Here is a 111,082-nt window from a genome sequence, read left to right on the forward strand (position 1 = left end):
CGCCGATGGTACTGCACTCGTGAGGGTGTGGGAGAGTAGGACGCCGCCGGACAATCATTCCAGAACGGGTCACCCTCACGGGTGACCCGTTCTGCGTTTCCCGCACCCATTCCGCAGCCTGACCCGCGGCACCGGTACGCCGACGACTCGGCGTGCTCAGCCGCGGGTCTGCATGCCGGCACGCAGGTCACGCATCAGGGAGCCCGCGTCGGCGACCGAACGCCCCGGGAACATCGCCATCACGACGCTGCCGTGGTCGGCCCAGCCACACACGGCGAAGTCACCGCCCTCGCCGCTGGTGCTGCCGCACTTGAGCACACCGCCCAGGTCACCCGCGGACATCTCGCGCAGGCCTGTCACCGCACCGGTCTCGTCGGACATCAGGCCGAAGAGGCTGTCCAGGTCGCGTTCCGGCTGCCACAGCAGGGTCGTGCCCCCGAAGATCAGGACGGACCGCTTCTCGTCGGACGGGTCGCGGTAGACCGTCCCGAAGCTGCTGTCCAGCTCGATGTCGGCGGCCAGGCCGCTGCGCAGGTAGTCGGCGGTGCTCTTCGCCCGCTCACTGTCGTCCCGGGACAGGCCCGCCACCCGGTCAGGTGAGGTCAGCTCCGTGTCCTTCTGCTGTGCCACCCGCCACCCGGCGACACCCAGCACACCGGCGCCCGCCAGACCGACCACGAGGGCCGCCGCCCACACGATCCGGCGTCGGCGGGACCAGCCACCCTGCCGCTCGTCGGGATCGCCCCCGGAGTCGCGGGTGCTGAGCCGGATCGGCTCGTCGGTCAACTCGACTGGCTCGCGGCCGCCGTCGAGCGACCGTTCGGTGAGATGTGCGTCGGACATAGCCGACACCGTACGCGAACGGCAGGTGGCGCACGTCAGGTCCGCCGAACCCCTCCGTAGACTTGTCCGGTGACCGAGAGACTGGATGCCCGACGCCCCGACGCCCCGACCCTTGCCGGCCAGTACCAGCCCGGCGAGGTAGAGCAGCGACGGTACGAGCAGTGGGTAGCCGGCGGGCACTTCCGGGCCTCCGCCGACAGCGACAAGCCCCCCTTCACCATCGTCATCCCGCCGCCCAACGTCACCGGCTCGCTGCACATGGGCCACGCGTTCGAGCACACGCTGATGGACGCGCTGACCAGGCGTAAGCGGATGCAGGGCTTCGAGGCGCTGTGGCTGCCCGGCATGGACCACGCCGGCATCGCCACCCAGAACCTGGTGGAGCGGCAGCTCGCCGCCGAGGGTCTGTCCCGGCACGATCTCGGCCGGGAGAAGTTCGTCGAGCGGGTCTGGCAGTGGAAGGCCGAGTCCGGCGGCGCCATCCTCGGCCAGATGCGCCGCCTCGGCGACTCCGTCGACTGGGACCGCGAGCGCTTCACCATGGACGAGGGGCTGAGCCGCGCCGTCCAGACCATCTTCAAGAAGCTCTTCGACGACGGCCTCATCTACCGGGCCAACCGGATCATCAACTGGTGCCCGCGCTGCCTCACGGCACTCTCCGACATCGAGGTCGAGCACACCGACGACGACGGTGAGCTGATCTCGATCCGCTACAGCGACGAGGTCGTCGTGGCCACCACCCGGGCCGAGACGATGCTCGGCGACACAGCGGTGGCGGTGCACCCCGACGACGAGCGCTACCAGCACCTCATCGGCACCGAGGTCGAGCTGCCGCTGACCGGCCGCCGGATCCCGATCGTCGCCGACGCGCACGTCGACCCGTCCTTCGGCACCGGCATGGTCAAGGTGACGCCTGCGCACGACCCGAACGACTTCGAGATCGGCCAGCGGCACGACCTGCCCGCGCTGACCGTGATGGACGAGCGCGGCGTGATCACCGTGCCCGGCCCGTTCGAGGGACTGGACCGGTTCGAGGCGCGGCCCGCGATCGTGGCCGCGCTGCGCGAGCAGGGCCGGATCGTCGCCGAGAAGCGTCCGTACGTGCACGCGGTCGGGCACTGCTCGCGGTGCAAGACCACAGTCGAGCCGCGGCTGTCGTTGCAGTGGTTCGTCAACACCGCCCCGCTGGCGCAGGCCGCCGGCGACGCGGTGCGCGACGGCCGGGTGCGCATCGAGCCCGCCGAGCTGGCCAAGCGCTACTTCGCCTGGGTCGACAACATGCACGACTGGTGCATCTCCCGCCAGCTGTGGTGGGGCCACCGCATCCCGGTCTGGTACGGGCCGGAGGGTGAGATCGTCTGCGTCGGCCCCGACGAGGCGCCGCCGACCGGCGAGGGCTGGCACCAGGACGAGGACGTCCTGGACACCTGGTTCTCCAGCGGCCTGTGGCCGTTCTCCACCCTCGGCTGGCCCGAGCAGACCCCGGACCTGGCGAAGTTCTACCCGACAAGCGTGCTGGTCACCGGGTACGACATCCTGTTCTTCTGGGTCGCCCGGATGATGATGTTCGGCCTCTACGCGATGGACGGCCGGCCGCCCTTCGACGTGGTGGCGCTGCACGGCATGGTGCGCGACCAGTTCGGCAAGAAGATGTCGAAGTCGTTCGGCAACGTGGTCGACCCGCTGGACTGGATCGACAGGTACGGCGCCGACGCCACCCGGTTCACGCTGGCCCGGGGCGCGAACCCCGGTCAGGACGTCCCGGTCAGCGAGGAGTGGTGCCAGGGCTCGCGCAACTTCTGCAACAAGCTCTGGAACGCCACCCGCTTCGCCCTGATGAACGGCGCGCACACCACCGGCGACCTGCCCCCGGCCGAGCAGCTCTCCACGGTCGACAGGTGGATCCTGTCCCGGCTGGCGCACGTCACCGCCGAGGTCGACGAGCAGTTCGAGGCGTACGAGTTCGCCAAGGTCTGCGACCTGCTGTACCACTTCGCCTGGGACGACGTCTGCGACTGGTACGTCGAGCTGAGCAAGCCGGTGCTCGCCGAGGGCGGCGAGCGGGCGGAGGCCAGCCGCCGGGTGCTCGGGCACGTGCTCGATCAGCTGCTGCGACTGCTGCACCCGGTCATCCCGTTCGTCACCGAGGAGCTGTGGCTCGCGCTGACCGGCGGCGAGACGGTGCAGGCGGTCGCCTGGCCGGTGGCCGACCGCTCGCTTATCGACGACGCCGCCGAGGCCGAGATGGTAGGTGTGCAGCGGGTGGTCACCGAGATCCGCCGGTTCCGTTCCGACCAGGGGCTGCGCCCGACGCAGCGGGTGGCCGCCCGCCTGGACGGGCTGTCCGGGGCGGGCATCGCGGCCCACGAGCCGCTGATCCGTTCGCTGGTCCGGCTGGACCCGGCCGGTGACGACTTCCAGGCCAGCGCCACGCTGACCATGCCTGGCGCGGTCGGTGTCGCGTTGGACACCCGGGGGTCGATCGACGTGGCCGCCGAGCGGGCCCGGCTGACCAAGGACCGCACGGCAGCCGAGAAGGAGGTCGCGCAGGCCCGGGCGAAGCTCGACAACCCGGCCTTCATCGGCAAGGCCCCCGAGCCGGTGGTCGCGAAGATTCGTGACCGGCTCGCCACCGCCGAGGCCGACCTGGTCCGGATCAACGCTGCTCTGGAGACACTGCCCTCGTGACCGACCGTACCGATTTCGCCGCCGTCGAGGCCGAGCTGAACGCCCGTGGCTTCACCCGCATGGTCTTCGAGCTGGACCGCATCGAGTCGCTGCTCGACCTGCTCGGCAGTCCGCAGCGGGCGTACCCCTCGATCCACCTGACCGGCACCAACGGCAAGACCTCCACCGCGCGGATGATCGACTCCCTGCTGCGGGCGTTCGGGCTGCACACCGGCCGGTACACCAGCCCGCACCTGGAGACCGTGCGGGAACGGATCAGCCTGGACGGGGAGCCGGTCAGCGAGGAGCGGTTCGCGGCGGTGTACCGGGAGATCAAGCCGCTCGCCGAGCTGGTCGACGCGCGGTCGGACGAGCCGCTCACGTACTTCGACATGACCACCGCGCTGGCGTTCGCCACGTTCGCCGACGCGCCTGTCGACATCGCGGTGGTCGAGGTCGGCCTCGGGGGCGCCGAGGACGCCACGAACGTCATCCAGGCCGGGGTCTGTGTGATCACCCCGATCGGGTTGGACCACACCGAGTGGCTCGGTGACACGCTCCAGGACATCGCGCTGGCCAAGGCCGGCATCATCCACCAGGGCGCCACGGTGATCGCCGCGGCGCAGGAGGAGGAGGCCGCGCGACCGCTGCTCGAACGCTGCGCCGAGGTGGGCGCCACCATCGCCCGGGAGGGCGCCGAGTTCGGCGTGCTGCGCCGGGCGGTCGCCGTCGGCGGCCAGGTGCTCAGCCTCCAGGGGCTGGGCGGTGTCTACGAGGACGTGTTCATCCCGCTGCACGGCGCGCACCAGGCGCAGAACGCGGCGGTGGCACTGGCCGCGGTGGAGGCGTTCCTGGGTGCCGGGACCAGGCGCCAGCTGGACATCGAGGCGGTCCGCGAGGGCTTCGCCTCGGCCAGCTCTCCCGGGCGGCTGGAGCGGGTGCGCAGCGCCCCGACCGTCCTGCTGGACGGCGCGCACAACCCGCACGGGATGGCGGCCACCGTTTCCGCGTTGCAGGAGGAGTTCGCGTTCAGCAAGCTCGTCGCGGTGGTCGGTGTGCTCGCCGACAAGGACGCGTCAAGCCTGCTGGAGCTGCTGGAGCCGGTCGCCGACGTGGTGGTGGTGACCCGCAACAGCTCGCCGCGGGCCATGCCGACGGCGGAACTCGCCGCCCTGGCCGGGGAGATCTTCGGCGAGGAGCGGGTGGAGTCGGCCGACGAGATGCCCGACGCGATCGAGTTGGCGGTGGCGCTCGCCGAGGAGGACGTCCCCGGCGAGCTGAGTGGTGTCGGGGTGCTGGTCACGGGGTCGGTGGTGACGGTGGCCGACGCCCGTCGCCTGCTGAAGCGATGACCGGCCCGGAGCAGCCGCGCCGGTCCGGGCTGCGCGACCCGCAGCGGGCGGTACGCGGACTGGGCGCCGGGACGCTCGCCCTGGAGGCGCTGGTGCTGCTGCTGGCGATCCAGCCGATCCGGGTGGTCGGCGGCGACCTGAGTGGCGGCGCGATCGCTGCCGTGGTGGCCCTGGCGGTGGCCGCCATCCTGATCGCCGGCATGATGCGCCGCCCCTGGGCGTGGCATGCCGGCACAGTGCTCCAGGGCCTTCTGCTGCTGTCCGGCCTGCTGCACTGGTCGCTGTTCGCGCTTGGTGTCATCTTCGCCCTGGTGTGGGCGTACGCGGTGCACGTCCGCCGGGTCATCCTCGGCTGACGGTCAGGCGTCGGCCCGTTCACGCCACTGGGTGAGGGCGATGCCGTGGCCGTCCGGGTCCCGGAAGGCCGCCGCCCACACCTCGAGCCTGCTGCCCCGGTTGACGACGCGGGGGGCGTACGTGAAGCGGACGCCGGACCCGCGCAGCCGCTCGTACGCCGCCTCGATGTCGTCCACCTCGAGGTTGACGTGGACGAGTCGGCGGCTGATCGGTGCTGCCCCGGTGACCTCGCGCAACACCAGCCGGGTCGTGCCGGAGGCGAGCACGGCGTTGCCCGCTCCCTGGTCGACCTCGGTGAAGCCGAGCATGTCGCGGTAGAAGTCGAGCGACCGGGACAGGTCGGTGACCAGCAGGGTCAGCCCCACCCCGCTGATCGGGCCGGCCGGGTCAGCCGTGGCGCCCCCGTCGAACCCGAAGATCGCCTCGTCGAGTTCCTCGGCGCTGACGGTAGCGCTCTCCGTCGTGGTGGTGGCGGGGTCGTCCAGGGGCAGGTCGAGCGGGTCCAGTGGGTCGGTGGCGGCGGACCGCTGGGTGGGGGCCGGGTCGAACCGGTGCGCGGTGGGCGGGTCGAGGTGGGGCTCGGCAGGCGGTACGGGCTGGTCCGCCTCCACCGGGTCGAAGCGTTCGGCACCGGGTTGGTCGAAGCGCTCCTCGGCGGGCGGGCGCGGCGCCGGGGTGGCCCGCCGGGGCAGCCCGCTGCCCGACGACTGGTCGGCAGCGGGTTGTTCGACGACGACGCCCTCCAGAACCACCGGGCCACCGGGGCTCTGGTGCATCACCACCGGCTCGCGTCCCTCCGGGTCGACGCCCGGATCGTCGCGCAGGGGATCGTCGCGCAGCGGGTCGGGGCCGAGCGGGTCACGGAAGTCGTCGTCGGGCGCGCGGTCGGCCCACGGCGGGGCGTCCTGCTGGATCAGCATCTCGTCCAGGGGCTCCGCCTCGGCGAACTCCGGGGGGAGGTCGGCGACTGCCGCGGCGGTCTCGGCGTGCGTCGGCACCTCGTCCCACAGGACCTTGACGTGCCGTTGGTCGTCCAGGGCGACCCGGATCGGCAGGGTCTGGCCCAGCGACGGCCACTTGGAGACCGGCACCCGCGGCTCGATGATCTTCTTCGAGCGGGGCGGCAGGCCGGGAGCGTCGATCACCAGTTGCAGCTCGCAGCGGCCGAACGCGTACTGGGTGGGTGGCTCCGAGGCGCTGTGCACGTGGCCCACACCGACCACCCAGGTGCGCCCACCGCCGCGTACGGTGGCCAGCGCGATCGCCAGCACCAGCAGGGCGACCCCGATCGCCACGATCGGCCAGCTCGTCATGCCGAGGCCGAAGAGGACCACGAACGTGGCCACGGTGCCCAGCACCGCGCCGATCAGCTTGCGTACCGGCGCGATGGGTCGGTTCCCGCCATTCGCCACAGTGGACCTCCCGGGGGTCAGGGCCAGGCTAGGCCGGAACGGCCACCGGGCGAAAGACCGGCCGCCGCGCCGGCGCCGGGACCGGGTCGCTAGGCTGACCGTACCGATCCCGAGCGTCAAGCGCGTACAGGAGGAACCCAGCGTGTCCAGCAACAGCCCGGATGAGCGCAGCCTCGTTCTGATCAAGCCCGACGCGGTTCGCCGCGGCCTGGTCGGCGAGGTCCTCTCCCGCTTCGAGCGCAAGGGGCTGCGGATCGACGCGATGGTGCACCGGACGATGGACGCGGCGCTCGCCGACGCGCACTACGCCGAGCACGTCGACAAGGCGTTCTACCCGCCGTTGAAGGACTTCATGACCGGCGGCCCGCTGGTCGCCCTCGTGCTCTCCGGTGACCAGGTCATCGACGTGGTCCGTGGGCTGGTCGGGGCGACCGACGGTCGCAAGGCCGCCGCCGGCACCATCCGGGGCGACCTGTCGCTGTCCAACCGGGAGAACCTGGTGCACGCCTCCGACTCGACGGACAGCGCGAAGCGCGAGATCGCGCTCTGGTTCCCCGAGCTGGGCTGACGCTCCCCGTTCAGCTGGCCGGGGGCACCTTCGTCGGATTGCCGACCACGTAGATCCCGGTGATCCGACCGTCCGCCGCGGCGATGGTGAGGGCGTACGTGTTGCCGTCCTGACCGGTCATCAGGGCGGCCGGCTCCCCGTTCAGCTCCACCCGGCGCATCGTCCATTGGCGGTCCGGACCGTAGATCCCGGCGAAGAAGCGGGCCACCCGGTCCGCGCCGAAGACGGGGTTGCGGGCCGCGCGTACCCGACCACCACCGTCGTTCCAGGCCGTGGCGTCCGAGGCGACCAGGCCGGTGAGCGTCGCCAGGTCGCCCTCGCGGGCGGCGGCCAGGAACGCGTCGAGCAGCCGCTCCCGCTCCGACCGGCTGGCCGTGAACCGCCGCTGCTCCTGCCGTACCCGGGTCACCGCGCGGTGGTGCAGCTGCCGGCAGTCCTGGGGGGTCCGGTCCAGGATCTCCGCGATCTCCGCGTACGGCAGCTCGAAGGCGGTGTGCAGGACGTACACGGCCCGTTCCGGCGGGGTGAGCCGCTCCAGCACGTGCAGCAGCGCGGTGGAGAGCGAGTCGCGCAGTTCGGCGCGGTCCAGCGGCCCGAACGGCGAGGGCTCGGTCGGCACCGGCTCGGGAAGCCACGTGCCGACGTACGTCTCGCGGGCCGCCTGCCGCGACCGCAGCCGGTCCAGGGCCAGCCGGGTGACCACCCGGGACAGGTACCGGCGTGGCTCGTCGACAGTCGATCGGTCCACCCGCAGCCAGCGCAGGTACGCCTCCTGGAGCACGTCCTCGGCGTCGTGCCGGCTGCCGAGCAGGCGGTAGGCGAGCCCGAGCAGCATCGGCCGGTGCGCCTGGAGCGCACCGGCCGCCTCTGCCGCCCCGGTGGTCATGCGTGGGCCGGAGGCTCCAGACGCATGGTCACTCCGATCCGGTTCCACACGTTGATTGTGGCAATGGCCAGGACCAGGTCGGCGAGTTCCTTCTCCGACCAGACCTTCGCGGCGGCGTCCCACACCTCGTCCGGCACGCCGTGCTCACCGAGCTTGGTGACCGCGTCGGTGAGCGCCAGCGCCGCCCGTTCCCGCTCGTCGAAGAACGGCGCCTCCCGCCAGGTGGCCACCGCGAAGAGCCGACGGCTCGACTCGCCGGCGTCGAGCGCCTCGCGGCTGTGCATGTCGACGCAGAACGCACATCCGTTGATCATCGACGCCCGCAGCTTGACCAGCTCCAGCACGGTGTGGTCGACGTTCGCCCGGACGTACTTCTCCAGCCCCAGCACGGCCTGGTATCCCTGTGACGCGACCTCTGCCGCGTTCATCCGCTGCACGATGTTCCTCCCCTGATCGGTTCGACACCGTCACGACGGATCAGCGGGGGCACGACGTGACAGCCGGGGATGTGACGCCGGTCATGCCGGTCGGGATCGGGAGGAAACATGAGTGATCGCCTCCCTCTGGACCACGCTCCCCGCGCCCTGCTCCCGACCTGCCAGCGTCGTTCGGTCCGGGCAGGCCGGACAGCTCCCCGTTGCCGACCGCCAGGTCGACGCCGCGGACCGCCCGGACCTCCCGACGCTGGGCTCGCGACCCATCTCCCGAGGCCGCGGTACGTGCGACGCACCCGATCGCCCCGATCGCATGGTCGCGACCCGCAGGCTAGGAGTGACCGGGACCTGTGGGAAACGGATTCGGATCGAGCCGAATGCTCAGGCCGAGACGCTCGCCGGCTCGTCACCGACGAGCTGCACAAGTGCCAGGCCGGCCGGTTCCAGGCCGTACAACACCCGGCGGCCCACCCGGCGGCGGTGCACCACGCCGGCGGCCAGCAGCGCGGAGAGCTGCTCCGACACGGTGCTCGGGGCGAGCCCCAGGGTGGCCGCGAGGCCGGCGGTGGTGGCCGGGCGTACCAGCGCCCGCAGCACCTGGGCACGACCTCGACCGACCAGCACCGCCAACCGATCCGTGGCCGGCGCCGTCCGGCCCGCCGAGGCGGGTCCACCCTCGGCGAGCACCGCAGCCCCGCGCGCCTGGTAGGAGACGGCGATGATCTCCGGATGGTCGGTGGCGCAGACAAGCGCTCCCTGCGAGAAGATCAGTGGGATCAGCAGCAGCCGCTGGTCCACCGCCACGAACTCCTGCTCCGACGGCTTCACCAACGTCAGCACAGGCTTGTCCCAGCGCACCCGTTCGTGCAGGTCGGACAGCAGCGCGTCCGGACCGTACGCGGCGAGCGCCCGCGCCCGGTGCAGCACCTCCTCGTCCAGCGCCGCCTGCATCGCCGGCCACCACGGCGCGATGGCCGCGTCCCAGTACGCCTCGATGCCGTCGGCGAGCCGGTCCAGGGCGGCCCGCCGGTCCGTGACGAACGGGCCGAGCCACTCCGGCAGGTCGTCCGGGTCGTGGTAGTGGGGGATCTGCTCGGCGATCACCTCAGCCGGCGTCGCGCGCAGCTCGGCGAGCTGTTCGGCAAGGGTCGGCGCGGCCGACGTGGGGATCGGGCTGAGGAAATCCGGTGCGGGCAGGCCGACGGTCAGCAGCCGGGCCGACGCGGCCGCCGGCACCTCGTCGAGCACCCGCCGTGCGTGCCGTGCCCAGTCGGTGTACGGCCAGGGCGCGTCTGCCGGGTGGCGGTTCAGCACGAACAGGCTGGTCAGGACCTCCCAGAGCGGGCTGGTGGCGATCCGGGTGCGGGACAGCGTCGGTTCGTCCAACTCGATCCGGATCACCCGGCCAGCCTAGGTGCCTGCGCGCGCTTTACTCGGCGGCGGGGTGGGGGGCGGGTCTTGTATCGTTGAGCACCGTAAGGCGATGACCCGGCCATCACCGGTGAGCCTCCGGAAGAACAGCCGGGCAACCGGCCCAGTAGAACCGGACGGGTGCGGCCCGTCACAGCCGGCAATGAGCGGGCGGTCGATCCTGACCGCCAAGCGGGGTGGTACCGCGGACCACCCGGGAGCGCCGTCGCAGGCGTACCCCGGAAGGTTCGTCCTCGCAGACCCACGTTGAGTGAGCTGCGCGAGGAGAGCGACCCCGATGGCCTATCCGTTGCACGACCCGACCGCCGCCGGTGTCCCGGCGAGCCCGGACCTGCCCGCGGTCGAGCGCCGGGTGCTGGAGCACTGGACGGCCGACAAGACCTTCGAGGCTTCCGTCGAGGCCCGTCCGGCCGGCGACGACGGCAAGAACGAGTACGTCTTCTACGACGGTCCGCCGTTCGCCAACGGGCTGCCGCACTACGGCCACCTCTTCACCGGGTACGTCAAGGACGTGGTGCCCCGCTACCAGACGATGCGCGGGCGGCACGTCGAGCGGCGCTTCGGCTGGGACTGCCACGGCCTGCCCGCCGAGGTGGTCGCGGAGAAGCAGCTCGGCATCACCAGCAAGGCGGAGATCCTCGACCTCGGCGTGGCCCGGTTCAACGAGGCCTGCCGCACCTCGGTGCTGGAGTTCACCCAGGACTGGGAGCGGTACATCAACCGGCAGGCACGCTGGGTCGACTTCACGAACGACTACAAGACGCTCGACCTGGACTACATGGAAAGCGTCATGTGGGCCTTCAAGACCCTGCACGACAAGGGTCTGATCTACGAGGGCTTCCGGGTGCTGGCGTACTGCTGGCGCTGCGAGACGCCGCTGTCGAACACCGAGACCCGGATGGACGACGTCTACCGGGACCGGCACGACCCGACGCTGACCGTCTGGTTCGGGCTGACCGCCGACGAGAACGCGCCGGAGCTGCTGCGCGGGCCGGTCCGGCTGGGCGTCTGGACCACCACGCCGTGGACCCTGCCGTCGAACCTGGCGCTCGCCGTCGGGCCCGACATCGAGTACGCGGTGCTGGAGCGCGACGGCGAACGGTACGTGGTGGGCGCCGCCCGGCTCGGCGCGTACGCCAAGGAGCTGGACGGATTCGAGCAGGTCGGCACGGTGTACGGCCGGGACCTGGTCGGACGCCGCTACACGCCGCTGTTCGACTTCCTCGTCGAGCAGGCCGGGGAGAACGCGTACCAGGTGCTCGGCGCGGAGTTCGTCACCACCGAGGACGGCACCGGGATCGTGCACCTCGCCCCGGCCTTCGGTGAGGACGACCAGAACGTCTGCAACGCCGCGGGCATCCCGACAATCGTCACTGTCGACGACCACACCCGGTTCACCGCGCTGGTCCCGCCGTACCAGGGTGAGCAGGTCTTCGACGTCAACAAGCCGGTGATCCGGGAGCTGAAGGAGCGGGGTGTGGTGCTGCGGCAGGACACCTACACCCACTCGTACCCGCACTGCTGGCGCTGCGACACCCCGCTTGTCTACAAGGCGGTGTCGTCGTGGTTCGTCGCCGTGACGAAGTTCCGGGACCGGATGGTCGAGCTCAACCAGCAGATCAACTGGACGCCTGCGCACATCAAGGACGGCTCGTTCGGCAAGTGGCTGGCCAACGCCCGGGACTGGTCGATCAGTCGGAACCGGTTCTGGGGCTCGCCGATCCCGGTGTGGAAGTCCGACGACCCGAACTACCCGCGCCTGGACGTCTACGGCTCCCTCGCGGACATCGAACGGGACTTCGGCGTACGCCTGACCGACCTGCACCGGCCCGAGGTGGACGACCTGGTCCGCCCCAACCCGGACGACCCGAGCGGCCAGTCGATGATGCGCCGGGTGCCGGAGGTGCTGGACTGCTGGTTCGAGTCCGGGTCGATGCCGTTCGCCCAGGTGCACTACCCGTTCGAGAACGCGGACTGGTTCGAGCACCACTACCCGGGTGACTTCATCGTCGAGTACATCGGGCAGACCCGCGGCTGGTTCTACACGATGCACGTGCTGGCCACCGCGCTGTTCGACAGGCCGGCGTTCCGCAACTGCCTGAGCCACGGCATCCTGCTCGGCTCGGACGGGCGCAAGATGTCCAAGAGCCTGCGCAACTACCCGGACGTCTACCACGTCTTCGACGCGTACGGCTCGGACGCGATGCGCTGGATGCTGATGTCGTCGCCGGTGCTGCGCGGCGGGGACATGGCGGTCACCGAGGCGGGCATCCGCGACGCCGTCCGGCAGGTGCTGCTGCCGTTGTGGAACGTCTGGTACTTCTTCTCGCTCTATGCCAACGCGGACGGGTACCAGGCGCGGCGTCGTACCGACTCGACGCACCTGCTGGACCGGTACATCCTGGCGAAGACCAACGAGCTGGTGTCGACTGTCGGCGCGCAGATGGACGCGTACGACATCTCCGGCGCCTGCACCACAGTCCGATCCTTCCTGGACGCGCTCACCAACTGGTACGTGCGCCGCTCGCGGGACCGGTTCTGGTCCGGCGACGCCAACGCGTTCGACACCCTGTCGACCGTGCTGGAGACGCTCTGCCGCGTGGTGGCACCGCTGGCGCCGCTGACCGCGGAGGAGATCTGGCGCGGGCTGACCGGGGAGCGCTCGGTGCACCTGACCGACTGGCCGGAGGCGAGCGAGTTCCCGGCTGACCACGACCTGGTCGCCGCCATGGACAACGTGCGGGCCGTGGCCTCGGCGGCGCTGTCGCTGCGCAAGGCCAAGGGTCTGCGGGTGCGGCTGCCGCTGTCCACGTTGACAGTGGCCTCGCCGGCGGCGGAGCAGTTGCGCCCGTTCGCCGACCTGGTCGCCGACGAGGTCAACGTGAAGGCCGTGGAGTTCAGCGCGGAGCTGTCCTCGTACTGCCAGCAGGTGTTGACAGTGGTGCCCCGGGCGCTCGGCCCGCGGGTCGGCAAGCAGGTCCAGCAGGTGATCAAGGCGGTCAAGGCGGGCGACTGGGAGCTGGTCGACGGCGCCCCGGTGGCCGCCGGCGTCACCCTGGCCGAGGGCGAGTACGAGTTGCGCCTGGTCGCGGCCGACGCCGAGCACTCCGCGCCGCTGCCCGGCGGTGAGGGTGTGGTCGTCCTGGACACCGAGGTCACCCCGGAGCTGGCCGCCGAGGGGCTGGCCCGCGACGTGGTGCGGGTCGTGCAGCAGGCCCGCCGCGACGCCGACCTGGACGTCTCGGACCGGATCGTGGTGTCGGTGTCGGCCTCGGAGGACGTGCGCGCGGCGGTGGCCGCGTACATCGACTTCGTGGCCGGCGAGGTCCTGGCCGACTCGGTGGACTTCGCCGAGGGCCTCGACGGCTTCGCCGGCGAGGTGGGCGAGGGCGAGCGGGTGACGGTAACCGTCCGCCGTTCGTAAGGAAGGGCACCTTTCTAACGCCTGGTGTATAGGAAGGTGCCCTTCCTTACGGGAAAATCGTCTGGGCACGGACGCCTCCACCTCCGTCGGCGGAGTGTGGAGGCGTCCGCTACGGTGACACCGCCTGCTCGCACCTCATCTGCCGGAGGACCAGTGCCCCTGCTCTACACCATCGGCAAGCTGACCGTGGCGCCCACGCTGCGGGTGGCGTTCCGCCCGACCGTGGAGGGTCTGGAACACGTGCCGGAGACCGGCGGCGCGATCTTCGCCGGCAACCATCTCTCGGTGGCCGACGAACTGTTCCTCGGCACCGTGGTGCCCCGGCACCTGGCGTTCTGGGCGAAGTCGGAGTATTTCAAGGGCACCGGTGTGAAGGGCGCGATCTCCAAGTTCGTCCTCACCGGCCTGGGCGCGATTCCTGTCGAACGGGCCGGCGGTCGGGCGGCGCTGTCCGCGTTCGACGCGGCGATCCCGGCGCTCAAGGGCGGTGATCTGGTGGTGGTCTACCCGGAGGGCACCCGATCCCCGGACGGCAAGCTCTACCGGGGGCGGACCGGCGCGGCCCGGCTGGCCATCGCCGCGGGTGTCCCGATCATTCCGGTGGGCATGATCGGCACGGACAAGGCGCAACCGATCGGCGCCCGGGTGCCCCGCCCCGGCGCTGCCAAGATCACCGTCCGGTTCGGCAAACCGTTGGACTTCACCGGCCGGCCGGACGACCGCGCGTCGCTGCGGCAGATGACCGACGAGCTGATGAGCGAGATCCAGAAGCTCACCGGCCAGGAGTACGTGCCCCGCTACGCCCCGCCGCGCGCCCACCCGGACCCCACCCGCGAGGCCTGACCCCGCCGCTCAGCCCCGCTCGGGCTGGACGATCTGGGCTCGCAGGGTGTCCAGCAGATCGGCACTGTCGGAGACGGACAGCCTGGTGAACACGCCTGTGGCGATGCTGCCGTGGTCGACCGACGTGCAGACCACCACGTCACTGCCGTCCGCCCGGCCGACCGCGCACCGCTCGTGCCTGCCCCGCACACCTGTGTCCACGGTCTCGGCGGTGCCCAGCGCGTACCGCTCGGTGAGCCGGCTGATCTCCGCCTCCGCGTCCGACTCCGGGCTCAGCCGGAAGCCGGTGCCGCCGAAGACGGTCACCCGCTTGCCGCTCGTCGTGGAGTAGACCCCGGCGAACGTGTCCTCGGCCAGCCAGTGCTCCTGGCGTACCTCACTCTCCAGACGCTTGGCGGTCGCGGCGCTGCCGTCGTCCTGACGCAGGCTGAGGTCCTCCACCTGGTCGGGCAGAGCGGCGCGGGCCGGGTACTGGGCCGAGATGGGGAACCCGTAGTAGGCGGGGCAGCCACAGCAGCAGGCGAGGGTGAGCAGCAGCAGCCACGGCCAGCGGCGTCGCCGCCGGACCGGGACCGGCACGTACCCCCTGGGGGCCTGCCAGCCGGGCGGCGCCGGTGGTGGCGGTGGCGTGCGCCGGCCCCGACGCTGCTTGGGCACGGGGGCCGGCGCGGGCGGTGACACCGGCCGCTGCGGTGGCGGCGCGGGCGACATCGGCCGGGTCGGCGGGACGGGCCGCGCGGCGTGCGGCGGCATGGGCGCGGCCGGCGGTGACACCTGCTGCGGAGCGGCAGGGGGAGCCGGTGGACCGGACCACTGCCGGGTCGACGGCGGTGTGGGATACGGCAGCGTCGGGGGCAGTGGGGGCAGCTCGGCGGACGGCAGGTCCCAGCCGCCGGTGTCCACGCCGGCCCACGGGTCGACAGGGGTGCGGTGCTCCGGAGGCTCGTGGGGCACCGGCGGTGGCGGGGTCGGCTCGGTCGACGCGCCCCAGCCCTGCCGACGCGGCAGCGGGGGAGGAACCGGCGCCGACCCGCTCCACCGGGGCGCGGGCGCCTCCGCGGTGGCGGCCGTGCCCGCCTCGGCGGCGGCGGTCGGCTCGGCGCCCTTCTCGGCGGGGGGGTCCGCGGCGGCGGCCGGCGAATCCGCCGGTTCGCGCTGGTCCGAGGGTCGGGGCTGGTCCGAGGGGTCGGGCTGGTCCGGGGGTACGGGTGGGGAGGTCGGCTCGTCGGCGACCGCCGGGTCCCGCTCCGGCTCCGTGCCCGGGGTGCTCCCGTCGGCCGGCCGTGCTCCCGGCTGGGGCTCCGGCATCGCGGCAATCTCCTCTCGCGCCGGTCCGAGGTTAGTACCGCGCCGCCACCACCGCGATCGGGCGTGCGCGCGGTCACCGCCGGACGGGCGCGTACCCTTGGGCATCATGAGTGCCCCGTCCACGACGCCGCGCGCGGCCGCGACCAATTCCGTCTGGCCCCGGCTGGAGCCGCTGCTCCCTCAGGTTTCCAAGCCCATCCAGTACGTCGGCGGCGAGTTGGGCGCGGTGGTCAAGGACTGGGACGCCGCGACCGTGCGCTGGGCGCTGATGTATCCCGACGCGTACGAGGTGGGCCTGCCCAACCAGGGCGTGCAGATCCTGTACGAGGTGCTCAACGAGCTGCCCGACACCCTCGCCGAGCGGACGTACGCGGTCTGGCCGGACCTGGAGAGCCTGATGCGCACGCACGGCGTGCCGCAGTTCACCGTCGACGCGCACCGGTCGGTCCGCGAGTTCGACGTGTTCGGCATCTCGTTCTCCACCGAGCTGGGTTACACGAACATGCTCACCGCGATCGACCTGGCCGGCATCCCGCTGCTTGCCGCCGACCGCACCGACGCCGACCCGGTGATCGTGGCCGGTGGGCACGCCGCGTTCAACCCGGAGCCGATCGCCGACTTCATCGACGCCGCAGTGCTCGGTGACGGCGAGGAGGCGGTGCTGGAGATCACCGCGATCGTCCGGGACTGGAAGGCCGAGGGCTGCCCCGGGGGCCGCGACGAGCTGCTGCTGCGGCTGGCCCGCACCGAGAGCGTGTACGTGCCACGCTTCTACGACGTCGACTACCTCCCCGACGGGCGCATCCAGCGGGTCGTGCCGAACCGTGCGGACGTGCCGTTCCGGGTGCACAAGCGCACGACGATGGACCTGGACGCGTGGCCGTACCCGAAGAAGCCCCTGGTCCCGCTGGCCGAGACGGTGCACGAGCGGTACGCGGTGGAGATCTTCCGGGGCTGCACCCGGGGTTGCCGGTTCTGCCAGGCCGGCATGATCACCCGGCCGGTGCGGGAGCGGTCGATCACGACCGTCGGGCAGATGGTCCGCGAAGGGCTGGAGTTCTCCGGCTTCTCCGAGGTGGGCCTGCTGTCGCTCTCCTCGGCGGACCACTCCGAGATCGGTGACATGTGCTCGGGCCTGGCCCAGCAGTACGAGGGCACGAACGTCTCGCTGTCGCTGCCGTCGACGCGGGTGGACGCGTTCAACATCGACCTCGCCCAGGAGCTGTCCCGCAACGGGAGGCGTACCGGCCTGACCTTCGCCCCGGAGGGCGGGTCGGAGCGGATCCGCAAGGTCATCAACAAGATGGTGTCGAAGGAAGACCTCATCCGCACGGTCGTCACCGCGTACAGCAACGGCTGGCGGCAGGTGAAGCTGTACTTCATGTGCGGCCTGCCCACCGAGACCGACGAGGACGTCCTCGAGATCGCCGACATGGCGCACGAGGTGATCAAGGCGGGTCGGGCCGCGACGGGTTCCAAGGACATCCGCTGCACGGTCTCCATCGGCGGGTTCGTGCCGAAGCCGCACACTCCGTTCCAGTGGGCGCCGATGGAGCGTCCGGAGGTCATTGACCACCGGCTCAAGATCCTCAAGCAGGCGATCAACTCGGACCGCTCACTGGGCCGGGCCATCGGCTACCGCTACCACGACGGCGAGCCGTCGCTCATCGAAGGGCTGCTTTCCCGGGGCGACCGCCGGGTCGGCTCGGTGATCCGCAGGGTGTGGGAGAACGGCGGCCGGTTCGACGGCTGGAGCGAGCACTTCTCGTACCAGCGCTGGGTGGACGCCGCCGCCGAGACGCTGCCCGCGTACGGGGTGGACCTCGACTGGTACACCACCCGTCAGCGCGACGAGCTGGAGGTCCTGCCCTGGGACCACCTGGACTCGGGGCTGGACAAGGACTGGCTCTGGCAGGACTGGCAGGACTCGCTCAGCGAGTTCGAGCAGGACGACTGCCGCTGGACGCCGTGCTTCGACTGCGGTGTCTGCCCCTCGATGGACACCGAGATCCAGATCGGCCCGACCGGCCGCAAGCTGCTCCCGCTCACCCCGCTGGGCGGCAACGGCATGAAGGTGCCGGCGGCCGGCAACCCCGCCTGACCGCTCCCGCAGGGCAGCGGCGAATGCGCTGAGCCGCTACCCTCCATACCCGACACGTCACCCACCCGGCCCAGGCCAGGTGGGTGACAGGCGTTGGTGCGGGAGGCGTTGTGTCCGAATTCTCCATGAACACCGGCAAGCTCGGCGAACTCGCCTCGGAGATGTCGGGGACGGCGGAGTCGCTGCGTTCCGGTGTGCTCCCCAAGATCGAATACCTGCGGCTGCCCTCCGGGGCCGCACCGGCGTTCGACGCGGGGTTCTCCGCCGCGTACGACGAGATGCACGAGACGACCACGCAGGCGGTGTCGGCGCTCGCCGCCGCGCTCGGCGAGGTCGCGCAGGGGCTCGGCCGGGTCGTCCAGCACTACCAGACGATGGAGCAGCGGCACGGCCAGTCGTTCGACACCGCTCTGGACTGAGCACAGGCGCGGTTCTTTCTTCTTTCGACGGCACACGGGGGGTGAGCTGTGGCGGACAACGTGGTGTCCGGCGCTGACACGGCAGGCACGATCGGCTTGGAGGCGGTCATCATCGGCCTGGGCGGGACGCTCGCCGTGGCGGCCGAGCCGTCCGGCGCGGGGGCCCTGGCGATGGCCTTCGTCAGCCCGGTCGCCGTCATGAACATCCGCAGCTGGGCCCCGTTTCAGGAGGCCGACGACAAGTGGACGGGCCTCGCCGAGGAGTTCTCCGCCCTGGCCGGCCGGCTGTCCCGACTCCACGGCGAGGTCGACGGGCTGTGGAAGGGCGGCGGCGCCGAGGTCTTCAAGAGTTTCCTGACCACAAAGGTCGTCGAGCCGCTGGACGCACTGAAGGAACTCGCCATCACGACCTCGTCGGGCTGCAACACAGTCGCCGACGGGCTCGAGACGCTCTTCTGGGCCTGGTCGGTGGGCACCGGCCTCGCGATCGTCGGCTGCATCGCCGCCAACACCGCAGGCCCGGCCGGCCCCGCCTTCAAGTGGGCGGTCATCGGCAGTTGGGCCGCGTTCGTGACCGCCATCATCACCGCCATCGTCGGGCTCATGCAGGCCATGCGCGGCGCGAACAGCGCGATCGGCACGGCAGTGGCCCAGCTCAAGCGCGGATTCGAGCTGACCGGGGACAAGGTCGACGCCGAGAGCGCCCGGATCGGGGACCGCTACCGGGAGATCGTCAGCGACCCGGAGAGCTGGAACAAGGAGATCGTGGTACCGGGCAACTGAGTCCGACGAACGGAGCAGTGATGAGTGATGCCTACCGCAGGGCCGTCGACTCCGTCCGGGAGGTGACCCGCACCGAGGCGTACGAACCCGCTCTGCGCCGCGCCGAGGAGGCCACCCGGGACCTCGTGGCGATGGTCGCCGAGACCCGCGACCGGACGTACGAGGGGGCCGACGAGACAGGGACGATAGTCGCGGTCGTCGACGGGGCGGGCGAGGTGACCGACGTACGGATCAGCGCGCGGGCGGTGCGGGACCTGCCCGCCAACCTCCTGGGCCCGCACTGCCGCCAGGCGGTGACCGCCGCCCGGCTCGCCATGGCGCAGACCATCCGGGCCGGTCTCGACGACGTCGTGCCGGACCCGGTCGACTGGGAAGCCGGCGCGCGGGATCCACTGACCGTGTGGCGCGACGCGACGAGGGGGCTCCGATGAGGAGGGTCGACATCGCACAGTTGGTCACGGAGGTGACCGCGCTGCTGGAGACGGCCACAAGCGAGACCGGGCAACTGGCCCGGGAGGAGTTCGTCGGCACCGCCGCCGACGGCATGGTCACCGCCACCGTGTCCGGTGCGAAGGAGCTGCTGGACGTCTCCGTCGCCGCGCGGGCCCCCCGTACGGTGGACAACATCACGCTCGGCGAGGCGGTGGTGGAGGCCGTCCGCGCCGCCGAGGCGCTCGCCGACGAGCGTCGGTCGGAGATCATGTCCGGCCTGCGGCTGGGAGGTGTCGACGTCGACACCTTCCTCGCCGATCCGATGTCGCTGGTGCCCCGTGGGAGGGACGGACGATGAGCCCTGACAAGGCCCGTGTGCTGGTGGTGATGCTCTCGGTGATCGCCGTGATCCTCGTGGGTCTGGTGGTCCTGATGGTTGTCCAGGTGATGCGGGACGAGGCCGCCTGGAGTGGCGTGGCCGTCCTGCTGGCTCCGTTGGCCCTGGTGGGGATCGGTATCGCGCTGCTCGTCCCGCAACTGCGTCGCTGACATCGACAGCAGTGGTTACGATTAGCGACGGTGGGTGCTGCCTCGACGTGGCGGTACTCGATACGCTGCGTCTGACATGGACCGACCCGGTGGGTCGGCAACGGGGAGGAATCGCATGGGGGACATTCCGCCGCCGAACACCGGCGATCTGCACGTCAGCGTCGAGGACCTGGACGCGGCGGCCACGTACATCGAGCGCCTGAAGCAGTACGTCGACGACACCATCAAGTACGAGATGGAGCGCGTCAAGGAACGGATGAAGGGCGACAGCAGCAGCGCCCAGACCGTTCCGAACGGCACCCCCTTCGGTGCCTACGAGGATGCCCGCATGCAGTGGCAGGCGCTGACGAAGTCCACCGCCAACATGGAGGCGCACCTGACGACGCTGTCGCAGAAGCTCGCGGCGCTGAAGAAGGGCACCGAGGACATCGCCAAGGCGTTCCGCGACACGGAGGCCCGCAACGCCGCCAACGGCAAGGAGATCGAACGCCTCCTGGACTCCGCGGCGCCGCCGCCCACGGCCAGCGGCGCACCCACCTACCCGTACACGGCCTGAGGGGGACGACATGGCTGGAGGAACCTGGGAGCGGTGCGTCCGCGAGGTGACGCTCTCCGCGGACCCGGACACCGTCGGTTCGGTAGGGGTGGGCTGGAACAACCTCTCCACCGGTCTGGGCTACCTGCGCGACGCGCTCGTCGGCCGGTCGTTCGTCGGCCCGATCGCGACAGGTCAGGAGCGCCCGCACGTCGGCGGGCTGCCGGCCATGCTCGCCGGTTGGAAGGGCAGCGGCGGTGACGCGTACCGCGAGCACCTGGGCGAGATCGGCAAGCAGATCGAGGAGCTGATCACCGACGCGAGCAACGTCAGCGGCGCGTTGACGCGGATCGAGGGGGACATCCGCAAGGCGGTCTCCACGATCCCGATCCCGCTGATGGACGACTTCGGCTGGAACGAGTGGAGCCTGCCCAACGGCACCGAGCTCGACGACGCCCGCGACGGCGAGAGCACGACGGGGTTCCTGGCCGCCCTCCGGCAGGACTACCAGAGCAACCCGGCGTCGTACGCCGACGGCGCGTTCCGCGACAAGGCCGACGACCTGGAAGCGACGATGAAGGTCGACGGCCAGGCCGGTGACCAGAAGCGCGGCGGCTGGTGGGACACCAAGTCCCACCTGGACAACTGGTACCGGGACAACCAGCAGGCCGCCAACACGGCGATGTCTCCACTGCCCAAGGCGGTGTACACCGAACGTCCCAAGCTGGTCGTACAGGATCCGTCGGGTCAGCAGGACACCTACCGGCCCGACGACCGGGTGCCGCCGACGGGCCGCCCCGACACCGGCAATCCCAACATCGGCACTCCCGACGTCGGCACTCGTCCGGACATCGGCAGCAGGCCGCCCGGCATTGGCGACACCGGCGGCCCCACGTCCGGCGTGGGTCCGTTCTCGCCGCCCACGACCGGCGGTCCCGGCGGGGGCCCCTCGCCGACCGGGGCGGGCCCGTTCGACCCGCCGTCCACCGGCTCGGGCTACCCGGGAGGCGACGAGGACTACACAAGTGGGCTGGCCGGTGCCGGGCCCGGTGGGGTCGGCAGCGGCTTCGGCGGCGGCCTGGGCGGCTCCGGCGTCGGCAGCGCCGGGCTGGGTGGCGCCGGCGGTGGCTTCGGCGGCGGTGGTGTCGGTTCGGCAGGCGGGATCGGGGCCGGCGGTGGTGGCCTGGGCGCCGCCGGCGGGATCGGCATGGGCGGAATCCCCGGCATGGTCGGTGGTGGCAACGGCAAGGTGCCGCCGATGACGAGCGCGGCGAACGCGCTGCGTACCGCGGCGGGCGCGGGCGGCGCCGGCGCGGCAGGCGGCGCGCGTGGCGGTGCCGGCATGATGGGCGGCGGCATGATGGGCGGCGCCGGAGGTGCCGGACACGGCGCCGGTGGCACGGGCTCCGAGCACTCGTCGTGGTTGACTGAGGACGACGATCCGTGGGGCCCCGGTGACGGTGCGTCCCCCGGTGTCCTGCGATGAGGATGGACGGATGAGGGTGAACGTCGGAGCGCTCCGGCCGGTCGCGGCTGGCCTGCTGGCGGGGCTCCTGGTGCTGGGAGCCGCCCAACCGGCGGCCGCCGCGCCCCGGCGAGCCGAACAGTGGTATCTGGACGAGCTCCGGATCGAGCAGGCACAGAAGCTCTCCACCGGGCGGGGCGTGGTCGTGGCCGTGATCGACAGCGGCGTCGACGCCAGCCACCCGGATCTGAAGGGCCAGGTGCTCGCCGGTGGCCGCAGCTACGGCGCCGGTGGTGACGGCCGGGCCGACGAGGACGGGCACGGCACCCACCTGTCCGGCATCATCGCGGCGACGAACGCCAGCAGCGACGGTGTCGACGGCATCGCCCCCGACGCGCGGATCCTGCCCATCAAGCTGCACGCGGGCAAGGACCAGCCGTATGACGACAGCGCGGTCTCGCGCGGCATCCGGATGGCCGTGGACGGCGGCGCCGATGTGATCAACCTGTCCCAGGGCAAGCCCTCGGCGGTCACTCCGGAGGAGGAGAGCGCCATCAGGTACGCCCTGGACCGCGACGTCGTCGTGGTGGTCTCCGCCGGCAACCTCGCCAGGGGCCTCGTGCAGGTTGCCGCTCCCGCCACCGTTCCCGGCGTGCTCGCCGTCACCGGCACCACCCGGGGTGGCGCCTTCTGGTCCGGGTCGGCCAACGGGCCGGAGGCGGTGATCGCCGCGCCCGGCGACGACGTCTACAACGTGGGGCCCGGCAAGGGCTACGGATGGGGTGACGGCACCTCCGACTCGGCGGCGATCGTGTCGGGTGTGGCCGCGTTGATCCGGGCGAAGTATCCGAACCTCGACGCCGCCAACGTGATCAACCGGATCATCCGGACCGCCCGGGACGCCGGGCCGGCCGGCCGGGACCCGCAGTACGGCTTCGGCCTGATCGACCCGGTGACCGCGTTGAGCGCGAACGTGCCGCAGGTCGCCGCCAACCCACTGCTGGATCCGTCAGCCGTGACCAACCCGACGCCGGCCCGCGCGGATGCCTCGGACGAGGAGTTCGACGTCACCCAGCACGGCGACCGCGGTGGTCCCACGGACCAGCAGGTCATGGTCATCGGCATCGGCATCGCCGTGGTGCTGGTGCTGCTGGTGGCGCTTGTGGTCTTCCTGATCTGGAACCGTCGCCGGTACCGCCGCGAGGCGGCCCTACCGGCCGACCTCCCGGATGACCTGCTCGACCCCGCGCCCCCCACCGGGTACGCCCCACCGGAGGGCTACGCCCCGCCGCCCGGGTACGCCCCACCGTCGGGTTACGCCCCGCCAGGTGGGACACCGCCCGCGCCGCCGAGGGAGCGGTAACCCCTCTGTTCGTCGACGGGCCGGCAGGTGACCCGCGGGTCGTCGGCCGGCCCGCGAGTCGTGGGGCGGGTCGACCCGGCCCCGCTGGCCGGTTTGCGCCGGTTCACCGGGCCGATCAGGCCGCCCCGGTTGGGTACCGTCACGGGCCCTGCGCCAGGATGGGTGGACACGCAGGTACACCCCAGGGAGCCCACGATCGCCAGAAAGCCTCAACCCGAGGGCGGCCAGGCACCGGTCGTCCAGCGCGTCCGCATCCGGTACGCCAAGCGCGGTCCTCTGCGGTTCACCTCGCACCGGGACTTCGCCCGGGCCTTCGAGCGTGCGCTGCGTCGGGCCGCCGTGCCGATCGCCTTCTCCCAGGGATTCACCCCGCACCCGAAGATCTCCTACGCCAGCGCCGCGCCCACCGGCGTGGCGAGCGAGGCCGAGTACCTGGAGATCGGCCTCCAGGCGCCGGTCGACCCGGAGGCGCTGCGGGCGGCGCTGGACGCCGCGCTCTCGCCCGGCCTGGACGTGCTGGACGCCGTGGTCGCCGACGGGGGCAGCCTGCCGGACCGGATCCAGGCCTCGCACTGGCACATCGAGTTGCCCGAGGTCGACCCGACCGTGCTGCGCGCCGCCGTGGACGCGTTCACCGCCGCCGACGAGGTGCTGGTCGAGCGGATGACCAAGCAGGGCCGACGCACCTTCGACGCTCGTGCGGCCGTGATATCGATCGATGTCCTCACCCCGACGCCGACGCCTTCCGGGGCACCGGCCGTCCCGTGTGCGATACTCGAACTGGTCGTGCGGCAGGTCACCCCGTCCGTACGGCCCGATGACGTCCTTTCCGGCCTCCGCGTGGTGGCCGACCTGGAGCCGCCGGTCTCGCCGAGGGTGACCCGGCTGGCTCAGGGCACGCTGACCGCGCAGGGTGCGATCGTGGATCCGTTGGATGCGGACCGCGACGGGGCAGCCATCGTTGAGCACTGACCGACGGTCAGTGCTCTGGCAGGCAGACTTCGGCGGTCGCGCACCACGCGCGCCCGGCGGAAACACTTTTGCGGCGACCCTGCGTGGCAGCGCTCACCCGCGCCCGGGCTAGCCAGAACTGGAGAACGTCCATGCTCGAGAACGAGCCCGAGGGCGGCGAACGGACCGGTTCACAGCCGGCCGGCGAGACCGCCGACCAGAGCACCACTGCCGACGGCGGCACCGTCGCGACCCCCGGCACGGAGCCGTCCGGGGCGGAGAACGCCGAGCCTCCAGCACCGGCGCGACGTGCCCGGGCGACCCGGCGTCGGGCCGCCCCGCTCAACCAGCCGGAGCAGGCCGAGGCGCCCGTCGAGGCTTCCACCGCCGGGGCTGGCGCTGTGGAGTCGCCCCAGGCTGAGGTCTTCGCCCCGATCTCCGGTGAGCTGGACGTCGCCCCGAAGACGCCCCGGCGCCGCCGCAAGGCGACACCCGTCGAGACCACCGCCGACGAACCGCTGGTCGCGGCCAGTGCGGAGGTGGCCCCGACCGACGTCGTACCTCCGGTCAAGGTGACCCGCACCCGGCGCAAGAAGGCCACGCCGGCCGCCGTCGAGGAGCCTCCCGCCGCCGTCGAGGAGCCGGCGGCCGTCGACGAGGTGCCCGCCGTCGAGGACGAGGACGCCCAGGCTGCGGAATCCGACAGGCGCGAGGCCGAGGCGGAGCTGAACGACGAGCCGACCCGGACCAGCGGCGTCGAGGATGTCTCCGGTGAGGTGCCGCCGGGCGTGGCTGTGGCCGCAGTGCCTGATGAGCCGGCCGAGGTGGTCGAGCCGGAGCAGCCGCGTACCCGCCGTCGCCGGGCGGCGCTCACCGCGCCCACCGTGCTGTTCATGGCGCCGCAGCCGGACGCCGTACCGGTGACCCGGCCGGCGGAGCCCGCCCCGGTCGCCGAGGAGCCGGCCGTCGAGGCCGAGCCGTCCCGCCGTCGCCGGCGTGGCCGCCGCGACGTCGAGCCGGTGGAGCCGGTCGAGGCGGTCGAGGCCGAGGAGGAGCCGACCGAGGAGGCCGAGGAGGCCACCGAGGCGGATGAGGACGACGAGGACAGCGCCGCCGCGCGCCGTCGCCGCCGGCGTGGTCGCCGGGGCCGGGGCCGGGGCAAGGGCGGTGCCGAGGACGCCGAGGACGACGACGCCGAGGAGGCCGCGCAGGCCGAGGAGGAGGAGACCGCCGAGGCCGAGGGCGACGAGGACGAGGAGTCCGAGGGCGGGGACGGGATGACCCGTCGGCGCCGGCGTCGCCGCCGTCGTGGCGCGGGTGACACCGAGGGCGCCGCCGACGACGGCGTACCCACCGTGGTCAAGATCCGCGAGCCGCGCAAGACGGTCGACGAGGTGCAGGGCGTGTCCGGCTCGACCCGGCTGGAGGCCAAGCGCCAGCGCCGCCGGGACGGCCGGGAGCAGCGGCGTACGCGTCCGCCGATCCTCAGCGAGTCGGAGTTCCTGGCCCGCCGGGAGGCAGTCGACCGGGTGATGGCGGTCCGCCAGCGCGGTGACCGCACCCAGATCGCCGTCCTGGAGGACGGGGTGCTTGTTGAGCACTACGTGACCCGCAACTCCTCAGGCACCATGGCCGGCAACGTGTACCTGGGCAAGGTGCAGAACGTGCTGCCGAGCATGGAGGCGGCGTTCGTCGACGTCGGCCGGGGCCGCAACGCGGTGCTGTACGCCGGCGAGGTCAACTGGGACACCTCCGGCCTGGAGGGGCGCGCCCGCTCGATCGAGCAGGCGCTGCGCTCCGGCGACTCGGTGCTGGTCCAGGTCACCAAGGACCCGATCGGGCACAAGGGCGCGCGGCTGACCAGCCACATCGCGCTGTCCGGCCGCCACCTGGTGTACGTGCCCAACGGCAACGCCTCAGGCATCAGCCGCAAGCTGCCGGACACCGAGCGCAAGCGGCTGCGGGACGCGCTCAAGAAGCTGGTCCCGGACGGCGCGGGCGTGATCGTCCGTACGGCCGCCGAGGGCGCCAGCGAGGACGAGCTGGCCCGGGACGTCAAGCGGCTCCAGGCGCAGTGGGAGGACATCCAGGCCAAGGCTACCGAGGGTGGCGCGCCGGTGCTGCTGTACGAGGAGCCCGACCTGGTCATCCGGGTGGTCCGGGACCTGTTCAACGAGGACTTCCGCGAGCTGGTGATCGAGGGCGAGCAGTCGTACGACATGGTCGAGTCGTACCTGTCGCACGTCTCCCCGGATCTGGTCGACCGGGTGCGCCGGCACGTCGGCACGAGCGACGTGTTCGCCGAGTACCGGATCGACGAGCAGATCATCAAGGGCCTGGACCGCAAGGTCTTCCTGCCGTCCGGCGGCTCGCTGGTGATCGACAAGACCGAGGCCATGACTGTGGTCGACGTCAACACCGGCAAGTACACGGGCTCCGGGGGCAACCTGGAGGAGACTGTCACCCGCAACAACCTGGAGGCGGCCGAGGAGATCGTCCGCCAGCTGCGGCTGCGTGACATCGGCGGCATCGTGGTGATCGACTTCATCGACATGGTGCTCGAGTCGAACCGTGAGCTGGTGCTGCGCCGGCTGACCGAGTGCCTGGGCCGGGACCGGACCAAGCACCAGGTCACCGAGATCACCTCGCTCGGCCTGGTGCAGATGACCCGTAAGCGGATCGGCGCGGGGCTGCTGGAGGCGTTCAGCGAGACCTGCGAGTGCTGCAAGGGTCGGGGCGTCATCATCCACACCGAGCCGGTGCCGGAGAAGCCGCGTACCGGTGGGGCGGGGGAGAAAGTCAAGGCGGTCGCCTCGTCGGTCGCCGCCGCTCCGCCCGCCGAGCAGGGCACCGCGTCGTCCCGCCGCCGGGCGCGCAAGAGCGCCTCGGCGGAGAAGGCGGTGGTCGAGGTCACCGAGACCGACAGCGCTGCCGAACCGGGCGCCGACTACGTCGACACCATGGGCTACGACCTGTCCCGCTACGAGTCGGACACCGCCGCCGCGCCGGCCGTGTCGGACAGCCAGCAGGGCGAGTCGGCCCGGCTGGCCGCCGCGGACGACCCGGATGCGCTCGCCGACGGTGACTCCGACGAGGAGAGCGCCGAGGGCGGCGCGGGCCGTCGCCGTTCCCGCAGGGGTGGCGCCCGCCGGCGGACCCGCCCCTGACCGTCTGACCGGCCCGATGTTTGACGAGGTCCCTTCCCCGGCATAGTGACGGGGGAGGGACCTCGCCGGTCCGGCCATCCTCGGTCAGGAGAAGAAGATGCGTCGTCTGCTCGCCGTCACCGTGCTGGTCGCCGCGCTCTCCGTCGGGGGTGGTTGCGCCGCCGACGGGAGCCCGACCGGTTCGGCCACCGGGGGAGCCCCCGCCGGCCCGGTCGCCACGCCGGCGGGTGGCGGCGCGGCGGCCGGCGACACCGTCCAGGTCTGCGCCGCCGCGCGGCAGGTGGGCGCCAGCGCCGTCCAGACGTACGTGGAGGAGCTGGGCCGGATGATCGCGGCGCTGGGCGACGGGGACAGCGCCACCGCCGAGGCCGCCCGGGAGCGGGCCGAGGCGGCGCTGACGGGCTGGCGGACGGCGCTGCGGGAGCAGTCGGCGCGGACTGTCGATCCGCAGCTCAAGACGCTGCTCACCGACATCGGGACCGAGGTCGCCGCGCTCGGCGTCGACGTCGAGTCGATCGACGAGACCGAACTCGACAGGCTTCAGCAGCGTCTCGACCAGCTCTGTCCGCGCTGAGCAGGGCGGGCCGGTTTGGGGTCCGGGCCGGCGATGGCGTACTCTTGTCTGCGGCGCACTTTTGGTGTGCCGTGTTCCCGTGTGCCCGCGCCGCCGTGCACTGCTACCCGGCGAGCCGCCACGGGGACGACCGCCAGCAGCCTCAACGACAGGGAGTCCGCCTCCGATGTACGCGATCGTCAAGACCGGCGGCAAGCAGTACAAGGTCGCCGAGGGCGACGTGATCGAGGTCGAGAAGCTCACCGGTGCTCCCGGTGACGCGGTGAAGCTCACCGCGGTGCTCCTCGTCGACGGTGACGACCTGGTGACCGACGCGGCGAAGCTTGCCGAGGTCGCGGTGTCCGGCGAGATCGCCGCGCACACCAAGGGCCCGAAGATCCGGATCCACAAGTTCAAGAACAAGACCGGCTACCACAAGCGCCAGGGTCACCGCCAGCCGTTGACCCAGGTCAAGGTGACCGGCATCTCCAGCGGGAAGTAGGTCGTCCTCCAATGGCTCACAAAAAGGGTGCGTCCAGCTCGCGTAACGGTCGCGATTCCGCGGCCCAGCGACTCGGCGTGAAGCGCTTCGGTGGTCAGGTCGTCAGCGCCGGTGAGATCCTCATCCGGCAGCGTGGCACCAAGTTCCACCCCGGTGACCTGGTCGGCCGTGGCGGCGACGACACGCTGTTCGCCCTGGCCGCCGGTTCGGTCCTGTTCGGCACCAAGCGCGGTCGCAAGACCGTCAGCATCGTTCCGCAGCAGTAGCTCTCGAGCTGAGCGGGCCGCGGACCTCCGGGTCCCGGCCCGCTTCGCTTTTTCGAAGTGCGGGGTCGACCCTCGCTGGAAGGATTGACGCCGTGGCGACGTTCGTTGACCGGGTCGTTCTGCATCTGCAGGCCGGTGATGGCGGGCACGGTTGTGTCTCGATCCACCGCGAGAAGTTCAAGCCCTTCGGCGGGCCGGACGGCGGGAACGGCGGGCACGGCGGCAGCGTGTCGCTGGTGGTCGACCCGCAGGTGACCACGCTGCTCGACTTCCACTTCCACCCGCACGTCAAGGCCGACAACGGCAAGGGCGGCGCCGGGTCGAACCGGGACGGCGCCAACGGCCACAACCTGGTGCTCAAGGTCCCCAACGGCACAGTGGTGCAGTCCACCGACGGCACCGTGCTGGCCGACATGGTCGGCGCCGGCACCACCTTCGAAGTGGCCCGTGGCGGGCGGGGCGGGCGGGGCAACGCTTCGCTGGCGAACGCCAAGCGCAAGGCTCCGGGCTTCGCCGAGCTGGGGGAGCCCGGCGACCAGTTGGACATCGTCCTGGAGCTCAAGAGCGTCGCCGACGTGGGCCTGGTGGGCTTCCCGTCGGCGGGCAAGTCGTCGCTGATCTCGGTGATCTCCGCCGCGAAGCCGAAGATCGCCGACTACCCGTTCACCACCCTCGTGCCCAACCTGGGTGTGGTCCGGATGGACAACCACACGTTCACAGTCGCCGACGTGCCGGGGCTGATCCCGGGCGCGGCCAACGGCAAGGGCCTGGGCCTGGAGTTCCTGCGACACATCGAGCGTTGCGCGGTGCTGGTGCACGTCATCGACTCGGCGACCCTGGAGCCCGGCCGTGACCCGGTCGCCGACATCGACGCCATCGAGGCCGAGCTGAGCCAGTACGGCGGCCTGACCGAGCGCCCGCGGCTGGTGGCAGTGAACAAGGTCGACGTGCCGGACGGCCGGGATCTCGCCGAGATCGTCCGGCCGGACCTGGAGGAGCGCGGCTACCGGGTGTTCGAGGTCTCCGCGGCCACCCGCGAAGGGCTCAAGGAGCTGACGTACGCGATGGCCGAGCTGGTCGAGGCGGAGCGCAAGGCGGCGCCTCCGGCCGAGCCGACCCGGATCGTGATCCGTCCGCTCGCCGTGGACGACGCCGGCTTCACCATCACGGCCGAGTCGGACGGCTCGTTCACGGTCCGTGGCGTCCGGCCGGAGCGGTGGGTCAAGCAGACGAACTTCGACAACGACGAGGCGGTCGGCTACCTGGCCGACCGGCTGGCCCGGCTCGGTGTCGAGGACAAGCTGGCCAAGGCCGGCGCGCAGCCCGGCGACCTGGTCCGCATCGGCGAGCGCGAGTTCGACTGGCAGCCGACGCTGTTCGCCGGCGTGGAGTTCGTGCCCGGCAACCGGGGCACCGACATCCGGCTGGAGGAGAAGTCGAACCGGGCGTCGGCGGCCGAGCGGCTCGCCGCGCGCAAGGCCCGCCGGGTGCGCTCGGCGGACGAGGTCGGCGCGGACTCGTCCGACGACGAGGCGATCGACGACGAGGACGACGCCGAGTAGCCGATTGCGCTCCGTGATCGGGATGGCTGCCGGAAACCTGCGCGAAATCCGCCCCGCCTAACGTCGGGTGATGTTGATCGAAGCGCGGCCCGCCACCGATCCGGAGATCGCCGCACTGGTCGGCGCGCAGCAGCGTGAGCTGCGCGAGGCCGATGGGGGCCTGGACGGGCAGGCCACCGTCACCCACGACGACATCCGCTACCTCGCGGTGGTGGTGAACGGCCGGGCGGTCGCCTGCGGCGGCCTCCAGGCGCTCGACGCCACCACGGGCGAGGTCAAGCGGATGTACGTCCGGCCGGCGTACCGGGGTCGGGGGATCGCCCGCCAACTCCTCGCCGCGTTGGAGGAGTGCGCGTTCCGGCAGGGCCACTCGGTGGTCTGCCTGGAGACCGGCACGTACCTTCCGGCCGCCATCGGGCTGTACACCTCGTGCGGCTACGAGCCGATCCCGGTCTACGGCGAGTACGTGGGCAACCCGTACAGCGTCTGTTTCGCCAAGCGGCTACCGGTCGCGGCCTGACGGTCCCGCCGTCCGCGCCCGGCGCTCAGGCGCCGGTGGTGGCGTGCTCGACGGTGACCGGCTTCGACTCGGGCGAGGCGTGCTGCCGCAGGACGATGCTCAGCAGGATCAGGGCGCCGACCGCGAGGAACTCGCTCTGCCAGTTCTGCATCGACTGGAACCAGAAGTCGCTGGTGCGCAGAAAGTCCCACGCCCCGATCGGCGGTGCGCCGCTCTGCAACGCCTGCTCCTGGTTGTAGGCGGCGGTGCCACCGAGCAGGTGCCCGACGAACGAGCCGGCGAAGATCAGCAGCAGCGCGAGGGAGAGGCTGTTGCGGTAGACCACGAGCGGAAGGCCGCCGGCGCGGACCGGCCAGGGGGAGCGGGCGGTGGCGTGCCGCTCGTCGTCCTCCGGTCGGTCGGTCTGGTCCACCGGCTTGGACTCGGCCGAGCCGCGCTGCACCAGGTACGCGGTGAGCAGCACGTACCCGCCCATCTGGAGGAACTCCGACTCCCAGTTCTCGAAGACGGCCTCGGCGAAGTGCCCGGTGGTCAGGTACGCCGGCCAGCTCAGCGGTGCGGCCCCGAACTCGACCAGCTCCTCGTTGTGGGTCTGCCAGCCGAAGACGCTCTGGAGCACCAGGAAGACCAGGAACGCGCCCAGCATGGCGATGGTCAGAGCGTTGTCGCGTAACCAACGGGGCATCTCGTCATCTCCTTCGCGGATCGCCCCCGGATACCCACACCCCGATGGTCGCGAAACCGCCCCAGCGGCAGGTCAGGGCCTGTCGAATGGGGTGTCCAGCCGTCCGCCGGTGCCCACCTGGTTCGACAGCAGCAGCCCGAGGGCGAGCATGCCGAAGCCGAGCGCCAGGTGCAGCCAGTTGTCGGCGGCGTTCACCGGCAGGATGTTCGCGCCGCCCTCCGCGTCGACCGCCTCGAGGGCCAGGCCGTAGAGCCAGAGGGCGAGGTAGATCGCGCCGCCGCCGGCGAGGAAGAGCCGGGCGCCGGCGATGCTGCGGGCCAGCACGAGACCGGCCAGCCCGAACAGCAGGTGCACCGCGTTGTGCAGGATCGACACCTGGAAGAGCCCGAGCAGCCGCGCGTCCGAGTGGTGCCCGGCGAAGGCCAACTCGCCGTAGTCGGTGGTGATGCCGGGGATGAAGCCCAGGACGCCGATCAGCAGGAAGAGGCCGGCGGCGGCGAGCGCTGCCACCTGCACCCGGGGTCGCGGGCCGGACGACCGGCCACCTCGCGTGTCTCGTGCCACCGCTGCCCCCTTCGTGGATCTGCCGGCCCCGCGAACCTCACCGTCCGTGGCGGCGACATCACGATCCTCCATTCTGGCGTCGCGGCGATGTGTGACGCAGAGAAATGCACGAAGAGGTATGGATCAGAGAACGCAGGGTAGGTGAAGTGTCGGCGGCCGCGGCGACGCGGTCGACATCCCCCAGCACACCGCGACGACTTTCCGAGCGGAAGGGAAATCATGACCTACGATCTGTCACCTACGACTTCCACCTATGGGCAGCAGTCGACGAACGGCGGCGGCGTCCGCGAGCAGGCCCGCCAGGTCGGCTCGGAGGCGGCCCAGGCGGGTGGCGCGGTCGCGCAGACCGCCAAGGAGCAGGGCACCGAGGTTGGCCGCGAGGCCGCCCGTCAGGCCCGCAACCTGTACGGCGAGGCGCGTACCCAGCTCACCAGCCAGGCCGGTGACCAGCAGCGCCGCGCCGCGACCGGGCTGCGGTCGATCGCCGACGAGATGCGCTCGATGGCCGAGCAGGGTGGCCAGGCCGGCCCGGTGAGCGAGCTGGCCCGCCAGGCCGCCGACCGGGTGCACGGTGTGGCCGGCTGGCTGGACGAGCGCCAGCCCGGCGACCTGATCACCGAGGTACGCGACTACGCGCGACGCAACCCGGGCACCTTCCTGGTCGGCGCGGCAGTGCTCGGTGTGCTCGCCGGACGGCTGACCCGCAGCATCTCCGCCGCCGGTGACGACTCCGGCAGCGTCTCCCCGAGCTACCGCGGCGCCGGCGCGTACGACCCGGAGCAGACCGCGGTGATCCCGACCCAGCCCGCGCAGGACACCGTCCCGCAGGGCGGCTACCTCGACCCGACCCCCGGCACGTACACCGAGCCGACCTCCGGCGGCTACGCCGACCCGGCCCCCGGTGGCTACGCCGACCCGGCCCCCGGTGGCTACACCGACCCGGTCCAGGGTGAGCACACCGGCACCGGGCAGCCGCTCCCGCCGGTGAACCAGACCGACCCGCTGCCGGGCGTGCCGTCCAGCGGCACCACCCGCCCGTGAACCGCCGAGCCATCCCACGGGAGGTGACCGCATGACCATGCCGACGCAGGGGTCCGGCCTAAACTCCGGATACCACACCGACCCGGGTGCCCCGCACACCGCGGCGGAGGTGAAGGGCAGCTCGCTCGGTGACCTGATGCGTCAGGTCACCACCGACCTGTCGACGCTCATGCGCCAGGAGGTCGAGCTCGCCAAGGCCGAGATCCGTCAGGAGGGCAAGAAGGCGGGCAAGGCCGCCGGGCTCTTCGGCGGCGCCGGTTTCGGCGGCTACATGGTGGCGCTGTTCGTCTCCATCGCCGTGTGGCAGTTCCTGGACAACGTGATGGACTCCGGCCTGGCGGCGCTGATCGTGGCCGTCGTCTGGGCCGCGGTCGCCGCTGTCCTCTACTCCAAGGCCAAGAAGAACGCCCAGCACGTACGCGGCCTCAAGCAGACGAACGACAGCGTGCAGCGGATCCCCGACGCGCTCAAGCCACACCCGGAGGGAGTCGCCCGATGAGCACCGATCCCGATCAGATCCGCCGCGAGATCGAAGCCACCCGTAACAGCCTCAGCTCCGATGTGGACGCCCTGGCGTACAAGGTCAGCCCGAGCCGCATCGTCGACGACCGGAAGCAGCGGGCCCGTTCCGCGCTGCAGAATGTGAGGGACAAGGTCATGGGAACCGCGTCTGACCTCGGCCACGGCACCGGCCACGCCGCCCACTCGGTGGGCGACCGCGCCTCGTCGGCGGCCTCCAGCGTCAGCGACGCCGCGCACTCGGCGGCCTCCACCGTCAGCGACGCCGCCCACAGCGCGCCGCGGGTGATCCGGCAGAAGTCGCAGGGCAACCCCCTCGCCGCCGGCCTGATCGCGTTCGGGGTGGGCTGGTTGGCCTCCTCGCTGATCCCGGCCTCGCAGCGCGAGCAGCAGGCCGCCGCGCAGGTCAAGGAGAAGGTCGGCGAGCACAGCGGCGTGGTGAAGGAGAAGCTGAGCGAGGTGGCGAGCGAGCTCAAGGACGAGCTGCGCGAGCCGGCCCAGAACGCCGCCCAGTCGGTGAAGTCCACCGCGCAGGACGCCGTGCACGCCGTCAAGGACGACACGAAGTCCGCCGCGCACGACGTCCGGGACACCGCTCAGTCCCGTCCCTGAACGACGCCCCACCGCCGACAGCTCGCGGCCACCGACCCCGGTGCCCGCGAGCTGTCGCGTGTGTGGGTCGAGCCGCGCGGCTACCGGGGACGGCGCGCGGCGGGGCGGGCGGCGCGGCGGATCCGCGTGCCGCCGTACCGGACGCCGCCGAACAGGAGGCGCCTGCCGACGGCCAGCCAACTGCAGACGCCCCGTTCCACGAGCCAGAGCGGGGCGGCCAGGGACGTGCTCGGCGGGAAGACGGTGCCGCCGCCGGCCCGGCGTCGGCCGACCTCGGCGACGGCGACGACCGAGGCAGCCATGCCCAGCAGCGGTCCGGCACGGCGGGCCGCGACCACCGCCGCCAGCGCCGGTAGGACCGCGAGCGCGGTGACCAGGCGTGCCGGCTGGGCCAGATCGTCGTACGCCTGGCGGACCCGCTGACCCCGAAAGTGCGCAGCCTGCGGCGGCAGCCGGCGGACGTACAACCAGGCGGGTGACGCCTCGACCCCGCCGTACGCGTGCACGGTGCGGATCAGCTCCAGATTCTCGAAGAGCACGTCCGGGTCGTACCCGCCCATGCCGAGGAAGGTGCTGCGGCGGACCGCCAGGGTCCCCGGGTAGTCGTTGCCGAGCGCCCGGTTGAGCAGCGTCCGGCCGGTGTCCCACCAGGCGTGCCAGGGGAGCGGGTCGAAGTAGTTCTGCGGCCGGACCAGGTCGACCCGGTCCAGCAGCCGGTGCACGGCGCGTAGCGCGTCCTCGTCGTACCTGACGTCGTCGTCGGCGATCACCACGTGTTCGTGGCCCGCGGCCCGTACCCCGGTGAGCACCCCGAGGACCTTGCCGTTGGCTCCGCGCTCGGCGGGGTCGGGCGGGAGGTGCCGGACCAGGCCGCGCCACGCGTCGGTGTGCCGGGCGAAGAGGTCCGCGGGTGAGCCGTCGACCACGAGCACCTCGACGCGTCCGGCCAACCAGCGCAGGTGATCGGTCAGCTCGGCGAGGCCCGCGTCGGTGTGCCAGCGCAGCGGCAGGACGTACGACATCGCAAGGGCGACCGGCGGGGAGCCGGCGCGGCGGTCCCCGGCTCGCGGTGCGTCACCGCTGGCCTGAACGGACATGGACGCCTCCCGGCAGGTGGTGGTGTGCGGCCGACGGCTGGGCCGCCCGCAGCAGGTGCCCGTCAGTGGGTGGTTGAAACCGCCATGCCGTTTCGACGGCCCGAGCAGGGGTAGCGCTGCCCGTACGGCCGTCGAACCCGAAGGAGAGACGACATGACCAACAACTCGACGAGGTGGGCGCTGCTCGGGGTCACCACAGTGACGGCTGTCGGTGTCGGGCGGGCGGTGGCCCGCCGCCGGCACCGCCGCCAGCCCGACCGGCAGGACGGCTGGTACGTGGTGCGCCGCGCGGTGACCGTCGACCGTCCCCGGGACGCGGTGCGGGCTTTCTGGACCGACCGGCAGCCCGCCGAGACCGGGTTGCCAGCTGCGGTCACCGCCGACGGACCGGGTTCGCTGACCTGGCGGAGCGTGGACGGGCCGACGACGCAGGAGGGTCGGATCGAGCTGGCAGACGCCCCGCAGGGCCGGGGCACCGAGATCCGGGCCGAACTGCGCTACCGCTCTGGTCCGCTGCGCCGGATGGCCGGCCTCGTCAAGGGGGACGAGCCGGACCTCGCGCTGCGGGACGCGCTGCGCCGCGCGAAGGCGCTGATCGAGTGTGGTCAGGTGGTGGACACCCGGCACGATCCGTCCGGTCGGAGCCCCGCGCAGGAGAAGGCGACGGACAAGGCGAGGGAGAAGCTGATGACGGGAGGCCGGGCGTGAGGGCGCTGTGCTGGGAAGGCGTCGGCAAGCTGGCGGTCCGGGACGTGCCGGAGCCGAAGATCCGCGCCGAGGGGGACATCATCGTCCGGGTGCGGGCCAGCAGTGTCTGCGGCTCCGACCTGCACCTGATCAACGGGTACCTGCCGGCGATGCGGGAGGGCGACATCCTCGGGCACGAGTTCATGGGCGAGGTGGTGGAGGTCGGTCCGGGCGTACGCCGGCACCGGGTGGGCGACCGGGTGGTGGTCGGGTCGGTGGTGGCCTGCGGTGGCTGCTGGTACTGCAGGACCGAGCAGTACTCGCTCTGCGACAACTCCAACCCGCAGCCGGTGTTCACCGAGAAACTGTGGGGGCACTCGCCGGCCGGCATCCTGGGGTACTCGCACGCGGCGGGCGGCTACGCCGGCTCGCACGCCGAGTACATCCGGGTGCCGTTCGGTGACGTCGGCGCGTTCGCGGTGCCCGACGGGGTGCCGGACGACTCGGTGGTGTTCGCCTCCGACGCGATGCCCACCGGGTGGATGGCCGCGGACTTCTGCGGGCTCACCGGCGGCGAGGTCGTCGCCGTCTGGGGCGCCGGTGGAGTCGGTCAGATGGCGGCCCGGTCGGCGCAGCTCCTCGGCGCCGAACGGGTCATCATGATCGACCGCTTCCCGGACCGGCTGGCGACGGCCGCCGACCGGGTCGGCGTAGAGACGATCAACTACGCGGAGACGGACGTGTTGGAGGCGCTGCGGGAGATGACCGGTGGACGCGGACCCGACGCGTGCATCGAGGCCGTCGGCATGGAGTCGCACGATGTCGGGCCGACCTACGCGTACGACCGGGTGAAGCAGTCCGCGCGGTTGCAGACCGACCGGCCGACCTCGGTCCGTCAGGCGATCATGGCCTGCCGCAAGGGCGGCACGGTGAGCATCGTCGGCGTGTACGCCGGCCTGGTCGACAAGTTCCCCCTCGGCGCGGCCATGAACAAGGCCCTGGTGTTGCGGATGGGGCAGATGCACGCGCAGCGCTACATCCCGATGCTGCTCGACCGGCTCGCCGCCGGCGAGATCGACCCGGGTTACCTGGCCACCCACCCGCTCTCGCTGGAGCAGGGCGCGCGGGGCTACGAGATGTTCGAGAAGAAGCAGGACGGCTGCCTGCGCAGCGTCCTGCACCCGTGACCCGCTGACGGCACCCCGTCCCACCGCCGCGCGTGGTGGGACGGGGGTCAGGCGCGACAGATGTTGGTGAGGGTCAGGTCGAGCGGCGGCAGCGCGGGCATCCGGCGCAGGTCCAGGGTCAGGTCCTGGACGGGTACGTCGTACCTCATGCTGGTGGTCAGGTTGGTGACCGCGCGCTTCATCAGGTCGATGGTGATCCATTCACCGGCGCAGCGGTGCCCGGCCCAGTGGTCGCCGCCGCCCTGCGGGATCAGGTCGAACGCGTCGCCGCGCCGGCGCGCGAACCGCTCCGGCCGGAACAGCTCGGGTTGGGGCCAGAGCGTCGGGTGGTGGTTGGTGCCGTAGAGGTCGAGCAACACCCGCCGTCCCCGGGGGAAGTGGTGGCCCTGCCAGTCGAAGGAGCGCCGCACCCTTGCCGCCGCCATCGGGAAGAACGGGTAGTAGCGGCGTACCTCCTGGACGAAGTGCTCGGTCGCCTCGTCGTCGTCGCGGACCAGCTGCCGCCAGGCGGGGTGGTCGTGCAGGGCGAGCGCGGCGAAGGCGATGTACTGGTCGACGGCGACCACCGGCCGCAGCACGTTCAATAGTTCCACAGCCGCGATCCGGCGGGGGAGCAGCGTCCCCCGCGCGTCCCGGTGCTCGGCGATCACCGCCAGGGCGCTGCCGGCCGGCGCCGGGCGGAGGCCGAGGCGGGTCCGTTCGATGATGCCGCCGATCCACCGTTCGGCGCGGCGGCGGGCGAGCAGCCCCCGCCAGTGCCGGGGTCCGACCACTGCCGGCGCCTCGATCATGGCGTGCAGGTCGACGGCGCGGCGATCGACCTGGGACGTCGGCAGGGGCACCCCGGCCCAGGCGCACACCACGCGGGTCAGCAGCCGGCCCAGCTCGTCGTAGAGCGTCACCGGCCCGGCGACCTCCCATGCCGGGATCCGGGCCCGCCACTCCTCGTCGAAGAGGTGGCCGAGCTGCCGGATCGCGGTCGGCGTCATGATCGACATGAACATGGCCTTGCGGTCGGCGTGCTCCGACCCGTCCAGCCCCTGCACGCCGCCCCGGCCGGTGAGGGTCCGCTGCAGCCGCAACGGCATCGCGCCCTGCCGCTGGAAGCGCTCGTTGTCGTAGAACAGCATCGCCGCCGGCCGGCCACGGAGGCAGATGGTCGGCGCGAGCAGGATCCGGGTCTGGAAGATGTCGCTGCCGTACCTGTCGCAGCGCTCGCCGATGAACCGGTAGCCGGCGCGGAGCAGCGCGAGGGTGCTGTCCGGGGCGCGGTCGGCCGGCATGGTCGCCATCGGGCCTCCTCGGGTGCGGGTGGCGGCCGTCGCCGCCGCCCGGCTGCGTCTACCCGCGTGGCCGCCGCTGAATCCCCGCGTCGACAGCGCACCCGCTGGCCCCTCCCAGGGGCGGCGGAACCTGGTTGGCTAGCTGGTGGAGCCGCCGTCGGCGGGATCGCCGGTCACCCGGCGGCTCCGGCTGGCCGACGGCCACGACCACGGGGAGGACGAGATGCGCGACAACAGGTCGCCGTACTGGCGGCAGCGGCGGGCGGTCGGTGCGCTGGGCGTGGGCCGGGACGCACGGGCACTGATCGGGCCGCCCGGCCGGCCGACCCGGCCACGCCGCTTCTTCACTGTGCACCTGGGCTTCACCGCGCCCGACCCGGCGGACGCCCGCGAGCTGGCAGTGGGGTACGCGGAGGCGCTGAGCCTGCTCCGCCCGGAGGTGGCGCTCGGCGCGGCGGCCCTGTCACCTGCCGACGCGTGGCACCGGGCCGAACGGCTGTTCTGCGGTGCGGTCGGCCCGGACGGGGAGCGCTGCGTCGACGTGGCCGACCACCCCGGCTTCCACCACGCCCCGGGTCCGGGGGGCCTCGGCTGGGGCGACGGCGATGCCTGACGGGCGGTCGCGGGTGGCGGCTGTCCCGCGCCACCCGCGACAGTGGAGCCGTCAGTCCAGATCGAACTCGCCGTCCTGCGCGCCGGCGACGAACGCGTCCCACTCGGCCTGGGTGAAGACCAGCACCGGGCCCTCCGGCTCGGAGGAGTTGCGCATGCCGATCAGGTCATCGACGAACGCGACCTCCACCGCGCTGTCGGAGGTGTCCCCCTCGGCCCGCTGCCAGACCGCCCGTGAGAGGTCGAAGTCGCCCTTGGGGTGCTGCGCCATGGTTCTTTCCTCCAGTGCCGAGGGTCGTGTGGTGACCGGGTGCCGATCCCCATCGGGCAGGATAAGCGGATGCCCAGCCTGACCCGTGTAGAGGCGACCGCGCGTGGCGCGGCGATTACCGTCGAGTCCTATCAGGTGGACCTCGACCTGACCGGCGACGGGGACACCTTCCGTTCCCGGGTCGAGGTCCGGTTCCGGGCGACCCCCGGCACCGCGACCTTCGCCGAGGTCAGGCCCGCCCAACTGCTGGCGGTACGCCTCAACGACCGCGACGTCGACCCCGGCGCGCTCACCGACAACCGGCTGCCACTCGATGACCTGGAGTCGACGAACACGCTGTTCGTCGAGGCCGAGATGGCGTATTCGAACACCGGGGAGGGGATGCACCGCTTCGTCGACCCGGCCGACGGCGAGACCTACCTGTACGCCGTGACGTTCCTCGACAACGTGCAGCGGATCTTCGCCGCGTTCGACCAGCCCGACCTCAAGGCGTCGTTCGTCCTCACGGTCACCGCCCCGCCGGGGTGGACGGTCTCCGGCAACGCCGAGGTGTCCGCCAACCCGGCCCCCGGGCGCTGGGAGTTCGCCCCGACCGTCCCGCTGTCGACCTATCTCTTCTCGCTGATCGCCGGCCCGTACCACGTACGGCGGGCCGAGCACGACGGCGTGCCGCTCGCCCTCTACTGCCGACAGTCGCTCGCCGAGCACCTGGACGCCGACGCCGACGAGATCCTCACCATCACCAGGCAGTGCCTGGACCGGTTCCACCAGCTCTTCTCCGAGCGCTACCCGTTCGGCAAGTACGAGCAGGCGTTCGTGCCCGAGTTCAACCTCGGCGCCATGGAGCACCCGGGCATCGTGGCGTTCCGCGACGACTACGTGTTCCGGTCGGCTGTCACCGACACCCAGCGGGAGATGCGGGCCACCACGATCGCCCACGAGATGGCGCACATGTGGTTCGGCAACCTGGTCACCATGCGCTGGTGGGACGACCTGTGGCTCAACGAGTCCTTCGCGGAGTACCTGGGCGTACGGGTCGCCGCCGAGGCGACCCGCTTCGAGGGGACGTGGACGACGTTCGCCATGCGCCGCAAGGCCTGGGGGTACGCGGCCGACCAGCGCCCCTCCACCCACCCCGTGGCGCCGCAGGAGGTGGCCGACGCCGCCGAGGGCCTGCTCAACGTCGACGGCATCTCGTACGCCAAGGGTGCCAGCGTGCTGCGGCAGCTGGTGGCGTGGCTCGGCGACGAGGCGTTCCTCGCCGGCCTGAACGCGCACTTCGCCGCGCACCGCTTCGGCAACGCCGCCCTCGCCGACCTGCTGACCAGCCTCTCCGCGGGCCCTGCGGTCGCGAGCGAAGGAGGCTCTGCGGCCGGTGGTCGGGACCTGTCCGGTTGGGCCGAGCTGTGGTTGCGCCGCTCGCAGGTCAACACGCTGCGTGCCGAGGTGACAGTCGACGCCGATGGCCGCTACACCGAGGTGGCAGTGGTGCAGACCGCCCCCGAGTCGTACCCGGTGCTGCGTCCGCACCGGATCGGCGTGGGCCGGTACGCGGCGGACGGCACGGTGCGACGCCACGAGGTGGATCTGGACCCGGCCGTCGACGGCGGTCGCACGGTGCTCGGTGAGCTGGCCGGTGAGCCGGCGGCCCGGCTGCTGCTGCTCAACGACGGCGACCTCACCTTCGCCAAGGTGCGCCTCGACCCGGCGTCGGCGGACGCCGTCCCGCTGGTGCTGCCCGGTCTGGCCGACTCCCTCACCCGGGCGGTGCTCTGGAGCGAGGCGCTCGACGCGGCGACCGACGGGGAGCGGCCGGTCACCGGCCTGGTCGACCTGATGGTCGCGGCGCTGCCGGCCGAGAAAGAGGTGATCATCGCGGAGGACGTGCTGGGCCTCAGCCGGTCGCTCGTCGACCGCTACCTCGACCCGCTGACCCGGTCGGCGGCGCTCGCCCGGATCGCCGGTGCGTGTCAGCGCCTGCTCGACGGGGCGCCGGCGGGGGAGTCGTTGCAGTTGGCCGCCGCGCGGGGCTGGATCGCCGCGACCACCGACACGGATCTGCTCGTCGGGTGGCTCGCCGGCCGGGACGTGCCGGCCGGGTTGACTGTCGACGCGGAGCTGCGCTGGGCGGTGCTGCGGCGACTGGTGGTGCTGGGCGCGGCCGGCGCGGCGGAGATCGCCGCCGAGGCCGAGGCCGACGTCAGCTCGACGGGCGCGGAACGGGCCGCCAGGTGCCGGGCCGCCCTGCCCGACCCGGCCGCGAAGCAGGCGGCGTGGGACATCATCGTGCACGACACCGAGCTGTCGAACCGGTTGTTGGAGGCGACCGCGGAGGGGTTCTGGCAGCCCGAGCAGGCCGAGGTGACAGCCGCGTACGTCGAGCGGTACTTCACCGACATGCCGGCTGCCGCGGCTCGGCGTACCGCGTGGACTGCCGACCGGGTGGCGGCGCTGGCGTTCCCCCGTTACGCAGTGGCGCAGCCGACCCGGGAGGCGGCCGCGGCGCTGCTGGCCCGCGACGACCTGACCCCGGGCCTGCGGCGGGTGGTCGTCGACGCCGACGATGATCTGCGGCGCGCGCTCGTCGCCCGGACGGCGGTGGCCGCCACTGCGGCCTGACACGCCGGGTGGGCGCGGGGTGGCTGGACGGCCACCCCGCGCCCCGTCTCAGCGCAGCGCTGGCTCCGCCGTCACCGGGGCGTCCCAGTCGATGACGTGGCGCTGCTCGTCGGCGACTGTCTTCTCCGGGTTCATGGCCGTGCGCACGAGCAGCGGCATCAGCAGTGGCATCAGCGTCCGGGCGACCGGCCCGGGCGCCTTGGCGTGGTTGATCCGGGCCGCCCGGGCGGCGACCTTCTCGACCCGGGCGCGACGCAGCCGCACGTACGCGGCGAACGCCGACTCCACATCGGGCAGGTCACGCAGGCAGCGGGCGAGCTGCACGCCGCTCTCGATGGCCAGCGACGCGCCCTGCCCGGAGCTGTTCGAGGGCGCGTGCACCGCGTCGCCGACCAGCACCATCCGCCCCCGGTGCCAGTGCGGTACCGGCGGCATGATCTGCAACGAGCCGACCACCTGGAGGTCGTCGGCACTGCTTGTCGCCATCAATCGCCGGCCCGGATCGTCGTCGCCGTAGCTGGTGCGCAGCGTGTCCAGCCACTGTTCGGCAGGTACGGCCCGGGCCTCGACGAGGCTCATCGGCCGCTGCTGGGGCAGGTTGGCCCCCCACCGGGTGCCGCCGCCGGGCTCGGGCCAGTACAGGTAGTAGCCGCGTCGCCCGAACGCGAACGTCATGGTGCCCGGCTCGACGTCCACCTCGTGCCTGGCGACCGCCTCGAAGCTGAGCAGGCCGGTGAACCGGGGGCCGGGCGCGGACGGGTCGATGAGACCACGGACGGTGGAGCGGATGCCGTCCGCGCCGACGAGGATGTCGGCGGAGGCGGTGCTGCCGTCCTCGAAACGGGCGGTCACCCCGCTGTCGGTCTGCTCGGCGCCGACCAGCCGCCTGCCGTACGCGAAGGAGACGCCCTCGGCGCTCGCGCGGTCGTGCAGGACGCGGTGCAGCTCGGCCCGGTGCACCACCCGCAGCGGCGGCACTCCGGCAAGCGTGGGCAGTGCGATGCGCCGACGCCCGACGGCCATGGCGCTGTGGTGGATGGGGGTGGCGATCGCCGTCACCGCCTCCTGCGCGCCGACCGCGCGCAGGGCCGCCACGCCGTTCGGCGCGAGCGCGAGGGTGCCGCCGATGCCGCCGGTGGTGGCCGGGTACGCCTCGTGGACGGTGGCGGCGATGCCGGCGCGGGTCAGCGCCAGCGCGGTCACCGGCCCGGCGATGCCGCCGCCGATGACGATCGCGGTTCGTACCGTGGTCATGCTCTCTCCCTGGGTGTCGTGGTCCGCGCGGGGCGCGCGGACGTGACCTGGGAGGGAGCCCGGTTATCCTCGTGGTTGCCGCTTCGGGCCGGGCACCTTCCCAGGTGTCGGTTCGGGGTAAGGGCTCCGGCGGGGTGTTGGCGCACCCCGCCGGAGCCGTCCGTCAGTCGGTGGTGTCGGGGCTGCCGGTCCTCTCGGAAAGCTCGGTCAGTTCGGCGGGCATCGCGCCTGTCTCGTGGAAGGCCCGCCAGGTGTCCAGCCCCGGGTAGCTGCCCGAGGTCAGCTCCGCGAGCAGCGCGCGCAGCCAGGTGGCCTCCGCGTCGCGCATGGCGAGGTCGTACTCCGACTCGACCAGGAACAGCCGCGGGATGTCCCGCAGGTGCGCGTCGAGCGTTTCGCGGTCCTGGCGGATCGCGTCCTGCAGGCGGTCGAGCCGCTGCCGCAGCAGGTCGGTGGCGTCGTCGGGGTGCAGGGCGGCGAGGACGGACAGGCCGGCCCGGAAGCGGGGATGCTCGGGCATCGGTGTGGAGACCAGCTCGCGGGCCCAGTCGATCAGCTCCGCCCGCCCCGCGTCGGTGATGCGGTAGACGGTGCGTTCCGGACGTCGGCCCTCACGGACGCTCTCCACGGCCTCGATCATGCGGTGTTTGTCCATGTTGCGGATGACCGTGTAGAAGGACCCCCACTTGAAATCCATGTCCTGGTCCTTGCCCCAGGAGCGCAGCGCGGTGGCGATCTCGTAGGGGTGCATCGGCCGCTGGACCAGGGCGGACAGCACGGCCAGCGCCAGCAGGTTGCCGACCTTGCGCCGCTTCCCCATGACCCGCCTCCTTTACTCGTTCACGAGTATATGCCTACGAGTATCAGTGCGGCGACCCCGCACGTCCGGGCCGAGCGCCCGGCCTACGATCACTGGGTGGAGGAAGATATCCGGCGGATCGGCATCATGGGCGGCACCTTCGACCCGATCCACCACGGGCACCTCGTCGCGGCCAGTGAGGTGGCCGACCGGTTCGGCCTGGACGAGGTGGTCTTCGTCCCCACCGGGCAGCCGTGGCAGAAGGCCGACGAACCGGTCAGCCCCGCCGAGGACCGGTACCTGATGACCGTCATCGCGACCGCCTCCAACCCCCGCTTCCAGGTCAGCCGGGTCGACATCGATCGCAGCGGCCCCACCTACACGGTCGACACCCTGCGCGACCTCCAGGCCGAGTACGGCCCCAAGGTGCAGCTGTTCTTCATCACCGGCGCGGACGCGCTGCAACGCATCCTGTCGTGGAAGGACCTGGACGAGATCTTCGAGCTGGCCCACTTCATCGGGGTGACCCGGCCCGGCTTCCCGCTGACCGACAAGCACCTGCCGGCGGACACGGTCAGCCTGATCCAGGTCCCGGCGATGTCCATCTCGTCGACCGACTGCCGCGCCCGCGTCGCCCGGGGTGAGCCGGTCTGGTACCTGGTGCCCGACGGTGTGGTGCAGTACATCGCCAAGCGGCGCCTCTATCAGCAGTGATCGCGCCCGGTATGGGATGGATCGTGCCCCGGACCGACCGGAACTGACAGGTCGAGGCGTCGCCGGGTATGAGACGCTTGGAGCATCGCACGGTTGATCGAAGGAGAACGGTGACAGTTTCCGAACGCGCTCACGAGCTGGCAATCGCAGCCGCCCAGGCCGCCGCCGACAAGAAGGCGCAGGACATCGCGATCATCGACGTCGGCGACCAGCTCGCCATCACCGACGCGTTCGTGCTCGCCGCCGCCCCCAACGAGCGTCAGGTGCTGGCCATCGTCGACGCGATCGAGGAGCGCCTGCTGGAGCTGCCGGAGAAGGCCAAGCCGATCCGGCGCGAGGGCGAGCGTGGTGGCCGCTGGGTGCTGCTCGACTACGTCGACATCGTGGTGCACGTCCAGCACACCGAGGAGCGCGAGTTCTACGCGCTCGACCGGCTCTGGAAGGACTGCCCCACCATCCCGTTCGTCGACCGCGACCTGGTCGAGGCGGACGCCGGCGGGCCCGCCGCAGCCGAATGACCCGACTGATCGTCTGGCGGCACGGCAACACCGACTGGAACGCCGCCAACCGCGTCCAGGGGCAGACCGACGTACCCCTCAACGAGCTGGGCCGCGACCAGGCCCGCGCCGCCGCGCCGCTGCTCGCGGCGCTGCGGCCCGACGCCATCGTGTCCAGCGACCTGGGCCGCGCCGCGGAGACCGCAGCCGCGCTCGTCGCGCTGACCGGGCTACCGGTCCGCACCGACGCCCGGCTGCGCGAGCGGCACTTCGGCCAGTGGCAGGGTCTGCACCTCACCGAGGTCGCCGAACGCTTCCCCGAGGAGTACGCCCGCTGGCGGGCCGGCGACCCCGATCCGGGCGCGGACCTGGAGCCCCTGCACGACCTGGGCGAACGGGTCGGCACCGCACTGCGGGAGGCGGCCGACGCGGCGCCGGGCGGCACCGTGGTGATCGCCACCCACGGCGGCGCCAGCCGGCAGGGCATCGGTCACCTGCTCGGTTGGGACACCGGCGTGCTGCGCACCATCGGTTCCCTGGCCAACTGCCACTGGAGCGAGCTGCGGCACGACGACCGCGCGCCCGCTGTCGGCCGTGCGCACGACGTCAGCGGCTGGCAGTTGCGGGCGCACAATGTCGGCCTGGTCACCGCCCCGGTGGTCGTCGACGCGATCTGAACGCTGCCGCCTCGGCGTTCGACGCCCCGATCGGCTAGCGTGCCGGGCATGCCCGTCGCGGTTGTCATCGACTCCACCGCCTACCTTCCACCCGAGCTGGTGCAGGCGCACCGGCTGACAATCGTCCCGTTGACGGTCGTGCTCAACGGCGCGGAGGGGCTGGAGGGGGTGGAGACCCAACCGGCCGACGCCACACTGGCGTTGAGCGCCCGGCGGGTCACCGCCACCACCTCCCGGCCGGCACCCGAGCAGTTCGCCCGCACGTACCGCCGGCTGCTCGACGAGGGCGCCGACGGCGTCGTCTCGGTGCACATCTCCGCCGCGCTGTCCGGCACGGTCGAGGCCGCGCGGCTCGCCGCCGCCGACTTCGACGGCCGCGTCGAGGTCGTCGACAGTCGCTCCACAGGCATGGGCCTCGGCTTCCCGGCCATCGCGGCAGCCACCGCCGCCGAGGCCGGCGAGGACCTGACCGGGGTACGCGACGCCGCGCTCGCCGCCGTCGCCCGGACCACCGTCTGGTTCTACGTCGACACGCTGGAGTTCCTCCGTCGGGGTGGCCGGATCAACGCTGCCGAGGCGCTGCTCGGCACCGCACTGTCGGTCAAGCCGATCATGCACATGCCGGACGGGGCGATCGTGCTGCGGGAGAAGGTCCGTACCGCCAGTCGGGGCGTGGCCCGGCTCGTCGACCTGGCCGTCGAGGCGGCCGGCGACGACGACGTCGACCTCGGCGTGCACCACCTCGCCGCGCCGCAACGGGCCGAGGCGCTGCTCGCCGCGCTGACCGAGCGGTTCGGTGACCGGCTGCACGACACGTACGTCTCCGAGGCCGGCGCGGTGGTCGCCGCGCACGCCGGTCCGGGGCTGGCCTCGGTGGTCGTCCACCGCCGTCCGGTCGGCTGAGCCGGTGTCGACGTCCTGTGTGGTCACCGGGGGCGGCCGTGGCGTCGGCCGGGCCGTGGTGCGACGACTCGTGGCGACCGGCACGACGGTCGTCGTCGTGGAACGGGACGCCGACGCCGTCGACTGGCTGGCCGGGCATCCCGCCGCCGACCGGCTCATCCCGGTGGTCGGCGACGCCTGTGCCGAGCGGGTCGCCGAGCACGCCGCCGACCTGGCCGAACGTGCCGCGCCGCTCACCGGCTGGGTCAACAACGCGGCGGTGTTCCGCGACGCCGCGCTGCACTCCGCGCCGGCCGACACGGTCCTGGACCTGATCGGGCTGAACCTGCGCCCCGCCGTGGTCGGCGCCGCCGTCGCCGTGCGCCGCTTCCTCGCCGCCGGCACCGGCGGCGCGATAGTGAACGTCTCGTCGCACCAGGCCCGCCGGCCCGTGTCCGGCGCCCTGCCGTACGCCACCGCGAAGGCAGCCGTGGAGGGGCTGACCCGCGCGCTGGCCGTCGACTACGGGCGGCACGGCATCCGCGCCAACGCCGTCGCGCTCGGCTCGATCGCCACCGAGCGGCACGCCGAGTTCCTCGCCGCCCAGGAACCGTCCCAGGCCGAGTGGATCGACGCCGAACTCAACCGGCTGCACCCGGTGGGCCGCATCGGGCGGGCCGAGGAGGTGGCCGAGGCGGTCGTGTACCTGCTGTCACCCGCCGCGAGCTTCGTCAACGGGGCGACGTTGCCGGTGGACGGCGGACGGGCCGTGCTCGGTCTCGACCCGGAGGCCCGCTGAGATCATCAGGCGACCGTGCCTGTAGCAGATCGAAGCATGATCAGGGCGTTGTCCACAGTGGTGCCGGTTGTCCACAGGAACGGATCGCCGCGCCCCGCTGGACCGTCCGCCGCCCCTAGCGTCGGGCCGTGTCGCATGACGAGGAGACAGAGGTACGCCAGCGGCTGCGCCGGCTGACGGCCCCACCTGTCGGCGGGCCGTCCCTCCGGGCAGAGGTGCCGACCGCTGGCGTACCCCTGGCTGGCGCGTCGTCTGCCGAGCCGGACGCGGGCGTGGCGTCGGCCGGCCTGGTGGCCGGTCCCGCGTCGCGATTGTCCGGGCCTGGGGCGTTCGATCCGGGTCGGCGCGGGGTGCGGGCGCTGGCGGTCGTCGCCGTGGTGGTGGTGCTGGCCGCGGCCGGATGGGCCTGGCGTTCCCGGCCGCACGCCGAGCCGGTCGCCCCGCTGACCGGCGCGGTCACGTCGGCCGCCGAGGTGGATGCCCCGGGCGCGGCCGGAGCGGTTGACCCCGGCGGGTCCGGCGCGGCCGAGGTGGTAGTGGCGGTCGCCGGCAAGGTCCGCAGGCCCGGGCTGGTGCGGTTGCCGGCCGGGTCACGGCTCGCCGACGCGGTCCAGGCGGCCGGTGGCGCCCTGCCCGGCGTCGACGTGGCGCTGCTCAATCCCGCCCGCAAGGTCACCGACGGCGAGTTGATAGTCGTCGGCGTGACGCCACCGCCGATGCCGGCCGGCGCGGCAGGCCCGGCGGCGGGCGGGGCACCATCCGCGGCCGGGCCGCTGAACCTCAACACCGCCACCCTCGCCCAGCTCGACGCGCTGCCCGGCGTCGGGCCGGTGCTCGCCCAGCGCATCCTCACCCACCGCGACCAGCACGGCGGCTTCAAGGCCGTCGGCGACCTGCGCCAGGTCGACGGGATCGGGGACGCCCGCTACGAGCAGTTGAAGGACCTGGTGACGGTGTGAGCGGCCCGCCCGTGACGCCACCTGCCACCGAGGCCGAGCCCGTGCCACCGGACCTGCGGCTGGCCGGGCTGGCGGTCGGTGCGTGGCTCACCGCGCTCACCGGGCTGCACCTCGGCACCCGTCCACTCGTGGTGGCCACCGGGGCGGCAGCTGCCGTGACGGCAGCGGGCGCCCTGCACCTGCTCGGCCGCTGCGGCCGACCCCGGGCCGTCGCCCGCCGGTACGGCTGGATCGTCGTCGCGGTCGGTCTCGGCGTGGTCTGCGCCGGGGCGGCCACCGCGGCCCGGCTCGCCGTGCGGGACGCGCCGCCGATCCGTGCCCTGGCCGAGCAGCGCGCTCCGGTCAGCGCCGAGTTGGTGGTCCGGGACGATCCGCGTCCGATCCGGAGCGCCGGTCGGCCGGGCATGCTGCTGGTGTCGACGGAACTGGTCCGGCTCACCGATCCGGCCGGCCGACGGATCCGTGCGCCGGTGCGGCTGCTCGTCCTGGCCACCGACCCGGCCTGGCGAGGGCTGCTCCCCGGGCAGCGCCTCACCGCCGACGGGCGCCTCGGCGTTCCGCGCGGCGGTGACCTCACCGGGGCGGTGCTCAGCACCAACGGCCCGCCCACACGCCACGGGGCGCCGTCCTTCGCGCAACGCGCCGCCGGGACGCTCCGCGCCGGCCTGCAACGGGCCTGCGCGCCGCTGCCCGACGACCCGGGCGGTCTGCTGCCCGGGCTGGTCGTGGGGGACACCAGCCGGCTGCCGCCCGCCGTCGAGGAGGACTTCCAGGCCACCGGCATGACGCACCTCAATGCCGTCTCGGGAAGCAACGTGGCGATTGTCGTAGGGGCAGTGCTGCTGCTGGCCCGGTGGACGCGCGCCGGCCCGTGGCTCGCGGTCGGGCTCTGCGGGGTGGCGCTTGTCGGCTTCGTCATCCTGGTCCGCCCGTCGCCGAGTGTCGTGCGGGCGGCCACGATGGGGGCGATCGGGCTCGCCGCGTTGGCCGCCGGTCGTCCCCGGGCCGCGCCGCCCGCGTTGGCCGCCGCGGTCACCGTGCTGGTGCTTGTCGACCCGGAGCTGGGCGGCGATGCCGGGTTCGCGCTGTCCGTACTGGCCACCGGGGGCCTGCTGCTGCTGGCGCCGCGCTGGCGTGACGGGCTGCGCCGGCGCGGCGTTCCGCCTGGTGTGGCCGAGGCGCTCGCCGTGCCGGCGGCCGCGCAACTGGCCTGCGGGCCGGTCGTCGCGGGCATCTCCGGCACGGTCAGTCTGGTGGCCGTCCCGGCGAACCTGCTGGCGGTGCCGGCCATCGCGCCGGCGACCATCCTCGGCGTGGTCGCGGCGACGGTGTCGCCGCTGTGGCCGGCCGGCGCCGAGTTCGCCGCGTGGCTGGCGAGCTGGCCGGCCTGGTGGCTGGTCGTCATCGCCCGGCACGGATCCCGGCTGCCGGGTGGCACCCTGCCCTGGCCGGGCGGGGCGTCGGGAGCCCTGCTGCTGGCCGCGCTGACAGTCGCGCTGCTGGTCGCGGTGCGCCGGCCCCTGGTACGGCGACTGGTGGCGGTGATCGGTGTCGCCGGGGTGCTGGGTGCCCTTCCGGTTCGGCTGGTGGCTGCCGGCTGGCCGCCGCCGGGGTGGGTGGTGGTGGCCTGCGCGGTGGGGCAGGGCGACGCTCTGGTGCTGTCCGTCGCGCCCGGTCGGGCGGTGGTGGTGGACGCCGGGCCGGAGCCGGTGGTGGTGGACGCCTGCCTGCGCCGACTCGGCGTACGGGAGGTGCCGCTCCTGGTGGTCAGCCACTTCCACGTCGACCACGTGGGTGGGGTGGCCGGGGTGTTCCGGGGACGGCGGGTGGGAGCTGTGCTGGCTCCCCAGTCGACGGACCCGGAGAGCGGTAGTGAGCTGGTCCGGGCGGCGGCTGCCGGTGGGCGGGCCGCGCTGCTGACCACCGTGGCCGGCACCCGCCATCCGGTCGGCGCTGTCGACCTGCTGGTGCTCGGCCCGCCGTACCCGCTCTCCGGCACCAGATCCGACCCGAACAACAACTCGCTGATGCTGCGCGCCACGGTGGCCGGGGTGCGGATCCTGCTGCCCGGTGACGCGGAGACCGAGGAGCAGCACGCGGTGCTGGCCCGGGTCGGCCCCGGGCAGCTGCGGGCGGACGTGTTGAAGGTCGCCCACCACGGTTCGGCGTACCAGGATCCGGGGTTTCTGGACGCCGTGCGGCCCGCCGTCGCGCTGGTGCCGGTCGGGGCCGGCAACACGTACGGGCATCCGAACGCCGGGCTGCTGGCCCGGCTGGGCAGGGGTGGCGCACGGGTGCTGCGGACCGACACCGACGGCGACCTGGCGGTGCTCCGCACCGGATCCGGCCTGGGGGTGGTCCGCCGAGGGGTGCCGGCGGGGCGGCGGCCATGAGCAGGCCGGGGGACTGTGCTGTGGAAATTGCACGGGTGAGCCGGAAAAGGCAGCCGTATTGCCAATTAGATGGTGAATTACGGTGAATGTCTGGATTTGCACTGTGTGCGGGCTGCGCCGACTGGGCGCCGGATGAGCAGGCACGATCCCGCCGTGGGCCGTGCGAATATGGGCGGCGTGACCCCCGCCGACCTCGCCCCCATTCTGCTCGTCCTCGGCGACGAGGAACTGCTCGCCACGCGCGCGGTCACCGAAGCTGTCGCGAAGGTTCGCGCTGTCGACCCCGACGTGGACGTCCGCGAGTACCAGGCCAGCGCGCTCACCGTCGGCGAGATCGCCGAGATGCTCAGCCCGTCGCTGTTCGGCGGGCGGCGGCTGCTGATCCTGCGCTCCGGCCAGGACGCCCGCAAGGACCTGGTCACCGCCCTGGTGTCGTACGCGAAGAACCCCGACCCGGACGTCCAACTGCTGGTGCTGCACCTGGGCGGCGCCAAGGGCAAGGCGTTCGCCGACGGGCTGCGCGCGGCCGGCGCGACTGTCGTCCCGGCGGCCAAGCTCAAGGGGCACCGCGACCGGGTGGCCTTCGTCCGTGACGAGATCCGCCGGGCCGGCGGCAGGTGCACCGACGACGCCGCCGAGGCGCTCATCGCGGCCGTCGGCAACGACCTGCGCGAGCTGGCCGCCGCCTGCTCCCAACTGGTTGCGGACACCGATGGGCGGATCAGCGCCGAGACGGTCTCCCGCTACTACCGGGGTCGGGTCGAGGTGACCGGCTTCACGGTGGCGGACGCCACAATGGTCGGCGACGTGCCGGCCGCGTTGGAGGCGCTGCGCTGGGCCCTGCACGTCGGCGTGGACCCGGTGCCCATCGCCGACGCCCTTGCCGACGGGGTGCGGACGGTGGCGCGGGTGGCGTCGGCCGGGCGGGGCAACGCGTACCAGCTCGCCAGCAGTCTCGGGATGCCCGCCTGGAAGATCGAGCGCGCGCAGCGGCAGGGGCGCGGCTGGACGCCGGAGGGTCTCGTCCGGGCCATGCAGGTCGCCGCCGAGTGCAACGCGGCGGTCAAGGGCGGCTCCGACGACCGGGCGTACGCCCTGGAGCGTGCCGTCTTCTCGGTAGCGGCGGCCCGGCAGGGCAGCACCCGGTGACGGGGCCGAACCGCACGGCGTGGGCCACCATCCCCGCCGAGGAGGAACGGTACCGGCCGCTGTACGCGCGGCTCCTCGGCCTGCGGTTCGTCAACCCCGGGGGAGTGCTGTGCTTCCTCTTCTTCGAGGGCACCATCGCCCTGGCGGTGCTGCTCGCCCTCGCCGAGCTGGTCACCTGGTGGTCGGTGCTGGTGCTGCCCGCCGTGGTGGCGGTCATGGTCAAACTCAACGACATGGTGGCCGCGGTGGTGGTCCGGTCCGCCGCGCTCGTGCCCGAGCAGGAGCGTGACCGTTTCCGCAGGCAGATGGAGCCTGCGGTCGGGCGAGCCCAGGTGGAGTGGATCTCGCACAGTGTGACGGGCGTGGTCGTCACCGCCGACCCGGTGCCACCGGCCCGCCGTCCCGACCCGGCCGACTGAGCACTCGGCCCCCCGGCAGAGCCCGGCCACAGACACACGGAAGCCCCGGACCGAGGGTCCGGGGCTTTCCGAATCAGTCTGACGGCGAAGTCGTCAGGCGGAGAGCGCCACCACGCGCTTCGCGATCGCGGACTTGCGGTTCGCGGCCTGGTTGGCGTGGATCACGCCCTTGCTGACGGCCTTGTCCAGCTTGCGAGAGGCGTCCTGCATGAGCGCGGTGGCCTTCTCGACGTCACCGGCCTCGGCAGCCTCGTTGAACTTCCGGACGGCGGTCTTCAGCGACGACTTGACCGACTTGTTGCGCAGCCGGGCCTTCTCGTTCTGCCGGTTGCGCTTGATCTGGGACTTGATGTTCGCCACGCGACAGCCTCGTCTTGATAGCTCGGGTTGGTCAGCTTCTGCGCGAGATGACGAACATGCGTCATCGCTGCGCGAAGAGCCAGGTTACCAGGTCGCCCGGGACGAGCCAAAACGGCTCGGCCATCGCGCGGACGGACCCGGCCCGTCGGGACCAGCCTACGCCCCGGCCGGTGCGCACGCCGTCACCGCCATCCCTGCCGGCGGGCCAGCCAGTCGAGGGCCTGCTCGCCGCTCCAGCGCTGGTGCGCGGGCAGGTGCGGGGAGGCCGTCGGCGGTGCCGCCGCCGCGCCGGTGAGGTAGTAGCCGGCCAACGCGGCAAGCGTGGCGTCCACCGCGTCGGCGGGTGCGCCCGCGCACGCCTGGTGCCCGGCGAGGAGCGCGTCCGTGTCCAGCCCGCCGGCGTACGCGGTGAGCAGCAGCCCTGCCACATCCCACCAGGGCGGCCCGTGGCAAACCCAGGTCCAGTCACAGAACCAGGCCCGGCCGTCCGCGTCGACAAGCACGTTGTCGACCCGCAGGTCGCCGTGGATCAGCCCGGTCGCCTCGGCGGCGTACCCGGGGAGGCGGGCCTCCAGTGCCACCAGCTCGGGCAATCGTCCCCGTACCGGCTCGGGCAGCGGCGGCGACGGCTCCCGGCCGGCGGCTACCTCCTCCCACCAGAGGATGTCCGACCGCGCCAGGTCGGCCAGGTGCGGCAGGCCCAGCGCGGTCAGGTCGCCCGGCGGCTCGGCCAGGGCGGCGGCTACCTGCGTGTAGGCGGTGAGCGCGGCGTCCAGCTCGGCGGGCGCCCAGGGCAGCCGTGGGGTGTGACCGTCGACGGCGTCGGTGCAGAGCACGAACCAGCCGGCCTCGTGGAGGGTCCACCGGGGGCGGGGCGCCGGCAGGTCGGCCGGCAGCCGATCCAGGATCGCGGCCTCCCGGGCGTACGAGTCGACCAGGCGCGGTTGCTTGGCGACGGGTGCCGCCTTGACGAAGGCCCGGCCACCGTCGGCGGTGTCGAGCACGGCGGCGAAGCCGCGGGTGAAGCCCGCGCCCGCGACCCGCGCGGTGATCACCGGCGCGCCGAGCCGGTCCGCGATGGCGGCCCGAAGCGCCGCCGGCAACGCCTGCCACGACGGTCGCTGCGCGCTGGCGTGGTACGGCACCGGAGGCAGCGGGGTGGGAGACACCCCACCATGCTGCCCCGGGGTACGTGCGCGGCGCGCGGCGACACTGCCAGACTGCCAAGCCATGAGGACCGAGGACTTCTGGCAGCTGATCGACCAGGCCCGGGCCGGGGGCGGGGGAGAGCCCGGCCCGGTGGCCGCGCGGGCCGTCGCGCTGCTCGCCGAGCGCGACCCGGAGGACATCGTCGGGTACGCCCGGCACCAGACGCGGGTGCTGGCCGCGTCGCACAAGGCGGATCTGTGGGGCGCCGCGTACCTGATCAACGGAGGCGCCTCGGCGGACGGGTTCGAGTACTTCCGGGGCTGGCTGATGACCCAGGGGCGGGCCGTCTTCGCCCGCGCGGTAGCCGACCCGGACTCGCTCGCCGAGCTGCCCCAGGTGCGGGCCGCCTCGCTCAGCGGGGAGGAGTTCTCCGCCGAGCAGATGCTGGCGGTGCCCTGGGACGCGTACCGCAAGGCCACCGCGACGGAGCTGCCGGCGGACCGCGACCTGGTGCGGACCCCCGACCTCAACGACTTCTGGGACTTCGACGACGAGGAGCAGGCCCGCCGACGACTGCCCCGGCTGGCCGCGCTCTTCGTGGAGCCGCCGCCGGAGTGAGGGTTCCCCGGCCGATCCGTCGCCCGCGCAGCGGGCGTACCCCGGCGGCGTGGGAACATGGAGGGGGTCGGCGGCGCGCCGGCCTGTTCACGTCAGCCGACCAGAACGGACCGCTGTGCCACCGAAGCTCGATCCCGGCGCGAACGCCCCTGGTGCCACCGACCCCGGTCGCATCCGGAACTTCGGCATCATCGCCCACATCGACCACGGGAAGTCGACCCTGGCCGACCGGATGTTGCAGCTCACCGGCGTGGTCGACCCGCGGCAGATGCGTGCCCAGTACCTGGACCGGATGGACATCGAGCGCGAGCGCGGCATCACCATCAAGAGCCAGGCCGTCCGCATGCCGTGGACGATCGCCGAGGGTGAGCGGGCCGGTGAGCACGCCGTCCTCAACATGATCGACACCCCGGGGCACGTGGACTTCACCTACGAGGTGTCCCGGTCGCTGGCCGCCTGCGAGGGCGCCGTGCTGCTCGTCGACGCCGCGCAGGGCATCGAGGCGCAGACCCTGGCCAACCTCTACCTGGCCCTCGAGAACGACCTGCGCATCATCCCGGTGCTCAACAAGATCGACCTGCCGGCCGCCCAGCCGGAGAAGTACGCCGAGGAGCTGGCTCACCTCATCGGCGGCGACCCGGCGGACTGCATCCGGGTCTCCGGCAAGACCGGCGAGGGGGTGCCGCACCTGCTCGACGAGATCGTCAGGCAGTTCATCCCGCCGGTCGGCGACGCCGAGGCGCCCGCCCGGGCGATGATCTTCGACTCGGTGTACGACGTGTACCGCGGCGTCGTCACGTACGTCCGCGTCATCGACGGGCGGATCAGCGCCCGCGAGCGGATCAAGATGATGTCCACGGGCGCGGTGCACGAGCTGCTGGAGATCGGTGTCATCTCACCCGAGATGGTCAAGGCCGACGCGCTCGGCGTCGGCGAGGTCGGCTACCTGATCACCGGCGTGAAGGACGTCCGCCAGTCCCGGGTCGGTGACACGGTCACCATCAACAGCCGGCCGGCCGCCGAGGCACTGGGTGGCTACAAGGACCCGAAGCCGATGGTCTACTCCGGCCTCTATCCGATCGACGGGTCCGACTACCCCAACCTGCGTGAGGCACTGGACAAGCTCAAGCTCAACGACGCCGCCCTGGACTACGAGCCGGAGACGTCCGGCGCGCTCGGGTTCGGCTTCCGCTGCGGCTTCCTCGGCCTGCTCCACCTGGAGATCATCCGGGAGCGCCTGGAGCGCGAGTACAACCTCGACCTCATCTCCACCGCGCCCAACGTGGTCTACCGGGCCATCCAGGACGACGGCGCCGAGATCGTCGTCACCAACCCCAGCGAGTACCCCACCGGCAAGATCGCCGAGGTGTACGAGCCGGTGGTCCGTGCGACAGTCCTGACGCCCAACGACTACGTGGGCGCCGTGATGGAGCTGTGCCAGGGCCGGCGCGGCACCCTGCTCGGCATGGACTACCTCTCCGCCGACCGGGTGGAGCTGCGCTACACGCTGCCCCTCGCGGAGATCATCTACGACTTCTTCGACCAGTTGAAGAGCCGTACCAAGGGCTACGCCTCGCTCGACTACGAGCCCTCCGGCGAGCAGGCGTCCGACCTGGTGAAGGTCGACATCCTGCTGCACGGCGAGCCGGTGGACGCGTTCAGCGCCATCGTGCACAAGGACAAGGCGTACAACTACGGCGTCACCATCGCCGCGAAGCTGCGCACCCTGATCCCGCGCCAGCAGTTCGAGGTGCCGATCCAGGCGGCCATCGGCAGCCGGGTCATCGCCCGCGAGACGATCCGGGCGATCCGCAAGGACGTGCTCGCCAAGTGCTACGGCGGTGACATCAGCCGTAAGCGCAAGCTGCTGGAGAAGCAGAAGGAGGGCAAGAAGCGGATGAAGATGGTCGGCCGGGTCGAGGTGCCGCAGGAGGCCTTCATCGCCGCCCTCTCCTCCGACTCCGGCGACGGCAAGGCCGCCGGAAAGAAGTAGTCCCGGCGCTGGTGGGCCGCACCGGGCCAGCAGGGTCCGCGCACCTTCGGGGGTGCTGGTGCCCGCGGCCGGGTCGAGGCACCGGCTTCCCCGTCGTCGCGCGGATCCTGTCGTGTGGCCTGCCGGCGTGGCGGACCGTCCCCGGCGGGTACCCGCGCTCCCTCGTCGTGGTCGCCGGCGTGGTGTGGACGTCCGGTGGGTGCTGACGTCCGGTGGTGTGGAGAAATTTTTCGGCAGCCGCCGAGGGGGTGGCGGTCCCGGCGAGAAGGCCTCCCACCTGTGCGGATGCGTGTGTCGCCAATCGACGCAGTCCTCGGGCATTGACGGCGGGCGCTGTCTTTTGCCATGAGTCGGTTTGGATTTTTGACCCGTCGGGCACTTAGCGGTCACGACAGGAAACACACACAACACCGTGTGGCAGACATTCTTCGAAGGAGGGCGACCGTGGAGCTCACCGTGTGGGGCATCATCACTGCGCTCGTTGTTGGTCTCATCGTCGGGGCGCTCGGCCGTCTGGTCGTCCCGGGTCGGCAGAACATGCCCATGTGGCTGCACATGCTGATCGGCGTGGGCGCGGCCCTGCTGGGCACCGTCCTGGCCCGGGCGATCGGCATCGCCACCGAGACCAGCGGCATCGACTGGGGCGAGCTGCTGGTGCAGGTCGTCGTGGCGGCCATCGCGGTCGCGCTGGTGGCTGGCGTGGGTCGCCGCCGCAGCGTCACCCACTGACACCCGCATCACAGGTAACACCGCGACACCTCGATGGGCGCCCGACCGACAGGTCGGGCGCCCATCGGCGTTCCTGCCGGCGCCAACCTCCTGGAGCCACGCGGAGAGAGCCGTACGGGAGGGCGGCCGACGAGGGAGCGACCCGGCTGACGATCGTGCTGGATCCGGAAGTAGTGGCCTCGGTGGATGGACGAGGCCAGTACTTCCGTGTTCGAGCGCGATCTTGGGCGGGGACCAGGCGGGCGCGCCCAGGCGTCCGCACGGCGGGCGCGGAACCTGCCCAGGTAGACCAAGTCGTGATCGTCTGATGGAGAAAGTCGGTTTGGGTTTTCGGCCGGTCGGGCACTTAGCGGTCACGACAGGAAACACACAACTTCGTGTGTCAGACATTCTTTGAAGGAGGGCGACCGTGGAGCTCACCGTGTGGGGCATCATCACTGCGCTCGTTGTTGGTCTCATCGTCGGCGCGCTCGGCCGCCTGGTCGTCCCGGGTCGGCAGAACATGCCGATCTGGCTGCACCTGCTGATCGGCGTGGGCGCGGCCCTGCTGGGCACGGTGCTGGCGCGGGCGATCGGCATCGCCACCGAGACCAGCGGCATCGACTGGACGGAGCTGCTGGTGCAGGTCGTCGTGGCGGCCATCGCGGTCGCGCTGGTGGCCGGCGTGGGTCGCCGCCGCAGCGTCACCCGATAACAACCAGGTATCACCTGGTTGCACAGCACCGCTTGGAAAGAGCGCCCGGCCATCGGCCGGGCGCTCTTTCGTGCTGGAGTGCCCGACTTCGGCTCGGTGCCACGCCGTCCCGGATCCGGCGGCTGCGGTACGGTCGCGACACCTCCCACTGTCGTAAAGGAATTCTTCGTACTAAGGTGCGGCGGAGAAGGTTAGTTCCAGGCGGCGCGAGGGGAGAACTGGCGTGAACAGGTGGAAGCGGCTGGCCCCGGTCACCGCCATGGTGGCCTCGGCCGCGATGGTGCTGACCGGCTGCGGAGGCTCCGGTGACGAGGCGTCCGACGACAGCAAACTCACGGTCTGGATGATGGGCGAGGGCGGCGACGCCCAGAACAAGTTCCTCGACTCCGTCGAGACGGAGTTCCGCCAGAAGCACCCCGACACCGACGTGGTCGTGCAGTACATTCCCTGGCTCGAGGCGCCCAAGAAGTTCCAGGCCGCGCTCGCCGGTGGCGAGGGGCCGGACATCACCGAGCTGGGCAACACCGAGACCCAGGGCTGGGCGGCCCAGGAGGCGCTCGCCGATGTGAGCGGCCGGATGGGCGGCTGGGCCGAGAGCAAGGATCTGCTGCCCGACCTCGTGAAGAACGCGCAGCTCGACGGCAAGCAGTACGGCGTGCCCTGGTACGCGGGCGTGCGGGCGATCTACTACCGCACCGACTGGTTCGCCGAGGCCGGCGTGCAGCCGCCGAAGACCTGGGACGACCTGGTCACCGTCGCCAAGACGGTGCAGGCGAAGAAGCCTGGCACGTACGGCATCGCGCTGCCGGGCAACTCCGAGCTGCCGTTCTACTCCTTCCTCTGGGGCGCCGGCGGTGAGATCGCCACCGATCAGGGCGGCACCTGGAAGTCCGGTTACACGACGCCTGAGGCGCAGCGGGCCGTCAAGTACTGGACCGACCTGGTGACCGTGCACAAGGTGGCGCCGCCGGCCGCCGCCGGCTGGAACGAGATCGACGCGCGTACCCAGTTCGCCACAGGCAAGGCCGCGATGGCGTTCGCGGGCAGCTGGCAGCAGGGCGCCATGAAGAAGGACAACCCCGAGATCGAGAAGGTCTGGGGTACGTTCCCGATCCCCGGCCCGGACGGCAAGGCCGCGCCCGGTTTCGCGGGTGGTTCGGACGTGGCGATCTGGAAGGACAGCGAGCGTCAGGACCTCGCCTGGGACTACCTGACCGTGCTGCTGAACAAGAAGAACTCGCAGGCCTTCGCCAGCAGCCTCGGCTTCTTCCCGGTCTACCAGGATCTGGTCGCCGGTGACACGTACGCCAACGACAAGGTGATGTCGGCGTTCGCCACGACCATGCAGAACACCAAGCTCACGCCGCTCAGCCCGAAGTGGGTGGAGGTCAGCCGGACCAAGACGGTGACCCAGGCGATGAACAGCTCGGTCATGAAGGGTCAGAAGACGGTCGAGAAGGCTACCGCCGATGCGGCCGGTGAGATGGAAAGCATCCTCAACGCCAAGTGACCACGCTGACCGAGGTGCCGGAGACGGCCGCCGCGCGGGAGAACCCCGCGCGGCGGCGTCGCCGGGTGGACCGCCTGCCCTACCTGCTGCTCCTGCCCGCTCTGGTGATCATCGGGGTGTTGCTGCTCTGGCCGCTCGGTCAGGTCGTGGCGATGTCCTTCTACCGCCTCAACAGCGTCCGGCAACTGCGCGGCGACCGGGAGTGGCCGTGGGTGGGGCTCGGCAACTACACGGACATCCTGTCCGATCCGTTCTTCCTGACGGTGCTGCGCAACACGGTCCTGTTCGCCGCTGCGAACGTGCTGCTCACCATGGTCCTCGGCACCCTTGTCGGGCTGCTGCTCAACCGGCTGGGCCGCAAGATGGCCACCTTCGTGGCCAGTTGCGTGATGCTCGCCTGGGCCACCCCGGCGCTGACCGGCACGATCGTCTGGAAGTGGATTTTCGACGACACGAGCGGCCTGGTCACCTGGCTGTTCAACGCGCTGCCGGACGGCCTGTCCACCTCTCTCTTCGGCCGTAGCGACTGGACCGGCTACGGCTGGTTCAACTCGCCGCTGCTGTTCTTCGCGATCCTCACCCTGGTGGTGGTCTGGCACTCGTTCCCGTTCATCGCGGTGAGCGTGCTCGCCGGCCTCAAGAGCGTGCCGAGCGAGTTGCACGAGGCGGCCCGGGTGGACGGCGCGAGCCCGTGGCGGGTCTTCTGGAAGATCACCTTCCCGCTGCTGCGCCCGGTCTTCGGGATCCTGATCGTGCTCTCCACCATCTGGGACTTCAAGGTCTTCACCCAGCAGTTCGTGCTGGCCGGCGGCACACAGGACCGGCCGACGTTCATGCTCTCCATCTACTCGTACGCCGAGGCCTTCTCGCCGCCGCCGAAGTACGGGCTCGGCGCGGCCATCGCGGTGATCCTCACGCTGATCCTGCTTGTGGTCACCGGCTTCTACGTACGGATGGTGCTCAGGCAGGAGGACGAGTCGTGAAGAAGATCGCCCTCAACGGCGCCGGGCTGCTTGTCGCGCTCTTCGCGGCGTTCCCGGTCTACTGGATGATCTCCACCTCGCTGAAGCCGAGCAGGGAGATCTTCTCGTCCACTCCGCAGCCGGTCCCGGCGCACCCGACGCTCGAGCACTACCGGGAGATCCTGACCGGCAACCTGATCCCGGGCGTGAGTTTCCTCGACTTCTTCGTCAACAGTGCGATCGTCGCGGTCTCGACTGTGGTGCTCAGCGGCCTGGTGGCGCTGCTCGCCGCGACAGCTGTGGCCCGGTTCCGCTTCAAGCTGCGGACCAGCTTCCTGATCATGCTGCTGGTGGTGCAGATGATCCCGTTGGAGGCGCTCGTCATCCCGCTGTTCCTGATGATCCAGCGGCTCGGGCTCTACAACACGCTGCCCAGCCTGATCCTCACGTACCTCGGATTCTCGCTGCCGTTCGCGGTGTGGATGCTTCGCGGTTTCGTGGCGGCGGTGCCCAAGGAACTGGAGGAGGCGGCGGCGATCGACGGAGCGAGCCGGGCCCAGACGTTCCGGCGGGTGCTGTTCCCCCTCGTCGCGCCGGGCCTGGTGGCGACAAGCATCTTCTCCTTCATCACGGCCTGGAACGAACTGATCTTCGCGTTGACGTTCATCAACGACCAGGGCCGCTACACGCTGCCGGTGGCCATGACGTTCTTCTTCGGCCGCGACGACACCAACTGGGGGCCGGTGATGGCCGCCTCCACCCTGTTCACCCTGCCGGTCATCATCTTCTTCCTGCTGGTGCAGCGACGGATGGTCTCCGGTCTGGTCGCGGGCGCCGTCAAGGGCTGACGGTGCGCGGAAAAGCCCGTCGGTCAGGCGGGCGGCTCCGCCAGCCGCTCCATCCGGTTCCAACCGGACCAGCCGCGCTCGCGCATCAGCTCCCGCAGCCGCTCCACCCGCGGGTCGGACTCGACGGCGAGCGCGTCGAGCAGGTCGTGGGGGAGATCATCGTCGGCCTCCTCACCGACAATGACCTCACCTGCGGCGTACGCCTGCTCTGCCAGGCACGCCATGATGTCGGCGGCCTCCGCCAGCCGCGGATCGTCCTCCACGTCGTCGTCGAAGATCTCCGACAGCACCCGGTAGAGCCGGGCGACCTTCGGATCGTCGAGTTCGGCGACCTTCCCGGGCATCCATTCGACGATGCGATCGGGCCAGCGCGCCGTAACCAGGATCCACCCGTCCCGTTCAGCCTCCACGATCCGCTCCGACGCCCCGATGCTCCGGAGCCGATCGAGATAGGCGGCCACCTCCGGTGGGAGCGCCAGACTGTCCCCGGCGGTGAGCTGAGCGATGTGTCGGCGGCTGGTCTCCAGCCGTTCGATCTCGGCGCGCAGGTGGTTGTCGATGGTCCGAATGGCTTCGGCGAAGGCTGACGCGTCGGCTTCGAGCAGCCGACTGATCTGCGACAGCGGTACGCCGGCATCGGCGAGGGTGCGGATCTTGATGAGGGACACGGCTGCCGTCGCGCCGTACCGTCGGTAACCCGAGGCATCCCGTTCCGGCTCGGGCAGGAGCCCGATCTGGTGATAGTGCCGCACCGCCCGCACGGTGACGCCGGCGTACGCCGCCAGTTGACCGATCGTCAGCATGCTCTGATCCTGCCCGTGATCCGCCCAGCTCCGGTCGACACCGCTCAGGAGATCCTGCGACGGTAGGTGGTGATGGCGAACAGATAGGCGAGCACGAGGATGCCGACGCACCAGGCGAGGGCGATCCAGATGTCGGTGCCGATCGGCTGCCTGGCGAACAGGTCCCGTATCGCGTTGACGATGGAGGTCACCGGCTGGTGCTCGGCGAAGGCCCGCACCGGGCCGGGCATGGACTGGGTGGGCACGAAGGCCGAGCTGACGAACGGCAGGAAGATGAGCGGGTAGGAGAACGCGCTCGCGCCGTCCACGGACTTCGCGGTGAGGCCGGGGATCACGGCGATCCAGGTCAGCGCCAGGGTGAACAGGAGCAGGATGCCGGCCACCGCCAGCCACCCCGTCACGCCCGCTCCGGAACGGAAGCCCATGAGGAGCGCGACGAGGACGACGACGACGAGCGAGGTCAGGTTGGCGACGAGCGAGGTCAGGACGTGCGCCCACAGCACCGAGGACCGGGCGATCGGCATGGACTGGAACCGCTCGAAGATGCCGCCCTGCATGTCCAGGAAGAGCCGGAAGGCGGTGTAGGAGATGCCCGAGGCGATCGTGATGATCAGAATGCCGGGCAGCAGGTAGTTCACGTAGGAGTCGGACCCGGTCTCGATCGCGCCGCCGAAGACGTAGACGAACAGCAGCATGAAGGCGATGGGCATGATGGCGGTCGTGATGATGGTGTCCGGGCTGCGGGCGATGTGTCGCAGGGACCGTCCCAGCAGGATGGCGGTGTCGCCGAGGAAGTGCTTGTTCATCCTTGTTCCTTGTTCGTTCGGGCGCCGACGAGGGTGAGGAAGACGTCCTCGAGGCTCGGCTGCTTCTCGACGTACTCGATCTCTGCGGGTGGGAGGAGCTGCTTGAGCTCGCCGAGGGTGCCGTCCACGATGATCCGGCCCTCGTGGAGGATCGCGATCCGGTCGGCGAGGTGCTCCGCCTCGTCGAGGTACTGGGTGGTGAGCAGCACCGTCGTGCCGCCCTTGGCCAGCTCCTTGACGGCCTGCCACACCTCGATGCGTGCCTCCGGGTCCAGGCCGGTCGTCGGCTCGTCGAGGAAGATCACCGGCGGATTCCCGATGAGACTCATCGCGATGTCCAGACGGCGTCGCATGCCACCGGAGTACGTCGCCACCCTCCGGGTGCCCGCCTCGGTCAGCGAGAAGCGCCCCAGGAGGTCGTCCGCGATCGCACCCGGGGATCTGAGGTGCCTGAGCCGGGCGACCAGGACGAGGTTCTCCCGCCCGCTGAGGACCTCGTCGACCGCCGCGAACTGCCCGGTGAGACTGATGGACTCGCGTACGCGGGCGGCCTGTGCCACGACGTCGAAGCCGTTGACCCGCGCGGTCCCCGCGTCGGCCCTGAGCAGCGTGGACAGGATCCTCACCACAGTGGTCTTGCCCGCCCCGTTGGAGCCGAGCAGGGCGAAGATGGTGCCGCGCGCCACGTCGATGTCCACGCCGCGCAGCACCTTCACATGCGTGAACGACTTCTCCAGGCCTCGCACGTGGATCACGGGCTGCTCGATCTGATCGGTTGTTGGCGGAGTGCTCATGGCAGACAGCATGGAGGGTTGACGCAGCGTCAAGGTCAAGCCCGCAGCGCGGATTCACCTAGGCTGACGGTCATGACGGGCAGGGTGGCGGCGGTGAATCTCGGGATCGTGACCGAGGCGGACTGGGCCGGCGACGCGAGCGGTCGCAGCGGCATCGACAAGCGGCCGGTCGACGGCCCGGTGGCGGTGCTCGCCGAGGGCCTCGCCGGCGATTTCATCGGTGAGCGGTCCGTGCACGGCGGGCCGGACAAGGCCGTCTACGCGTACGCCGAGGAGGACGCCGCGTGGTGGTCGGCCGAGATCGGCCGGTCGATCCGCTCGGGCGGCTTCGGGGAAAACCTGACCACCTACGCGGTGGACGTGACAGGCGCGGTCATCGGCGAACAGTGGGCGGTGGGCACGGCGGTGCTCCAGGTGACGATGCCGCGTACTCCCTGCACGACGTTCGCGGGCTTCTGGGGTGTGCCCGACCTGATCCGGCGGTTCACTGTGCGGGCCTCCCCGGGGGCGTACCTGCGGGTGCTGCGCGAGGGCGAGGTGGGTGCCGGCGATCCGGTCGAGGTCATGGAGCGGCCCGCGCACGGGGTGACCATCGGGGAGGTGTTCCGGGCGACAAGCCTGGAGCCGGAGTTGCTGCCCCGCCTGCTCGACGCGGACGACCTGCCGGAGCCGATCCGGGACAAGGTCCGCCGCCGTCTCGCCGGTCGACGCTGAGACGCGAGGAAGGCCCCCTGCGCACAGGGGGCCTTCCACACGGGTGACTGATCAGCGCAGCCAGGGGATGCTGCGGTCGAGCAGACCGCGCTCCTTGAGCTCCTTGCGCAGCGGGATCTCGTCGTCGACGTACCCGTCCCAGTTGATGCCCCAGTAGTTGGCGGTGTGGGTGCCCTCACCGATCAGCTGGCGCTGCACGGGCGTGCGGTTGCGGTACCACTCACCGTTCACGTCGGGGTGCAGCTCGTCCAGCGGGCGGATCCACCGGTAGGTGTAGCCGACGAACAGCATCTTGCGGGTGATCGTCGACAGGTTCGTCGACCGGGAGTGCCACTGCCGGCGGTCGAAGATGAAGGCGTCGCCCGGGTTCGCGGTGATCTCCACCGTGCCCTCCGGGTCGGGGTTGTGCACGCTGAGGTCCTTGGGCCGGTCCAGCGAGTTCCACAGGTGGCTGCCCGGGATGACCTTGGTGGCGCCGCGGCCGGTCTCGGAGAGGTCGGACAGCACGTACGCGACCTTCAGCGAGAACATCGGCCGGGGCAGGTTCGGGTCCATCGTCTCCGGGTCGGAGTTCTGCCGGTACCCGTCCTGGTGCCAGCCCCAGTAGGGCTTCTCCGGCTCGGCGGCCGGCGGGGTGACGTCCAGGTGGTTGTGGTGGGTGTAGATGTTCCAGCCGGCCAGCCCCCACATGTACGGGAAGGCGATCGGGTGGGTCAGCAGCTCACCGAAGAGCTCGTCGCGCTCCAGGAACCCCAGCAGGTGCAGGGTGCCGTCCTTCTTGGTGGTGCCCTTGGCCTGCTCCTCCGCGTAGACGCGGTCGACAGCCGCCTCCAGCGCCGCCCGGTGGTCCTCCGTCAGGACGTTGCGCAGCAGGAGGAAGCCCTGCTCGTGGAACTCCTTGCGGTCAGTGTCGCTGATCGGTTCGTAGCCGGTCCGGTCGCCGTAATCGAACACCGCGTCGTACCCCTCCCCATGAGGTGAAACCATTTCTGGCACAGGCCGCCGATCGTAACGCGACTGTCCAGACATCGGGGAGGGCGTACGACGCGGGCGGACCCGGGTCGGACCTTGTGCAGCGGTACTGCTGCGAAGAGTGACATCCCTATGATCAATTGGGCGTTACGTAGCGCGATGCCCGATTGTGCGGTGACTGCCGGTTAGGAGATCCGGGCGCTCACCCCTCGGCGAAGACCTCCGCGAGCACCTGCCCGGCCGGCCCCTGCTCGCCGTCCACAGGCCCCCACGTGCCGTTGCGGGCCGTCCACTCCCGGCCGCCGAAGCGGACCCGCTTCACACCGTGGTCCTGGGCGTGCGAAACCAGCCAGTGCGCGTACCGCCAGCCGTCGCGCTGGTCGGCAGCCGGCACCGTCAGCCCGGTCAGGTCGGCCGCGTCGGTGCCGGACAACCCCCAGTCCAGCTTCAGGTTGTGGGTCAACTGCGCGGCAGCGGCCGCGCCCCGCATCACCGGGGTACGCCCCACCGTGCAGGCGACAGCGCTTGTGGCCTCGCCCAGCAGTGCCCGGCTGAGCACCTCTGACTCGTCGGCCCACTTCTGGTACGCCTCGGGGAACGCCGAACGCTGCACCCGCTGGGCGGCGTCGGTGACCCGCATCTTCTCCCAGCCGCGCACCTTCTTCAGCGCCGCGTAGAAGCGGTTCGCCGCGTACCGGGGGTCGCGGATCTGCGCCTGGGTGCCCCAGCCCTGGCTCGGCCGCTGCTGGAACAGGCCCACCGAGTCCCGGTCGCCGTCGGCGAGGTTGCGCAGCCCCGACTCCTGGTACGCGGTGGCGAGGGCGACCACCACGGCCCGCTCGGGCATGCCTCGCTGCGCTCCGATCGCCGCGATGGTCGCCGCGTTGGCCATCTGGTCGGCGTCCAGCGCCACCCGGCCGTCGGCCTGGACGGTGCACTTGCGGGCCAGGGGCAGTTGCAGACGGTCTCCGGCCTGTCGTACGACGAGCCAGATCCCGATCACGGCGACAAGGATGAGCACCACTCCACCCGCCACGGCTGCCCGAGTTCGCACCCACACCCCCTGGTCGACACAGTTCGACAAGCCTACGTCCCGGTGGCGCCGTCCGGGTCGTCCGACCGGTTCGGGGTCGGCTCCGCCGGCGCGTACCCGATCGGGAAATTCCCGGTTCTGCGCCGATCTCACCTGCCGTCCCGGCGCGCCCGTCCTACCCGGCGTGATCAGCCGAACCGGGCACCCAGCTCGCCAATCGCTTCTCCCGGAAGGCCATGATCCCCTCGCGCCCCTCGTCGGAGAGGAAGAAGCTGGTCGAGAGGGCGGAGAGTCGGGCCAGGTCGGCGCGCAGTTCGGCGGTGCCCGGCCGGCGCAGCAGCTCCTTCGCGCCGGCCAGCGCGGCGGGGGCGCCACGGACCAGCGAGTCGCAGTAGCGCCGTACCGCCTCGTCCAGCCCGTCCGCCGGCACCGAGGCCGTGACCAGGCCGACCTCGGCGGCCCGCCGCCCGTCGAAGGTGTCCCCGGTCAGGTACAGCTCGGCGGCGGCACGCGGGTGCAGCCGGGGCAGCACGGTCGCCGAGATCACCGCCGGGATCACCCCGATCCGCACCTCGGTGAACGCGAACGTCGCCTCGTCGGCGCAGACCGCCAGATCGGCGGCGGCGATCAGACCCAGCCCACCGGCCCGCGCCGGACCGCCCACCCGCGCCAGCACCGGCTTCGGGCAGTCCCACAGCGCGGCGAGCACGTCGGCCAGCATCGCGGCGGGGACCGTTCCGCTGGCGTACGCGGCGGCGGTCTCCTTCAGGTCGGCCCCCGAGCAGAAGACCGGGCCGGCGTGGTCGAGCACGATCGCCCGGACCGCGTCGTCGGCGACGGCGTCGGCCAGCCCTGCCAGCAGTTGGGTCATCAGGGCCGTGGAGAGCGCGTTGCGGTTGTGCGGGCTGTCCAGGGTGAGGGTGGTCACCCCGCGGGCCGTGGCGACCCGCACGAGGACGTCGGGAGAGGTCATGCCGGGCACACTAGTTGCCATGCCCGGCGTCCTTCCAGATGGTGAGACCGTCCCCGTCGACGGATCGCTGCCCGCCACCGCCACCACCGCGGTCGGTCAGCGCGGTTTCGGGGTGTACGTCCACGTTCCGTTCTGTGCCAGTCGCTGCGGCTACTGCGACTTCAACACGTACACGGCTGCCGAGCTGGGCGGCGGCGCCAGCCGCGAGGGGTACGCCGACACCGTCCTGGCCGAGCTGGCGCTCGCCGCCCGGGTGCTCGGCGACACCCCACCACCCCGGGTCGACACGGTCTTCGTCGGCGGCGGCACGCCCACCCTGCTCCCCGCCGACGACCTGGCCCGCATCCTCGACGGCATCGACAGCACCTGGGGGCTGGCCGCCGACGCCGAGGTGACCACCGAGGCCAACCCCGAGTCGGTCACCCCGGAATCGTTGAAGCTGCTGCGCAACGCCGGCTACACCCGGATCTCGCTGGGCATGCAGTCCGCCTCCCCGGGGGTCCTGGCGATCCTGGACCGCAGACACAGCGCCGGCCGGGCCACCGCCGCCGCCCTGGAGGCACGCGACGCCGGGTTCGAGCACGTGAACCTGGACCTGATCTACGGCACCCCGGGGGAGCGGGCCGAGGACTTTGCCGCCTCGCTGGAGCAGGTCGTCGCCGCCGGGGTGGACCACGTCAGCGCGTACGCCCTGATCGTCGAGGACGGCACCCGGCTCGCCGCCCGAATGAAGCGCGGCGAGCTGGCGTACCCCAGCGACGACGTCGCCGCGGACCGCTACCTGGCCGCGGAGGCCGCCCTCGACGCGGCAGGCCTGTCCTGGTACGAGGTCTCCAACTGGGCAAGCGGCGAGGACGCCCGGTGCCGGCACAACCTGCTCTACTGGACCGGCGCGGACTGGTGGGGGCTGGGACCGGGGGCGCACAGCCACGTCGGCGGGGTGCGCTGGTGGAACGTGAAGCACCCCTCGGCGTACGCCCAGCGGCTGGCCGCCGGCGCGTCGCCCGGCCTGGCCCGGGAGGTGCTCACCCCCGGCGAGGCGCACATGGAGGACGTCATGCTCCGGCTGCGGCTCGCCAGCGGCCTGCCGCTGGCGGTGCTCGACGCCACCGGGCGGGCCGGCGCGGAACGGGCGTTGGCCGACGGTCTGCTCGACGCCGGGAGGTACGCGGCAGGTCGGGCGGTGCTCACCCTGCGGGGCCGGCTGCTCGCCGACGCCGTGGTCCGCGACCTGCTGCCCTGAGCCGGAGCGAAGCCCCGGCCGGCGGAGCCGTGCGACGGGCCGGCCGGGGGAGCGGCCGGCCCGGCGTCACTTGATGAAGCTGGCGGAGAGCGGGTAGCGGTAGAACTGCCCCTCATTGGCCTTGATGCCGGCGATGATGCCGAACACGGCGCCGAGGATCACGGCCGCCGCGACCGGGATGAACCCGATCACGATGCAGGACAGCACCCAGCCGACCAGGCCGATGATCGACCAGAGGAGCTGGAAGTTGAGCGCCGCCACGGCGTGCGTACGGACCGTGGGGGACTGGTTGCCCCGGGCCAGCAGCGCCACCAGCGGGCCGATCCAGCCGAGCACGCCACCGCTGACGATCATCCCGGCGGCCCCGCCGAAGTGCGCGACGAGCGCCCAGGTCTTGTCCTCGTTGTTGGCGTAGCCGCCACCGGGGCCGCCGTAGGCACCACCGGTCGGATAGCCGCCAGCGGGGTTGCCTCCGGCCGGGGGATAGCCCCCGGGCGGGTAGCCACCCGGCGGAGGGTAGCCGCCCGACGGCGGTTGGTCACCGGTGGGCGGCGGATAGCCACCGGCCGGGGGATAGCCGCCCGGGCCGGGCGCCCCGGACAGTGGTGCGGTGGGTGGCTCGGCCGATGAGGGCGAGCTCGGTGAGGTCGGCTCCGGCGGATAGTTGCCGGGGTCTCCCGCTCCGGGAGGGCGAGGAGGTTCAGTCATGGGTGTCACGGTAGGTGCCGTTGGCAACGCCGCACCAGAGCGACACCGCTTGGCCGGCCGGGCCGATCGGACCGAGCCGGGTGGTACGCACCGCACCGACGAGCTGTCGTTGATCATCGCGCTGGCGGGGGCGCCGACGTAGACTGGCACTCGTTACAGTCGAGTGCCAGGACGGTCCGCCGGCTTGAGGTCGCGCCGGCGGCCGACGTGCGACAGGAGGTGCGGAGGATGGGTCTCGACGACCGAAAGCTCGCCGTGCTCCGCGCCATCGTCGAGGACTACGTCTCCACCCAGGAGCCGGTCGGCAGCAAGGCGCTCGTCGAGCGGCACCAGCTCGGGGTCTCCCCGGCCACGGTCCGCAACGACATGGCCGTGCTGGAGGAGGAGGGCTACATCCGCCAGCCGCACACCAGCGCGGGGCGGGTGCCCACCGATCGCGGCTACCGGCTCTTCGTCGACCGGCTGTCCCGGGTCAAGCCGCTCAGCCCGGCCGAGCGTCGGGCCATCGAGCGTTTCCTCGTCGGCGCGGTCGACCTCGACGACGTGGTGCACCGCACCGTACGGCTGCTCGCCCAGCTGACCCGGCAGGTGGCGGTCGTGCAGTACCCGAGCCTCGCCCGATCCTCGGTGCGGCACCTGGAGCTGGTGCCGATCTCCACGACCCGGCTGATGCTCGTCATGATCGCCGACACCGGTCGGGTGGAGCAGCGGCTCGTGGAGCTGCCCGGGCCGGTGCCCGCCGACGACGTCACCGACCTGCGTCGACTGGTGAACGAGAAGCTCGCCGGCGCCCGCCTGTCGGACACCCCGCCGCTGGTGCAGGCGCTTGTCGAGGAGGCGTCGACCGAGCTGCGCCCCGCCATGACCACGCTCTCAACAGTCCTGCTGGAGACGCTCGTCGAGCGGCACGAGGAACGCATCGCGCTGGCCGGCACCGCCAACCTCACCCGGGGCGGCCTGCTCGACTTCCAGGGTTCGCTGCGGCCCATCCTGGAGGCCCTGGAAGAGGAGGTGGTGCTCCTCAAGCTGATCGGCGAGACCGAGCCGAGCACGACCCGGGTGCTGATCGGCGACGAGAACGAGTTCGACAACCTCCGGGCCGCCTCGGTGGTCAGCACCGGGTACGGCCCGGGCTCCACGATCGTCGGCGGCCTGGGGGTGCTGGGGCCCACCCGGATGGACTACCCCGGCAATATCGCCATGGTGCGCGCCGTGGCACGCTACGTGGGCGAGCTGCTGGCCCAGAACTGACAGGTCAGGGCCGACGGCCGGCTGCGGCCGCCGGTCGGCGTAACGCGAGACGAACATGAGGACACGGAACGCAGTGGCCAGGGACTACTACGGCATTCTCGGTGTGAGCCGGGAAGCCTCCGATGACGAGATCAAGCGCGCCTACCGCAAGCTGGCGCGCCAGTTCCACCCGGACGTCAATCCGGACCCGGAGGCTCAGGAGAAGTTCAAGGACATCAACGCCGCGTACGAGGTCCTCTCGGACGACCGCAAGCGGCAGATCGTCGACCTGGGTGGCGACCCGCTCGCCCCGGGTGGCGGTGGCGCAGGCGGTCCGGGTGGTCCCGGTGGGGCCGGCCCGTTCGTCGGTTTCCAGGACATCATGGACGCGTTCTTCGGCGGTGCGGCAGGTGGCGCCCGTGGCCCGCGTCCGCGTACCCGGCCGGGCGCCGACGCGATCCTGCGACTCGAACTCGACCTGCACGAGACGGCGTTCGGCGTCGAGGCGCCGATCACCGTCGACACCGCGGTGCTCTGCACCACCTGCTCCGGCGCCGGCACGGCCGCCGGCACCCACCTGGCCACCTGCGAGGCGTGCGGCGGCCGGGGCGAGGTGCAGTCGGTGCAGCGCACCTTCCTCGGCCAGGTCGTCTCGGCCCGCCCGTGCACCGTGTGCCAGGGCTACGGCACCACCATCCCGCACCCCTGCCCCACCTGCGCCGGCGACGGCCGGGTGCGGACCCGCCGCTCGCTGACCGTCAAGATCCCGGCCGGCGTCGAGGACGGCATGCGGATCCGGCTGGCCCAGCAGGGCGAGGTCGGCCCGGGTGGCGGCACCGCCGGCGACCTGTACGTGGAGATCCACGAGCGCCCGCACGACGTGTACTCCCGCAAGGGCGACGACCTGCACTGTCGGGTCACCGTGCCGATGACCGCGGCGGCGCTGGGCACCCGACTCACCATCAAGACGCTTGACAGCGAGGAGACCGTCGACGTCAAGGCCGGCACCCAGCCGGCCAGCACGCTGCGACTGCGCGCCCGGGGCGTGCCGCACCTGCGCGGCACCGGCCGGGGCGACCTCTACGTGCACCTGGACGTCCGCACGCCCACCAAGCTCGACCCGGACCAGGAGAAGATGCTTCGCGACTTCGCCAAGACCCGTGGTGAGGAGGTCGCCGAGCTGTCCAAGCAGGGCGGCTTCTTCTCCCGGATGCGCGACGCGTTCAACGGGCACGCCTGAGGTGTCCGCGCCGCTGTTCCTGGTCGAGGCGCTGCCCACCGGCGACGCACTGACCCTGGACGGCCCGGAGGGGCACCACGCCGCCACAGTGCAACGGCTGCGCGTCGGCGAGGAGCTGCTGCTCGCCGACGGGCGGGGAGGCGCCGCCGCCGCCGTGGTCACCGCCGTCGGCCGGGGCAGCCTGGAGGTCACCGTCACCTCCCGGGGGTACGCGGACGCGCCGGTACCCCGGATCGTCACCGTGCAGGGCATCGCCAAGGGCGATCGGGGCGAGTTGGCCGTGCAGGCGATGACCGAGGTCGGGGTGGACGAGATCGTGCCCTGGGCGGCGTCCCGCTCGGTCGCCCAGTGGCGAGGTGACCGGGGCGTACGGGCCCGGGAGAAGTGGGTGGCCACCGCCCGGGAGGCCGCGAAGCAGGCCCGCCGGCCGTGGCTGCCGGTGGTGGCCGGTGCGCCTGACGAGTCCACCGCGACCGTGGCCCGCCGGATCGCCGGCGCCGCCGCCGCGTTCGTGCTGCACGAGGAGGCCGAGGAGCGGCTGACCACCGCCGAGCTGCCCACCGCCGGGGAGATCGTCCTGGTGGTCGGCCCGGAGGGCGGCATCGCCCCGGCCGAGCTGACCGCCTTCCGCGAGGCCGGTGGTCGGCCGGTACGCCTCGGGCCGGCGGTGCTGCGTACCTCGACGGCCGGGGTGGCGGCGCTCAGCGTGCTCGCCACCCGCCTCGGCCGCTGGTGACCGTTCAGGGCCTCGGGAAGACCGGCACCACCTCTTCCTCCGGCCCCAGGTCCAGGCCGGCCGGCCCGATGATCTGCGGGTCCGGTGTGCCGACCACCTCGGGGTCCCTGCCTGTGTAGTCGAAGCGGTGCAGCACGTGCCGCATCGCCTCGATGCGTGCCCGCTTCTTGTCGTTGCTCTTCACCACCGTCCACGGGGCGTCGGCCGTGTCGGTCCAGAAAAACATCGCCTCCTTGGCCTCGGTGTACTCGTCCCACCGGTCGAGCGAGGCGATGTCCATGGGGGACAGCTTCCACTGCCGCACCGGGTCCACCTGGCGGATCGCGAACCTGGTGCGCTGCTCGTTCTGCGACACCGAGAACCAGAACTTGACAAGCCTGATGCCCGAGCGCACCAGCATCCGCTCCAGCTCCGGGGCCTGGCGCAGGAACTCCAGGTACTCCTTGCGGGTGCAGAAACCCATCACCCGCTCGACGCCGGCCCTGTTGTACCAGGACCGATCGAACAGCACCATCTCGCCGGCCGCCGGCAGGTGCGCCATCCACCGCTGGAAGTACCACTGGCCTGCCTCGCGCTCGTCCGGCTTGGCCAGCGCCACGACTGAGGCGCCGCGCGGGTTGAGGTGCTCCATGAACCGTTTGATGGTGCCGCCCTTGCCGGCCGCGTCCCGGCCCTCGAACAGGATCACCAGCCGCTCGCCAGACTCCTTGATCCAGTCCTGGAGCTTGAGCAGCTCGATCTGGAGCAGCCGCTTGTGGTGGTCGTACTCGTCGCGGTCCAACCGTTCGTCGTACGGGTAATCCTCACGCCACGTCTCGACGGGGGTGCCGTCGGGGCGGAGCAGGACCGGATCGTCGTCGTGCCCGTCGACCACCCGGTAGTCGGCGGCGAGGTCCAGCAGCGTGGAGTCGGCCATGCCACGGAGACTTACCCGCCGGCGGGCGGCGACACCCTCAAAGCGCCGGTGATTCCGGTCAACTCCGCAGGTAGGAGGCGCCGTTGAGGTCGACGATGGTGCCCGAGGCCCACTCGGCCTGCGGCGAGGCCAGCCAGTGCACGGCGGCGGCGATCTCCTCCGGCCGGGCCACCCTGTCGAACGGGCTCTGCGCCCGGATCGCCGCGCCCTGCTCGCCGCGCAGATGCTCGGTGACCATGTCGGTCGCCACGAAGCCCGGCGCGACGGTGGCCACCGCGATGCCGTACGGCGCGAGTGCCACGGCGAGGGACTGGCCCAACGCGTTCAGTCCCGCCTTGCTGGCCCCGTACGCCGGCTGCTCGGGCTCGCCCCGGAACGCGCCCCGGGACGAGACGTTGACGATCCGACCGCCGCGCCCGCGCATGTGCTGCGCGGCGCACCAGGTGACGTTGCCGGCGCCGGTCAGGTTGGTCTCCAGCACCTGCCGCCAGCGCCGCTGCCACTCCTCGTAGGTGGCGCCGAAGATCGGGTGCGGGTCGTCCCGGTCGCCGTACATCCCGGCGTTGTTGACAAGCACGTCGAGCCCGCCGAGCAGTTCGGCCGCCCGGTCGACCATCACCCGGACCGCGTCCGGGTCGGTGAGGTCCGCGCGGACCACGACGTGCCCAGTGCCGGGCAGGTGGGCGCGGACCTGCTCGGCCGCGTCGGCGGAGTCGCGGTGGTGGATCGCCACCCGGTCCCCGCCGGCCGCGAACGCCTCCGCCACCGCCCGGCCGATGCCGCGCGAAGCTCCGGTCACGAGTACCGCCCGATCCGTCATGCCGGCCATCCTGCCGTAGCCGTTTCCTCCTTACACTGCCCGGATGGGATCCGACTGCCTGTTCTGCCGCATCGTCGCCGGGGAGATCCCGGCCACCGTGGTCCGGGAGACCGCCACCACCCTCGCCTTCCGCGACGTCTCCCCGAAGGCCCCGGTGCACATCCTGGTCATTCCGAAGGAGCACTACGCCGACGTCGCCACCCTCGCCCAGGGCGACCCGGGACTGGCAGGTGAGGTGCTGGCCACGGCCGCCGTCGTCGCGGACGACGAGGGGCTGCTCGGGGACGGTTTCCGGTTGATGTTCAACACCGGGACGTACGGCGGGCAGGAGGTTTTCCACGTGCACGCGCACCTGCTCGGTGGGGCGCCGCTCGGTCCGATGCTCGCCCGGGACCTGGCGTGACGGCCGGCCCCGACCCGTTGGACCGGATGGTCCGCCGGGTGCAGGCCGACGCCCGGGTGCCCGCCGTGTCGGCGGCTCTGCACCGGGCCGACCGGCCCTTGTGGAGCTGCACCGTCGGCGACACCGGCACCGACAGTCCGCTGGGGCCCGACACCCAGTTCCGGATCGGCTCGGTCACCAAGACCTTCACCGCGGTGCTCACCCTCCAGTGCCGCGACGACGGTCTGCTGGACCTGGACGACCCGGTGGGCCGGCACCTGGACCTGCCGGCGCACGGCGAGCTGACCGTGCGCCGCCTGCTGTCGCACACCGCCGGCCTGCAACGCGAGCCGTTCGGGGACGTGTGGGACTCCCTGACCGCGCCGGACGACGCCCGGCTGGTGGCGGAGCTGGACCGGGCCGAGCGGGTGCTGCCGACGGGCCGCCGGTTCCACTACTCCAACCTCGGCCTGGCCGTGCTCGGGCAACTGGTGGCCCGGCTGCGCGGCGGCACCTGGGCGCAGGTGCTCGACGAGCGGGTCCTGACGCCGCTGGGGCTCGCCGACACCACTGTCGCCCCCGGGCCGGGCGCGGCCACCGGCTATCTGGTCGACGCGTACTCCGACGAGGCGCACCCGGAGCCGCCCACCGACTTCGGCGCGGTCGGCCCGGCCGCCCAGCTGTGGAGCACGGCGACGGACATGGCCCGCTGGGCCGCCTTCCTGGCCGACCCGGCGGCACTGGACCCGACCGGCGCGGTGCTCGCCCCGGGCACCCTCGACGAGATGCGTTGGCCGGTGACCACCACCGACGAGACGCTCTGGGGAGCGGGCTTCGGGCTCGGGCTGATCCTCATCCCGCAGGGCGAGCGGGTGATGCACGTGGGGCACGACGGGGCGATGCCCGGTTTCCTCGCCGGCGTGTACGGCCGGCGGGGCGGCGACGGCACCGCGGGCGCGATGGGCGCCGCTGTGCTCGGCTCCTCCGGTACGGCGGCGGAGCTGTTCGAGCTGCCGCACCGGCTGCTGACCGAGGCGGTCGAGAACGACCCGGCCGAGATCGAACCGTGGCGCCCCGGCGCCCCGGCTCCGGCCGCCCTGCGGGGCCTGCTCGGGCGCTGGTGGGGAGAGGGCTCCGAGTACGTCTTCTCCTGGCACGACGGCACCCTCCGGGCGCGAGCGGAACGGGACCCGGCCGGGCGTCCCCCGGCGATCTTCGCCCCGCTGCCGGACCGCCCCGACGTGTACCGCACGGTCTCCGGCCGGGAGGTAGGCGAGCTGCTGCGGCTCACCCGCGACGACGCCGGCACGGTGATCCGGATGCACTGGGCGACGTACCGTTTCACCCGCCACCAGGAGACGTTCGACAGCTATGACTTCCGGGCCGGGAGTTGATCGCGGCCAGCGGAAATGGGCGCGATGCGGCACGCGTTGAACCGATACGATGGGTGGAACGTCCGCACGCCGTGCCAGCAGGGCCGGCGCCGAGATCGAGAGCAGGTGGCGCAGGGCCCTTCGGCCCGACCTATGACCGGCACCCCACCTCCCGGCCCGCCCCGGGTGCAGACCAGGATCACCGTGCCCGACTCGAAGATCATGGTCAACCTCCTCGGCGCGGGTGACGAGATCCTGCGACTCGTCGAACGCTCGGTCACCAGTGACGTGCACGTTCGTGGCAACGAGATCACTATCACCGGCGCCCCGGCGGACAACGCCCTCGCCGAGCGGGTCTTCAGTGAGCTGCTCGAACTCATCGAGAAAGGCGAGACCCTGACCACTGACGCCGTCCGGCGTACCGTCGGCATGCTCGAGCAGGGCAGCGCCGAGCGGCCCGCCGAGGTCCTGACGCTCAACATCCTCTCCCGACGCGGGCGCACCATCCGCCCCAAGACCCTCGGGCAGAAGCGGTACGTCGACGCGATCGACTCGAACACCATCGTCTTCGGCATCGGCCCGGCCGGTACCGGCAAGACGTACCTGGCGATGGCGAAGGCCGTCCAGGCGTTGCAGGCCAAGCAGGTCAACCGGATCATCCTGACCCGGCCGGCCGTCGAGGCCGGCGAGCGACTGGGCTTCCTGCCGGGCACCCTGAACGAGAAGATCGACCCGTACCTGCGTCCGCTCTACGACGCGCTGCACGAGATGCTGGACCCGGAGACGATTCCGAAGCTGATGGCCCAGGGGACGATCGAGGTCGCCCCGCTGGCCTACATGCGGGGCCGTACGCTCTCCGACGCGTTCATCATCCTGGACGAGGCGCAGAACACGACACCCGAGCAGATGAAGATGTTCCTCACCCGGCTCGGCTTCAACTCCAAGATCGTCGTTACCGGTGACGTCACCCAGGTGGACCTTCCCGGCGGGACGACAAGCGGTCTGCGGGTCGTCCGCGAGATCCTGGAGAACGTCGAGGACGTGCACTTCGCTCAGCTGTCCAGCTCCGACGTGGTCCGCCACCGGCTCGTCGGGGAGATCGTCGACGCGTACGCCCGCTGGGACGCCGAGCGGGAGAACCAGCAGGCGCAGGGCGTCCATGCCGTGCCCGGGCGACCCGCCCAGGGCGGCCGGGCCGGCCGCCGCCGCTAAAGCAGAGGAAAGCAGTTGTCCATCGAGATCGCCAACGAGTCCGGTGTCGACGTCGACACCGACGCCGTGCTCGCCGTCGCCCGGCACGCACTCGACGAGATGGGGGTCAACCCCCTCGCCGAGCTGTCCGTGCTGCTTGTCGACATCGACTACATGACCGAGCTGAACCACCGTTGGATGGGTGGCGACGGCCCGACCGACGTGCTCGCGTTCCCCATGGACGAGGGCAGCGTCGACCACGGCCCGGGCGAGAGCGCCCCGGCCGGTGGGGAGCCGGCGCTGCTCGGCGACATCGTGCTGTGCCCCGAGGTGGCGGCCAAGCAGGCGGCCACCGCCGGGCACACCCCTGCGGACGAGCTGCACCTGCTCACCGTGCACGGGGTGCTGCACCTGCTCGGCTACGACCACGCGGAGCCGGAGGAGGAGCGGGAGATGTTCGCGCTCCAGGCCCGGCTGCTGTCGAGCTGGCGGTCGACCCGCACCCAGTGATGTCCACTCCTCCGTTACTCGCGGCCGGCCCCACCGCCGGCCTTCCCGATGTGCAGCTGATCGTCTTCGCGGCCGGTCTGGTCGTGTTGGCCGGAGTGATCGCGATGACCGAGGCGGCGCTCGCCGCCGTCTCCCCGGCCCGGGCCGCCGAGCTGGCCCGGGACGGCGTACGCGGCGCCCGCACACTCCAGACCGTGGCCGGGGACGTGGTCCGGCACCTCAACCTGCTCCTGCTGTTGCGGCTGCTCGCCGAACTGACAGCCACCACGCTCGTGGCGCTCGTCGCGGTGGACAGCTTCGGCGCAGGCTGGCGGGCCGCGCTCGTCACCGCCGGCGCCATGACAGTGGTCAGCTTCGTGGTGGTCGGGGTCGCCCCGCGCACCATCGGCCGGCAGCACGCGTACGCGGTCGGTCGGGCGGTGGCGCCGCTGGTCCGCTGGCTGGGCCGGGCGCTCAACCCCCTCGCGTCGCTGCTGATCCTCATCGGCAACGCGGTCACCCCGGGCCGTGGCTTCCGGGAGGGCCCGTTCGCCACCCAGGTCGAGCTGCGGGAGCTGGTCGACCTGGCCGAGCAGCGCGGCGTGGTCGAGCACGGCGAACGCCAGATGATCCACTCGGTCTTCGCGCTCGGTGACACCATCGCCCGTGAGGTGATGGTGCCGCGTACGGAGATGGTGTGGATCGAGGAGGGCAAGACGCTCGCGCAGGCGCTGGCGCTCTTCCTGCGGTCCGGCTTCTCCCGCATCCCGGTGATCGGCGAGAGCGTCGACGACGTGCTGGGCGTGCTCTACCTCAAGGACCTGATCCGGCGCTCGCGCGGCGGTGATCCGCAGGCCGAGCAGTTGCCGGTGGCCGAGCTGATGCGCCCGGCGACATTCGTACCGGAGTCCAAGCCGGTGGACGACCTCCTGTCGGAGATGCAGGCCGCCCGCAACCACCTGGTCATCGTCGTCGACGAGTACGGCGGCACCGGCGGCCTCGTCACCATCGAGGACATCCTGGAGGAGATCGTCGGCGAGATCACCGACGAGTACGATGTCGAACGCCCGCCTGTCGAACGCCTGCCCGACTCGTCGGTGCGGGTCACCGCCCGCCTGCCGGTGGAGAACCTGGGCGAGCTGTTCGACACCGACCTGCCCACCGACGAGGTGGAGACGGTCGGCGGTCTGCTCGCCCAGTCGCTCGGGCGGGTGCCGATCCCCGGCGCCGAGGCCGAGGTCGCCGGTCTCCGACTGGTCGCCGAGGGCACCACCGGCCGGCGCAACCGGATCGACACCGTCCTGGTCAGCCGGGCCGAGCCGGGCGACGAGCAGGACACCGCTGGGCACACCGGCCCCGGAGACGACCAGGGTCACAACCGAGACGAGGAGAGGCAACCCGCCGATGCCTGACACACCCGCCGCGCCCGCGCAGCCCACAGCCACCGCGCCGGCCCCGCTGAGCGCCGAGGACGCCAAGCTGGTGGTCCTGGCCCGGGGAGCCCGCGGGCGGGTCGCCGCCGTGGAGGGGGCCGCCGTCCGGGACCAGGACGGCCGGACGTACGCGGCGGCCAGTGTCGCCCTGCCCTCGCTGACCCTCACCGCGTTGCAGTTGGCGGTGGCCTCGGCGGTGGCGGCGGGGGCGAGCCGGCTGGAGGCGGCGGTCGTGGTGACCGAGGCGTCGACGCTCGACGGCGCCGGGCACGCGGCGGTCCGTGACCTCGCCGCGGACGCGCCGATCCACGTGGCCGCGCCGGACGGCACGGTCCTCGGCACGGTGACCGAGTGAGCGCGGTGCGGGATCCGCAGGCGCCTGCGTACCGGGCCGGGTTCGGTTGCTTCGTCGGGCGTCCCAACGCCGGCAAGTCCACGCTCACCAACGCCATCGTCGGCACCAAGATCGCGATCACGTCGAACAAGCCGCAGACCACCAGGCACGTCATCCGTGCCGTGCTGCACCGTCCGGACTCGCAGCTGGTCCTGGTCGACACGCCTGGCCTGCACCGTCCCCGTACGCTGCTCGGCGAGCGCCTCAACGACCTGGTCCGCTCGACCTGGACCGAGGTCGACGTGATCGGCCTCTGCATCCCGGCAGACGAGCCGGTCGGGCGCGGTGACCGGTTCATCTCCGGCGAGCTGGCCGAGTTGAAGGCGACAGTGCTGGCCGTGGTCACTAAGACCGACCTGGTGGACAAGCGCCGGCTGGCCGAGCAGTTGCTCGCGGTCAGCGAGATGGGGGAGTTCGCCGAGATCGTGCCGGTGAGCGCTGTCTCCGGGCACCAGGTGGACACGCTCGTCGACGTGATGACCAGGTACCTGCCGCCGTCGCCGCAGCTCTACCCGGACGACATGCTCACCGACGACCCGGAGCAGGTGCTGGTCGCGGAGCTGATCCGGGAGGCCGCGCTGGAGGGTGTCCGCGACGAGCTGCCGCACTCGATCGCTGTGGTGGTCGAGGAGATGATGCCCGAGGGCAAGGTCATGAAGATCTACGCCGACCTGTACGTGGAACGGCCCAGCCAGAAGGCGATCGTGCTCGGCCACAAGGCGAGCCGGCTCAAGGAGGTCGGCACCACCGCCCGCCGCCAGATCGAGGAGCTGCTGGGCACCCGGGTCTACCTGGACCTGCACGTGCGGGTGGCGAAGGACTGGCAGCGCGACCCGAAGCAACTGCGCAAGCTGGGCTTCTGACCCATCTCGTGGGCCCGGCCGGGGCGTCCCGGTCGGGCCTTCCATGATCCTTTTCGGTCGTACCGATGGCCGGATTCACGTCTGGTCGGGGTGCCCGCCGTTTGGCGTCGGTGCCGCGCAGGGTAGGGGAGGTACACCCCCGCTTCCCCGACCCAGATGCAGGCTGATGCGCAACAGGTATCTCGATCTGCTCCGCTTTCTGGCCATCGTCCGAGTAGTCGTCTACCACGTCACCGGGTGGGCGACCCTCACCCTCGTGTTCCCCGCCATGTCGGTGATGTTCGCGCTTGCCGGCTCGTTGATGGCCGCGTCGCTCACCCGGTCCGGGACGGCGGCGGTCGGTCGCCGGTTGCGCCGGCTGCTGCCGTCACTGTGGGTGCTGGCGGCGGTCTTCGTCCCGGCCATGCTGTTCAGCGGGCTGACCGCCAGCCCTCGCCTGCTGCTGTGGCTGTTCCCGATCGCGGACCCGCCTGCCAACAACTGGGGCGCCCTGGCGCTGAGCATCATCTGGTACCTGCGCGACTACCTGTGGTTCGTGCTCGCCTCGCCTGTGGCGTTCTGGCTGTTCCGCAGGGCGCCGCTGCCCACGGTGCTCGCCCCGTACCTCCTGCTGGTGGCCATCGAGGTGGGGATCTATCAGGCGCCCCCGCCGGTGCTGCGGGAGTTCGGCCTGTACTTCGGCGCGTGGCTGCTCGGGTTCGCCCACCACGCCGGGATGCTGCGCCGGCTCGCCGGCCGGGTGCTGTACCCGTTGGCGCTGGCGCTCGCGGTGACAGGCGGCGCGTGGATCGTCGCGCATCCCGGCCCACGCGGGTACGACCTCAACGACAACCACCTCGGCAACGCTCTCTGGTCCGCGGCTTTCATCCTGGTCGTGCTCGGCCGGGCGCCGGCGGGGATCCCGTGGCTGGAGCGCAGCCGGCTGGCGGACCGCGCGGTCACCGTGCTCAACCGCCGCGCGTTGACCGTCTACCTCTGGCACATGCCGTTCGTGGTGGCGCTCACCCCGCTCGTCGACGTGGTCGGCTGGTCCCACCAGAACCTTCTGGGGCTGGCCATCCGGGTGGTGCTTGTCTTCGCGCTGGTGGGGGTCGTCACCCTGGCCGTCGGCTGGGTCGAGGATGTCGCCGCCCGGCGGCCACCGGAACTGCTCCCGGGCGCCCCGCCCGCGCCTACCCCGTCGGCTGTCCGGCCTGGTGCCGGGCCGGCTGCCCGGTCCGGTGCGCCGCCGCCCGTTCCGGCCGGTGGACCGGGCGTCGTTCCGGCCGGTGGGACGGCCGTCGTGCCGGCGCAGCGGGTGGCCGGGGAGGCGGCCACCGTCGACCTCAACGCTGGCTGATGGTGACGTTGCCGCTGCCGGCCGACCCGTCGAGCACCAGGGACGCGGCCGGATCGTCGGCGACGGTGACCCGGGCGTCGCCGGAGCCGGTGCTGGAACGCACCCGGTAGCTGCCCTGCGGCACCAGCAGCGTCACGTCGCCGCTTGACGCGTGCGCGCGTGCCGCCGCCGGCGTGTCCAGTTCGACAGTGACGTTGCCGGAGCCGGCCTCGGCGTCCGTCGCGCCACCGAGCCGCCGGGCCGTGATGTCACCGGAACCGGCGCGCAGGCGCACCGCCGCGCTGGCCTCGCTGACCTCGATGTTGCCGGAGCCGGTCTCCACCCCTACCGGTCCCGTGGCGCCGACGATCCGCACGTCCCCCGAACCCAGCCGGAGGTCGACCTTGCCGATCTTGCTCAGGTCGACGTCACCGGAACCGGACTCGCCCTGCACGGTCACGCCCTCCGGCACGGTCACCTCGTAGGAGACGGTGCACCTGTTGCCGCAGTCGCTGTCCAGGACGAGTTCGCTGCCCTTGATCTCGTACCGGGCCTTGGGCTCACCCCCCTGGTAGCGCACCACCCGTTTGATCCGCGCCTCGCCCGCCGGGCCGGTGCCCCGGACCACCATGTCGCCGGAGCCCCCCAGCATCCGGATCGTGGTGATCTTCACCGCCTCGGTGTCGTCGTAGTCGAGCCGGCGGAACGAGAGGTTGTCGCACCCGGCGAGCAGGATGAGGGTGGCGGTCATCCCCAGCGCGACGGGGGCCGTGACGCGACGGCGGACGGCTGCGGTGGTGTCGAGCAGTGCCATGGCCAGCACGCTACGGCCGGGCACGAGCCGGGCGCATCGGGGTTCTTCCGCGCGTCCACCCCGAAGCGACCCTGATTTCACACCCCGAGGGAGAATGGCCCGATGGCCGGGTATCGCCGACAGCTCTACCGCGACGACGCGGTGGTGCTGCGTGTGCAGAAACTCGGCGAGTCCGACCGGATCATCACACTGCTCACCCGCCGGCACGGCCGGCTGCGCGCGGTGGCCCGCGGGATCCGCCGCACCACGAGCAAGTTCGGGGCGCGGTTGGAGCCGTTCGGCCACGTCGACCTCCAGCTCGCCGGCGACCCGAAGGGCAACCACGGCAGCTCGCTGCACACGGTCAGCCAGGTCGAGGGCATCGACCTGTACGGCAAGCGGTTCCTCGGCGACTACCCCCGCTACACGGCGGCCAGCGCGATAGCCGAGACCGCCGAGCGGCTCACCCCCGTCGAGCGGGAGCCGTCGCTGCGGCTGTTCCAGCTCACCGTCGGCGCGTTGAAGGCACTGTCCCGTGGCGAACACGACACCACACTTGTGCTCGACGCGTACCTGCTGCGCGGAATGGCCCTCGCCGGCTGGGCGCCGGCGCTTGTCGCGTGCGCGGTCTGCGGCACCCCCGGCCGGCACCGGGCGTTCTCCGTACCGGCCGGCGGCGCCGTCTGCCCGGACTGCCGCCCGCCCGGCGCGGCCCACCCCGCCCCGGCCACCATCGACCTGATGTCCGCGCTGACCACCGGCGACTGGGTGGTCGCCGACGCCACCGACACCGGCGTACGCCGGGAGTGCAGTGGGCTCGTCGCGGCTCACCTGCAGTGGCACCTGGAGCGCGCGCTACGCTCGCTGCCGCTGGTCGACCGGGGTTCCCCGGCCGCCGGCACGGCCCCGCCGCCCGGCGGCGGTGGGGCTGCGATGCTCCGGCCACGCGGCGACGTCGAGGCCGGAGCGGACGGTGCGAGCAGGGAGAGAGCCGAGTGATCCGACGATCCACCAGGGCCGGCCGGCGTGAGCCGACACCGCCGACACCTCACCCGTCCGGCGCCCGGCCGCCGGCGCTGCCCAGCGAGGCGGTGCCGCGGCACGTGGCAGTGGTGATGGACGGCAACGGGCGGTGGGCCAAGGACCGCGGGCTGCCCCGCACCAAGGGTCACGAGGCGGGGGAGCACAGCCTCTTCGACACCATCGAAGGCGCCATCGAGATGGGCATCCCCTACCTGTCGGCGTACGCGTTCTCCACCGAGAACTGGCGGCGCTCACCGGACGAGGTCCGGTTCCTGATGGGCTTCAACCGGGACGTCATCCGCCGCCGCCGCGACCAGCTGGTCGATCTCGGCGTCCGGGTGGTCTGGTCGGGCCGGCCCGGCCGTCTGTGGAAGAGCGTCATCTCCGAGTTGCAGACCGCCGAGGAGATGTCCCAGGGCAACTCGACGCTCACGCTCCAGTTCTGCGTCAACTACGGCGGTCAGGCGGAGATCGGCGACGCCGCCGCCGCGATCGCCCGCGATGTCGCTGCCGGTCGGCTCGACCCGGCGAAGGTCACCGAGAAGACGGTGGCGAAGTACCTCTACCACCCGGAGATCCCGGAGGTGGACCTGTTCCTGCGCCCGTCGGGGGAGGAGCGGATCTCCAACTTCCTGCTCTGGCAGACCGCGTACGCCGAGCTGGTCTTCCTCGACACGCTCTGGCCCGACTTCGACCGCCGTCACCTGTGGTACGCGTGCGAGCTGTACGCCCAGCGCGACAGGCGGTTCGGTGGCGCGCTGCCCAACCCGGTCGCGCCGACGGTCTGAGGCTTACCAACCGGTCACGCTGGGTACCAGAGACGTCAGAAGCCACTGACGGAGGTGAACCCACATGATCCAGAAGCGCATTGCCCAGTGGGCGGTGATGGCGGTCGCGGTGCCGCTGGCCGCCGCCGGAGCCCGCAGGCTCAGCCACACCCTGGAGGCCCGGCGTGGTCCCTCCGGGGCGACCCGGCTGCTCACCAAAGGTGCGGACCTGATCCGTCCGCAGAAGGCCAAGCGCCGCCGATTCTGGTGATCCCCGATTCTCCGACGCCGCCCGCATCCGTGCGGGCGGCGTCTTTCGCTGTCCGGGTCCGCGCCGGCGTCTCAGTTGTTCGCGGGTGGTGGGTGAGGGGCGGCGGGTAGGGTCCGGAGGTGGTGGGACTCGGTGGTGGGGGTGGGTGTGCGGGATCTCCGGTACAAGATGATCATGGCGTTGAACGCCGCCGATCTGGGCGACCCCCTCTGCGAGCAGGTGGCCGACATCTGCGCCGAGATCGCCGAGCAGCACTGCGCCGAGTTCGGCCACACGCCTGCGCTGCGGACCGGTGAGATCGCCGAGCTGGCCACCGGCGAGCCGGCGCTGACCTGGGCGCCGTCCACCCCCGACGCCGGGCAGCGTGCCTGGTGACCGCCCCCGCTCCGGCGGTCGACGTACGCCGCGCCGACGACCGGTTCGCCACCCGGATCTCGTGGCTGGACTCCAAGCACTCCTTCTCGTTCTCCAGGCACTACGACCCGGCGAACACCCACCACGGGCTGCTGCTTGTCAACAACGACGACGTGGTCCGGCCGGGTGCCGGCTTCGAGACCCACCCGCACCAGGACATGGAGATCGTGACCTGGGTGCTGCGGGGCTCGCTCGTGCACCAGGACTCCACGGGCCACTCGGGGGTGATCTACCCGGGGCTGGCGCAGCGGATGAGCGCCGGCACCGGCATCCTGCACTCGGAGAAGAACGACGCCTGGCGACTCAACAACCAGGAGCCGCACAGCGACCCGGTGCACTTCGTGCAGATGTGGGTGCTCCCCGACGAGGAGGGCGTCGACCCCGGGTACGAGCAGTTGGAGATCGAGGACGAGCTGCTCCGCGGCGGCCTGGTGCCGATCGCCTCCGGCATGGAGCGTTACGACGGCGCGTCCGCCATCCGGATCCGCAACCGGTACGCGACCCTGCACGCCGCCCGGCTCGCCCCCGGCGACGAGGTCACCATCCCCGACGCGCCCTTCGTGCACCTCTACGTGCCCGACGGGACGGTGAACCTGGAGGGCGTCGGCCCGCTCGGCACCGGCGACGCGGCCCGACTCACCATGACCGGCGGCCGGCGGGTCACCGCCGACGAGCCGGCCGAGATCCTCGTCTGGGAGATGCACGCCACAGTCGCCTGACGCCCGTCGTCTCCGGCGATCACGCTCGAACGTGGATGTGGGTGGCCTCCCGTCGTCGGAAAGGCCACCCACAAGCGTGATCGAGCACGGCCCTGCCGTGCGCCCCCTTGCTCAGGCGGGGGATTCGGTGCGGTCGCCGGCCCAGGTGGTGTGGAACGAACCCTCGCGGTCGACCCGCTGGTAGGTGTGCGCGCCGAAGTTGTCCCGCAGACCCTGGATCAGCGCGGCGGGCAGCCGCTCCGCGCGCAGCGCGTCGAAGTACGCGAGCGACGACGAGAACGCGGGCGTCGGCACCCCGGCCCGCGCCGCGTCGGCGACGACCCGCCGCCAGCTCGGCACGCCCGCGCCGACCGCCTCGGCGAAGTACGGCGCCACAAGCAGCGTCGGCAGGTCCGGCTGCTCGTCGTACGCCTCGCGGATGCGGTTCAGGAAGCGGGCGCGGATGATGCAGCCGCCCCGCCAGATCGTCGCCGTGCCGCCGAGGTCGATGTCCCAGTCGTACTCCTGGCTGCCGGCGCGGATGTGGTCGAAGCCCTGCGCGTACGCGACGATCTTGGAGGCGAGCAGCGCCCGGCGGACATCCTCGACGAACGCGTCCCGGTCGGCGACCTGCCACTTCTCACCGGCGTCCGGGAACGCCCGGCGTGCCGCCTCGCGCTGGTCGACGTGCCCGGACAGCGAGCGGGCGAAGGTCGCCTCGGCGATCCCGGTGATCGGGATGCCCAGGTCCAGAGCGCTCTGCACGGTCCACCTGCCGGTGCCCTTCTGCTCGGCCCGGTCCTGCACGATGTCCACGAACGCCCGGCCGGTCGCCGCGTCGGTGTGCGCGAGCACGTCGGCGGTGATCTCGATGAGGAACGACTCCAGCTCGCCGTTGTTCCAGTCCCGGAAGATCTCCGCGATCTCGGCCGGTGTCGCGTCCAGGCCGGCCCGCAGCAGGTCGTACGCCTCGGCGATGAGCTGCATGTCGGCGTACTCGATGCCGTTGTGCACCATCTTGACGAAGTGCCCGGCGCCGTCCGGCCCGACGTGGGTGCAGCACGGCACGCCGTCCACCTGCGCGGCGATCTTCTCGAACATCGGCCCGAGCTTGGCGTACGACTCGTCGGAGCCGCCCGGCATGATGCTCGGCCCGCGCAGCGCGCCCTCCTCGCCGCCGGAGACGCCGGTGCCGCTGAAGTGCAGGCCCTGCACGCGCAGCGACTCCTCACGGCGACGCGTGTCGGCGAAGTGGGCGTTGCCACAGTCGACGATGATGTCGCCCTCATCCAGCAGCGGCACCAGTTCGTCGATCACCGCGTCGGTGGGCGCGCCGGCCTTGACCATGACGATCACCGCGCGTGGCCGTTCCAGCGACGCCACGAAGTCCGCCATCGTCTCGCCGGGCACGAACGTGCCCTCGTCGCCGTGCTCGGCGACGAGGCTGCGGGTGCGCTCCGGTGACCGGTTGTGCACCGCCACCGTGAAGCCGTTGCGGGCCAGGTTGCGGGCCAGATTGCGGCCCATCACCGCCAACCCGGTCACACCGATCTGCGCCGTCGCCTGCTCAGCCATCCGTGCCGCCACCTTTCACCGCTGCTATTGACCTGAACCTATCGCGGTACGCGCCAGTACGTACCGGTGATCCACATTGCGATACGCCCGGTGGCCGCCGCGCTGCCGACAGTGGCGCCGGTCAGCCCTCGGCGAGGCGGGCTTCGATCCGTGCGACCTTCCCGGTGAGCGCATCGGTGACCCCGGGCCGGACGTCGGCCTTGAGCACCACACTCACCCGGGGCGCCTGCGCTGCCACCACGTCGACCGCCCGCTTCACCACCGCCATCACCTCGTCCCACTCGCCCTCGACAGTGGTGAACATGGCGTCGGTCCGGTTGGGCAGGCCGGACTCCCGGACCACCCGCACCGCCTCGGCGACCAGGTCGCCCACGGAGTCGTCCCCGCCCAGCGGGGTGATCGAGAACGCGATAAGCATGTGCCGATCGTGCCAGTAAATCGGGTGCGCGTCCCGCCGGGCGGTGGTTACCGTACGGGCATGCGCAACTGACGCCCCACTCTCCGAGCCGGCCCGCCGCCCCGCGTCGCGGTCCGTGCGCTCCCGGGCGTCCCGCGTTCTCCACCCGCCGTGCGGCGGTGCTGGCGCTGTCGATCCCGGTGAGCAGTCCCTTCCCGATTTGACTGTCGCGCCGCGACGGTCACCAGTCGAGCCGACCGGCCCCGGAGCGCGGGACCGGCAGTGACGGTCGGCACCGAAGGAGGCCCGGATGCCCGCGAAGCGCAAACCGAAGAGGTCCCGTACCGCCACACCGACGCCCGCCGGCACGGACCCGGCGGCCGGCCATGACGCGCTCCTACCAACCCGCCCCGACGTGGATCTCGCGGTCGAGCCGGCGCTCCTGGTCGAGCCGGCACTTCCGGCAGCGTTGGGTGAACCGGTGCTGGTCGAGCCGCCGCTGCCGGCGGTGCTGAACCGGTCGGCTTTGCCGGCAGCGGTGCCGCGTGAGCTGGCGCCGCCGGTCGACGTGCCGGCAGTGGTCGACGCGCCGGTGGTGGCAGACCTGCCGAAGGCGGCCGGGCGACCGAAGGCACCGACGGCCGGACCGCCGCAGGGTGGCGGGACGCGCTCGACCGACGGGCGTGGCCGACAGGCTGGCCAGAGCCGCCGGTACGCCTTCCGGCGCAGCTGGCCGACCCCGCACCCACCCGGCCGCGCTGTTCCGGTGGTGCGGGCGGTGAGGCTGCACCATGAGGATGGTGCAGCCTCACCGCCCAGCGAAGCAGCACCATCCTCGACGCGGTGCGGATCATCCCGGCGTGGCGGGGCGGTGAGGCGCGGGAAGACGCCGGTCGGCGCGCGCCGCAGGAAAGCGACGACTCAGCCGATCAGGGGCCGGAAGGCGCCGGTGAGGATGCTCGTGGTGAGGGCCGCGCCGGCCAGGGCGACCGACCCGGCGATCAGGAGGACGTCGGCGCGGGTGAACGGCTGGCGGCGGGCGACCGTTCGTGGTGTGCCGGCGTCGAAGCCCCGCGCGTCCATCGCCACCGCGAGCCGCGTGCCGCGACGGATCGCCCCGACCAGCAGCGCGAACGCGGTGGAGGTGAACAGCCGCAGCTTCGCCACCGGGTTGCGTCCGGCGTCGACACCCCGCGCCCGACGGGCCATGCTGATCATCTGCCATTCCTGACCGAGCAGCGGCACCAGCCGGAAGGCGGCAAGGGCCCCGATGGCGAACCGTGCCGGCGCCTTCGCGTTCTGGATCAGCGCGTCGGCCAGGTCGGTGGGGTCCGTGGTGGCGAAGACGATCACGCCGGGCAGGGCCACCGCGAACACCCGCAGCACCAGCCCGAGCGCGGTGAGCAGGACGCCGGTGCTCACCAGCACCGGTCCCGCGTCCAGCAGGACCCGGCCGGACCTGTCGGCGGCGAACAGCACCAGGGTGACCAGGATGCCTGCGGCGCTGAGCAGCAGCGGCAGGGCCCGCCGGGCCAGCACCCGGTAGCGGATGCCGAACAGCGGTAGCAGGGCGAGTTCGCACGCGATGGCGATGGCGGGGGCCACCGGGTCCAGGGTGGCCAGCAGGATGAACGAGAAGATCAGCGCGGCGGCCACCTTCGCCACCGGGTTGCGGCGGGCCAGGGGAGCGTCGGGTGCGGCCACCGGCTCGATGCTGATCATCGGTGGTCGTCCGGGGTGGGGTGAAGTGTGACCGTGCGGTCGGCGAGCGCCGTGACGAAATCCGCGTCGTGGGTGACGGTGACCACGCCGTGCCCGGCGTCGCGCAGGTCGGCGAAGAGATCCACCAGCTCCTGCCAGGTCCGCCGGTCCTGACCGAAGGTCGGTTCGTCGCAGATCAGCAGGCGGGGCGCGGTGGCCAGGGCCGTCGCGACGCTGAGCCGCCGCGCCTCCCCACCGGAGAGGGTGTACGGGTTGGCCGCCGCGAGCCGCGCCAGCCGCAGCCGGTCCAGCAGTTCGGTGACGATGTCCTTGACGGCTGTCTCGGGCTGGCCGGTGCGGCGCGGGCCGAGGGCCAGCTCGTCGAAGACGCTGCCTGTCACGAACTGGTGCTCCGGGTCTTGGAAGACCGACCCGATCCGCCGGGCCAGCGCGGGCGCGCGCCAGCGGTGCGGGGGAGTGCGGTGATCCGATCCGGCCAGCTCGCCGGACGCGGTGACCCGGCCGGTGCCCGGCTTCAGCAGCCCGCCGAGCAGCAGGGCCAACGTCGACTTGCCGGCGCCGTTCGGCCCCCGCACGGCGAGCGCCTCGCCGGCGCGTACCACCAGGTCGGTGGGGCCCAGCCGGGGTGGCAGGCCGAGCCGTTCGGCGGTGAGCAGCACCTCGCCGGGGCCGGTGGCGGCAGGCCGGGGTGTGACGGGGTGACCGGGCACCCAGACGCCCTCGGCGGCGAGGGCGGCGCCGTGCGTGGCGAAGACCGCCTCCGGGGGCCCGTCGGCGCGGACCCCGCCGCCGGGTTCCAGGACTACCACCCGGTCGACAAGCGGCAACGCCTCGGCGACCCGGTGCTCGACGAGGATCAGCGTGGTGTCGGCGTCCAACGCGCCGGCCACCGCCTGCCGGACCAGTGTGGCGCCGGCCGGGTCGAGGTTGGCTGTCGGCTCGTCGAGCAGCAGCAGGCCGGGCCGCAGGGCCAGCGCGCCGGCCAGGGCCAGGCGTTGCTGTTCACCGCCGGAGAGCGCTGCCGTGTTGCGGTCCCTGCGGTACGGGAACCCGACCCGGCGCAGCGCCTCGTCGACGCGGGGCCAGATCTCGTCGGTGGGTACGCCCCGGTTCTCCAGCCCGAACGCCACGTCGTCGCCGCTGCGGGCCATCACCAGTTGCGTCTCCGGGTCCTGGAAGACGATGCCTACGCGTTCCCGAGCCTTGCGGGGGTCGAGTCCGTCGATTTCGACGGTGCCCTCCTGCTCGCCGGAATCGTCGGGCAGCAGCCCGGCCAGCGCACTGAGCAGCGTGCTCTTGCCGGCTCCGGAGGGCCCGAGCAGCAGGAGTCGTTCGCCGTCCTCGACCCGCAGGTCGACGCCGCGCAGGGCCCAGGCACGCCGCCCCGCGTGCCGCCACCCGAACCCGCGCAGCAGTACCCCGCCCACCGACCCCACCCCCATCCCGTCCTTCACCCGGTGATCAAGAGGTTCGCGTCAGAAAGCGGCGCTGCGGTGACGCGAACCTCTTGATCAACCCGCGCGGGCGCGTGGCCCTGTGCGGGCGCCGCCCTGTGCGGGCGTTTCAGATGAGGGCTCGTTCCTGGGCTACCGGGAAGCGGTCCAGGGCGCCGGTGTTGGCCAGGGCGCGGGTGAGCAGCCAGCCGCCGGCGCCCGCGATCACTGTGGCGCTGACGATGGTCAGCAGCGCGTACGGGATGCGGTAGTCGCCGAGCGCGTAGTCGACGTTCCAGACGAAGAAGTCGAACAGCGCGGCGCTCAGGCCGGTGAGCGCGCCGGCCAGCACGGCTGTCGGCAGGCGGAACGACCGGTACCGGAAGGCGGCGAACGCCAACTCGGCGCCGATGCCCTGCACGATGCCCTGCGGGATCACCGTGCCCGCCCACTGGCTGCCCAGCAGCGCGGAGAGGACCGCCGCCACGGTCTCGCAGTAGAGCGCGGCGCCGGGCTTGCGGATGACCAGGCCGCCGATGACTGCCGGCATCAGCCAGACTCCGTAGAGCAGGGTCTGCGCCGGCGGGAAGAAGGCGAACGCCCCCTCGGTGGCGCTCCAGACCAGGCCCCAGGCCCAGAAGATGACGCCGAAGGCCACCGCGATCACCGAGGCGACCACGATGTCGATGGTCCGCCAACGGTTTGTGGTGTTGTCCATGCTGTGCTCCCAGTTCACGAAAGAGAACCAGGCAAGACGCACGCCGCGTCCGGTGGCACCGGACGGCGGCGCGGCTGGAGGTCGACCGAACTCCCTGCGCTGGCATTACCCAGATCAGGTTCGAGGGTCTGCGGGCGTACCCGCACTCTCAGCGCTGTGCGCTCCCCTGTCGGATATGAAGTTGTCTCGCTGACGCTAGCACCGACAAGGGGTGCCGGCCCAGCAGGGCGTCCACCCGACGTCGGCGTCCTGCCGGCCGGACGCCGGCTGGGTAGGCTCACGATCATGCGGGTCGACGCACGAGGTCTCACGTTCGAGGTACGCGCCGGTGGACCGCCGGACGGTGAACCCGTCCTGCTGCTGCACGGCTTCCCCCAGCACAGCGGCGAGTGGGACGACGTCGTGCCGGCACTGCACGCGGCCGGGCTGCGCACGTACGCGCTGGACCAGCGTGGCTACTCGCCTGGTGCCCGGCCGGAGGCGGTGCCCGCGTACCGGATCCCCGAACTGGTGGCCGACGTGGTGGCGGTGCTCGACGTGCTCGGTCTGGACGCCGTCCACCTGGTCGGTCACGACTGGGGCGCGGTCGTTGCCTGGGCGGTGGCCGCCGGGCATCCCGAGCGGGTCCGCACGCTCACGGCGGTGTCAGTGCCCCATCCCGCGGCGATGGCGCACGCCCTGCGTACCGACACGCAGCAGAAGGCGCGCTCGTCGTACATGGCGCTGTTCCGGATGCCGGGCAAGGCGGAGAAGGTGCTGCTGGCCCTCAACGCGACTGCCCTGCGCAAGATGCTCGGCGGTGTGGGGGACGCGTCCCGGGTGGACCGTTACGCCGATCCGATGCGAGAGCCGGGCGCGCTCACCGCCGCCCTGAACTGGTACCGGGCGATGTCCGGCTCCGACCTGGCCGGCGTCGGTCCGGTCGGGGTGCCCACCACGTACGTGTGGAGCGACCGGGACGTGGCGATCGGCCGCGCCGCCGCTGACGCGTGTGCCGCCAACGTCACAGGCGACTACCGCTTCGTACCCCTGAGCGGGGTGACCCACTGGATCCCGGACGCCGCCCCCGGCCCGCTCGCCGAGGCGATCCTGGCCCGGGCCGGCGGAACGGCCGGAGCCGTGCCGGTCGAAGACGCGTCATGACGACGGACACCGGCGGGCCCGGCACCCGGCGTTCGATCGCCGAGCAGCTGCGCCTGCTGGGCGTACGCCCAGGGTCGACGGTGCTGGTCCATGCCGGGCTGCGCCCGCTGGGTTTCGTCTGCGGTGGGCCGCAGGCGGTGGTGCTCGCCCTGCGCGACGCGCTCGGCCCGGACGGCACGGTCGTGGTGCCCACGCACACGCCGGAGAACAGCGATCCCGCGCAGTGGCGCAACCCACCGGTGCCGGCGGACTGGTGGCCGCTGATCCGTTCGGAGATGCCGGGCTTCGACCCGGCGGTCACGCCGAGCCGGTTCATGGGCGTGCTCGCCGAGACGGTCCGTGGCTGGCCCGGCGCCCTGCGCAGTTCGCATCCGCACGTGTCGTTCGCGGCACTCGGGCCGGCCGCCGAGCAGGTGGTGGCCGGGCACGCCCGGGCCGACATGCTCGGTGAGGGCTCGCCGCTGGCCCGGCTCTACGAGCTGGACGCGGACGTGTTGCTGCTCGGTGTGGGCCACTCCGCGAGTACCTCGCTGCACCTGGCCGAGTACCGCTGCCCTGGCTCGCCCCGTGAGCGGGTCGGTGCCGCGGTTCGCACAGCCGACGGCGGCCGGGAGTGGGTGTGGTGGCAGGACGTACGGCTCGACGCGGGCGACTTCGCCGCCTTGGGCACGGATCTGGAGGCCACGGGTGCGGTTCGCGCCGGACCTGTCGGCGCCGGAACCGGCAGGTTGATGCGCCAGCGGGCGGCTGTCGACTTCGCGGTGCGGTGGCTGGCCCGCAACCGGACGACGGAGGACGCATGACGGTAAGTGCCGAGGACTACCTGGCCGTGGTGACCGAGACGATCGGCCTGGTGACCGCCAGTCAGCGGGAGGCGGTGGGGCGGGCCGCCGACCTGATCGCCGACGCGGTCCGCGCCGACGGGGTGGTGCACGCGTTCGGTACCGGCCACTCGGAGGCCCTGGCCATGGAGATCGCCGGGCGGGCGGGCGGCCTGGTGCCGACGAACCGGATCGCGCTTCGCGATCTCGTGCTGCTCGGCGGCGAGCCGGTTGACCGGCTCGGTCCGCTGCTGGAGCGGGACCCGGCGGTGGCGCACCGGCTGTACGAGTTGGCCCCGGTGCGGCCGACCGACGTGTTCGTGCTGGCCTCGAACTCGGGGGTCAACGGCGCGATGGTGGAGTTCGCCGCCCTGGTGAAGGATCGCGGTCACGGCCTGGTGGCGATCACCTCCGCGCAGCACTCGGGCCGGATGACCTCCCGGCACCCGTCCGGTCGCAAGCTGGCCGACTTCGCCGACGTGGTGCTCGACAACGGCGCCCCGTACGGCGACGCGACGTTGCCGCTGCCCGGCGGCGGTGCGGTGGGCGCGGTCTCCTCGATCACGGCGGCGCTGCTGGCCCAGCAGGTCACCGTGGAGGTGGTGGCCCGGTTGCTGGCGGCGGGGGAGCGGCCCCCGGTCTACCTGTCGGCGAACATCCCGGACGGCGACGCGCACAACAACGAGTTGGAGGCCCGGTACGCGGGGCGGATCCGGCGCGGCTCCTGAGGTCGGTCCCGTCGAGCGCGTCCGGGCTGTCGTGAATTTGTTTCGCGCTCCGGCGGGTGGGGCATTGGCGTTGCTGCCGACGGCTGGAGCCGTCGGCAGTAGCGTCTCACCGGAGGTAGCGCGTGTCGAAGGAGACCGAGAAGCAGCGTTGGCAACGCAACTTCGCCGACCTGTTGCAGGAGTTGCGGGTCGCCCAGACCGGGGTGCAGATCCTCTTCGCATTCCTGCTCACGCTGCCGTTCAGCAACGGGTTCACCAGGACCAGCGAATTCCAGCGTGACGTCTACATCGTGGCGTTGCTCGCGGCGGCCGCCGCCACCGCCATGATCATCTCGCCGGTGGCGTTCCACCGGGCACTGTTCCGGCAGGGGCGCAAGCCGGAACTGGTGCGGTTCGCCCACCGGATGGCCACCGGCGGTCTCGCCTTCATGCTCATCGCGATGGTCAGCGCGGTGCTGCTGATCACCGACTTCGTGCTGGACCGGCCGATCGCCTTCCTGCTCAGCGCCCTGACCGGGCTGTGGTTCCTCGTGTTCTGGATGATCCTGCCGTTCGCCCGGCGTAGCTGGGGTGAGGACGACATCGACGACGAGGACGACGACCCGGACGAGATCGCCGGTCGCTGAACGGACGCGTACGGCCAGAAGCCGATCTTCACGCAGCGCTACCCCTGGGTAACACCCGGGGGTAGCGTGGCGTTGAGGCGTACGCCGACGCAGCCGCATCGAGGTTCGAGGGGGCAGCCGTGACCACGACGCAGGACGGCCGACCGGCACCGGACGGCCCCGACTCCGAAGCCGCACCCGGCACCGCCGCCCCGTTGCCGGCAGAGGCCGGGCAGGTCTCCGAGAAGGAGGCCCGGCAGGTCGCCGAGGCGGCCCGCGAGTCCACCTGGGACCGGCCGAGCTTCGGCAAGGAGTTGTTCCTCGGTCGATTCCGGCTCGACCTCATCGACCCGTGGCCCCGCTCCGACCCGGACGACGTGGCCCGCGCCGAGGAGTTCCTCGGCCGGTTCCGCGCCTTCCTCGACTCCGAGGTGGACGGCGCGGCAATCGAACGGGACGCGTCCATTCCGGACGCCGTGTTCCACGGCCTGGCGGACCTCGGCGCGTTCGGCATGAAGATCGACAGGCGGTACGGCGGGCTGGGGCTCAGCAACCTGCACTACTGCCGGGCGCTGATGCTTGCCGGCTCGGTCAGCCCGGCGATCGGCGCGCTGCTCTCGGCGCACCAGTCGATCGGGGTGCCGCAGCCGCTGAAGATGTTCGGCACCGCCGAGCAGAAGCAGCGGTTCCTGCCCCGACTCGCCGCCGGCGAGGTCTCCGCGTTCCTGCTCACCGAACCGGACGTCGGCTCCGACCCCGCCCGGCTGGCCACCACCGCCGAGCCGACCGAGGACGGCACCGGCTACCGGCTCAACGGGGTGAAGCTCTGGGCCACCAACGGCATCGTCGCCACCCTGCTCGTGGTGATGGCCCGGGTGCCGGCGGGCGAGGGCCGGCGCGGCGGGATCACCGCGTTCGTGGTGGACGGCGACAGCGCCGGCATCACTGTCGAACGACGCAACGAGTTCGTCGGCCTGCGCGGCCTGGAAAACAGCCTCACCCGGTTCCACGACGTGTTCGTGCCCGCCGAGAACGTCATAGGCGGCGAGGGCAAGGGCCTCAAGATCGCGCTCACCACGTTGAACACCGGTCGGCTCTCGCTGCCGGCGATGTGCGTGGGTGCCGGCAAGTGGGCCTTGAACGTGGCCCGGGGGTGGGCCGCCGACCGGGTCCAGTGGGGTCGGCCGGTGGGCGAGCACGAGGCGGTCGCGCAGAAACTCTCGTTCATCGCCGCCACCACGTACGGCATGGAGACCATGCTGGACCTGTGCTGCCTGCTCGCCGACGACGACCGCAACGACATCCGGATCGAGGCGGCGCTGGTCAAGCTGTACGCCAGCGAGATGGCCTGGAAGATCGCCGACGAGCTGATCCAGATCCGGGGCGGCCGCGGGTACGAGACGGCAGACTCGCTGGCCGCCCGTGGCGAACGTGCCGCCGCCGTCGAACAGATGATGCGTGACCTGCGGATCAACCGGATCTTCGAGGGCTCCACCGAGATCATGCACCTGCTGATCGCCCGGGAGGCCGTGGACGCCCACCTGTCGGTGGCCGGCGACATCATCGACCCGGACGCGGGGCTCGGCCGCAAGGCCCGCGCCGGCGCCCGCGCCGGGGCCTTCTACGCGAAGTGGCTGCCGACCCTTGCCGTCGGCCGAGGTCAGAGACCTTCGGCGTACGCCGAGTTCGGGCCACTGGCCGCTCACCTGCGTCAGGTGGAACGGTCGTCGCGCAAGCTGGCCCGGTCGACGTTCTACGCGATGTCGCGCTGGCAGGGAAAGATGGAGCGCAAGCAGGCGTTCCTCGGCCGGGTGGTGGACATCGGCGCGGAGCTGTTCGCGATGTCGGCGGTCTGCGTCCGGGCGGTCGCCGAACGGGACGCCCGCCCGGAGAACGTCGAGCTGGCCGACCTGTTCTGCCGGCAGGCGCGGGTGCGGGTGGACGCCCTGTTTGCCGCCCTGTGGGACAACACCGACTCGGTCGACACCGCCGCCGCGAAGCGGATCCTCGCCGGCCGTTACGCGGGTCTGGAGGACTGGGTCATCACCCCGTCCGACGAGCTGCCGTGGGTGGCCCGCTGGTCGCCCGGCCCGTCCACCGCCGAGGACGTCCGCCGCCGCATCCCGCCGAAGCCGTAGCCCTCCCCGTTACCGCCCCGGCCGTGCTGCCGCGCGGGTGCGGCGCATGATCACGCTAGATCCTGGATCTAGTGGCATCCGTCCGACCACGAGGCCACTACTTCCTGGTTCGAGCACGAGCTTGAAATGTGGCGTGGTGTGGCGTGGCGCCGAGCGCTGTCAGCGGGCGACCGCCCAGGCGAGCACCCCCGCCAGGATCAGACCGTTGAGCACCGCCAGACCCAGGTACGCCGCGGGCGCGATCTTCCTGCCCCGCCGTACGAAGGAGACAAGCACGGCGGCGTAGACGAGCAGCAGTACGGCGATGGCGACCAGGAAGTAGAACACCCGACGACCTTAGCGGCCACGCCCGCGCAGCCCGAGCTGGCGCGGTGGTCGCAGGGCAGCGTCCCTTGATCAGGTGATGAAGAGAAGCTCTGCGGCGAGGGTGGAGAACTACTGTCCATCACCTGATCGTGGCGATCCCGCGTCTGCTCGGCGGGGCGGGGCGTGGCGGGGCGGGTCAGCGGCCACGCCCGCGCAGGCCGAGTTGACGCAGCTCCAGCGCGGCGAGGGCGTCGACAGTCTCGTCGTCGCCGCGTCGCCACGCCTCGGCGACGTCCGGCGCGATCCGGGTGAGCCGGCCCAGCGGCTGGGTGGCCAGCGCGCGCAGGGCGAGCAGATCCCGCCCGGCCGGTCCGGCGGCGAGCTTCGCCGCCGATCCGGCCCGGCGCATCCAGCGCACCCGCAGCGGCAGCCAGCCGAACAGCACGATGCCGAGGGGGAAGATCAGCACCGCGATGGCGAGCGCCAGGGCGAGCTGGTCGACGAGGTGCTGCTGGTCGCGGCCGGCGTCGGCGAGCCCACGGGCGGCGTCTGCGGCCCGCCGGAAGGGGGCGGTCAACTCGTCACCGACCAGCGGCACCCGGCCGACCTTGCCGCCGGCGTCGCCCAGGTTGTCGGCGAGCCCACTGCCGGCGCCCTCCAGCTTCTGCCCCGGTACGGCGAGCTTCTGCACCAGGTCGTGCAGCCACAGCGCGCCACGGATCGCGACGTACACCCAGGCGACGACGAGAAGGTCGGTGAGCAACTGGCGGGCGGCGGTCGGAAACCGATCGGCGTAGATTTTCACGCCGGACAGCGTGCCACGAACGCCCTCAGCCCGACACCCTCAGCGGACGCAGGCCGGGCAGGTGCCGAAGATCTCCAGGGTGTGGCTGACGTCTGCGTACCCGTGCTGCTCGGCCACCCGGTCGGCCCAGCTCTCCACGGCCGGGCCGGCCACCTCGACGGTACGGCCGCAGGCCCGGCAGACCAGGTGGTGGTGGTGTCCCTCGCTGCACCGGCGGTAGAGGTGCTCGCCGCCCGGCGGTCGCATCACGTCGATCTCGCCCGCGTCGGCGAGGCCTTGCAGGGTGCGGTAGACGGTGGTGAGACCGACCCGCTCACCGCGCTGGCGCAGCATCGCGTGCAGGTCCTGGGCGCTGTGGAAGCCGTCCATCTCGCCCAGCAGTGCGCTCACCGCCGAGCGCTGCCGGGTGTTGCGAACGGCGGCGCCGCTCTCGCTCATGATCCCTCCCCGGCGTGGCTCACCGCGTCCGCCACGATGTGCGCGACGTGCTCGTCGACCAGGTTGTACGCGATTTCCCGACCTCGACGCGAGCCCCGCACGACGCCCGCGCCCCGCAGCACGCGCAGGTGCTGGGAGACCAGCGGTTGTGCGGCGCCCAGCTTCTCCACAAGCTCGTGGACGCACCGTTCACCGTCGGCCAGCTCGCTGACGATGGCCAGCCGGATGGGGGCCGACAGGGCGCGGAGCAGTTCGCTGGCCCCGTCGAACGCCTCATAGCCCGCTGCGCCGGTCATCCTGCAACGGTAACGAATGCCGCAGGCGTCCCGCTGATCCGTCTCAGCGCAGCACGACCTCGTGCGGTTCCGGCGCCGGAACGGAGGACGGTGTGACCCGGCGGCGCAGCGCCCGCCAGATGCCCCCGGCCACGGCCACCACCAGGAAGGACGCGATCGCCACAAGCACCACCGAGGCGCCCGGGGCGGTGTCCGCCGTCGCCGCCACCCAGACGCCGGTGCCGGCCGCGAAGACCCCGAGTGCCATCGCGGCGGTCATCGTGCTGCGAAAGCCGCGGGTGACCTGCTGGGCGGCGGCCACCGGGACCACCATGAGCGCGCTGATCAGCAGCACCCCCACCGCGCGCATCGCGATGGTCACCGTGACCGCGGTGGTGACCGCGATCAGCAGGTTGAGGGTGCGCACCGGCAGGCCGGAGACCCGCGCGTACTCCTCGTCGTGGCTGACCGCGAAGAGCGCCGGCCGCAGCGCGATCATGGCGACGAGGATCGCCGTGCCGAGCACCGCGATGGTCGTCAGGTCGGCTGGCGAGATGGTGGTCAGCGACCCGAACAGGTAGGCGTTGAGGTTGGCGCTCGTCGCGTCGGAGAGACCGACCAGCAGCACACCGCCGGCGATGCCGCCGTAGAAGAGCAGGGCCAGGGCCAGGTCGCCGGAGGTACGCCCGCGGGAGCGGACCACCTCGATGGTGACCGCGCCGATGGTCGCCACGATCACCGCCACCAGCACCGGCGAACGGTTGAGCAGCAGGCCGGCGCCGACGCCTGTCAACGCCACGTGCCCGATGCCGTCGCCGATCAGCGTCAGCCGGCGCTGCACCAGGTAGATGCCGAGCGCCGGCGCGGCCAGGCCGATCACCAGCGCGGCGATCAGGGCCCGCTGCATGTACGGGTACTGGAAGAGTTCCATTGCTCAGCTGCTCCACAGCCCGGCGGGCTCGTCGGGACCGTGCGGGTGCACGTGGTCGTGGTCGGGCTCCGCGTGATGGCCGGCCGGGTCCGGCACCGGGCCGTCGTGGCAGATGCCACCCTCGTGTACGACGACAGCCCGGCTGATGACCGGCCGGAGCGGGCCCAGCTCGTGGGCCACCAGCAGCACCGTTCCGCCGTCGCCGACGAAGTCGCGCAGCGCGTCGGCGAACGCCTCCTGGCTGGCCGCGTCCACCCCGGCGGTGGGCTCGTCGAGGATCAGCAGCTCCGGCCGGCCGGCCAGTGCGCGGGCGATCAGGGTGCGCTGCTGCTGGCCACCGGAGAGGGTGGCCACCGGGTCGGCGGCCCGGTCGGCGAGACCCACCGCGCGCAGCGCGTCGTCGACGGCGGTGCGGTCGGCCGCGCCCGGAGGGCGGAGCAGACCCCGGCGGGCCAACCGGCCGGAGGCCACCACCTCGCGCACGGTGGCAGGTACGCCGCCGCCGGCGCCGAGGCGCTGCGGGACGTACCCGATGCGCTGCCACTGCCGGAACCGGCGCAGCGGCTGGCCGAAGAGGGTGATCGCGCCGGTGCTCAGCGGCACCAGGCCGAGCACCGCGCGGATCAGCGTGGATTTGCCGGAGCCGTTGGCGCCGAGCACCGCGACGACCTCCCCGGCGGTCACGGTGAGCGAGACGTCCCGGAGCACGGGGCGGCCGTCGTAGCCGACCGCCCCGTGCTCGACGGTGATGACGGGTGTGCTCACGAGCAGCTCAACGCCGTTCGCAGGGCCTGGAGGTTGGTACGCATCACCGAAAGGTAGTCGGCGCCGTCGCCGGCGGCGAGCCCTTCGAGCGGGTCGAGCACTGCGGTCTTCGCGCCCACCTGACCGGCGATGGTCTCGGCGACCTTCGGGCTGACAAGCGTCTCGAAGAAGATCGTGGTGGTCCGGTGTTCCCTGGCCTCCTCGATGACCTGCGCCAGCCGCCGCGGGGAGGGTTCGACGTCCGGGCTCAGCCCGGTGATGCCGACCTGGTCGAGCCGGTACCGGTCGGCGAGGTAGCCGAACGCGGTGTGGCTGGTCACGATCTCCCGCCGCTGGCAGGTCGCCAGGCCCGTGGTGAACTCGCCGTCAAGCGCCGTCAGGTCGGCGCGCAGCGCGGAGGCGCGGGCGGTGTAGTCGCCGGCGTGGTCCGGGTCGGCCTCGGCGAGCCGCTTGGCGAGCTGGTCGCCGATGGTGGCCAGCCGGGTCGGGTCGAGCCAGACGTGCGGGTCCTTGCCGCCGGTGTCCTCCTCGGCGTGCTCGCCCGCGCCCTCGTGGTCGTGCCCGGCGGCTGTCGCGTCCAGCAGTGGTTGCACGGTCGTCACGTCGAACGTCCGGTCACCGCCGTTCTGTGCGACGGCGTCGTCCACCGCCGGCTGGAAGCCCTTCAGGTAGACGATCAACTCGGCCTCGCTGACCTGGCCGACCTGCTTCGGGCTGAGTTCCAGGTCGTGCGGCTCGGCGCCGGGCTTGGCGAGGTTGGTCACCCGGACCGCGTCTCCGCCGATCCGCTCGGCGAGGAACTCCAGGGGGTAGAACGCGGCCACCACGTCGACTCGTTGCGGGTCGGCACCGGCGGCGCCGCCGGTCGAGCAGCCGGCCCCGGCGCCTAGGGCGAGCACTGCGGTCGCGGCGGCCAGGACGCGGGACGTGGTGCGGTTGGTCATGTCCCCAACTGTCCGTGGCAACGATAATGATTGTCAAAAACGCATGATTGCATGTCAGAGCAGCTTCGCCAGACCCACAGTTACCAGCAGGGTCAGCATCAGCAGCCGGATCAGCCGGGTCTGCGGCGACTGCACCGGCCAGGTCGTCGCCAACAGGGCAATCAGCACCGCCGCGAGCGCGAGCGTCAGCAGCCCACCGACGACACCTGGCGTGAAGAACGCCACAAGCACCACCACGAGGGTGAGCAGGAACACCGACGTCGGGTTCGCCCCGGCCAGACGCGCCAGCAGAGGGCGCTGCGTACGCTGCATCCCACAGACTCTACGAGGAGGAACCCCCGGTGCTGGTGACCAACCGGTTCGTGGTCGACGTCGATGTCGCCGACGACTTCACCGAACGGGCGCACGCCGCCCTCACCGCGCTGGCCGCCCGACCCGGCTACCTGCGAGGACAACTGGTCCGGGCGCTGGACGACCCCCGGCACTGGACGCTGCTCACCGAGTGGGAGTCGGTGGGCACCTACCGGCGGGCACTGGGCGCCTTCGAGGTCAAGGTCAGCGCCGTGCCGCTGCTCGCCGAGTCGATCGACGAACCGTCCGCGTACGAGGCCCTGGCCAGCGCCGCGCCCGGCGGGGCCGTGGTGGTCGCCGAGAGTGATCGGGCTGCGGGTCCTTACCGCTGAGCCGGCGGACACTACGCTGCTCCTATGACCGCACCCGCCCCGCCGCCCGGTCCCGGTGTGGCTCCGCCGTTCGCCGCGCCGCCCACCGAGGGCCGCCGGACCCGGCTCTGGATCGGCCTCGGCGTCGGCGCTCTGGCCCTGCTGCTCTGCTGCGGCGGGGGAGGCACAGCCGTCGTGGGCCTGTTCGTCACAGGCGTGCAGGCCGTCCGGGAGCAGGGCCGCACGGTGACCAGCGACTACTACCAGGCCCTCGTCGAGCGAAACTACGGCCGGGCGTACGAGCAGCTCTGCGACGACGCGCAGCGGCGCGAGTCCCGCCCCGAGTTCGAACGGCGGGCAGCTGCCGAACCGCAGGTGAGCGCGTACCGGGTGGGTGAGGTGGACACCACCAACCTGACGGTGCCTGTCGACGTGACACTCGAGGGCGGTGACCGGGAACAGCAGCAGGTCACCCTTGGCTCGGACAGCCAGACCGGTGGCATGGAGGTCTGCGGGGTGAGCTGACCGGCTCCCGGTATTCTGCTGGGTTCGGGGCGACGGTGACCGTACCGTTGGCCCGAACTGACCGTTCCATCCATATCTCGCCCCCCGCCGACCGCCAGCCGGCGTAGGAGGAAACATGCCAGTCGACCGTATCGACGCCGTCGTCAGCCTCGCCAAGCGCCGAGGCTTCGTCTTCCCCTCCAGCGAGATCTACGGAGGCACCCGATCAGCGTGGGACTACGGGCCGCTCGGCGTTGAACTCAAGGAGAACGTCCGCCGGCAGTGGTGGAAGACGATGGTCCAGCAGCGCGACGACGTGGTCGGCCTCGACTCCGCCGTGATCCTGGCCCGCAGGGTGTGGGAGGCGTCCGGCCACATCGCCGAGTTCGTCGACCCGCTCACCGAGTGCCAGTTCTGCCACAAGCGTTTCCGGGCGGACCACCTGGAGGAGGCGTACGCCGAGAAGCACGGCAAGCCGCTGACCTCGCTCGCCGAGCTGAACTGCCCCAACTGCGGCAACAAGGGCACCTTCACCGAGCCGAAGATGTTCAACGGCCTGATGAAGACGTACCTGGGCCCGGTGGAGAGCGACGAGGGTCTGCACTACCTGCGTCCGGAGACCGCGCAGGGCATCTTCGTGAACTACAAGAACGTCGAGACGGTCGCCCGCAAGAAGCCGCCGTTCGGCATCGCGCAGACCGGCAAGTCGTTCCGCAACGAGATCACGCCCGGCAACTTCATCTTCCGGACCCGCGAGTTCGAGCAGATGGAGATGGAGTTCTTCGTCGAGCCGGGCACCGACGAGCAGTGGCACGAGTACTGGCTCCAGGAGCGCTGGAACTGGTATCTCGACCTGGGCCTGTCGGCTGACAATCTGCGCCTGTTCGAACACCCCAAGGAGAAGCTCTCCCACTACTCGAAGCGCACTGTCGACATCGAGTACCGCTTCCAGTTCGGCGGCACGGAGTTCGCCGAGCTGGAGGGCGTCGCCAACCGCACCGACTTCGACCTGTCCACGCACAGCAAGCACTCGGGTGTCGACCTGTCGTACTTCGACCAGACCAAGAGTGAGCGCTGGATGCCGTACGTCATCGAGCCGGCCGCCGGTCTGACCCGCGCGGTGCTCGCCTTCCTGCTCGAGGCGTACGACGAGGACGAGGCGCCGAACACCAAGGGCGGCGTGGACAAGCGCACGGTGATGCGGTTCGACCCGCGGCTGGCCCCGGTCAAGGTTGCGGTGCTGCCGCTGTCGCGCAACGAGGCGTTGTCGCCGAAGGCGAAGGACCTCGCGGCGCTGCTGCGTAAGCGTTGGGTGGTGGAGTTCGATGACTCGCAGGCGATCGGTCGCCGCTACCGCCGGCAGGACGAGATCGGCACCCCGTTCTGCGTGACTGTCGACTTCGACACCCTTGACGACAACGCCGTGACGGTGCGCAACCGGGACACCATGGCCCAGGAGCGGGTCTCCCTGGATCAGGTCGAGCGGTACCTGATCGAGCGCCTCCCGGGCTGCTGAGGTGTAAGGAAGGGCCCCTTCCTAACGCCTCAGGTATAGGAGGGGCCCCTTCCTAACTCCGTTGTTCCGTGAGCTGAGCTGAGCGGCGCAGCGCAGAGCGGAGCAGCGGGGCTGAGTCGCGTGGAGCGCCCGTACTCGATCAGGCCATTGCATGCTCCGGGCCGGCCGGATCGACGCGGACCCGGAGCGTGGCGCCGACGCCCTGCCGGGACTCGTACGCGTCCTCGACAGTTCGTCGAATGCGGTTCGGGTGGCGCCGTAGCTGTGCCGGCGTGACGTGCAGAACCAGGACGCCGTGCCGACTCAGCTCGTTGTGCCGCTCCAACGTCCGGGCCCAGTCGCTCGGGCTGAAGTGGTACTCCTGCGAATCGACCTCCAGCGCCACCGCCGAGTCGGTGAGATACCCGTCCGGCGTCGGCAGCGCCGCCCCGTCGAGCGTACGAAGGCGGGGATTCCACCGAATCTCCGGCAGGATCGGGCTGTCCGCCAGGCACTCGCGCAGCTCCGCCTCCGGAGCCGACCGGGTGCCGGCCAGGACCTCCGCGTACGCCATCCTGATCAGCGCGGTGCGACTGCGCCGCGCCCGGCGGATCTCCTCGTCAAGCCGGCCGAGGTCGGTGAAACCGCGCTGGACGGACTCGGCGACGATGGCCCGCACCGGGCGAAGCTGCCGAAGGTCGCGAGCCGCGTCCACCACCGCCCGCGCCGGCGAGCAAACCGCATAGGGCGCGCTCGACCGCGGCCAGGCGTCCAGTGCCAGGGCTCGCCGAACAACGGCGTAGTCCGCCGACCGGCGCCGCGCGTAGTGCGGCACCACCAGGTGTACGTCGGTGTTACGCGGAATCTGCCGGAACCCGTACCAGGCGAGCGCGGCCAAGCTGGTGAGCTGCGCCTGCGGCCCGGCGTAGAGCGCTGCGGAGATCCGCCGTTGTTCATCGGTCAGTACGCCCGTGAACAGGGCGTACGTCGCCGGCAGGACGCGTTGCCACTGGCCGCGACGGGCCTGGCGGTACAGGTACATGTCGTCGTAGCCGGCGGCGAGCAACTGAGCTCGGGTGACGATGTGCTGTTGCCGCTCGGCCGTCGCCGCCAGCTCAGGTGGATGTTCACGCATGGCCGCAGCCTGGCCGCCGGAACCAGGCCCTGTCCTGCCCCGTCGTTCGGCCTGTGGAAACTCCTGCCGGCTGTGGACAACTCCGTCGATCATCGCGGGGTGTGATATGCGTCGTGTAAGGAAGGGCCCCTTCCTATGCACCAGGCGTTAAGCAGGGGCCCTTCCTTACACTTGTGCGGTGACTGCCATGGGCCCTCTTACTCTCGGGCCGCACCAGGTGTGGCCACCCGTGGTCCTCGCGCCGATGGCGGGGATCACCAACGTCGGGTTCCGTCGGCTCTGCCGGGAGCAGGGCGGCGGCATCTACGTCTGCGAGATGATCACCACCCGGGCGCTCGTCGAGCGGAACCCGAAGACGCTGCGCATGATCGCGTTCGGTGATGACGAGAAGCCCCGCAGCCTCCAGCTCTACGGCACCGACCCGGAGGTCACCGCCGCGGCCGTGCGCATCGTCGTGGAGCGCAATCTGGCCGACCACATCGATCTCAACTTCGGCTGCCCCGTACCCAAGGTCACCCGGCGTGGCGGCGGCGCGGCGTTGCCCTGGCGGCGCCGGCTCTTCGCCCGGCTGGTGACGGCCGCGGTCGCCGCCGCGTCGCCGGCCGGGGTGCCGGTCACCGTGAAGATGCGCAAGGGCATCGACGACGACCATCTGACGTACGTCGAAGCCGGGCTGGCCGCGCAGGAGGCGGGCGTCGCCGCGGTGGCCCTGCACGGGCGCACGGCCGCGCAGCGGTACTCGGGCACCGCCGACTGGGACGCCATCGCCACGTTGAAGCAGGCACTCGACGTGCCGGTGCTCGGCAACGGCGACATCTGGGAGGCGGAGGACGCGCTGCGGATGGTCGCGCACACAGGTGTCGACGGCGTGGTGATCGGCCGTGGCTGCCTGGGCCGGCCGTGGCTCTTCGCCGACCTGGAGGCCGCCTTCAACGGCAGGCCGGAGCGGCGGATGCCGAGCCTGGGCGAGGTGGCGGTGACCATGCGCCGGCACGCCGAGCTGCTTGTCGACCAGTTCGTGGCGGGCGCACGCAACCCGGCCCGGGGCGAGCGGGACGGCTGCACCGACTTCCGCAAGCACGTCGCCTGGTACCTCAAGGGCTTCCCGGTCGGCGGGGAGCTGCGCCGATCGCTGGCGATGATCGAGAGCCTGGCCCAGCTCGACGATCTGCTCGGCAAGCTCGACCCGGCGGAGCCGTTCCCGGTGACGGCGCTGGGCCAGCCACGCGGGCGGACGAACTCGCCGGGCAAGGTCGCACTGCCCGACGGTTGGCTGGCCAGCCGGGACGACGACACGGTCCCCGAGGGCGCCGAGATGGACGACTCCGGCGGCTGAGCCCTCGGTCTGCGACGGGGTTGCCATCGGCGGGCGAGTCTCTGCCGGGTGCCGACCCGGTCCCGCCGGCCGCAGGGGTCGGACGTAGGTGGAGCCCATCACACAACCAACGGGCCCGCGCCGGGTGCTCGTCGCCGAGAGCCGCGCAACTTCGGGGATGTTGGTGTCTCCTGCGTGTCGGAAGCAGCAACATCCCCGATGTTGTGAGGATCTTGGGCGCTGGGCGCTGGGCGCTGGGCGCTGGGCGCTGGGCGCTGGGCGCTGGGCGCTGGGCGCTGGGCGCTGGGCGCTGGGCGCTGGGCGGACCTGGACATGCCGAAGGGCCGGTCCCCGTGGTGGGGTCCGGCCCTTCGTCGTTGGGTGGTGCTCAGCTGGTGGCGTAGCCGCGGGTGGCGATCCAGTCGGCGAGGTGCTCGACGGGCACCTCGTAGGAGGCGGTGTTCGGGTCGGCGGAGTCGGCGATCTTCACCGTCTGGCCGTTGTCGCGGTAGCCGACGACGCTGATGTAGTGCCCGCCCTCGAAGGAGTGCACGCCGCCGTCGGTGTCGGTGGTGGTGCCGGCGATGTTGGCGACCACGGCCCGACCGTCGTCGACGGTCTTGACGATGTCGGCGCGCAGCTTGTCGGTCTGCTTGTCGTCGGCCGCCGGGGTGCTGATCTCGACGGAGCGGTAGGCGTCGTTCTTGCCGGTCTCCTTGTTCAGCACGGGGGTGATGTCGTTGATGGAGTTGGTGCCGGCTTCGGTGGTGCCCATCTCCTTGGCCATGGCGTCGACGCTGATGTCCTTGCCCTGCACACTCAGCGCGTTACGGGCGGCGGCGGGGCCGCAGTAGTAGAAGTTCGGCTGGGCCTCGTAGCGCACGCCCAGCTGACGCTCACCGTGACCGTTGCGGTCGGTTTGCGTCTGCGCGGTGGGCTTGGCGTCCGACGCGGCATACGCGGTGGTGACCGGTCCGGCGATGGCGCCACCGGTGAACGCGAGGCCGGCGGCGGTCAGTGCGGTCTTACGAATCAGATCGGTACGCATGATGGCGTGCTCCTCTGCTTCATCGGGGGTTCCGCGCGGCGTGTCGGGGGACAGGTCCCGCGCGGGAGTTCGGGGGATGTTCTCGCCCGGCGGCCCGTGGGCCGGCGTCGGGACGGATCACAACGGTCCGGGGCGGCGGATCATTCCACCGGGATCCTCGGCCCGTGCTGTTCGACTGTGCAGGGGATGTAACCGGGGTGGCCCGGCCGGTGTTCCCGGCGGCCGCCCCGCACCGTGTTCGAGTCGGCGGCGGATGTCTCCGCGTACGACCCGAGAGTCGCGGTGGCGTGCCAGATATAACGGCCCGGCCCGGCCCGGGATTCCGCCACCGGGGTGGCCTCGACCACGGGACGAACCGCCCGATACCGGACAGGCGGATCGGCCGGAGCCCCGCGTGCGAATCGATTCGGTTGTTATGTCGGGTTGACGCCTGCGGGGATGGTTCGGCGCTGTCCAGGGATCGCCGGGGTGCTCGGCCACGGGATCTCGGGGGCTCGGTGGAAGGTGATGCCGGCGGCGTCCCAGCGTGGGCCGTGGCCGGCCAGGCGGTCGCGGAAGCCGTTCCAGTCGTGGGTCGCCCGGGGCGACCAGCCCAGCTCGGCGATGGCGGGGAGCCGGGGCAGCAGCAGGAACTCGATGTCGGCAAGCGAGGTGACCGATTCGGTCCAGAGCGGGGCCTCCACCCCGATGACCGCCGTCGAGGGCACGCCGGTGACGTGCATGCCCGGGTCCCAGTCGTACGCCTTCCGTACGTCGATCAGGCCGGCCCAGTCGTGCCCGATCGGGGTGTCCGGGGCGTACTTCATGTCCAGGTAGGCGTGGTTGCCGGGGGAGACGATCAGTCGGGCGCCCCGGTGTACGGCCTCGGCCGTGGTGGGGTCTTCGCCGTTGGTGCCCCACCACTGCAGGACCCGGCCGTCGAGGTGGGCGGCCGGTGCGAGCTGGTGCCAACCCACGACGGTCTTGCCGAGGTCGGCCACGATGCGCTGGACCCGCTCGACGAAACCGGTGTAGACCTCGCCGGTGACCTTGAACGCCTCGTCACCACCGATGTGCAGCCACGGCCCGGGGGTGAGCGCGGCCACCTCGCCCAGAACGTCGGCGACGAAGTCGTACGTCCGCTCGTCGGCCGGGTCGACGTAGCTGAAACCGACCTCGGTGCCGGTGTACGGCGGTGGCGCGAGCTTGTCCGGTGCCAGCTCCGGGTACGCGACGAGCGCCGCGTTCGTGTGGCCGGGGAGGTCGATCTCCGGGACAACTGTGATGTGCCTGGTGGCCGCGTAGGAGACGATCCGCGCGTAGTCGGCAGTTGTGTAGTGCCCGCCGGGGCCGCCGCCGACCTCGGTCGTCCCGCCGACGGTGGTCAGCTTCGGCCAGGAGTCGACGGCGATTCGCCAGCCCTGGTCGTCGGTGAGGTGCAGGTGCAGATGGTTGAGCTTGTAGCGGGCCAGGTGGTCGATCACCCGCAGCACGTCGTCGACGGCGAAGAAGTGCCGCGCGACGTCGAGCATTGCGCCCCGGTACGGGAAGCGGGGCGCGTCGGTGATCGTCCCGCCGGGCAGCGCCCAGTGCGCGGCGACCGGGGTCGGGCTCTCGATGGCCGCCGGCAACAGTTGGCGCAGGGTCTGCACGCCGTGGAAGAGGCCGGTGGCGGTGCCGGCGGTGAGGCGTACCCCGGTGGTGGTGACGTCGAGCCGGTAGCCCTCCGGGCCGAGGTCGGCGGCGGTCCGGTCCAGCACCAGCGCGATGCCGTGGGCCGGCGCGGCAGCCTCGGTGACCGGGAGCGGATAGCCGGTGGCCGGGCGCAGCAGCTCGGCGAGCTGTTCCGCGACGGCCAGCGCGGCGGGGTCGGCGCCGGCCACGATCGCGGCGTCGGCCGGCAGCACCCAGTCCGCGGTCGGGTCCGGCTGGACCTGCTGCGGGGCGGGCACGACGTCGGCGAGCCGGTGCGGGGTCGCCGTGGTGAGCGCCGTGACCGCGCTCTGCTCGGCCGTGCGGGCCAGCGTCGCCGCGTCCGGCTCCCCGACCGACAGTGGCGCGGGCGCAGCGGTGGGGCCGGAGGAGGGGATGGTCGACACGGCGGCGACTCCGGGGGTGTATTCGCGTCGGTTATGGCAAAAGCGACGTTCACCGGCTGGCGTGCCATCAAGCGTACGGCGCTCGGCCTCGATGCGTGATGGTGCGCATGGAAGCGTTCCCAAAAACTGGTACGAACACGGATAGTCGTGATGGCTGTGCCAATTGTCACCGAACGGTCCCAGGTCGCTCGATGTTCGCTTAACCTTCGCCCACCAATCGGCGTCGACCCGGGGATTACCTGTGGTCCGCTGCGGGGTAGAGGAAAACTGAACCTTCGTTAAGTGTCATTCCGGCGCGTGTGTTGTGGAGGCTCTGGTGGCAGCGCAAGAGACCGTCGATCACAAGTACGTCTACGACTTCTCTGAAGGAAACAAGGATCTCAAGGACCTGCTCGGCGGCAAGGGGGCCAACCTCGCCGAGATGACAAACCTCGGCCTGCCCGTTCCGCCCGGCTTCACCATCACCACCGAGGCCTGCCAGGCGTACCTCGCGACCGGGCGGGAGCCCGACGGGCTGGCCGGTCAGATCGAGAAGCACCTGGAGTCGCTGGAGCGTGCCATGGGCAAGCGCCTCGGCGACCCGCAGGACCCCCTGCTGGTGTCCGTCCGCTCCGGCGCGAAGTTCTCCATGCCCGGCATGATGGAGACCGTCCTCAACGTCGGCCTCAACGACCAGAGCGTGCAAGGACTCGCACGACAGGCCAGCGGCGAAGGCAGCCAGGCCGCCTCCGGCGGCGCAGACCGGTTCGCCTGGGACTCCTACCGCCGGCTCATCCAGATGTTCGGCAAGACCGTCTGCGAGGTGCCAGGCGAGGAGTTCGAGCACGCCCTCGACGAGGCCAAAAACGCCAAGGGCACCTCCAACGACCTGGATCTGGACGCCGACGACCTGCGCGGGCTTGTCGACGCGTACAAGAAGATCTTCGTGAAGCACACCGGTCGGGAGTTCCCGCAGCAGCCGCGCGAGCAGCTCGACCTGGCCATCCGCGCCGTCTTCGAGTCGTGGAACGCCGAGCGCGCGGTGCTCTACCGCCGCCAGGAGCGGATCCCGGCCGACCTGGGCACCGCGGTCAACGTGGTGAGCATGGTCTTCGGCAACCTCGGCCCGGATTCCGGCACCGGCGTCGCGTTCACCCGCGACCCGGGCAGCGGGGCGCAGGGCATCTACGGCGACTACCTGGCCAACGCGCAGGGCGAGGACGTCGTCGCCGGCATCCGCAACACGGTGCCGTTGCAGGAGTTGGAGCAGCTCGACAAGTCCTCCTACGACGAGCTGCTCGGCATCATGGCCCGGCTGGAGGAGCACTACAAGGACCTCTGCGACATCGAGTTCACCATCGAGCGCGGCAAGCTGTGGATGTTGCAGACCCGGGTCGGCAAACGGACGGCCGCCGCCGCGTTCGTCATCGCGGGGCAGCTCGTCGACGAG

General features: G+C 71.9%; 114 protein-coding genes and 1 riboswitch (1 of these 115 cut by a window edge). Of the genes, 73 read left to right on the forward strand and 41 right to left on the reverse strand.

Annotated elements, in window-relative coordinates; all coding sequences use genetic code 11:
* Nucleotides 1-156: 156 nt before the first annotated feature.
* Entirely contained in the window at nt 157-843 is a 687-nt protein-coding gene (locus AB0N27_RS00005; RefSeq protein WP_364362219.1) for a hypothetical protein, read from the reverse strand.
* Between the two features lie 69 nt (nt 844-912).
* Between AB0N27_RS00005 and AB0N27_RS00010 the strand changes: the two genes are divergently transcribed.
* Genes AB0N27_RS00010 through AB0N27_RS00020 form a run of 3 tightly spaced genes read left to right on the forward strand, consistent with a single transcriptional unit; the run spans nt 913 to nt 5,218 of the window.
* Entirely contained in the window at nt 913-3,531 is a 2,619-nt protein-coding gene (locus AB0N27_RS00010; protein ID WP_364362220.1) for a valine--tRNA ligase, read from the forward strand.
* A complete protein-coding gene (locus AB0N27_RS00015) occupies nt 3,528-4,862 on the forward strand; it encodes a folylpolyglutamate synthase/dihydrofolate synthase family protein (protein ID WP_364362221.1) in 1,335 nt (444 codons plus the stop codon). The genes AB0N27_RS00010 and AB0N27_RS00015 overlap by 4 nt, the downstream gene beginning before the upstream one ends.
* Nucleotides 4,859-5,218, forward strand: coding sequence for a DUF4233 domain-containing protein (locus AB0N27_RS00020; protein WP_364362222.1), 360 nt, complete (start codon nt 4,859-4,861; stop codon nt 5,216-5,218). The genes AB0N27_RS00015 and AB0N27_RS00020 overlap by 4 nt, the downstream gene beginning before the upstream one ends.
* A 3-nt stretch (nt 5,219-5,221) precedes the next feature.
* Here the strand turns inward: AB0N27_RS00020 and AB0N27_RS00025 are convergent, their stop codons facing one another.
* Nucleotides 5,222-6,631 carry a VOC family protein gene (locus AB0N27_RS00025; protein ID WP_364362223.1) on the reverse strand — a complete coding sequence of 470 codons (1,410 nt, stop codon included), beginning with the start codon at nt 6,629-6,631 and terminating at the stop codon, nt 5,222-5,224.
* A 142-nt stretch (nt 6,632-6,773) separates the two neighbouring features.
* On the opposite strand from AB0N27_RS00025, the gene ndk reads away from it, so the two are divergent.
* Nucleotides 6,774-7,199, forward strand: coding sequence for a nucleoside-diphosphate kinase (ndk, locus tag AB0N27_RS00030; RefSeq protein WP_363689346.1), 426 nt, complete (start codon nt 6,774-6,776; stop codon nt 7,197-7,199).
* A gap of 10 nt (nt 7,200-7,209) precedes the next feature.
* Here the strand turns inward: ndk and sigJ are convergent, their stop codons facing one another.
* The 3 genes from sigJ to AB0N27_RS00045 all read right to left on the reverse strand — a co-directional run bounded on the left by sigJ (nt 7,210) and on the right by AB0N27_RS00045 (nt 9,920).
* Complete coding sequence (gene sigJ / locus AB0N27_RS00035; RefSeq protein ID WP_364362224.1) at nt 7,210-8,085, reverse strand: RNA polymerase sigma factor SigJ; 876 nt, start codon at nt 8,083-8,085, stop codon at nt 7,210-7,212.
* Entirely contained in the window at nt 8,082-8,513 is a 432-nt protein-coding gene (locus AB0N27_RS00040) for a carboxymuconolactone decarboxylase family protein (RefSeq protein WP_364362225.1), read from the reverse strand. The genes sigJ and AB0N27_RS00040 overlap by 4 nt, the downstream gene beginning before the upstream one ends.
* Before the next feature lie 387 nt (nt 8,514-8,900).
* On the reverse strand, nt 8,901-9,920 hold the full coding sequence (locus tag AB0N27_RS00045) for an ArsR family transcriptional regulator (protein ID WP_364362226.1): 1,020 nt from the start codon (nt 9,918-9,920) through the stop codon (nt 8,901-8,903).
* Nucleotides 9,921-10,227: 307 nt separating this feature from the next.
* On the opposite strand from AB0N27_RS00045, the gene ileS reads away from it, so the two are divergent.
* Nucleotides 10,228-13,374, forward strand: a complete 3,147-nt coding sequence (ileS, locus tag AB0N27_RS00050) for an isoleucine--tRNA ligase (protein WP_364362227.1) — start codon at nt 10,228-10,230, stop codon at nt 13,372-13,374.
* Nucleotides 13,375-13,527: 153 nt separating this feature from the next.
* A complete protein-coding gene (locus AB0N27_RS00055) occupies nt 13,528-14,217 on the forward strand; it encodes a lysophospholipid acyltransferase family protein (RefSeq protein ID WP_364362228.1) in 690 nt (229 codons plus the stop codon).
* Nucleotides 14,218-14,226: 9 nt separating this feature from the next.
* On the opposite strand, the gene AB0N27_RS00060 is transcribed toward AB0N27_RS00055, so the two are convergent.
* Nucleotides 14,227-15,525 carry a hypothetical protein gene (locus tag AB0N27_RS00060; RefSeq protein ID WP_364362229.1) on the reverse strand — a complete coding sequence of 433 codons (1,299 nt, stop codon included), beginning with the start codon at nt 15,523-15,525 and terminating at the stop codon, nt 14,227-14,229.
* 106 nt (nt 15,526-15,631) lie between these two features.
* On the opposite strand from AB0N27_RS00060, the gene AB0N27_RS00065 reads away from it, so the two are divergent.
* The 16 genes from AB0N27_RS00065 to AB0N27_RS00140 all read left to right on the forward strand — a co-directional run bounded on the left by AB0N27_RS00065 (nt 15,632) and on the right by AB0N27_RS00140 (nt 30,693).
* Complete coding sequence (locus AB0N27_RS00065; protein ID WP_364362230.1) at nt 15,632-17,626, forward strand: TIGR03960 family B12-binding radical SAM protein; 1,995 nt, start codon at nt 15,632-15,634, stop codon at nt 17,624-17,626.
* Between the two features lie 110 nt (nt 17,627-17,736).
* Nucleotides 17,737-18,045 carry a hypothetical protein gene (locus tag AB0N27_RS00070; protein WP_364362231.1) on the forward strand — a complete coding sequence of 103 codons (309 nt, stop codon included), beginning with the start codon at nt 17,737-17,739 and terminating at the stop codon, nt 18,043-18,045.
* Nucleotides 18,046-18,093: 48 nt separating this feature from the next.
* The gene (locus tag AB0N27_RS00075; RefSeq protein ID WP_364362232.1) at nt 18,094-18,828 is read left to right on the forward strand and encodes a hypothetical protein; all 735 of its coding nucleotides are present in this window, start codon (nt 18,094-18,096) and stop codon (nt 18,826-18,828) included.
* Between the two features lie 20 nt (nt 18,829-18,848).
* On the forward strand, nt 18,849-19,259 hold the full coding sequence (locus tag AB0N27_RS00080) for a YbaB/EbfC family nucleoid-associated protein (protein ID WP_364362233.1): 411 nt from the start codon (nt 18,849-18,851) through the stop codon (nt 19,257-19,259).
* Nucleotides 19,256-19,618: a YbaB/EbfC family nucleoid-associated protein gene (locus AB0N27_RS00085; RefSeq protein WP_364362234.1), complete on the forward strand. Its 363-nt coding sequence runs from the start codon at nt 19,256-19,258 to the stop codon at nt 19,616-19,618. The genes AB0N27_RS00080 and AB0N27_RS00085 overlap by 4 nt, the downstream gene beginning before the upstream one ends.
* Nucleotides 19,615-19,809 carry a hypothetical protein gene (locus AB0N27_RS00090; RefSeq protein ID WP_364362235.1) on the forward strand — a complete coding sequence of 65 codons (195 nt, stop codon included), beginning with the start codon at nt 19,615-19,617 and terminating at the stop codon, nt 19,807-19,809. The genes AB0N27_RS00085 and AB0N27_RS00090 overlap by 4 nt, the downstream gene beginning before the upstream one ends.
* 115 nt (nt 19,810-19,924) lie before the next feature.
* Entirely contained in the window at nt 19,925-20,365 is a 441-nt protein-coding gene (locus tag AB0N27_RS00095) for a hypothetical protein (RefSeq protein ID WP_364362236.1), read from the forward strand.
* A 10-nt stretch (nt 20,366-20,375) separates the two neighbouring features.
* Nucleotides 20,376-21,830: a hypothetical protein gene (locus AB0N27_RS00100; protein WP_364362237.1), complete on the forward strand. Its 1,455-nt coding sequence runs from the start codon at nt 20,376-20,378 to the stop codon at nt 21,828-21,830.
* A 10-nt stretch (nt 21,831-21,840) separates the two neighbouring features.
* A complete protein-coding gene (gene mycP / locus AB0N27_RS00105) occupies nt 21,841-23,172 on the forward strand; it encodes a type VII secretion-associated serine protease mycosin (RefSeq protein ID WP_364362238.1) in 1,332 nt (443 codons plus the stop codon).
* A gap of 252 nt (nt 23,173-23,424) precedes the next feature.
* Nucleotides 23,425-24,144, forward strand: coding sequence for a TIGR03936 family radical SAM-associated protein (locus tag AB0N27_RS00110; RefSeq protein WP_364365897.1), 720 nt, complete (start codon nt 23,425-23,427; stop codon nt 24,142-24,144).
* Nucleotides 24,145-24,275: 131 nt separating this feature from the next.
* The gene (locus AB0N27_RS00115) at nt 24,276-27,290 is read left to right on the forward strand and encodes an Rne/Rng family ribonuclease (protein WP_364362239.1); all 3,015 of its coding nucleotides are present in this window, start codon (nt 24,276-24,278) and stop codon (nt 27,288-27,290) included.
* Nucleotides 27,291-27,387: 97 nt separating this feature from the next.
* Nucleotides 27,388-27,864: a hypothetical protein gene (locus AB0N27_RS00120; protein ID WP_364362240.1), complete on the forward strand. Its 477-nt coding sequence runs from the start codon at nt 27,388-27,390 to the stop codon at nt 27,862-27,864.
* A 166-nt stretch (nt 27,865-28,030) separates the two neighbouring features.
* On the forward strand, nt 28,031-28,345 hold the full coding sequence (gene rplU, locus AB0N27_RS00125; protein WP_007464063.1) for a 50S ribosomal protein L21: 315 nt from the start codon (nt 28,031-28,033) through the stop codon (nt 28,343-28,345).
* 11 nt (nt 28,346-28,356) lie between these two features.
* Nucleotides 28,357-28,611 (forward strand): 50S ribosomal protein L27, encoded by a 255-nt coding sequence (gene rpmA, locus AB0N27_RS00130; protein ID WP_043966727.1) that lies wholly within the window; start codon nt 28,357-28,359, stop codon nt 28,609-28,611.
* Between the two features lie 92 nt (nt 28,612-28,703).
* Nucleotides 28,704-30,173: a GTPase ObgE gene (gene obgE, locus AB0N27_RS00135; protein ID WP_364362241.1), complete on the forward strand. Its 1,470-nt coding sequence runs from the start codon at nt 28,704-28,706 to the stop codon at nt 30,171-30,173.
* A 70-nt stretch (nt 30,174-30,243) separates the two neighbouring features.
* Nucleotides 30,244-30,693, forward strand: coding sequence for a GNAT family N-acetyltransferase (locus AB0N27_RS00140; RefSeq protein ID WP_364362242.1), 450 nt, complete (start codon nt 30,244-30,246; stop codon nt 30,691-30,693).
* A 25-nt stretch (nt 30,694-30,718) separates the two neighbouring features.
* Here the strand turns inward: AB0N27_RS00140 and AB0N27_RS00145 are convergent, their stop codons facing one another.
* Complete coding sequence (locus AB0N27_RS00145; protein ID WP_364362243.1) at nt 30,719-31,378, reverse strand: DUF6766 family protein; 660 nt, start codon at nt 31,376-31,378, stop codon at nt 30,719-30,721.
* 72 nt (nt 31,379-31,450) lie between these two features.
* Nucleotides 31,451-31,942, reverse strand: coding sequence for a DUF4383 domain-containing protein (locus AB0N27_RS00150; protein WP_364362244.1), 492 nt, complete (start codon nt 31,940-31,942; stop codon nt 31,451-31,453).
* A gap of 219 nt (nt 31,943-32,161) precedes the next feature.
* Between AB0N27_RS00150 and AB0N27_RS00155 the strand changes: the two genes are divergently transcribed.
* The 3 genes from AB0N27_RS00155 to AB0N27_RS00165 are packed head-to-tail and all read left to right on the forward strand — an operon-like array spanning nt 32,162 to nt 34,114.
* Complete coding sequence (locus AB0N27_RS00155) at nt 32,162-32,983, forward strand: hypothetical protein (protein ID WP_364362245.1); 822 nt, start codon at nt 32,162-32,164, stop codon at nt 32,981-32,983.
* Nucleotides 32,984-33,014: 31 nt separating this feature from the next.
* Complete coding sequence (locus AB0N27_RS00160; RefSeq protein WP_364362246.1) at nt 33,015-33,482, forward strand: phage holin family protein; 468 nt, start codon at nt 33,015-33,017, stop codon at nt 33,480-33,482.
* Nucleotides 33,479-34,114, forward strand: coding sequence for a DUF3618 domain-containing protein (locus AB0N27_RS00165; protein ID WP_364362247.1), 636 nt, complete (start codon nt 33,479-33,481; stop codon nt 34,112-34,114). The genes AB0N27_RS00160 and AB0N27_RS00165 overlap by 4 nt, the downstream gene beginning before the upstream one ends.
* Nucleotides 34,115-34,194: 80 nt before the next feature.
* On the opposite strand, the gene AB0N27_RS00170 is transcribed toward AB0N27_RS00165, so the two are convergent.
* Complete coding sequence (locus AB0N27_RS00170) at nt 34,195-35,211, reverse strand: glycosyltransferase (protein WP_364362248.1); 1,017 nt, start codon at nt 35,209-35,211, stop codon at nt 34,195-34,197.
* Nucleotides 35,212-35,364: 153 nt separating this feature from the next.
* Here AB0N27_RS00170 and AB0N27_RS00175 point away from each other — a divergent pair, with 153 nt between their 5' ends.
* Nucleotides 35,365-35,919 (forward strand): cyclase, encoded by a 555-nt coding sequence (locus AB0N27_RS00175; protein WP_364362249.1) that lies wholly within the window; start codon nt 35,365-35,367, stop codon nt 35,917-35,919.
* Nucleotides 35,916-37,085, forward strand: coding sequence for a zinc-dependent alcohol dehydrogenase (locus AB0N27_RS00180; RefSeq protein ID WP_364362250.1), 1,170 nt, complete (start codon nt 35,916-35,918; stop codon nt 37,083-37,085). Before AB0N27_RS00175 ends, AB0N27_RS00180 begins: the two co-directional genes overlap by 4 nt.
* A 47-nt stretch (nt 37,086-37,132) precedes the next feature.
* Here the strand turns inward: AB0N27_RS00180 and AB0N27_RS00185 are convergent, their stop codons facing one another.
* Nucleotides 37,133-38,377, reverse strand: coding sequence for a cytochrome P450 (locus tag AB0N27_RS00185; RefSeq protein WP_364362251.1), 1,245 nt, complete (start codon nt 38,375-38,377; stop codon nt 37,133-37,135).
* Between the two features lie 214 nt (nt 38,378-38,591).
* Between AB0N27_RS00185 and AB0N27_RS00190 the strand changes: the two genes are divergently transcribed.
* The gene (locus AB0N27_RS00190) at nt 38,592-38,981 is read left to right on the forward strand and encodes a hypothetical protein (protein WP_364362252.1); all 390 of its coding nucleotides are present in this window, start codon (nt 38,592-38,594) and stop codon (nt 38,979-38,981) included.
* 51 nt (nt 38,982-39,032) lie between these two features.
* Here the strand turns inward: AB0N27_RS00190 and AB0N27_RS00195 are convergent, their stop codons facing one another.
* The gene (locus AB0N27_RS00195; RefSeq protein ID WP_151488717.1) at nt 39,033-39,251 is read right to left on the reverse strand and encodes a DUF397 domain-containing protein; all 219 of its coding nucleotides are present in this window, start codon (nt 39,249-39,251) and stop codon (nt 39,033-39,035) included.
* 69 nt (nt 39,252-39,320) lie between these two features.
* Here AB0N27_RS00195 and pepN point away from each other — a divergent pair, with 69 nt between their 5' ends.
* On the forward strand, nt 39,321-41,870 hold the full coding sequence (pepN, locus tag AB0N27_RS00200) for an aminopeptidase N (protein ID WP_364362253.1): 2,550 nt from the start codon (nt 39,321-39,323) through the stop codon (nt 41,868-41,870).
* 48 nt (nt 41,871-41,918) lie between these two features.
* On the opposite strand, the gene AB0N27_RS00205 is transcribed toward pepN, so the two are convergent.
* Nucleotides 41,919-43,124, reverse strand: coding sequence for an FAD-dependent monooxygenase (locus AB0N27_RS00205; protein WP_364362254.1), 1,206 nt, complete (start codon nt 43,122-43,124; stop codon nt 41,919-41,921).
* Between the two features lie 163 nt (nt 43,125-43,287).
* Nucleotides 43,288-43,944 (reverse strand): PadR family transcriptional regulator, encoded by a 657-nt coding sequence (locus tag AB0N27_RS00210; RefSeq protein WP_364362255.1) that lies wholly within the window; start codon nt 43,942-43,944, stop codon nt 43,288-43,290.
* Nucleotides 43,945-44,040: 96 nt separating this feature from the next.
* Between AB0N27_RS00210 and nadD the strand changes: the two genes are divergently transcribed.
* The 9 genes from nadD to AB0N27_RS00255 all read left to right on the forward strand — a co-directional run bounded on the left by nadD (nt 44,041) and on the right by AB0N27_RS00255 (nt 52,412).
* The gene (gene nadD, locus AB0N27_RS00215; protein WP_364362256.1) at nt 44,041-44,637 is read left to right on the forward strand and encodes a nicotinate-nucleotide adenylyltransferase; all 597 of its coding nucleotides are present in this window, start codon (nt 44,041-44,043) and stop codon (nt 44,635-44,637) included.
* Nucleotides 44,638-44,747: 110 nt separating this feature from the next.
* A complete protein-coding gene (gene rsfS, locus AB0N27_RS00220; protein WP_354828445.1) occupies nt 44,748-45,155 on the forward strand; it encodes a ribosome silencing factor in 408 nt (135 codons plus the stop codon).
* Nucleotides 45,152-45,811: a histidine phosphatase family protein gene (locus AB0N27_RS00225; RefSeq protein WP_364362257.1), complete on the forward strand. Its 660-nt coding sequence runs from the start codon at nt 45,152-45,154 to the stop codon at nt 45,809-45,811. The genes rsfS and AB0N27_RS00225 overlap by 4 nt, the downstream gene beginning before the upstream one ends.
* Before the next feature lie 48 nt (nt 45,812-45,859).
* Entirely contained in the window at nt 45,860-46,714 is an 855-nt protein-coding gene (locus AB0N27_RS00230; RefSeq protein WP_364362258.1) for a DegV family protein, read from the forward strand.
* 4 nt (nt 46,715-46,718) lie between these two features.
* Entirely contained in the window at nt 46,719-47,492 is a 774-nt protein-coding gene (locus tag AB0N27_RS00235; RefSeq protein ID WP_364362259.1) for an SDR family oxidoreductase, read from the forward strand.
* Between the two features lie 128 nt (nt 47,493-47,620).
* Nucleotides 47,621-48,451 carry a ComEA family DNA-binding protein gene (locus tag AB0N27_RS00240; RefSeq protein ID WP_364362260.1) on the forward strand — a complete coding sequence of 277 codons (831 nt, stop codon included), beginning with the start codon at nt 47,621-47,623 and terminating at the stop codon, nt 48,449-48,451.
* Nucleotides 48,448-50,844: a ComEC/Rec2 family competence protein gene (locus tag AB0N27_RS00245; RefSeq protein ID WP_364362261.1), complete on the forward strand. Its 2,397-nt coding sequence runs from the start codon at nt 48,448-48,450 to the stop codon at nt 50,842-50,844. The genes AB0N27_RS00240 and AB0N27_RS00245 overlap by 4 nt, the downstream gene beginning before the upstream one ends.
* A gap of 168 nt (nt 50,845-51,012) precedes the next feature.
* Nucleotides 51,013-51,993: a DNA polymerase III subunit delta gene (holA, locus tag AB0N27_RS00250; RefSeq protein ID WP_364365900.1), complete on the forward strand. Its 981-nt coding sequence runs from the start codon at nt 51,013-51,015 to the stop codon at nt 51,991-51,993.
* Nucleotides 51,990-52,412, forward strand: coding sequence for a hypothetical protein (locus tag AB0N27_RS00255; RefSeq protein ID WP_364362262.1), 423 nt, complete (start codon nt 51,990-51,992; stop codon nt 52,410-52,412). The genes holA and AB0N27_RS00255 overlap by 4 nt, the downstream gene beginning before the upstream one ends.
* 93 nt (nt 52,413-52,505) lie before the next feature.
* Here the strand turns inward: AB0N27_RS00255 and rpsT are convergent, their stop codons facing one another.
* Both rpsT and AB0N27_RS00265 read right to left on the reverse strand, forming a co-directional pair.
* Entirely contained in the window at nt 52,506-52,772 is a 267-nt protein-coding gene (gene rpsT, locus AB0N27_RS00260) for a 30S ribosomal protein S20 (protein ID WP_357989588.1), read from the reverse strand.
* A gap of 182 nt (nt 52,773-52,954) precedes the next feature.
* Nucleotides 52,955-53,941, reverse strand: a complete 987-nt coding sequence (locus AB0N27_RS00265) for a phosphotransferase (protein ID WP_364362263.1) — start codon at nt 53,939-53,941, stop codon at nt 52,955-52,957.
* 61 nt (nt 53,942-54,002) lie between these two features.
* Between AB0N27_RS00265 and AB0N27_RS00270 the strand changes: the two genes are divergently transcribed.
* The 7 genes from AB0N27_RS00270 to AB0N27_RS00300 all read left to right on the forward strand — a co-directional run bounded on the left by AB0N27_RS00270 (nt 54,003) and on the right by AB0N27_RS00300 (nt 61,275).
* Complete coding sequence (locus AB0N27_RS00270; RefSeq protein ID WP_364362264.1) at nt 54,003-54,539, forward strand: DUF4240 domain-containing protein; 537 nt, start codon at nt 54,003-54,005, stop codon at nt 54,537-54,539.
* Between the two features lie 115 nt (nt 54,540-54,654).
* Complete coding sequence (gene lepA / locus AB0N27_RS00275) at nt 54,655-56,532, forward strand: translation elongation factor 4 (protein ID WP_364362265.1); 1,878 nt, start codon at nt 54,655-54,657, stop codon at nt 56,530-56,532.
* Between the two features lie 444 nt (nt 56,533-56,976).
* The gene (locus AB0N27_RS00280; protein WP_354828472.1) at nt 56,977-57,261 is read left to right on the forward strand and encodes a GlsB/YeaQ/YmgE family stress response membrane protein; all 285 of its coding nucleotides are present in this window, start codon (nt 56,977-56,979) and stop codon (nt 57,259-57,261) included.
* Between the two features lie 409 nt (nt 57,262-57,670).
* Complete coding sequence (locus AB0N27_RS00285) at nt 57,671-57,955, forward strand: GlsB/YeaQ/YmgE family stress response membrane protein (RefSeq protein ID WP_364362266.1); 285 nt, start codon at nt 57,671-57,673, stop codon at nt 57,953-57,955.
* A 223-nt stretch (nt 57,956-58,178) separates the two neighbouring features.
* Nucleotides 58,179-59,465 (forward strand): sugar ABC transporter substrate-binding protein, encoded by a 1,287-nt coding sequence (locus AB0N27_RS00290; RefSeq protein ID WP_364362267.1) that lies wholly within the window; start codon nt 58,179-58,181, stop codon nt 59,463-59,465.
* On the forward strand, nt 59,462-60,448 hold the full coding sequence (locus AB0N27_RS00295; RefSeq protein ID WP_364362268.1) for a sugar ABC transporter permease: 987 nt from the start codon (nt 59,462-59,464) through the stop codon (nt 60,446-60,448). The genes AB0N27_RS00290 and AB0N27_RS00295 overlap by 4 nt, the downstream gene beginning before the upstream one ends.
* Entirely contained in the window at nt 60,445-61,275 is an 831-nt protein-coding gene (locus AB0N27_RS00300) for a carbohydrate ABC transporter permease (protein ID WP_357993125.1), read from the forward strand. The genes AB0N27_RS00295 and AB0N27_RS00300 overlap by 4 nt, the downstream gene beginning before the upstream one ends.
* A gap of 23 nt (nt 61,276-61,298) precedes the next feature.
* On the opposite strand, the gene AB0N27_RS00305 is transcribed toward AB0N27_RS00300, so the two are convergent.
* Genes AB0N27_RS00305 through AB0N27_RS00315 form a run of 3 tightly spaced genes read right to left on the reverse strand, consistent with a single transcriptional unit; the run spans nt 61,299 to nt 63,678 of the window.
* On the reverse strand, nt 61,299-62,078 hold the full coding sequence (locus tag AB0N27_RS00305; protein ID WP_364362269.1) for a MerR family transcriptional regulator: 780 nt from the start codon (nt 62,076-62,078) through the stop codon (nt 61,299-61,301).
* Nucleotides 62,079-62,122: 44 nt separating this feature from the next.
* Nucleotides 62,123-62,884, reverse strand: coding sequence for an ABC transporter permease (locus AB0N27_RS00310; RefSeq protein ID WP_364362270.1), 762 nt, complete (start codon nt 62,882-62,884; stop codon nt 62,123-62,125).
* The gene (locus AB0N27_RS00315) at nt 62,881-63,678 is read right to left on the reverse strand and encodes an ATP-binding cassette domain-containing protein (RefSeq protein ID WP_364362271.1); all 798 of its coding nucleotides are present in this window, start codon (nt 63,676-63,678) and stop codon (nt 62,881-62,883) included. Before AB0N27_RS00315 ends, AB0N27_RS00310 begins: the two co-directional genes overlap by 4 nt.
* A 72-nt stretch (nt 63,679-63,750) precedes the next feature.
* Here AB0N27_RS00315 and AB0N27_RS00320 point away from each other — a divergent pair, with 72 nt between their 5' ends.
* Nucleotides 63,751-64,392, forward strand: coding sequence for an MOSC domain-containing protein (locus tag AB0N27_RS00320; protein ID WP_364362272.1), 642 nt, complete (start codon nt 63,751-63,753; stop codon nt 64,390-64,392).
* A gap of 51 nt (nt 64,393-64,443) precedes the next feature.
* Here AB0N27_RS00320 and AB0N27_RS00325 read toward each other — a convergent pair whose 3' ends face one another.
* From AB0N27_RS00325 to AB0N27_RS00335, 3 genes are all read right to left on the reverse strand, one after another.
* Entirely contained in the window at nt 64,444-65,346 is a 903-nt protein-coding gene (locus tag AB0N27_RS00325) for a phytanoyl-CoA dioxygenase family protein (protein ID WP_203149028.1), read from the reverse strand.
* A gap of 220 nt (nt 65,347-65,566) precedes the next feature.
* Entirely contained in the window at nt 65,567-66,424 is an 858-nt protein-coding gene (locus AB0N27_RS00330; protein ID WP_139585401.1) for a hypothetical protein, read from the reverse strand.
* A gap of 148 nt (nt 66,425-66,572) precedes the next feature.
* Nucleotides 66,573-67,370, reverse strand: coding sequence for an enoyl-CoA hydratase-related protein (locus tag AB0N27_RS00335; RefSeq protein ID WP_364362273.1), 798 nt, complete (start codon nt 67,368-67,370; stop codon nt 66,573-66,575).
* A 19-nt stretch (nt 67,371-67,389) separates the two neighbouring features.
* Here AB0N27_RS00335 and hemW point away from each other — a divergent pair, with 19 nt between their 5' ends.
* A complete protein-coding gene (gene hemW / locus AB0N27_RS00340; RefSeq protein WP_364362274.1) occupies nt 67,390-68,613 on the forward strand; it encodes a radical SAM family heme chaperone HemW in 1,224 nt (407 codons plus the stop codon).
* Nucleotides 68,614-68,679: 66 nt separating this feature from the next.
* Here the strand turns inward: hemW and AB0N27_RS00345 are convergent, their stop codons facing one another.
* Nucleotides 68,680-69,321 (reverse strand): DUF4870 domain-containing protein, encoded by a 642-nt coding sequence (locus tag AB0N27_RS00345; protein ID WP_364362275.1) that lies wholly within the window; start codon nt 69,319-69,321, stop codon nt 68,680-68,682.
* 228 nt (nt 69,322-69,549) lie between these two features.
* On the opposite strand from AB0N27_RS00345, the gene hrcA reads away from it, so the two are divergent.
* From hrcA to AB0N27_RS00360, 3 genes are all read left to right on the forward strand, one after another.
* A complete protein-coding gene (gene hrcA, locus AB0N27_RS00350) occupies nt 69,550-70,572 on the forward strand; it encodes a heat-inducible transcriptional repressor HrcA (RefSeq protein ID WP_364362276.1) in 1,023 nt (340 codons plus the stop codon).
* Nucleotides 70,573-70,645: 73 nt separating this feature from the next.
* A complete protein-coding gene (dnaJ, locus tag AB0N27_RS00355) occupies nt 70,646-71,791 on the forward strand; it encodes a molecular chaperone DnaJ (RefSeq protein ID WP_192580165.1) in 1,146 nt (381 codons plus the stop codon).
* 1 nt (nt 71,792) lies between these two features.
* On the forward strand, nt 71,793-72,527 hold the full coding sequence (locus AB0N27_RS00360; protein ID WP_364362277.1) for a 16S rRNA (uracil(1498)-N(3))-methyltransferase: 735 nt from the start codon (nt 71,793-71,795) through the stop codon (nt 72,525-72,527).
* 4 nt (nt 72,528-72,531) lie between these two features.
* On the opposite strand, the gene ppk2 is transcribed toward AB0N27_RS00360, so the two are convergent.
* Entirely contained in the window at nt 72,532-73,443 is a 912-nt protein-coding gene (gene ppk2, locus AB0N27_RS00365; RefSeq protein ID WP_364362278.1) for a polyphosphate kinase 2, read from the reverse strand.
* A 58-nt stretch (nt 73,444-73,501) separates the two neighbouring features.
* Nucleotides 73,502-74,263: an SDR family oxidoreductase gene (locus AB0N27_RS00370; RefSeq protein WP_364362279.1), complete on the reverse strand. Its 762-nt coding sequence runs from the start codon at nt 74,261-74,263 to the stop codon at nt 73,502-73,504.
* A 43-nt stretch (nt 74,264-74,306) separates the two neighbouring features.
* Between AB0N27_RS00370 and AB0N27_RS00375 the strand changes: the two genes are divergently transcribed.
* The 8 genes from AB0N27_RS00375 (at nt 74,307) to AB0N27_RS00410 (ending at nt 81,727) form a co-directional block, all read left to right on the forward strand.
* Nucleotides 74,307-74,666: a histidine triad nucleotide-binding protein gene (locus AB0N27_RS00375; protein ID WP_364362280.1), complete on the forward strand. Its 360-nt coding sequence runs from the start codon at nt 74,307-74,309 to the stop codon at nt 74,664-74,666.
* Entirely contained in the window at nt 74,663-76,039 is a 1,377-nt protein-coding gene (locus tag AB0N27_RS00380; RefSeq protein WP_364362281.1) for a serine hydrolase domain-containing protein, read from the forward strand. The genes AB0N27_RS00375 and AB0N27_RS00380 overlap by 4 nt, the downstream gene beginning before the upstream one ends.
* 132 nt (nt 76,040-76,171) lie before the next feature.
* Nucleotides 76,172-77,230: a PhoH family protein gene (locus AB0N27_RS00385; protein ID WP_364362282.1), complete on the forward strand. Its 1,059-nt coding sequence runs from the start codon at nt 76,172-76,174 to the stop codon at nt 77,228-77,230.
* Between the two features lie 15 nt (nt 77,231-77,245).
* The gene (gene ybeY, locus AB0N27_RS00390; RefSeq protein WP_364362283.1) at nt 77,246-77,719 is read left to right on the forward strand and encodes an rRNA maturation RNase YbeY; all 474 of its coding nucleotides are present in this window, start codon (nt 77,246-77,248) and stop codon (nt 77,717-77,719) included.
* Entirely contained in the window at nt 77,695-79,110 is a 1,416-nt protein-coding gene (locus tag AB0N27_RS00395; protein ID WP_364365904.1) for a hemolysin family protein, read from the forward strand. Before ybeY ends, AB0N27_RS00395 begins: the two co-directional genes overlap by 25 nt.
* Entirely contained in the window at nt 79,103-79,486 is a 384-nt protein-coding gene (locus AB0N27_RS00400) for a cytidine deaminase (RefSeq protein WP_364362284.1), read from the forward strand. Before AB0N27_RS00395 ends, AB0N27_RS00400 begins: the two co-directional genes overlap by 8 nt.
* 5 nt (nt 79,487-79,491) lie before the next feature.
* Nucleotides 79,492-80,388, forward strand: a complete 897-nt coding sequence (gene era, locus AB0N27_RS00405; protein ID WP_364365907.1) for a GTPase Era — start codon at nt 79,492-79,494, stop codon at nt 80,386-80,388.
* Between the two features lie 166 nt (nt 80,389-80,554).
* On the forward strand, nt 80,555-81,727 hold the full coding sequence (locus AB0N27_RS00410; protein ID WP_364362285.1) for an acyltransferase: 1,173 nt from the start codon (nt 80,555-80,557) through the stop codon (nt 81,725-81,727).
* Here AB0N27_RS00410 and AB0N27_RS00415 read toward each other — a convergent pair.
* A complete protein-coding gene (locus AB0N27_RS00415) occupies nt 81,714-82,520 on the reverse strand; it encodes a DUF4097 family beta strand repeat-containing protein (RefSeq protein WP_364362286.1) in 807 nt (268 codons plus the stop codon). The genes AB0N27_RS00410 and AB0N27_RS00415 overlap by 14 nt on opposite strands.
* Before the next feature lie 102 nt (nt 82,521-82,622).
* Between AB0N27_RS00415 and recO the strand changes: the two genes are divergently transcribed.
* The 5 genes from recO (at nt 82,623) to AB0N27_RS00440 (ending at nt 85,693) form a co-directional block, all read left to right on the forward strand.
* The gene (recO, locus tag AB0N27_RS00420) at nt 82,623-83,498 is read left to right on the forward strand and encodes a DNA repair protein RecO (RefSeq protein ID WP_364362287.1); all 876 of its coding nucleotides are present in this window, start codon (nt 82,623-82,625) and stop codon (nt 83,496-83,498) included.
* Complete coding sequence (locus AB0N27_RS00425) at nt 83,498-84,310, forward strand: isoprenyl transferase (RefSeq protein WP_364365910.1); 813 nt, start codon at nt 83,498-83,500, stop codon at nt 84,308-84,310. Before recO ends, AB0N27_RS00425 begins: the two co-directional genes overlap by 1 nt.
* A gap of 64 nt (nt 84,311-84,374) precedes the next feature.
* Entirely contained in the window at nt 84,375-84,560 is a 186-nt protein-coding gene (locus AB0N27_RS00430; RefSeq protein WP_334630275.1) for a hypothetical protein, read from the forward strand.
* A 147-nt stretch (nt 84,561-84,707) separates the two neighbouring features.
* Nucleotides 84,708-84,935 (forward strand): thioredoxin reductase, encoded by a 228-nt coding sequence (locus AB0N27_RS00435; protein ID WP_364362288.1) that lies wholly within the window; start codon nt 84,708-84,710, stop codon nt 84,933-84,935.
* Nucleotides 84,932-85,693, forward strand: coding sequence for a pirin family protein (locus AB0N27_RS00440; RefSeq protein WP_364362289.1), 762 nt, complete (start codon nt 84,932-84,934; stop codon nt 85,691-85,693). Before AB0N27_RS00435 ends, AB0N27_RS00440 begins: the two co-directional genes overlap by 4 nt.
* Nucleotides 85,694-85,804: 111 nt before the next feature.
* Here the strand turns inward: AB0N27_RS00440 and gndA are convergent, their stop codons facing one another.
* From gndA to AB0N27_RS00465, 5 genes are all read right to left on the reverse strand, one after another.
* On the reverse strand, nt 85,805-87,247 hold the full coding sequence (gndA, locus tag AB0N27_RS00445) for an NADP-dependent phosphogluconate dehydrogenase (RefSeq protein ID WP_364362290.1): 1,443 nt from the start codon (nt 87,245-87,247) through the stop codon (nt 85,805-85,807).
* 121 nt (nt 87,248-87,368) lie between these two features.
* Nucleotides 87,369-87,665, reverse strand: coding sequence for an MTH1187 family thiamine-binding protein (locus tag AB0N27_RS00450; RefSeq protein WP_364362291.1), 297 nt, complete (start codon nt 87,663-87,665; stop codon nt 87,369-87,371).
* A 900-nt stretch (nt 87,666-88,565) separates the two neighbouring features.
* Entirely contained in the window at nt 88,566-89,366 is an 801-nt protein-coding gene (locus tag AB0N27_RS00455) for an energy-coupling factor transporter transmembrane component T (protein WP_364362292.1), read from the reverse strand.
* Nucleotides 89,363-90,793 (reverse strand): ABC transporter ATP-binding protein, encoded by a 1,431-nt coding sequence (locus tag AB0N27_RS00460; protein WP_364362293.1) that lies wholly within the window; start codon nt 90,791-90,793, stop codon nt 89,363-89,365. The genes AB0N27_RS00455 and AB0N27_RS00460 overlap by 4 nt, the downstream gene beginning before the upstream one ends.
* 136 nt (nt 90,794-90,929) lie before the next feature.
* On the reverse strand, nt 90,930-91,517 hold the full coding sequence (locus AB0N27_RS00465; protein WP_139587406.1) for an ECF transporter S component: 588 nt from the start codon (nt 91,515-91,517) through the stop codon (nt 90,930-90,932).
* A gap of 73 nt (nt 91,518-91,590) precedes the next feature.
* Nucleotides 91,591-91,695: riboswitch (TPP riboswitch) on the reverse strand.
* A gap of 107 nt (nt 91,696-91,802) precedes the next feature.
* Between AB0N27_RS00465 and AB0N27_RS00470 the strand changes: the two genes are divergently transcribed.
* The 5 genes from AB0N27_RS00470 (at nt 91,803) to AB0N27_RS00490 (ending at nt 96,952) form a co-directional block, all read left to right on the forward strand.
* Nucleotides 91,803-92,660 (forward strand): alpha/beta hydrolase, encoded by an 858-nt coding sequence (locus AB0N27_RS00470; protein ID WP_364362294.1) that lies wholly within the window; start codon nt 91,803-91,805, stop codon nt 92,658-92,660.
* Nucleotides 92,657-93,463, forward strand: coding sequence for an AAC(3) family N-acetyltransferase (locus tag AB0N27_RS00475; protein ID WP_364362295.1), 807 nt, complete (start codon nt 92,657-92,659; stop codon nt 93,461-93,463). The genes AB0N27_RS00470 and AB0N27_RS00475 overlap by 4 nt, the downstream gene beginning before the upstream one ends.
* The gene (locus AB0N27_RS00480) at nt 93,460-94,209 is read left to right on the forward strand and encodes an SIS domain-containing protein (RefSeq protein WP_364362296.1); all 750 of its coding nucleotides are present in this window, start codon (nt 93,460-93,462) and stop codon (nt 94,207-94,209) included. Before AB0N27_RS00475 ends, AB0N27_RS00480 begins: the two co-directional genes overlap by 4 nt.
* Before the next feature lie 122 nt (nt 94,210-94,331).
* The gene (locus AB0N27_RS00485) at nt 94,332-94,835 is read left to right on the forward strand and encodes a DUF6328 family protein (RefSeq protein ID WP_364362297.1); all 504 of its coding nucleotides are present in this window, start codon (nt 94,332-94,334) and stop codon (nt 94,833-94,835) included.
* Nucleotides 94,836-94,954: 119 nt separating this feature from the next.
* Nucleotides 94,955-96,952, forward strand: a complete 1,998-nt coding sequence (locus tag AB0N27_RS00490) for an acyl-CoA dehydrogenase family protein (RefSeq protein ID WP_364362298.1) — start codon at nt 94,955-94,957, stop codon at nt 96,950-96,952.
* Nucleotides 96,953-97,111: 159 nt separating this feature from the next.
* Here AB0N27_RS00490 and AB0N27_RS00495 read toward each other — a convergent pair whose 3' ends face one another.
* The 8 genes from AB0N27_RS00495 to AB0N27_RS00530 all read right to left on the reverse strand — a co-directional run bounded on the left by AB0N27_RS00495 (nt 97,112) and on the right by AB0N27_RS00530 (nt 101,728).
* On the reverse strand, nt 97,112-97,279 hold the full coding sequence (locus AB0N27_RS00495; protein ID WP_364362299.1) for a hypothetical protein: 168 nt from the start codon (nt 97,277-97,279) through the stop codon (nt 97,112-97,114).
* Nucleotides 97,280-97,454: 175 nt separating this feature from the next.
* A complete protein-coding gene (locus AB0N27_RS00500; protein WP_364362300.1) occupies nt 97,455-98,063 on the reverse strand; it encodes a hypothetical protein in 609 nt (202 codons plus the stop codon).
* 39 nt (nt 98,064-98,102) lie between these two features.
* On the reverse strand, nt 98,103-98,501 hold the full coding sequence (locus AB0N27_RS00505) for a Fur family transcriptional regulator (RefSeq protein WP_357985976.1): 399 nt from the start codon (nt 98,499-98,501) through the stop codon (nt 98,103-98,105).
* Nucleotides 98,498-98,797, reverse strand: coding sequence for a metalloregulator ArsR/SmtB family transcription factor (locus AB0N27_RS00510; RefSeq protein WP_139587399.1), 300 nt, complete (start codon nt 98,795-98,797; stop codon nt 98,498-98,500). Before AB0N27_RS00510 ends, AB0N27_RS00505 begins: the two co-directional genes overlap by 4 nt.
* A 43-nt stretch (nt 98,798-98,840) precedes the next feature.
* Complete coding sequence (locus tag AB0N27_RS00515; protein ID WP_364362301.1) at nt 98,841-99,707, reverse strand: metal ABC transporter permease; 867 nt, start codon at nt 99,705-99,707, stop codon at nt 98,841-98,843.
* Nucleotides 99,708-99,710: 3 nt separating this feature from the next.
* Nucleotides 99,711-100,472: a metal ABC transporter ATP-binding protein gene (locus AB0N27_RS00520; RefSeq protein WP_364362302.1), complete on the reverse strand. Its 762-nt coding sequence runs from the start codon at nt 100,470-100,472 to the stop codon at nt 99,711-99,713.
* Nucleotides 100,469-101,416 carry a metal ABC transporter substrate-binding protein gene (locus AB0N27_RS00525; RefSeq protein ID WP_364362303.1) on the reverse strand — a complete coding sequence of 316 codons (948 nt, stop codon included), beginning with the start codon at nt 101,414-101,416 and terminating at the stop codon, nt 100,469-100,471. The genes AB0N27_RS00520 and AB0N27_RS00525 overlap by 4 nt, the downstream gene beginning before the upstream one ends.
* A gap of 54 nt (nt 101,417-101,470) precedes the next feature.
* Complete coding sequence (locus tag AB0N27_RS00530; RefSeq protein WP_364362304.1) at nt 101,471-101,728, reverse strand: hypothetical protein; 258 nt, start codon at nt 101,726-101,728, stop codon at nt 101,471-101,473.
* 29 nt (nt 101,729-101,757) lie between these two features.
* On the opposite strand from AB0N27_RS00530, the gene AB0N27_RS00535 reads away from it, so the two are divergent.
* The 3 genes from AB0N27_RS00535 to AB0N27_RS00545 all read left to right on the forward strand — a co-directional run bounded on the left by AB0N27_RS00535 (nt 101,758) and on the right by AB0N27_RS00545 (nt 104,098).
* Entirely contained in the window at nt 101,758-102,099 is a 342-nt protein-coding gene (locus tag AB0N27_RS00535) for an antibiotic biosynthesis monooxygenase (protein ID WP_139587394.1), read from the forward strand.
* A gap of 24 nt (nt 102,100-102,123) precedes the next feature.
* Nucleotides 102,124-102,603 (forward strand): hypothetical protein, encoded by a 480-nt coding sequence (locus AB0N27_RS00540; protein ID WP_364362305.1) that lies wholly within the window; start codon nt 102,124-102,126, stop codon nt 102,601-102,603.
* 115 nt (nt 102,604-102,718) lie between these two features.
* On the forward strand, nt 102,719-104,098 hold the full coding sequence (locus AB0N27_RS00545; RefSeq protein WP_364362306.1) for a glycine--tRNA ligase: 1,380 nt from the start codon (nt 102,719-102,721) through the stop codon (nt 104,096-104,098).
* Between the two features lie 139 nt (nt 104,099-104,237).
* On the opposite strand, the gene AB0N27_RS00550 is transcribed toward AB0N27_RS00545, so the two are convergent.
* Nucleotides 104,238-105,212 (reverse strand): type IV toxin-antitoxin system AbiEi family antitoxin domain-containing protein, encoded by a 975-nt coding sequence (locus AB0N27_RS00550; protein WP_364362307.1) that lies wholly within the window; start codon nt 105,210-105,212, stop codon nt 104,238-104,240.
* Nucleotides 105,213-105,399: 187 nt separating this feature from the next.
* On the opposite strand from AB0N27_RS00550, the gene dusB reads away from it, so the two are divergent.
* Nucleotides 105,400-106,548 (forward strand): tRNA dihydrouridine synthase DusB, encoded by a 1,149-nt coding sequence (dusB, locus tag AB0N27_RS00555; RefSeq protein ID WP_364362308.1) that lies wholly within the window; start codon nt 105,400-105,402, stop codon nt 106,546-106,548.
* Nucleotides 106,549-106,915: 367 nt separating this feature from the next.
* Here dusB and AB0N27_RS00560 read toward each other — a convergent pair whose 3' ends face one another.
* Both AB0N27_RS00560 and AB0N27_RS00565 read right to left on the reverse strand, forming a co-directional pair.
* Nucleotides 106,916-107,575, reverse strand: coding sequence for a C39 family peptidase (locus AB0N27_RS00560; RefSeq protein WP_364362309.1), 660 nt, complete (start codon nt 107,573-107,575; stop codon nt 106,916-106,918).
* Nucleotides 107,576-107,988: 413 nt separating this feature from the next.
* Nucleotides 107,989-109,653, reverse strand: a complete 1,665-nt coding sequence (locus AB0N27_RS00565; RefSeq protein ID WP_364362310.1) for a beta-N-acetylhexosaminidase — start codon at nt 109,651-109,653, stop codon at nt 107,989-107,991.
* A gap of 316 nt (nt 109,654-109,969) precedes the next feature.
* On the opposite strand from AB0N27_RS00565, the gene ppdK reads away from it, so the two are divergent.
* Nucleotides 109,970-111,082: the 5' portion of a pyruvate, phosphate dikinase gene (ppdK, locus tag AB0N27_RS00570; RefSeq protein ID WP_364362311.1), read on the forward strand. The gene runs 1,623 nt beyond the window's last position; 1,113 of the gene's 2,736 nt are visible here — the first part of the coding sequence; the start codon lies at nt 109,970-109,972; its stop codon lies beyond the right edge, outside the window.

Source organism: Micromonospora sp. NPDC093244 (assembly GCF_040683695.1).
In the GTDB taxonomy this organism is placed as follows: domain Bacteria; phylum Actinomycetota; class Actinomycetes; order Mycobacteriales; family Micromonosporaceae; genus Micromonospora.

Excerpts from the sequence above, each read along its gene's own strand:
- AB0N27_RS00005 (WP_364362219.1), bottom strand. The coding sequence starts at position 843 with ATGTCCGACGCACATCTCACCGAACGGTCGCTCGACGGCGGCCGCGAG.
- AB0N27_RS00020 (WP_364362222.1), top strand. The coding sequence starts at position 4,859 with ATGACCGGCCCGGAGCAGCCGCGCCGGTCCGGGCTGCGCGACCCGCAG.
- sigJ (WP_364362224.1), bottom strand. The coding sequence starts at position 8,085 with ATGACCACCGGGGCGGCAGAGGCGGCCGGTGCGCTCCAGGCGCACCGG.
- AB0N27_RS00040 (WP_364362225.1), bottom strand. The coding sequence starts at position 8,513 with ATGAACGCGGCAGAGGTCGCGTCACAGGGATACCAGGCCGTGCTGGGG.
- ileS (WP_364362227.1), top strand. The coding sequence starts at position 10,228 with ATGGCCTATCCGTTGCACGACCCGACCGCCGCCGGTGTCCCGGCGAGC.
- AB0N27_RS00060 (WP_364362229.1), bottom strand. The coding sequence starts at position 15,525 with ATGCCGGAGCCCCAGCCGGGAGCACGGCCGGCCGACGGGAGCACCCCG.
- AB0N27_RS00065 (WP_364362230.1), top strand. The coding sequence starts at position 15,632 with ATGAGTGCCCCGTCCACGACGCCGCGCGCGGCCGCGACCAATTCCGTC.
- AB0N27_RS00080 (WP_364362233.1), top strand. The coding sequence starts at position 18,849 with ATGAGTGATGCCTACCGCAGGGCCGTCGACTCCGTCCGGGAGGTGACC.
- AB0N27_RS00085 (WP_364362234.1), top strand. The coding sequence starts at position 19,256 with ATGAGGAGGGTCGACATCGCACAGTTGGTCACGGAGGTGACCGCGCTG.
- AB0N27_RS00090 (WP_364362235.1), top strand. The coding sequence starts at position 19,615 with ATGAGCCCTGACAAGGCCCGTGTGCTGGTGGTGATGCTCTCGGTGATC.
- AB0N27_RS00095 (WP_364362236.1), top strand. The coding sequence starts at position 19,925 with ATGGGGGACATTCCGCCGCCGAACACCGGCGATCTGCACGTCAGCGTC.
- AB0N27_RS00100 (WP_364362237.1), top strand. The coding sequence starts at position 20,376 with ATGGCTGGAGGAACCTGGGAGCGGTGCGTCCGCGAGGTGACGCTCTCC.
- mycP (WP_364362238.1), top strand. The coding sequence starts at position 21,841 with ATGAGGGTGAACGTCGGAGCGCTCCGGCCGGTCGCGGCTGGCCTGCTG.
- AB0N27_RS00115 (WP_364362239.1), top strand. The coding sequence starts at position 24,276 with ATGCTCGAGAACGAGCCCGAGGGCGGCGAACGGACCGGTTCACAGCCG.
- AB0N27_RS00120 (WP_364362240.1), top strand. The coding sequence starts at position 27,388 with ATGCGTCGTCTGCTCGCCGTCACCGTGCTGGTCGCCGCGCTCTCCGTC.
- rplU (WP_007464063.1), top strand. The coding sequence starts at position 28,031 with ATGTACGCGATCGTCAAGACCGGCGGCAAGCAGTACAAGGTCGCCGAG.
- rpmA (WP_043966727.1), top strand. The coding sequence starts at position 28,357 with ATGGCTCACAAAAAGGGTGCGTCCAGCTCGCGTAACGGTCGCGATTCC.
- AB0N27_RS00140 (WP_364362242.1), top strand. The coding sequence starts at position 30,244 with ATGTTGATCGAAGCGCGGCCCGCCACCGATCCGGAGATCGCCGCACTG.
- AB0N27_RS00145 (WP_364362243.1), bottom strand. The coding sequence starts at position 31,378 with ATGCCCCGTTGGTTACGCGACAACGCTCTGACCATCGCCATGCTGGGC.
- AB0N27_RS00155 (WP_364362245.1), top strand. The coding sequence starts at position 32,162 with ATGACCTACGATCTGTCACCTACGACTTCCACCTATGGGCAGCAGTCG.
- AB0N27_RS00160 (WP_364362246.1), top strand. The coding sequence starts at position 33,015 with ATGACCATGCCGACGCAGGGGTCCGGCCTAAACTCCGGATACCACACC.
- AB0N27_RS00165 (WP_364362247.1), top strand. The coding sequence starts at position 33,479 with ATGAGCACCGATCCCGATCAGATCCGCCGCGAGATCGAAGCCACCCGT.
- AB0N27_RS00170 (WP_364362248.1), bottom strand. The coding sequence starts at position 35,211 with ATGTCCGTTCAGGCCAGCGGTGACGCACCGCGAGCCGGGGACCGCCGC.
- AB0N27_RS00175 (WP_364362249.1), top strand. The coding sequence starts at position 35,365 with ATGACCAACAACTCGACGAGGTGGGCGCTGCTCGGGGTCACCACAGTG.
- AB0N27_RS00185 (WP_364362251.1), bottom strand. The coding sequence starts at position 38,377 with ATGGCGACCATGCCGGCCGACCGCGCCCCGGACAGCACCCTCGCGCTG.
- AB0N27_RS00190 (WP_364362252.1), top strand. The coding sequence starts at position 38,592 with ATGCGCGACAACAGGTCGCCGTACTGGCGGCAGCGGCGGGCGGTCGGT.
- AB0N27_RS00195 (WP_151488717.1), bottom strand. The coding sequence starts at position 39,251 with ATGGCGCAGCACCCCAAGGGCGACTTCGACCTCTCACGGGCGGTCTGG.
- pepN (WP_364362253.1), top strand. The coding sequence starts at position 39,321 with ATGCCCAGCCTGACCCGTGTAGAGGCGACCGCGCGTGGCGCGGCGATT.
- AB0N27_RS00205 (WP_364362254.1), bottom strand. The coding sequence starts at position 43,124 with ATGACCACGGTACGAACCGCGATCGTCATCGGCGGCGGCATCGCCGGG.
- AB0N27_RS00210 (WP_364362255.1), bottom strand. The coding sequence starts at position 43,944 with ATGGGGAAGCGGCGCAAGGTCGGCAACCTGCTGGCGCTGGCCGTGCTG.
- AB0N27_RS00225 (WP_364362257.1), top strand. The coding sequence starts at position 45,152 with ATGACCCGACTGATCGTCTGGCGGCACGGCAACACCGACTGGAACGCC.
- AB0N27_RS00230 (WP_364362258.1), top strand. The coding sequence starts at position 45,860 with ATGCCCGTCGCGGTTGTCATCGACTCCACCGCCTACCTTCCACCCGAG.
- holA (WP_364365900.1), top strand. The coding sequence starts at position 51,013 with ATGGGCGGCGTGACCCCCGCCGACCTCGCCCCCATTCTGCTCGTCCTC.
- AB0N27_RS00270 (WP_364362264.1), top strand. The coding sequence starts at position 54,003 with ATGAGGACCGAGGACTTCTGGCAGCTGATCGACCAGGCCCGGGCCGGG.
- AB0N27_RS00305 (WP_364362269.1), bottom strand. The coding sequence starts at position 62,078 with ATGCTGACGATCGGTCAACTGGCGGCGTACGCCGGCGTCACCGTGCGG.
- AB0N27_RS00310 (WP_364362270.1), bottom strand. The coding sequence starts at position 62,884 with ATGAACAAGCACTTCCTCGGCGACACCGCCATCCTGCTGGGACGGTCC.
- AB0N27_RS00315 (WP_364362271.1), bottom strand. The coding sequence starts at position 63,678 with ATGAGCACTCCGCCAACAACCGATCAGATCGAGCAGCCCGTGATCCAC.
- AB0N27_RS00320 (WP_364362272.1), top strand. The coding sequence starts at position 63,751 with ATGACGGGCAGGGTGGCGGCGGTGAATCTCGGGATCGTGACCGAGGCG.
- AB0N27_RS00335 (WP_364362273.1), bottom strand. The coding sequence starts at position 67,370 with ATGACCTCTCCCGACGTCCTCGTGCGGGTCGCCACGGCCCGCGGGGTG.
- hemW (WP_364362274.1), top strand. The coding sequence starts at position 67,390 with ATGCCCGGCGTCCTTCCAGATGGTGAGACCGTCCCCGTCGACGGATCG.
- AB0N27_RS00345 (WP_364362275.1), bottom strand. The coding sequence starts at position 69,321 with ATGACTGAACCTCCTCGCCCTCCCGGAGCGGGAGACCCCGGCAACTAT.
- hrcA (WP_364362276.1), top strand. The coding sequence starts at position 69,550 with ATGGGTCTCGACGACCGAAAGCTCGCCGTGCTCCGCGCCATCGTCGAG.
- ppk2 (WP_364362278.1), bottom strand. The coding sequence starts at position 73,443 with ATGGCCGACTCCACGCTGCTGGACCTCGCCGCCGACTACCGGGTGGTC.
- AB0N27_RS00370 (WP_364362279.1), bottom strand. The coding sequence starts at position 74,263 with ATGACGGATCGGGCGGTACTCGTGACCGGAGCTTCGCGCGGCATCGGC.
- AB0N27_RS00375 (WP_364362280.1), top strand. The coding sequence starts at position 74,307 with ATGGGATCCGACTGCCTGTTCTGCCGCATCGTCGCCGGGGAGATCCCG.
- AB0N27_RS00385 (WP_364362282.1), top strand. The coding sequence starts at position 76,172 with ATGACCGGCACCCCACCTCCCGGCCCGCCCCGGGTGCAGACCAGGATC.
- AB0N27_RS00400 (WP_364362284.1), top strand. The coding sequence starts at position 79,103 with ATGCCTGACACACCCGCCGCGCCCGCGCAGCCCACAGCCACCGCGCCG.
- AB0N27_RS00410 (WP_364362285.1), top strand. The coding sequence starts at position 80,555 with ATGCGCAACAGGTATCTCGATCTGCTCCGCTTTCTGGCCATCGTCCGA.
- AB0N27_RS00415 (WP_364362286.1), bottom strand. The coding sequence starts at position 82,520 with ATGGCACTGCTCGACACCACCGCAGCCGTCCGCCGTCGCGTCACGGCC.
- recO (WP_364362287.1), top strand. The coding sequence starts at position 82,623 with ATGGCCGGGTATCGCCGACAGCTCTACCGCGACGACGCGGTGGTGCTG.
- AB0N27_RS00430 (WP_334630275.1), top strand. The coding sequence starts at position 84,375 with ATGATCCAGAAGCGCATTGCCCAGTGGGCGGTGATGGCGGTCGCGGTG.
- gndA (WP_364362290.1), bottom strand. The coding sequence starts at position 87,247 with ATGGCTGAGCAGGCGACGGCGCAGATCGGTGTGACCGGGTTGGCGGTG.
- AB0N27_RS00450 (WP_364362291.1), bottom strand. The coding sequence starts at position 87,665 with ATGCTTATCGCGTTCTCGATCACCCCGCTGGGCGGGGACGACTCCGTG.
- AB0N27_RS00455 (WP_364362292.1), bottom strand. The coding sequence starts at position 89,366 with ATGATCAGCATCGAGCCGGTGGCCGCACCCGACGCTCCCCTGGCCCGC.
- AB0N27_RS00465 (WP_139587406.1), bottom strand. The coding sequence starts at position 91,517 with ATGGACAACACCACAAACCGTTGGCGGACCATCGACATCGTGGTCGCC.
- AB0N27_RS00470 (WP_364362294.1), top strand. The coding sequence starts at position 91,803 with ATGCGGGTCGACGCACGAGGTCTCACGTTCGAGGTACGCGCCGGTGGA.
- AB0N27_RS00475 (WP_364362295.1), top strand. The coding sequence starts at position 92,657 with ATGACGACGGACACCGGCGGGCCCGGCACCCGGCGTTCGATCGCCGAG.
- AB0N27_RS00480 (WP_364362296.1), top strand. The coding sequence starts at position 93,460 with ATGACGGTAAGTGCCGAGGACTACCTGGCCGTGGTGACCGAGACGATC.
- AB0N27_RS00505 (WP_357985976.1), bottom strand. The coding sequence starts at position 98,501 with ATGAGCGAGAGCGGCGCCGCCGTTCGCAACACCCGGCAGCGCTCGGCG.
- AB0N27_RS00510 (WP_139587399.1), bottom strand. The coding sequence starts at position 98,797 with ATGACCGGCGCAGCGGGCTATGAGGCGTTCGACGGGGCCAGCGAACTG.
- AB0N27_RS00515 (WP_364362301.1), bottom strand. The coding sequence starts at position 99,707 with ATGGAACTCTTCCAGTACCCGTACATGCAGCGGGCCCTGATCGCCGCG.
- AB0N27_RS00525 (WP_364362303.1), bottom strand. The coding sequence starts at position 101,416 with ATGACCAACCGCACCACGTCCCGCGTCCTGGCCGCCGCGACCGCAGTG.
- AB0N27_RS00530 (WP_364362304.1), bottom strand. The coding sequence starts at position 101,728 with ATGCAGCGTACGCAGCGCCCTCTGCTGGCGCGTCTGGCCGGGGCGAAC.
- AB0N27_RS00540 (WP_364362305.1), top strand. The coding sequence starts at position 102,124 with ATGACCGCACCCGCCCCGCCGCCCGGTCCCGGTGTGGCTCCGCCGTTC.
- AB0N27_RS00545 (WP_364362306.1), top strand. The coding sequence starts at position 102,719 with ATGCCAGTCGACCGTATCGACGCCGTCGTCAGCCTCGCCAAGCGCCGA.
- AB0N27_RS00550 (WP_364362307.1), bottom strand. The coding sequence starts at position 105,212 with ATGCGTGAACATCCACCTGAGCTGGCGGCGACGGCCGAGCGGCAACAG.
- dusB (WP_364362308.1), top strand. The coding sequence starts at position 105,400 with ATGGGCCCTCTTACTCTCGGGCCGCACCAGGTGTGGCCACCCGTGGTC.
- AB0N27_RS00560 (WP_364362309.1), bottom strand. The coding sequence starts at position 107,575 with ATGCGTACCGATCTGATTCGTAAGACCGCACTGACCGCCGCCGGCCTC.